The following is a 115,343-nucleotide window of genomic DNA, read 5'->3' as shown; positions in this document are numbered from 1 at the left end:
AATGCCTTGTAGCCTGCAAAAACATTTATTTTTCGAGTACCAGGAAGGAGTATTTCCATGCTGAGTTGGGATGAAGTCGACAACGAAGACACCGGTGCAGCGGTGATCAAAGGCGCCAACGCCGGCCACGCCACCGAAGCCAACATGGACCGCCTCGACGGTGCCGGCGCCGCTGCCGCCGTGGAAGCCCGCGCCGTCACCGCCAACGACTCCGCCGCCATCGTGCGCGCCAAGGCTGCCCTGGACAAACTCGACGTCGCCGAAGGCCTCGCCGAACTCGAAGGCGCCTCCGCCCGCGTCGCCGTTGACGAAAAGCGCATGATCAACTGCCGCGCCGACCTCAACCAACTCGTGCCCTTCAAGTACGACTGGGCCTGGCAGAAGTACCTCGACGGCTGCGCCAACCACTGGATGCCGCAAGAGGTCAACATGACCGCCGACATCGCCCTGTGGAAAAACCCCGAAGGCCTGACCGACGACGAACGCCGCATCGTCATGCGCAACCTGGGCTTCTTCTCCACCGCCGACTCCCTGGTGGCCAACAACCTGGTACTGGCCGTGTACCGCCTGATCACCAACCCGGAGTGCCGCCAGTACATCCTGCGTCAGGCCTTCGAAGAAGCGATCCACACCCACGCCTACCAGTACTGCATCGAATCGCTGGCCATGGATGAAGGCGAGATCTTCAACATGTACCACGAGATTCCATCGGTCGCCAAAAAAGCCGCCTGGGGCCTGAAGTACACCCGCTCGATCTCCGATCCGAAGTTCGAAACCGGCACCGTCGACACCGACAAGGAACTGCTGCGCAACCTGGTCGCCTACTACTGCGTGCTGGAAGGCATCTTCTTCTACTGCGGCTTCACCCAGATTCTGTCCATGGGCCGCCGCAACAAAATGACCGGCGTGGCCGAGCAGTTCCAGTACATCCTGCGCGATGAGTCGATGCACCTGAACTTCGGTATCGACGTGATCAACCAGATCAAAATCGAAAACCCACACCTGTGGGATGCTGAGATGAAGGAAGAAGCGACCCAGATGATTCTGCAGGGTACGCAGCTGGAGATCGAATATGCGCGGGATACCATGCCGCGCGGTGTTCTCGGCATGAATGCGGCGATGATGGAGGATTACCTCAAGTTCATCGCTAATCGTCGCCTGTCGCAGATCGGCTTGAAGGAAGAGTACCCAGGCACCACCAACCCGTTCCCGTGGATGAGCGAGATCATGGACTTGAAGAAAGAGAAGAATTTCTTCGAAACCCGTGTGATCGAATACCAGACCGGCGGCGCGCTGAGCTGGGACTGACATAACCTCTGTAGGAGCGAGCTTGCTCGCGAAGAACGTCAACGATAACGCGCGCATCCTGAATGAACGCGGTGCCCTTGGGGTCTTCGCGAGCAAGCTCGCTCCTACATGGGGGCCGCGGTGTTCTTCAAACTTTTGCAAATTGCCTTTATGCCCAACCAAACCATCAAGACCCCTTGCGTCGGCCTGTGCTCCACCGTCTACGGTGACCTGGTCTGCCGGGGCTGCAAGCGTTATCACCATGAAGTGATCCAGTGGAATGGCTATAGCGCCGTAGAAAAACAAGCGGTGTGGCTGCGCCTGGAGCAGTTGCTGGTACAGGTGATGGCCAGCAAGCTGGAAGTCTTCGATCCGCAGCGCCTGCGTCAGCAACTGGAAGCGCGCAAGATTCGCTTTGTGCCGCACCAGTCGCCGTATTGCTGGGCATACCAACTGATTGCCCGGGGTGCACGGGTGATCTCCAAGCTGGATGCGTATGGCTTGGCGTTGCTGCCCGAGTTTCGCGAACGCCACCTGGCGGACCTGCGCGATGCGATAGACCGGGAGTTCTTTCTGCTGTCCGAGGCCCATTACGAACGCTATATCGCCCCGGTTTTCCTGAAAGAGTCATTCGGACCGGCGCTGATTGCCACGCGCTGACCCACATCGCAAACGCTGTGCCTTGCCTGCGATGTAACCACGATGCGAAGCGAGCCGCTCTTGATCTGCTTTTGATCTTAAGCGCCCCGTTAAACCACGCTGGCCGGAATTCGACAGTGATTTGGGGGGTAAACCGGCAGGGATGCCGGTTTAGCCGCCCCGCGCCATGGATGGCGCGTGGCGGCGGCCCCCCAAATCACTGGCGGATTACGGGCACACCGAGCCTAGGCGAGGTGCCGAGTGGTGGGGCAAGAGCCCTTTTGGTTACTTTTGGGGCTCTTTTCCAAAAGTGACCCGCTGTCAGAGCGGAACCCTAGGTGGCCATTACCTAAATAACGGATATGTACCCGGTCCAACTGTGTCGCCTGCCAGGCCGCCTTCGCGAGCAAGCCCGCTCCCACAGTTGGATCGCGGGGTGTCAGGGAGATAGGCGTCGGCTATCAAGCCGTCATCGCAGGCAAGCCAGCCCCCACAGTTGGATCGCGGGGTGTCATCCCCCTTCACAGACCAGCCCCCCTCCCACCCAATTGTGTTTAAAATGCCGCCCGCCCGATGACCGACGCTTAACGATGACCCCAGACGCCCTCGCCACCCTGCACGCCCACCTGCTCACCGCCCTGGCTGACGCGCCTGCGGAAACCCGGCGCCTGTTCCATGGCCGTGGCCGCTGCTGGCCAGGCCTGGAGCAACTCACCGTGGACTGGCTGCAAGGGGTCGTGCTGGTCGCCCTGTTCAAAGAAACCGAGCACCTGCAAGCCCTGAAGCACACCCTGTTGCAGATCGAGTGGAGCCGCTTCGGCGTACACACCGTGGCCCTGCAACACCGCTACCTGCCGCAAAGCACCACCGAATGGCTGGTGGGCGATGCCATCGACGAGCTGACCATCACCGAGGGCGGCCTGCGCTACCTGATCGACCTGGGCAAAAAACAGAACAGTGGGCTGTTCCTCGACATGCGTTACGGGCGCAACTGGGTGCGCGAACAGGCCAAAGGACAGCGTGTGCTCAACCTGTTCGCCTATACCTGCGGTTTTTCCGTGGCCGCCATCGAAGGCGGCGCCGACCATGTGGTGAACCTGGACATGGCCCGTGGTGCCCTCAGCCGTGGCCGCGACAACCATCGCCTGAATGGGCATGACCTGAGCCGGGTGAGCTTCCTGGGCCACGACCTGTTCAAGTCCTGGGCCAAGGTGACGAACAACGGCCCTTACGATCTGGTGATCATCGACCCGCCCTCCTTCCAGAAAGGCAGTTTCCTACTGACCAAGGATTACCAGCGCGTGCTGCGCCGCCTGCCGGACTTGCTCAGTGCCCAAGGCACCGTGCTGGCATGCATGAACGATCCGGCCTTCGGCGAAGATTTCCTGATCGACGGCGTGACCCGCGAAGCACCGGGCCTGCGCTTTGTGCAGCGGCTGGAAAACCCACCGGAATTTCCTGATATCGACCCCCAGAGCGGATTAAAGGCACTGGTGTTCCGTCAGGGCTGATGCCCAAATGGCCTACGCTTGCTACGCTAACGGATACGCCGGGCGGTGAACCTTATCCTCCCCTTCCCGGTCGATACCTGCATTCCCTGGCCAGACTCGACGGCGCTACGTCGTCGGCTGCCCCGTTTGACCTTTTGGAGAACCGCCCGTGATATCGACCCTGCATGTAGCCAGACTTAAAGCCTGGGGCGCCCACGGCTTTACCGCCACCGGTGTGGTACTGGCCTTTTTGGCCACCCTGGCGCTGCTGGAAAACTCCCCCAAGGCGTGCCTGCTGTGGCTGGGCCTGGCGCTGGTGGTGGATGGCGTCGACGGCTCGCTGGCGCGACGGGTGAATGTCAGCACGGTACTGCCCAGCTTTGACGGCTCGGTGCTGGACCTGGTGATCGACTACCTCACCTACGTGTTCATCCCGGCACTGTTTATCTACCGCTACATCGACCTGCCCGATTTCACCCATCTGTTTGCGGTGTCGGTGATCCTGGTGTCGTCGCTGTTCTGCTTTTGCAACGTGAACATGAAGAGCAAGGACAACTACTTCGTCGGCTTCCCTGCCGCCTGGAACGTCGTTGCCCTGTGCGTCTATATCATCCAGCCGGATGCCTGGGTCACCTTGCTGACCGTGATTGGCCTGGCGCTGCTGACCGTGACGCCGATGAAGTTCCTGCACCCGTTCCGGGTCAAACGCTTCATGCCGATCAACATCGCAGTGACGACCATCTGGCTGTTGTGCAGCTTCCTGATGGTGGTGGACTACCCCAACACCAACCCTTGGACATTTGGCCTGTGGTCGCTGATGTCGGCCTACTTCCTAGGTATCTGCATCTGGCGCACGGCCGTGGAATGGCTGGGCGCGCACAAATAACCAGGCGGGCCCGGTAAAAAATGTGGGAGAGGCCTGCCCCCTCCCACATTTGAGTCACATCGCAGTAAGATGCTGGCCTTCTGCGGCCCTCCAACAATAAGCCCTGCCCATGCCTTTCGAACTCAGCGTTGACCTCACCACCCTGGCCATCCTGGCCGTTGTCGCTTTTATCGCCGGTTTTATCGATGCCATCGCTGGCGGTGGCGGTTTGTTGACCACGCCTGCCCTGCTCACCGCCGGCATGCCGCCGCATCTGGTACTGGGTACCAACAAACTCAGCTCCACCTTCGGTTCGGCCACCGCCAGTTTTACCTTCTATCGCCGCAAGCTGTTTCACCCACGCCAATGGGTGCACGCCATCGTCGGTACCTTGATCGGTGCGCTGACCGGCGCGGTCGTCGCCCATTACTTGCCCGCCGAAACCCTGAACAAGATGCTCCCGGTGATCGTCTTCGCCTGCGGTGTGTACCTGCTGTTCGGGGGCACGCCCAAGGCGCCACTGGATGCCGAGGCACCGATCAAGAAGAAATGGCAAGCCACCCAGGGCTTTGGCCTGGGCTTCTACGACGGCGTGGCCGGGCCCGGCACGGGGGCGTTCTGGACGGTCAGCACGATGCTGCTGCACCCCATCGACCTGGTGAAGGCCAGCGGTGTGGCGCGCAGCATGAACTTCGTCAGCAACGCGGCGGCGCTGACGGTGTTCATCATCAATGGTTCGGTGGACTGGATTGTCGGCCTGGCGATGGGGGTGTCGGTGATGTGTGGCGCGTTCTTTGGCGCACGCAGCGCGATCAGCGGCGGCGCCAAATTCATTCGCCCGGTGTTTATCACCGTGGTGCTGGGCCTGACCGTGCGCCTAGCCTGGCAGCACTGGTTCAGCGTGGCCTAAGCGGCGGGCCACGTAGAGGTCGATGAGGTAACGCGCAATCGAGCGTGACGCTGGCAACGGCGGCAGCTCGTGGATATTGAACCACTGCGCATCCTCGATCTCGTCGGCCTGGGGCACGATATCGCCCCCGGCGTATTCGGCATGAAAGCCCAGCATCATCGAGTGAGGGAACGGCCAGCATTGGCTGCCCATGTACTGGATGTTCTTGACCTCCACCTGCACCTCTTCGCGCACTTCACGGATCAGGCAGTCTTCAGCAGACTCACCCGGCTCGGCAAAACCGGCCAGGGTGCTATAGACCCCCGTGACAAAACGCGGCGAACGCGCCAGCAGGATCTCATCGCCACGGGTCACCAGCACGATCATGCTTGGCGAGATACGCGGGTAGCTGCGCAGGTCGCAGGCCTGGCAATACATCGCCCGCTCCCTCGGCACCTGCACCATCGCCTGGGCACAACTGCCACAAAAACGATGTTCCCGCGCCCAGGTACCGATCTGCGCGGCGTAGCCCAGCACCTTGTACAGGGTGTGATCGCCTTGCAGCATAAAACCGCGCAAGCCCTGCCAACTGCACCCTGGCACTTCTGCCGGCGCGTTGAGTTCCAGCAGGTACACCGGCTCGCCGTCAAGGTGGCCGATGCCGTGTTCGGCAAACACCGACAGGTCCTGGCGCTTGAGCCATTCGCGCGGGAACAGCGGGCCGTTGGTGTCGTGTAAAAAGCCTTCGCGGCTGCGGGCGACGGCCCAGCCGCCAGGGGCGTCGTTGTCCAGCAGCGTTGTCGTAATCCAGCCTGGGGTCATGTCGGTCAATCCACGAATTCGGGTTTCTGCTTACTCATGTGGGCCGCGATGGCCACGCGCAGGTCGTTGGATTGCAACATAGCCGAGTTCCAGGTGGCAACGTATTCCAGGCCGTCATTGACTGTGTGGTCACGCATGTAGCTGATCATGGCCTTGGTGCCAGTCACGGCAATCGGCGACTTGGCGGCGATTTGCTGGGCCAGGTCCATGACGCCCGCCAGCAGGCTTTCATGATCGGCAAACACGCGGTTGACCAGGCCGATGCTGCGCGCTTCTTCGGCGCCGAACTGGCGACCGGTGTAGGCCAGTTCACGCAGCATGCCGTCGCCGATAATGCGCGGCAGGCGTTGCAAGGTGCCGACGTCGGCGGCCATGCCGATGTCGATTTCCTTGATCGAGAATTGCGCGTCTTCAGCTGCATAGCGCATGTCACAGGCACTGATCAGGTCGATGGCGCCGCCGATGCAGTAGCCCTGGATCGCCGCCAGCACGGGCTTGCGGCAAGTGTCCACGGCGTTGAACGAGGCTTGCAGCTCGAGGATCTTGCGGCGCAGCAGGCGCGCATTGCGCCCCACGTCCTTGCCAAAATCATTGGCGATCGAGGCCAGCATCATCAGGTCGATGCCTGAGGAAAAGTGCTTGCCGGCCCCGCTGAGTACCACGGCACGCACGGCGTCGGTCTCGTCGACCCATTGGAAGATGTCGATGATTTCGGTCCAGAACGCCGCGTTCATGGCGTTGATCTTTTCCGGGCGATTGATCTGCACATGGGCAACGTTGCCGCTGAGTTCGACAACGAAGGCTTTGTATTCGGACATGGCAGTGGTCCCTGACTGGCGATTGAGAAAGGCCAGACTATATCAAGGGTGCGCCACGGCGCATCGGCCAAAAGCGGGACTGGCACCGGCGCAGGAAAAGCCGCTGGATAAAACCCCGCGCACACGCCATCCTTTGCGCTTTAAGCCGCGCTGTCAGCGGCGCTCGACGTTTTAAGGATATGCCATGCACGCCCACCCCCTCGCTCCCACCGATTTCGAATTCATTGATGCCACCTTGCTCAAATATGGCGAAGACCACTCGGTGCTGAACATGGCCGAACTCGACGGTTATTTCACCGCCCTGGTTTCCAGCCCGGCCAAGGTGGATGTGGCCGAGTGGTTCCCGGCGATCTGGGGTGGGCAAAACCCTGAATGGGACAACATGGACGAGGCCCAGGCTTTTCTCGAGCTGTGTGTACGCCATATGAATACCCTGGCCGCACAATTGGCCATTGATGCCCAGGCATTCAAAGCCCGTTTCGATGAAACAGAACATCAAGACCAGGCGGTGACCCTTGCCGAGGAATGGTGCTTTGGTTATTTGCGCGGCGTGGCGATCGCCGACTGGCCGCCATTGCCCGCTGCACAAGCCGGGCAACTGGAGCGGATTTCCTGGTGCGCCGAGCAGGACAACTTCGAACTGCCGGCAGACCTGGATGTAAACGCCCATCAACAGCGGGTCAGCGAGATCGAACCGGCTGCGCGGGCGCTGCATGACTACTGGCTGAGCCAGCGTTAAGGCAGGCAAACCTTTTTTGTAGGAGCGAGCTTGCTCGCGAAAAACTTCCAGGCGCCGCGTTCATTCAGGAAGCCCGCTTTATCGTTGGCGTTTTTCGCGAGCAAGCTCGCTCCTACAGTTAGGCCCCCCCACATTTAGGCCGGAGCGCACTCCAATACATCACGCAGATCACCCGTTCACTCGACAAGCATGGCGTGTTTGCCTGATGATTCGGGTCCGCATGTCGGCCACTCCACGCCACCTCGCCTTGACCAGGAGCCTTGTACCTTGAGTTCGCAGAAAACCGTGACCGTTACACCGCCCAACTTCCCCCTCACTGGCAAGGTCGCGCCCCCCGGCTCCAAATCCATTACCAACCGTGCGCTGTTGCTGGCGGCATTGGCCAAGGGCACCAGCCGTTTGAGCGGTGCGCTCAAAAGCGATGACACGCGCCACATGTCGGTCGCCCTGCGGCAGATGGGCGTCACCATCGACGAGCCGGACGACACCACCTTTGTGGTCACCAGCCAAGGCTCGCTGCAGTTACCGACACAACCGTTGTTCCTCGGCAACGCTGGCACCGCCATGCGCTTTCTCACGGCTGCCGTGGCCACCGTGCAAGGCACCGTGGTGCTGGACGGTGACGAATACATGCAAAAACGCCCGATCGGCCCGCTGTTGGCTACCCTGGGCCAGAACGGCATTCAGGTCGACAGCCCCACCGGTTGCCCGCCAGTGACCGTGCACGGCGTGGGCAAGGTCCAGGCCAAGCGTTTTGAGATTGATGGTGGCTTGTCCAGCCAGTACGTATCGGCCCTGCTGATGCTCGCGGCGTGCGGCGAAGCGCCGATTGAAGTGGCGCTGACCGGCAAGGACATCGGCGCCCGTGGCTACGTGGACCTGACCCTCGATTGCATGCGTGCGTTCGGGGCCCAGGTGGACGCCGTGGACGACACCACCTGGCGCGTGACCCCCACCGGCTACACCGCCCATGATTACCTGATCGAACCCGATGCGTCCGCCGCCACGTATTTGTGGGCCGCAGAAGTGCTGACCGGTGGGCGTATCGACATTGGTGTAGCCGCGCAGGACTTCACCCAGCCCGACGCCAAGGCCCAGGCCGTGATCGCGCAGTTCCCGAACATGCAGGCCACGGTGGTAGGCTCGCAAATGCAGGATGCGATCCCGACCCTGGCGGTGCTCGCCGCGTTCAACAGCACGCCGGTGCGTTTCACTGAACTGGCGAACCTGCGCGTCAAGGAATGTGACCGCGTGCAGGCGCTGCACGATGGCCTCAACGAAATTCGCCCGGGCCTGGCGACCATCGAGGGCGATGACCTGCTGGTCGCCAGCGACCCGGCCCTGGCTGGCACCGCTTGCACCGCACTGATCGACACCCATGCCGACCATCGCATCGCCATGTGCTTTGCCCTGGCGGGGCTGAAAGTCTCGGGCATTCGCATTCAAGACCCGGACTGCGTGGCCAAGACCTACCCTGACTACTGGAAAGCCCTGGCTAGCCTGGGCGTCCACCTAAACGACTGACACACAAACCTGTAGGAGCGAGCTTGCTCGCGAAAAACGTTAACGAAAACGCGCGTTTGCTGAATGAATGCGGCGCCTGTGAGTTTTTCGCGAGCAAGCTCGCTCCTACAACCCTGCCGGGAGCGTCAATGACCCTTCGCCAACCCTGCCCACCCGGCGCCTGTGTCTGCAACCGTGAACAACTCCTGCAAGCGCCCGGCGCTGACCTGCGCATTCTGCAACTGACGCGCCAGCAGGAAAAAATCCTGCTGGAGCGCCTGGAAAACCTCAAGAGCCTGCAAGACCTCGAACACCTGCAACAGCGGATGTACGACCAACTGGGCATCCGCGTACACATCGCGCCAGGGCATACCGAGGTCAAGAGCATGCGCGGGATCCAGATCGTCATCGACGAACTGCCGGGCATGTGTCGCAAGACCCGCCAGTCCATCCCCGCGTCCATTCGCCGAGGCCTGGAGAAAAAACCAGAGATTGCCTACCGCTTGCTGGACGCCCACGACCTGTTTCGCGACGTCTGAATTATCCCGCCACTGCTTCTCGCTCAAACAACTCCTGCCCCACCGCCCGGGCCTTGTGCAAGTGCGCCTGGGCCGTGCCACTTTCCGAGTCCAGCAACAACGCGGAGGTGAGTCAATACGGGCCTGCTCAGCCTGCACGTCAATGCCGGGACGCGCTGTCGCCCTTCACCGCTGGCGGCAGCATTTCCCAGGCCGGCCTGCGCGCCATGCTCGGCGCGGCGCAAGCGCTGTCCCACGCGGCGGCCAATGGTGAAATCAGCCGCGAGGAAGCTCAGCAGGAGCTGCTGGAGACTATCCTCGGGATGGTCAGGCGCGTCAGGCCGTAGGCAGACGGCTCTGGACGAACAGTTGCGCCTTGCGCGCCAACTGGTCCAGGTGCCGATCACGCTGTTTCTCTGCATCGACCATGGCGCGCTTGCCGTGTTTTTGCAGCAGGTAGGTGTGGATCTGCCGCACTTCCAGCGAGCTGTAGATCGAAGCCACATCCAACACGCCCATCAGCCCTTCGGTGGCGTAGTTGCGAGTGTTCATCACGACCTGGGTGCCACGCGCACCGCGCACCTGGAAGCCCATGGCTTCGAACGCCGCAACCTTCTCTACCGCACAGGCCAGTTCGGCGTGGGGATAACGCGCCAACACCTCGTCCAGCATGCTGCGTGCCACACCCTGGCGACGAAAGCCGGCCTGCACCGCCATAAACGCGATGCCACACGCGTACGGATCATCCTTCACCGGCAGATACAGGCAAAAGCCCACCACGGCGTCGTCTTCCATCGCCACGACCAACTCCACCGCAACGCCCTTTTCGCCATTCAGCGCCTCAAGGTACAGGTGCACCTCAAACCCGATGGCGTACTGGTAGATGTTGTACAGCAGGTTGCTCGGTGCCAGCGCCACGCTGCTGATATCGGTGAGGTTGTCTACCACCATCTGCAGGATCTGGCTGTTGATCGGTTCGGGGCACGGTGTGGTGTAGCGGGTAAGGCTGAACATGCAAATTCCTGGGGTTTCGCGTCAAGGCAGCGGCGATTGTACCTGTTGCGGGCCGCTCATGGCCCGCACACCTCGCGCAAACAGGTGCGCAGCCAGCGATGGGCCAGGTCGGCGTCCTGTCGCGGGTGCCACAGCATCGCCACGGTAAACGGCGGCAACGTCACCGGCAGCTCAAAGCAGTGCAAGCCTCGAGGCGGCACGCTGATATAGCGCTCAGGCACACTGGCGATCAGGTCAGTATCACGCGCCAGGGCGATGGCCGTGTTGAAACCGGCGACCACGATGCTGACCTGCCGAACCAGACCTTGCGCCTCCAAAGCATCGTCGATCTGGCCACGGTCCTGCCCGCGCCGCGACACATAGACGTGTTGTCCCTGGGCGAAACGCGCTGCGCTCAAAGGGCCGCGACTCAGCGGATGGCCCTCGCGCACCACACCCACCAGCCGGTCACGAAACAGCGCCTGGGTCAGCACTTCGGGGCTGGCGCCGACATCGACCACACCGGTTTCCAGGTCGACACCACCGTCGCGCAGCAACGCACTGTGCTTGTCGCTCTTGTGCACGAAACGCAAGCGCACGCCGGGTGCCTCCTGGGCGATACGCGCCAGCAATGCGGGGCCGAAGCGCTCGACGAACTCCTCACTGGTGCGCAGGGTGAAGGTGCGCACCACCGCCCCCAAGTCCAAGGAGTGCGCCGGGCGCAATACGGCGTGGGCGTCCTGCACCAGTTGGCTGACTTGCTCGCGCAGCTGCAACGCCCGGGGCGTCGGCACCAGGCCGCGACCGGCGCGCACCAGCAACGGGTCGCCAGTGGCCGCGCGCAAACGCGCCAGGGCCCGGCTCATGGCCGAAGGGCTCAGGCGCAAGCGCTGGGCAGCGCGAGCGACGCTGCCTTCGGCAAGCAGCACGTCCAGGGTGATGAGTAAATTGAGGTCGGGCATGCGCGCTCCTTAATCAGGCGTTCGGTGCAGCTATAACCTGCAACCCATGCGTCTTCCGCCATATTAGGCGACGCCGTAGATTTGTGACAGGTGCATTCATTCAAGGAAACGCGCATGCAAACCTCCACACGCGGCGGCCTGGTCGCTTTGTCGTTGTCCATGTTGCTGGCCGCCCTGGGCACCAGCATCGCGAATGTTGGCCTGCCCAGCCTGGCGCACGCCTTCGGGGCATCGTTTCATGCGGTGCAGTGGGTGGTGCTGGCCTACCTGCTGGCTATCACCGCCGTGATTGTCAGCGCCGGGCGCCTGGGCGACCGTCTGGGGCGCCGGCGCTTGCTGCTGGCCGGCTTGCTGGTGTTTGCCCTGGCCTGCGCCGGGTGTGGCATCGCGCCGACCCTGCCCTGGCTGATCGGCGCACGGGCATTCCAGGGCCTGGGCGCGGCAATCATGATGGCAATGACCCTAGGCATGGTGGGTGACACCGTCACTAAAGAAAATACCGGCCGAGTCATGGGCCTGCTCGGCACCATGTCGGCACTCGGCACGGCCATGGGGCCAAGTGTCGGCGGGGTATTGCTCAGCCTGTGGAGCTGGCGCGCGCTGTTTCTGATCGGCCTGCCCTTGGCGGGAGTGGCTGCCGCCCTCGCCTACCGTTATTTGCCGGTGGATGCTGACCGCCGCGAAACTTCACCAGGCGATACATTCTGGGCGCCCCTGCGCGATGCGCCGTTGCGCGCCGGCTTGGTCATGAGTGCTCTGGTGTCGGCGGTGATCATGGCCACGTTTGTGGTGGGCCCGTTCTACCTGTCCCGTGGCCTGGGCCTCGATCCCGCCTGGATGGGCTTGGCCATGGCCGTGGGGCCTGCGGTCGCAGCGGTTACCGGTGTACCGGCGGGTTACCTGACCGATCGCCTCGGCAGCCAACGCCTGACCCTCGTGGGACTGAGCGTGATGCTCTGCGGCGCCTTGTTGCTGTCGCAGGCGTCCGGGCTTGGCGTTTATCTCGCGGCCCTGATCGTGTTGACGGCCGGCTACAGCCTGTTCCAGGCGGCCAACAACACGGCGGTGATGAGCGATATACAGGCGACACGCCGAGGCACGGTGTCCGGCCTGCTGAATCTGTCGCGCAACCTGGGTCTGATTTTCGGCGCATCGGCCCTCGGCGCAGTGTTTGCCCGCACCACACCGGATGTCAGTCACGCCGCGCCACAGGCGGTGGCTGCCGGCTTGCACGCGACCTTCGCCGTGGCCGCGGGTTTGATACTAGTGGCCATTTTGGTGAAGGTCTTGGCCCTCTGCGATCAGGGCGCGAAACACTCGGCATTCAAGAACTGAGCAAAAAAGTTCGGACCAACGGGTGCATGGATGCACCTGGATCGCGCATCATGGGCACTTTCAAGCTCAAGGGTAACGTCCATGCGCGTTCTGTCATTGATGATGGGTCTTACGACGCTGGCCGCCACTACGGTGTTCTGCGCCAGCGCGATGGCGAATGAAGAAAGTCAGTTAGTCCAACAGATCAACCAATACCGCAGCCAGGTACAACGCTGCGGTGACCAGGGTTCCCAGGAGCTGCCACCGCTGGCCAGCGACACACGGCTGGTGCTGCCGGCCTCCAATGTCGGCGATTTGCAGCAGTCGCTGGCGCGGGCTGCGTACCCGATGGTGAACGTGCAGGCCATCAGCCTGTCCGGGCCCAAGGACGCCAAGGCTGCGATGAAAGCGGTACGCGAAAGCTTCTGCCGCGTAGTGCTCGATCCGCAGTTTGTCGACATCGGCGTCAGCAACAGCGGCCAGGACTGGCGCATCGTGCTGGCTCGCCCGCTGCTGACCAGCGGCCTGGGCGACTGGCAAACCGAAGGGAGAAAACTGCTCGATCTGATCAACACCGCGCGTGCCGAGCCGCGCCAGTGCGGCAGCCAGGCGTTCACCGCGACCACACCGCTGTCGTGGAACGACACGCTGGCCAGCGCGGCCAACAGCCACACGCGCAACATGGCCAACGGCAACTTCTTCGACCACCTGGACCACGACGGTCGTACGCCCGGGGACCGCGCCGAACTGGCCGGGTATATCGCGAAGAACATCGGCGAAACCATCGCCGCCGGCCTCGACACGCCGCGCAAGGTCGTCGACGGTTGGCTCGCCAGCCCCGGCCACTGCGCCACCCTGATGAACCCGCAATTTCGCGATTTGGGTGCCGCCTACGCGATGGACCCCAAGAGTGACGCGGGCATCTATTGGACGGGTTTATTCGGCACGCAATGAAGGTTGGGCGCCGGCCCAACCCGGCCAATGATGACGGCGTGCAAATAGACAATGAAATCAAAGTGCTATCAGGGAGATAATCACGCTGAACTGAATGCGGTCATTCCGGTCTGTAGCTAGTCGGTGTGACTCTTCAAAGCTAAAGAATGCGTGGCAAGCAAGGTGTGAACCCAATGATGAATTGGCTGCAAGGCAGCAGCGAAATGGCAGAGCGGGTTCGTCAGCATGATTGGGCCAATACGCCCTTGGGGCCACTTGAACACTGGCCCGACGTGTTGAAGACAACCGTTGCGCTGTCCTTCGCATCGAGTTTCCCCCAGGCCATCGTCTGGGGGCCTCAGTTGATTACCCTTTACAACGATGCGTTCACGCCGATCCTGGGTAGCAAACCCGATGCGTTGGGTCGCCCGTTCAACGAGATCTGGCACGAGGTGTGGGACGATATCAGCCCTATCGCCGACGCCGCGTTCGACGGGCACGCCACCTATATCGAAAACTTCCCGCTGCTGATCCAACGCAACGAAGCGCCGGAACAAGCCTATTTCACCTTCTGCTACAGCCCGATTCGCAATGCCCAAGGCGTGGTGGTCGGTCTGCTCGACACGGTGACCGAAACCACTGCCACGGTGTTCCTGGCCCGTCGTCTTGAAGTGCTGGACGCCATTAGCAACTGCGTGACCAACGCCACCGATGCCGAAACCATCATGACGTCGACCACCCGTTTATTGGCCCAGCACCTGCAGGTGTCCATCTGCGCCTACGCCGACATGGACGAGGATCAAGACGGCTTCACCATTCGCGGCGACTGGTCGGCGCAAGGCTCGCCGAGCATCATCGGCCATTACAGCCTGGCGGCGTTTGGCGAGTGCGCGGTCAACTGCCTGCGTGCCGGCGAGCCACTGGTGATACGCAATAATCTGATCGAGTTGCCGCCCCATGATGCCGCAAGCTTCCAGGCGCTCGGTGTGACAGCCACCATTTGCATGCCATTGATCAAAGACGGGCGGCTCACCGCGCTGATGGCCGTACACGACAAAGTGCCGCGCTTTTGGTCGTCCTACGACATCGCGCTGTTGGGTGAAGTCACCGAACGTTCCTGGGCACATATCGAGCGCGTGCGTGCCGACGCCGCCGTGCGTAAGGGCCTGGCTGCCTATACGGAACTCAATGCCAGCCTGGAGCAGCGCGTGAATGAGCGTACCCGTGCGCTGGCCGAAGCCGAAGCTGCACTGCGCCAGTCACAAAAACTTGAGGCCATCGGCCAACTGACCGGTGGCGTCGCCCATGACTTCAACAACCTGCTGACCATCATTCGCTCATCCGTGGATTTCCTGCGCCAACCGGGCCTGTCCGAAGAGCGTCGGCAACGCTATATGTGTGCGGTGTCCGACACCGTGGAGCGGGCCAGCAAGCTCACCAGCCAACTGCTCGCCTTTGCCCGTCGCCAACCGTTGAACCCGCAGGTGTTCGATGTCGGCCAGCGCGTACAGAACATCGGCGAGATGCTCGAAAGCGTCACCGGCGCGCGCATTCATGTGCAGGTGCAATTGCCTGATCAGCCCTGCTATGCGCGCATCGACCCCAGCCAGTTCGAAACCGCGCTGATCAACATCGCCCTCAACGCCCGCGATGCGATGGACGGCCAGGGTACCCTGACCCTCAAGGTCGCCGGGCAGCAAACGCTGCCACGTATCCGCGGGGATGCCGAGTCGTGCATGCCCTACATCGCCATCTCCCTGGCCGACACCGGCACCGGGATTCCCAGCGATACCTTCGAGCGCATCTTCGAGCCGTTCTTCACCACCAAGGCCGTGGGCAAAGGCACGGGCCTTGGCCTGTCGCAGGTATTCGGCTTTGCCAAGCAGTCAGGCGGCAATATCGATGTGGCCAGCACCCTGGGCCACGGCACGGTGTTTACCTTGTACCTGCCGCAAGTCGAAGGCGAAGCGGCGCCGGATCAAGACCCGCTTGCAGATCTGCCTGCGCCGCAAGAGGCGGCTCATCAGCATGTGCTGATCGTCGAGGACAACCTTGAGGTGGGGCGCTTCGCCAGCCAGATCCTCAAGGACCTGGGTTACCAGACCACCTGGGCGACCAATGCCGAACAGGCGCTCAATCTCGCCGGCAATGACGTTCAGGGGTTTGACGCGATTTTCTCCGACGTGGTGATGCCCGGCATGACCGGCGTGGCCATGGCCAAGCTGCTGCGCCAGCGCCGCCCGGACCTGCCCGTGGTACTCGTCTCCGGCTACAGTGAGGAACTGGCGGACAGCGGCTATGAAGGCTTTGAATTCCTCGCCAAGCCCTACTCCGCCGACCAGGTTGCGCGGGTGCTGGCAAAGGCGATGTGCAAGGATCAGTCGACGACCGCCACCTGATTGCGGCCCGATGCCTTGGCCTGGTACAGGGCCTTGTCGGCGCTGTTCATCAAGCCGTTCAAATCCAGATGCTGAGCGTGGGTGGACGCCACGCCCAGGCTGGCGCTCACCCCCTGGACCGGGTCGGCGGGCAAGTCACCAATTTTCTGGATCAACTGCTCGGCAATGCCGCGCGCGGTCTCCAATGAGGTATTGGGCAGCAACACCGCAAACTCCTCGCCTCCCAGGCGACCGTAGATATCGGTCTGGCGAAAGGATGCGCTGATCACTGCGCCAATCTGGCGCAACACCTGGTCACCGACTTGGTGGCCATAGGTGTCATTGATGGCTTTGAAGTGGTCCATGTCCATCATCAACGCACACAACGGCTGCTGCTCGCGCAGGCACTGCGCGTACAGCAACTGGGCCTGCTCGTAAAACGCCCGACGATTCATCAGCCCGGTCAGCTCATCGGTCTGGGCGGCACGGGTGGAAATATGATGAGCGCGCTCCATCTGCCGCGTCAGGCGAAAGGCTTTCTCCAGAGCATCGGAGAGTTTGTGCGTCGCCCCGACCACAAACGAGGCAAACACCAGCACCGCCAGCGCCACGCCGACTTGCATCGGTGAGGGCTGGAGCAGCATCCATACCGTACAGGGAAGCAACACCAGCGCCATGGAACCCAGCGTCATGTAGCGATAGGCCGAATAACAGGACACCGCACTGACCGACATGCCCACGGTAAACAGCATCACCAACGCCTGGGATAAACGGTCATCAACCGGCATGACCGCCAGCGCCCCGCCGCCCCAGATACCCGCCGACAGCATCAGCGTGATCCAGTAGCGGCGTTCCCAACGGGCGGGTGTGCGCCCCGCGTCAGGGCAGCGAAACCATTGCACGAACAAATGCAGGCGCACCAATGACGAGCCCGCCAGCAGTACCAGCCACACCAGGATGACCTGATGATCGAACCGGTCCCAGCACAGCCAGCAGAGCATGACGGCGCCCAAGTAGCTGCCGAAGATCGCCGAGAATGATTGACGAAACAGCTGGTGCAAACGATCGGTTCGCACCTGCTCTTCGATTTGCTGACCCTGATCTTGCCCGAGGCTATTCATGGGATTGGCCTGTGTGAACGGCGACGACAAAGCGCCATTGTGGCACCTTGCCAGCAAGCCGAACAGCAGCATCCGCCGCGCTAGAGCGTTTCAGGCTCCTCGGGCCGCAAAATCAGCACACCCAAGGGCGGCAAGTTCAGCGACAGCGACACCGGTTGCCCATGGCGCGGCTCATCCTGGGTAAACACTGCGCCACCGTTACCGTAATTGGAGCCGGCGTAGGTGTCGGCATCACTGTTGATCACCTCACTCCAGCGCCCGCCAAACGGCACACCGACTGCGTAGCCTTCGCGGGGCACCGGGGTGAAGTTGGCCACCACCAACACCGGCTTGCCATCTTTGCTCCAGCGCAGCCAGGCGTAGACGCTGTTGATCGCGTCGTCACCGATCAGCCATTGGAAGCCCTGGGGCGCATCGTCCTGTTCGTGCAACGCAGGTTCTTCGCGGTACAGACGGTTCAGGTCGCCCACCAGCTTCTGCACGCCACGGTGCTCGGGGTATTGCAGCAAATACCAATCCAGTTGCTGGTCGTGGTTCCACTCGCGCCATTGGCCAAATTCGCAGCCCATGAACAGCAGCTTCTTGCCCGGATGCATCCACATAAAACTGAGGTAGGCGCGCAGGTTGGCAAATTTCTGCCAGCGGTCGCCGGGCATCTTGTCGATCAGCGAGTGCTTGCCGTGTACCACCTCATCATGGGAAATCGGCAGGATAAAGCGCTCGGACCAGGCATACACCAACCCGAAACTCAGCTCGTTGTGATGATGGGCGCGGTACACCGGGTCTTGCTGGATGTAATGCAAGGAGTCGTGCATCCAGCCCATGTTCCATTTGTAGTTGAAGCCCAGGCCACCCTGTTGGGTCGGCTGGCTGACGCCCGGCCAGGCCGTGGACTCCTCGGCAATCACCAAGGCGCCCGGCGCTTCAAGGGCGACCACGTCGTTGAGGTGCCGCAAGAAGTCGATGGCTTCCAGGTTCTCGCGACCGCCATGGCGGTTGGGCACCCATTCACCGGCCTTGCGCGAATAATCGCGATACAGCATGGAGGCCACGGCGTCCACGCGCAGGCCGTCCACATGGAAATGCTTGAGCCAATGCAAAGCCGACGCGAGCATGAAACCGTGGACCTCGGTGCGGCCCAGGTTGTAGATCAGCGTGTCCCAGTCCTGGTGAAAACCTTCCAGGGGGTTGGCGTATTCATACAGCGCGGTACCGTCAAATTGCGCCAGGCCGTGGGTATCGGTGGGGAAATGCGCTGGCACCCAGTCGAGAATCACACCGATATCGGCCTGATGGCAGGCATTGACGAACCAGGCAAAGTCTTCCGGCGAGCCAAAGCGTGCGCTGGGGGCAAACTGGGATAATGCCTGATAGCCCCAGGAGCCACCAAAGGGGTGCTCCATGATCGGCATCAGTTCGATATGGGTGAAGCCCAATTGTTGAACGTAAGGAATCAGCCGCTCGGCCAGTTCGCGCCAACCATATTGACGGGCCACTTCACCGGCCTCGTCCAACTCGCACTGCCAGGATCCCACATGCAGCTCGTAGATCGACAACGGCGCGGTGGATTTCTGCTTGTCGCCCCGCGATTGCATCCACTCATGGTCCTGCCAATCCACTTGCAAAGGTGCGGCGACCTTGGAAGCGGTGTCCGGCGGCAGTTGGGTGGCCAGCGCCACGGGGTCGGCCTTGAGCGGCAGAATGCCATGGGCGCCGAGAATTTCGTACTTATAAGCCGCGCCCGGTTGCAGGCGCGGGATGAAGATTTCCCACACGCCCGATGGATGGCGCAGGCGCATCGGGTGACGGCGCCCGTCCCAGATATTGAAGTCGCCCACCACCGACACCCGCCGGGCGTTCGGCGCCCAGACGGCAAAGCGCACGCCTTGCACGCCATCGACGCTGACCACCTGCGCCCCAAGGCAGTTGCCCAGGTCACGGTGATTGCCTTCGGCAAACAGGTACAGGTCCATTTCCCCAAGCAGCAATTGGCTGAAGCTGTAAGGGTCTTCGGTGATCTGCTCACCACCGGCCCACTGGATTTTCAGCAGGTAAGGTTGGCGCATGCTGAAGTGCCCGACAAACAGGCCCGGCACCTGGGTGGCGTCGAGGCTGCCAAACGGCTCGCCCGTGTCACGCGCCAGCACCTGAACACTCAGGGCCTCCGGCAGGAACGCACGGATAAACTGGCCGCCCTGCTCGTCATCATGGGGCCCCAGGATCGAAAAAGGATCGGGGTGCTCGGCGCGCACCAGCGCATCGACGTCCTTGGACGCCGGCAATGCAGTCAGCTTGGGCTGCAGCGGTTCTCTCTGTGTAAAACTCATGACGTCTCCCCACCGCGTACAGGTTTAGATATAGGTGTCAGCCCGCTCAGCAAGCCGTGCAGCCCTTGCAGGGGCACCGGCAGCCAGGTCGGGCGGTTTTCTGCTTCGTAGGCCACTTCGTACGCGGCCTTTTCCAGGCTGAACAAGGTCAGCGCTGCGTCGTGGCCGTTGGCATCCTGCCAGTCATGCGCCAGTGTAGACGCAGCGGCCTGATAAGCCTGGGTAAATGCCACGCGGGCTTCATTCAGGTAGCGGTCGGTCACCCGCTTGCGCGCCGCGTTCGCTTCTGGCGTGTGATCCACCCCTTGCACATTCAGCGCCATGGCCGCCGCATAATCGAAGGAACGCAGCACACCGCTCACATCCTTATAAGGGCTGTGCTTGCCGCGCCGCTCATGCAGCGGCCGCGCCGGCTCGCCTTCGAAGTCGATCAAGTAGGCATCGCCCTTGACCACCAATACCTGGCCCAGGTGCAAGTCACCGTGGACGCGAATGCGCAACCCGCCCGCCGTGGCTTTGGCCAACGCCTGAACATGCGCCGCGATGGCTTTTTTCTGCGCCAGTAATTCACTGACCAACGCCTGGTCGGCGGGGTTCAACTGGCTTTGATGAAGCTTGAGCAACTGCAGGGCACGGTCGATCTGAGCGCCCACATCCTTGGCCCAGGCCTGGGAGTCCTTGGCCGTGGTGACTTCTGGCTTGAAGGCTTTATCGCTCGTTGGCGCGCCCAATACCACGTGCATTTCACCCAGGCGCTGACCGAGCAAACCGGCAAAATCCGCCAACTCACCAAGGGCGTTGTAGTGCTGTTCCTGCTCAGAGATCGCGTCGGCCAACTCGTCACGGATCGCCCGCTCCAGGTTGTTCTGGGTCCAGCTCCAGGCATCGCCCTGGTTGCTCAAGTAACCCTGGGCGATCATCAGCAGGTTGTCCTGCCCCTGCCCGTCTCGGCGGCTCATGAAGCCCAGCAGCGGCGAAATGTTCGGGTAGCCGGCGGCGGTCAGGTAGGCGCTCATTTCCAGCTCCGGGTGCACACCGGCGCTGACTTTACGAATCAGCTTGAGCACCAGACTGTCACCGACCACCACCGAGCTGTTGGACTGCTCGGCAGACAGATAACGCACCGGCGATTCACGGGTCAGTTGCAGCGCGGCCAAGTGTTCAGTCGCCTCAAACCGCAGATCGCCGTCAGGGGTACTCAGCACGGTACCGGCCTGCATGGCCTGGATCACCTCAAGGATAAAATGCTCAAGGCTGAAGGCATCGGTTACTAACCCTACCTGCCGGGTACGTCGCACTCGGGCCAACGCCAATTGCTGGGGCAAGGCGCTGGTGAACTGGTCTTCGCCAAGGAAGCCCAAGGGCAGTTGGTAACGGTTGACCTGGCCAGCACTGGTCACTTCGATCTCACTGAGCAACACCGGATGCTGCGGGTCGCCAAAACGCACGCCGTAGGCGATGCGCACCGTGTCGATTGCCGTGTCTTTGCCGGCAAACCAGCGACGCTTGGGCAGCCAGGCCGGCAGTGAAGTGTGCTCCAGGCTGGTGCGGCAAGGTTCTTCCAGTAACTCTTCCATGCGTTTTTTCAGTACCAAAGTGGTGAAGTCAGGCATGCTTTGCGCCGGTTCCACATGCCAGCTGGGCATCTGGTTTTCCGCGGCCAGCACGAACCAATAGAAACCATAGGGCGCCAGGGTCAGCAGGAAATTCAGCTGGCCGATCGGCGGGAAGGCATTACCGCCGAGCATCTCCACCGGCACCATGCCGGCAAAGGCCGACAGGTCCAGCTCCGCCGCCTGGGCGCTGCGCGACACGTTGGCCACGCACAGGATGATCTCGGTGTGGCCGTCTTCACCGGTGTATTCACGGGTATAGGCCAGGATGCGGCGGTTGGTCGGTGAGAGCATTTTCAGGCTGCCACGGCCAAACGCCTTGGACTGTTTGCGCACTGCGAGCATGCGCCGGGTCCAGTTGAGCAATGAGTGCGGATCCTGGGCCTGGGTCTCGACGTTGACCGACTGGTAGCCATATTGCGGGTCCATGATCGGCGGCAGCACCAGGCTGGCCGGGTCGGCACGGGAAAAGCCGCCATTGCGGTCGATGGACCATTGCATGGGCGTGCGCACGCCGTCACGGTCGCCCAGGTAGATGTTGTCGCCCATGCCGATTTCATCGCCGTAGTACAAGGTCGGCGTGCCCGGCATCGACAGCAACAAGCTGTTAAGCAGTTCCACCCGCCGACGATCACGCTCCACCAGCGGCGCCAAGCGTCGTCGAATGCCCAGGTTGATGCGGGCGCGGCGGTCTGCGGCGTAGTAGTTCCACAGGTAGTCGCGCTCTTTGTCGGTGACCATTTCCAGGGTCAGCTCATCATGGTTGCGCAGGAAAATCGCCCACTGGCAATTGGCGGGAATCTCCGGGGTCTGGCGCAGAATATCGGTAATGGGAAAGCGATCTTCCTGGGCCAGTGCCATGTACATGCGCGGCATCAGCGGGAAGTGGAATGCCATATGGCATTCATCGCCGTCGTCACCTTTTCTGTCACCGAAGTACAGCTGCGTGTCTTCCGGCCATTGGTTGGCTTCGGCCAGCAGCATGCGGTCGGGGTAATGGGCATCGATCTCGGCGCGGATCTGCTTGAGGACGTCGTGGGTTTCGGCCAGGTTCTCGTTGTTGGTGCCGTCCCGTTCGATCAAATAGGGAATGGCGTCCAGGCGCAGGCCGTCGATGCCCAGGTCGAGCCAGTAGCGCATTACCGACAGCACCGCTTTCATGACCTGCGGGTTATCGAAGTTGAGGTCGGGTTGGTGCGAGTAAAAGCGGTGCCAGAAGTACTGGCCGGCCACCGGGTCCCAGGTCCAGTTGGACTTTTCGGTGTCGAGGAAAATAATGCGCGTGCCGTCGTACTTCTGGTCATCGTCCGACCACACGTAGAAGTCCCGGGCGGCCGAGCCTGGCTTGGCCTTGCGCGCACGCTGGAACCAGGGGTGCTGGTCGGAGGTGTGGTTGATCACCAGTTCAGTGATCACGCGCAGCCCGCGTTGGTGGGCTTGGGCAATAAAGCGCTTGGCGTCGGCCATCGTCCCGTAGTCGCTGTGCACGCCGCGGTATTCGGCAATGTCGTAGCCGTCATCACGACGCGGCGACGGGTAGAACGGCAGCAGCCAGATGGTGTTCACGCCCAGGTCGGCGATGTAGTCGAGTTTGGCGATCAGCCCGGCAAAGTCACCAATGCCGTCGTTGTTGGAGTCGAAGTAGGATTTGACGTGAACCTGGTAGATCACCGCGTCTTTGTACCAGAGCGGGTCTTTGATAAAGGTGGCTGCCTTGGGTTTCTTGGCCATTGCAAACTCCTGAAAATACAAAGTTCTCGAGGATCGTTCCCACGCTCCGCGTAGGAACGCAGCCCCGGACGCTCCGCGTCCCAAGCGCGACGCAGAGCGTCAAGCGAGGCATTCCCACGCAAAGCGTCAAGTGAAGCGTTCCCACGCAAAGCGTCAAGTGAAGCGTTCCCACGCAAAGCGTCAAGTGAAGCGTTCCCACGCAGAGCGTGGGAACGAGCACTCAGGATGTGCTGATGCGCCAGATGCCGAACGGCATCTGCGGGTCCAGCCGGGTCCATTGGGTCTTGCCGTACCAGGTCCAGCGGTGGCCGTTCATCAAGTCTTCGCCCTGGGTCTGGGCATCGTCGGGCAAGCCCATCTCCCACAGTGGCAATTCGAAGTGGGCTTCCTGGGCGTTGTGCGGGTCGAGGTTGACGGCGACCAGAATGAAATTGCTGCCGTCTTCGCTGCGCTTGCCGAAATACAGGATGTTGTCGTTCCAGGCGTTGTAGAGCTTGAGCCCCAGGTGCGTGTGCAACGCCGGGTTCTGGCGGCGGATGCGGTTGAGCTGGGCGATCTCGGCGATGATGTTGCCGGGCGCAGTGAAGTCGCGGGGGCGTATCTCGTACTTCTCCGAGTCCAGGTATTCCTCTTTGCCCGGCACCGGCGCGGCTTCGCACAACTCAAAGCCTGAATACATCCCCCACAAGCCCGAGCCCATGGTGGCCAGCGCGGCGCGGATCAGGAAGCCTGCGCGGCCGGATTCATGCAGGAAACCGGGGTTGATGTCCGGCGTATTGACGAAGAAATTCGGCCGGTAGCACTCACGCCAGGGCGACTGGTTCAGTTGGGTGAGGTACTCGCTCAACTCAGCCTTGGTGTTGCGCCAGGTGAAGTAGGTGTAGCTCTGGGAATAGCCGACCTTGCCCAGGCGCGCCATCATCGCCGGGGTGGTGAAGGCTTCGGCGAGGAAGATCACCTGCGGGTACTTGGCACGCACGTCGCTGATCAGCCATTGCCAGAACGGCAGCGGCTTGGTGTGTGGGTTGTCGACGCGAAAGGTCTTCACGCCCTCTTGCACCCAGCCCACCACGATATCGCGCAGTTCGGTCCACAGGCTCGGGATGGCATCGACCGCATAAAAGTCGACGTTGACGATGTCCTGGTATTTTTTCGGTGGGTTTTCCGCGTACTTGATCGTGCCGTCCGGGCGCCAGTTGAACCAACCCGGATGCTGCTTGAGCCAAGGGTGGTCCTGGGAGCACTGGATGGCGAAGTCCAGGGCGATTTCCAGGCCGTGGTCGGCAGCGGCCTGGACCAACCGGCGAAAATCATCGCGCGTCCCCAACTGCGGGTGGATCGCCTCGTGACCGCCCTCCTCACTGCCAATGGCATAGGGGCTGCCAGGATCATCGGGGCCGGCGGTGAGTGAGTTGTTCTTGCCCTTGCGATGGCTACGGCCGATGGGGTGAATCGGTGGGAAGTACAGCACGTCGAAGCCCATGTCATGGATCATCGGCAAACGCGCATGCACGTCGTTAAACGTGCCGTGCCGCGCTGGATCGTCGGTGATCGAGCGCGGAAACAGCTCGTACCAGCTAGCAAACTGCGCGGCTTCGCGCTCTACATCAATCGGGTAGGCGGGGCTCACACTCAGATAGGCCCGGTGGTCGGCCTGGGTCATCAGGTGTGCACTGTCTTCGTGCAGGAACAACGCCACCTGCTCGGTTTCCAGCAGGCCGGAGAGTTCATGGTGCAACAACATCAAGCGGTCGCGCAGTTCGTTGTCACTGCGCTCGGCGGCCTGCAACACCAGGCTGCGGCCCTCCTGCAGCTCGAGGCTGACTGGCACGCCAGCTTCATGCTTCTTGCGCAGTTCGTAACAAAAGCTGGCAAAGGTGTCGATCCAGGCTTCGATACAGTACTCATGGCGGCCTTGGCGGGCGACGGTAAACGCGCCCTCCCAACCATTGTTGCCGATATCCAGCATGACCACGCTGTGCCAGCTTTCATCTCCCAGGGCGCGCCAGCGGATCAACACCGCCAGTTTATCGTGGCCATCTGCAAACACTTTGCTGGTCACATGGACCCGCTGGCCCACCACTGCCTTGACGGCAAACTCACCGTTGTCGATGACCGGCATGGTGCTTTCGATCGCGATCCTGGGTAACAGCAGCGCCTGGGACAGCGGCAGCACGGAGTCTTCTGGAACCAGTGTTTCAGCAGTCATCGAGCATCTTCCCCTTACGCCCTGTGGACGCTCTTGGCTTGATCCGAATTCAAAGGCGGCGGCGCTCTCCCCGAGCGTGGCCGTTTAAGGTCCGAGCCTGGGCGCGCAGCAAAAGTTCAGGTGGATATGCCGCCACTGGGCAGGGAATCAATTGCCCCAGGCCGCGGTCCACCGCTAGAGCAAAGCACAAAGGAGGCCACACCGATGAATATCCCGATCCCCCCTGAACCTGAAGATCCGAATATCGACAACCCGCCGCTGCCGCCCGGCGAACCGGCGCCCGTTCCGGAGAAAGAACCGCCGGAAAACGACCCACCGCCCGTGGAGGAGCCGCCGACGACTATGCCGCCAGTAATAGGGATCCAAGCCTGGCATTCGCCAAGCATCCAGTGATCCATAATGCGGCATCATTTATCCAACATTTTGACGATTCTGGGCATGATGCTGAACACCGCCAGGGCCAGCAGGGTACTGAGTACCGCGGTCGATTCACGGCCCATGCCCGCCGCCACGCCAATGGCGGCGGTCATCCACAACCCGGCCGCCGTGGTCAGGCCCTTCACATGCTGGCCCTCCTCGTCTTCCTTGCCCTTGAGGATGGTGCCGGCACCGAGGAAGCCAATGCCCGCAATCACACCCTGAACCACACGGCTCATGGCATCTGCCTGGTTGCCGGACATCTGCGGCACCAGCACAAACAGCGCGGCGCCCAGTGCCACCAGCATATGGGTGCGCACCCCGGCCGCCTTGCCCTTGTGCTCACGTTCAAACCCCAGGATGCCGCCGAGGATCGCCGCGATCAGCAGGCGTACGGTCACTTGGGTGAGTTGCCGGGCATCGCCGATGTCCGCGAATTCGGCTTGCAGGGTTTGCCATACCACATGCCACCAGGCGTCCATGGATACGCTCCTTTTTATTATGGGTAGATAAAGGGTGGACAGCGCAGACCGCCAGTCAGTTGCCTGGAACCTGCCTCCATAGGTGCCGCCTAAGGCTATAAAGCCCATAGAAAGGAGATCGCCATGACCCTTCGCATCGACAACCATTTGTGCTACTTCACGCTCGGCGTGGACGGCCAGGAGCAAAGCCTGCCAGCCACCCGCGTGAAGATCCTTACCGACAATGACAAAGCCATGTCCTATGTGGACCTGGCGGGCGAGCGGATCTATATCACTGAAGCCGAAGCCGACGCGCTGACGGTTGAAGGGGCCACGGATGGCCGTAACCATGTGAAGGCGCAAGAGCCTGGTTCGGTGATTTGATTGATCTGCATCATCGAATCCAATGAATCCCTGCACCCCTATGCACTGGGGGTGCAGCAGATTGACGCACACGAACGCGCCAAACCTATCTGATCCGCTTTTTATCACTCAACCTGAGTCTGTTATGCAAACAGCCCGTCGCCCATAGTTCATCGGCCTGATGGAGGCTGATGAGCGAACGACCATGAGCGAACGAATCCCAACCGTGGAAACCTTTGAGCCCATTCACCCAAAGAAGGTGAAGGCCAAATCCAGCGACAACCTGATCCATACCCGCAGTTTTACCGGCCTGTTTCGCACCTTGCGCGTGGCCGGTGCCGGCCTGCTGTTCCTGGCTTTTTTCGGCACCGTGTGGCTGAACTGGGGTGGGCGCCAAGCCGTACTGTGGGACCTGGCCGAGAGCAAATTTCATATCTTTGGTGCGACGTTCTGGCCTCAGGACTTCATCCTGCTCTCGGCGCTGTTGATCATCTGTGCCTTCGGCCTCTTTGCAATCACGGTGTTTGCCGGCCGCGTCTGGTGCGGCTACACCTGCCCGCAAAGCTCGTTCACCTGGCTGTTCATGTGGTGTGAAAAGGTCACCGAGGGTGAACGCAACCAGCGCATCAAACTGCAGGCCGCGCCCTGGAGCCTGAACAAGCTGGCACGGCGCTCGGCCAAACACACGATGTGGCTGGGTATCAGTGTGTTGACCGGGCTGACGTTTGTAGGCTATTTCACCCCGATCCGCCCCTTGGCCGCTGAATTGCTGACGTGGCAGATGGGCGGTGTGAGCCTGTTCTGGGTACTGTTTTTCACCGGCGCCACCTACATCAATGCCGGCTGGCTACGCGAAGCGGTGTGTATGCACATGTGCCCCTATGCACGGTTCCAGAGTGTGATGTTTGATAAAGACACCCTGACCATTTCCTACGACGCCGCCCGTGGCGAGCAGCGTGGCCCGCGTAAACGTGACGTGCAGCCAGCCGAGGTTGGCCTGGGCGATTGCATCGACTGCCAACTGTGCGTGCAGGTATGCCCCACCGGCATCGACATCCGCGACGGCCTGCAAATGGAATGCATCGGCTGCGCGGCCTGCATCGACGCCTGTGATTCGATCATGGACAAAATGGGCTATGCCCGTGGTTTAGTCAGTTACACCAGTGAGCATCAATTGCAGGGGGGCAAGACTCACCTGCTGCGGCCACGCCTGATCGGCTACAGTGCCGTGCTGCTGGTGATGATTGCGGCGTTGGTGGTGGCCCTGATTGAACGGCCGATGGTGTCGCTGGATGTCACCAAGGACCGTGGTATGTTCCGCGAAAACAGCCAGGGCTTGATCGAGAACATCTACAGCCTCAAGGTGATCAACAAGACCCAGCAGCGCCAGGACTACCGCCTGGAACTGGTGGACGCCGAGGGCTTCCAGTTGCAAGGCAAGACCCAGGTCAGCCTGGCGCCCGGGGAAATTGTCGATGTACCGGTGTCGGTGGCGTTGCTGGCGGACACACCGGCCAGCAGTTCTCAGACTATCCGTTTTAAAGTGACGGATGTGGATGAGCCGTGGATTTATACCGCTGCCGACAGCCGCTTCGTTGCCCCCTTGAATCGCTAATCAACTGTAGGAGCGAGCTTGCTCGCGAAAAACTCACCGGCGCCGCGTTCATTCAGGAAAGCCCGCGTTATCGTTGACGTTTTTCGCGAGCAAGCTCGCTCCTACAGTTTTGCCCTGCGTATACATTCAAAAAGCTAATTAGGCCGCCATGAAACGCTACGAAAAATTCGCCGACGACATCGCAGAACTGATCCGCTCCGGCGTCCTCGGCCCCGGCCAGCGCGTGCCATCGGTGCGCTATGCCAGCCAGGCCTACGGCGTCAGCCCGTCCACCGTGTTCCAGGCCTACTATTTGCTGGAGCGTCGTGGCCTGATTCGCGCCCGCCCGCGTTCTGGCTACTTCGTCAACACCCATGCGCCCAGCCCGTTTTCCGAACCGGTGGTGAGTGAGCAGGTGCATGAGTCCACCGATGTGGGCGTAAGCGAGCTGGTGTTCTCGGTACTGGACTCGATCAAAGACCCCAACACCGTGCCCTTCGGTTCGGCCTTCCCCAGCCCCATGCTGTTCCCGCTGCCGCGCCTGGCCCGCTCCCTGGCCAGTGCCAGCCGCGAAATGGACCCGCGCCTGGTGGTCACCGACATGTCGCCAGGCAACCCGCAACTGCGCCGTCAGATTGCCCTGCGCTATATGGTCGGCGGCCTGATGCTGCCGATGGAGGAACTGCTGATCACCAACGGCGCCCTCGAAGCGCTCAACCTGTGCCTGCAGGCCGTGACCGAACCGGGCGACCTGGTCGCCATCGAAGCGCCGGCGTTCTACGCCTGCTTGCAAGTGCTTGAACGCCTGAAGCTCAAGGCCGTGGAGATTCCGGTACACCCGCGCGACGGTATTGACCTGAACGCCCTGGCCCAAAGCCTCGAGCGCTACCCGATCAAGGCCTGCTGGACCATGACCAGCTTCCAGAACCCCATGGGCGCCACGCTGCCTGAGGAGAAAAAACAGGCGCTGGTGCAACTGCTGCGCAGCCATCAAGTGCCGTTGATCGAAGATGACGTCTACGCCGAGCTTTATTACGGGCAACAAGCGCCGAAACCGGCCAAGGCCTTCGATACCGAAGGGCTGGTGATGCACTGCGGCTCTTTTGCCAAGAGCCTGGCGCCGGGTTACCGCGTGGGCTGGGTCGCGGCCGGGCGCTTTGCACAGAAGGTCGAGCGGCTGAAACTAATGACCTCGCTGTGCCCCTCGATGCCGGCCCAGGCGGCGATTGCCGATTACCTGCAACACGGCGGCTATGACCGGCACCTGCGCAAACTGCGCTACGCCCTGGAAGAACAGCAAAGCGCCATGCTGGCGGCCATCGCCCGCTACTTCCCGGCACAGACGCGGGTCAGCCAACCTGCCGGAGGCTATTTTTTGTGGTTGGAATTGCCAGAGCAGACCGACTCGCTGAAATTGTTCCAGATGGCCCTGGCCCAGGGCATCAGCATTGCGCCGGGGCCGATCTTTTCCGCGACCCAGCGCTTCAGAAACTGCATACGCTTGAACTATGGCAGCCCGTGGAACGAAGCCTCGGAGAAGGCCATGGAGACATTAGGGCGGATTGTGCGCTCGTTCTAAATGGAACCTACCGTCGCGTCTTAACGACTCAGAGGCCTCCACAGACCGAATAAAGAGACCCGCGTGATTACCTGGAAAAACTGCCCACTGCCCACACGTGCCCCCCTTAACCTGAAGCCTTTTCCCGTCCCTCACCACTACATGCACTGGGCGGAACAACAACAGGTGCGCCAGATGAAAGGCCCGAGCGGGCGCCCTGCCGGTGTTCATCGCTCGGCAGAGGCGATCATCGAGCACAGTAGCGTGACAAAAAACTTCCTCAAGGGCTGCGATTTCTATCAGGTCGTCGATGACCTCAAGCGACAGGTCGGCGACTGGACGCAAGCCAATCCAGACCCGCAGGCCAGAGCTGATGCGGCCTACGATCTGGATAAAGTGCTGCGTTTTCTCGATAACGTCGATGATCGAACCCTCAATGGCAGCGATAGCCGCAATGGCCATATCGAGGGTTTTTCCAACTGCGGCTATGGCGTGGTGAAGCACTCCGAAGCCGACCTGCTCCGGCAGTTCTCCTGGTACGGCTACGAGGTGCTGCGCACGCTGCGGACCTGATCGGCCAGCGCCTTAACGGCCACCGCCCAGGTCAATGAATGTTCCGGTGGAATACGACGCCTTGTCCGAGAGTAACCAGATAATCGCCTCCGCCACTTCATCCGGGCGCCCGCCCCGCGCCATGGGTATGCCCGACTCCAGCTTGCTGACCCGGTCCGGGTCGCCGCTCAGGGCATGGAAGTCGGTAAAGATATAGCCAGGGCGTACCGCGTTGACACGGATACCCTCACCTGCGACCTCTTTCGATAAGCCGATGGTGAAGGTATCCAGCGCGCCCTTGGAGGCGGCGTAGTCGACATACTCACCCGGCGAGCCCAGACGCGCCGCCACCGACGACACGTTGACGATACTGCCGCCCTGCCCGCCATGGCGGGGCGACATGCGCAGCACCGCGTGCTTGGCACACAGGATCGGGCCCAACACATTGGTCTTGAGGATTTTGAGGATACGAAACTCGGACATCTCATCGACCCGCGACTTGTGCCCCACGGTGCCGGCGTTATTGACCAGCGCGGTGACCCGGCCCAGCTCCGCATCAACGCGATTGAACAGGCCGATCACTTCATCCTCGATGCTGACATCGGCCCGCACGGCAATCGCCTGGGCGCCCAATGCGCGGACCTGATCAAGTACATGGTGGGCAGCGTCTTCATCCGCCTGGTAGTTGATGCAGATGCGATAGCCCTGGCGCGCCGCGAGCAATGCTGTCTGGGCGCCAATGCCACGGCTGCCCCCCGTGATGATGACGACTTTGTCCATGGCTGCGGCCTCCTGATTCAACCGGATGTTTAGGGTTGGATCCAAGAATACCTTTCACTTAACGCTTTTGTCAGGCGCTACCGGCTCTTCGGTGCGCCGGATATTGGCCATGAAGCTGTCGGCTGGCAACGGGTGCCCCAGTAAGAAACCTTGCAAGGCGTCACACCCCAGGCGGGTGAGGAAGTCCTGCTGCATATCGGTCTCCACGCCTTCAGCGACAATTCGCAGGCCAAGGGCCTGGCCCAGGGCCACGATGGCCGAGACGATGGCCGCGTCGTCGCTGTCGTGTTCCAGGTCACGCACAAAACCGCGGTCGATCTTCAACTCGTTGGCCGGCAGGCGCTTGAGGTACATCAGGCTGGAGTAACCGGTGCCGAAGTCATCGATGGACAGGTCCACGCCCATGTCCGAGAGCTGCTGCAACACCGTCATGCTCGCATCGGCATCGCTCATGGCGGTGGTCTCGGTGATTTCCAGCGTGAGGCTGTTGGCCGGCAAGTGGTGACGCTCCAGCGCCGCCGCTACGCTGTTGACCAGCCCGGCATGGCAGAACTGCAGCGCCGACAGATTGACGGCGATGCGCCAGCTCTCATAGCCCTGGGCGTACCACACGCGCATCTGGCGGCAGGCTTCATCGAGTACCCACTCGCCGATGGGAATGATCAGCCCGGTTTTCTCCGCCAGTGCAATAAACGTAGCGGGCATCAGCAAGCCCTGTTGCGGATGCTCCCAGCGCAACAGCGCCTCGGCCCCCACGGCAAGGCCACTGACAGCGTCGAACTTGGGTTGGTAATGCAAACGAAACTGCCCCTGCTCCAGGGCATTGCGCAGGTCTTGCAGCAATTGCAGTTGTTTGCGCGCGTTGGTGTTCATCGACACATCGAAGAAGCTGTAGCCGTTCTTGCCCATGCCCTTGGCGTGATACATCGCCGCGTCGGCGTTCATCAGCAGTTCCTGGGGGTTATTACCGTTGCCCGGGAACATGGCGATACCGATGCTGGCCGAGATTTGCAGCTCATGGTCGGCCACCGTGAACGGGCGGTTGATCAGGCTCACCTGGCGCTCGGCCAAGCCCATGGCATCGTCGGGCTGGGTGAGCTGCACCAGCAACACAAACTCATCACCGCCGATGCGGGCCAGGGTGTCCTGGCTGCGCAAATCCTCGCGCAAGCGCAAGCCGACCTCGCGCAGCAACTGGTCGCCCAGGTGATGACCAAAGGCATCGTTGACCGGCTTGAAACCATCCAGGTCGATAAACATCAAGGCAAAGCAACCGCCCCGCTCGTTCACCGCCTGGATGCCTTGTTGAATGCGATCAGCCAGCAACGTGCGGTTAGGCAGGCCGGTGAGCATGTCATGCAGGGCCAGGTGGGTGAGTTCCTGGTTGGCCAGGGTCAGGGAATCGGTGAGCACGGCGGTGCGCGCTTCCAGGCGCGCATCCAGCACCGAGGTCAACAGCGCAATGACCAGCACCGCCAGCGAAGTGACCAAGACCAGGTTATCCAGGCCCTTGCCGCTCAGGCCGGTCAATGCGGCGCCGCAGAAGCTGCCATCGGCAAAGCGTGCCGCAGCCATCCCGGTGTAGTGCATCCCCACGATAGCCACGCCCATCACCACGGCGGCGCCACCCCGTGCCAGCCGTACATAAGGTGTGTTGCGCCGCAGGTTGAAGGCAATCCACAGCGCGGCGCCGGAAGCCACCACCGCGATCATCAACGAAGCGCCGAACAAGGTCGGGTCGTAATCAATGCCCGGCGTCATACGCATCGCGGCCATGCCGGTGTAATGCATGCTGGCGATACCGGCGCCCATCACCAGCGCGCCCAATGCCAGTTGCCAGGCCGGTAAGCGTGGCTGGCTGACCAGCCATAACGCAAACCCGCTGGATAGCACGGCGATCAACAGCGAGAACAGGGTAATGGCTACGTCAAAGCCCAGGGCAAACGGCAGGCGCAGGGCCAACATCCCGATAAAGTGCATGGACCAGATGCCGACACCCATCGCCACTGCGCCGCCAGTGATCCACAGGTAAACAGCCCGCCCCTTGGCCGTCGCGATACGCCCGGCCAGGTCCAACGCGGTGTAGGACGCCAGGATGGCCACGCACAGGGAAATCACGACAAGGGAGGTTGAATAGCTACCGATCAGCATGGCACGTCTCGCAGGCGACCGGCGCAAAAGCCCGTGCCGGGTGGCAAATCGGGCGATTGTAGCGAGTATGAATCCGAGGCAGGTGATTAATTGATCCGTGGGCCATGACGCCGTTTCTGGCGTCAATCGGCTGGCTTCATCAGGGTGTTTTCAACGACGCCACGGACATCAAAATGCGGGGTTGTCTGTAGGAGCGAGCTTGCTCGCGAAAAACCCACAGACGCCGCGTTCATTCAGCAAACATGCGGTATCGTTGACGTTTTTCGCGAGCAAGCTCGCTCCTACAGTCGGTCACTGCTTTTCGGCCAGGGAGGTCTGGCCGTCCCAGCCTCCGCCCAGCGCTGCGATCAACTGCACACTGGCCACCAGGCGCGATTGCAGCAAGGTCAACACCGTACGCTCGTTACTCAGGGCCGTTGCCTGCACCGTAACCACGTCCAGGTAGGCAATCAACCCGGCCTTGTACTGGTTTTCGGTCAAGCGCAACGATTCACGCGCGGCTTCCAACGCTTCATTGCTGACCACCGCCTCGTCGGCGAGCACCTTGAGCTGCACCATGTAGTTTTCCACCTCACGGAAACCGTCCAGCACGGTCTGGCGGTACTTGGCCACGGTCTCGTCATAGCTGGCCACGCTGCGGTCGACTTCCGCCGAACGCTGGCCGCCATCGAACAGGGTCATCGCCAGTTTCGGCCCCACCGACCAGAAACGGTTCGGCAGGCTGATCCAGTCCTCGTACGTACTGCTGGAATAGCCGCCCTGCAGGCTCAGGCTGAGGTCCGGATAATAAGCCGCCTTGGCCACGCCGATATTGGCGTTGGCGGCGATGACCGAGCGTTCGGCCGAGGCGATATCGGGGCGGCGCTCCAGCAATTGGGACGGCAGGCTTACCGGTATCTGCGGCAGGGCCGGGATGTCGTTGCTCACAGCCAGATTGAAGTTAGCCGGCGCCTCGCCGATCAACACCGCAATGGCGTTTTCCAACTGAGCGCGCTGCCAGATCAGGTCAATCAGGCTGGCCTGGGTGGTCTTGAGCTGGGTTTGCGCCTGGGCGATGGCGTCCTTGCCGGCCACACCGGCACGGTACTGGTTTTCGGTCATTTTCAACGAGCGCTGGTAGGTATCCAACGTGGCTTGCAGCAGGCGCGTCTGCTCGTCCATGACCCGCAATTGCAGGTAGCTTTGCACCAACTCCGACTGTTGGCTCAGGCGCATCGCGGCCAGGTCGGCCGAGCTTGCCTCGGCGCTGGCTTCGTTGGCCTCCAGGCCACGGCGTAACTTGCCCCAGATATCAGCTTCCCAACTCACGCCCAACTGCGCATTGAGGGTGTCGCGGATACCGCTGCTGGAGCTGCTGAGGCTGGCACTGCTGCTGCCGGTGCCCTGGCTGGCGCGGGTCTTGCCAACACTCAGATCAACGCTGGGGTAAAACGCCCCGCGTGAGCTGCGCACCAGGGCCTTTGCTTGACGAAAACGCGCTTCGGCCTGGGCGACGGTCTGGTTGGAGGCGTTGAGGCGTACCACTAGGTCGTTGAGTTGACGGTCACCGTACAGCTCCCACCAGGCGCCGCGGGCCAGGGAGTCGCTCGGGTTGGCCTGACGCCAGCCCTGGGCTTCTTTGAATTGCACCGGCTCGATGACCTCCGGGCGCTTGTAGTCGGGGCCGATGGCGCAGGCGCTGAGCAACATAGCCAGGCCCACTGTAGGAGCGAGCTTGCTCGCGAAAGCCGTCAACGATAACGCGTTCATTCTGGATGAGCGCGGCGCATGGGCGTTCTTCGCGAGCAAGCTCGCTCCTACAGGGGTTGCAGGGGCGTTGGTTGGGTCGGTCATAGCGCAGTGTCCAGGGCAGCATCGGTACGCACGCCGCGCCAGGCGTTGAAGCGGTGGCGCGCGCGGTCGAGGTAAAGGTAAACCACCGGGGTGGTGTAAAGAGTCAGGATCTGGCTGAAGACCAGGCCACCGATGATGGTCAGGCCCAACGGATGGCGCATTTCCGCGCCGTCGCCGCTGCCGAGCAGCAACGGCAAGGCACCGAGGATCGCGGCCAGGGTAGTCATCAGGATCGGCCGCAGCCGCAACAGGCAAGCGCTGCGGATCGACTCCAGCGGGCTCATGCCGTCGTTGCGCTCCAACTGCAGCGCGAGGTCGATCATCAGGATCGCGTTTTTCTTCACCACGCCGATCAACAGGAACAAGCCCAGCAAGGAAATCAAACTGAACTCGCCGCCTAGCAGGTAGATCGCCAACAACGCACCGACACCGGCCGACGGCAGCGTAGACAGGATGGTCAGCGGGTGAATGTAGCTTTCATACAGAATACCCAGCACCAGGTACACCGCCACCAGCGCGCCGAGAATCATGAACGGCTGGCCTTTCTGGGTCGCAGCGAACGCATCGGCGGTGCCGGCCATCTTGGCGATCACGTCTTCGGGCAACCCGACCTTGGCAATCGCACGCTCAATGGCCGCCGTGCCCTGCTCCACCGTAACCCCGGGCGCCATGTCGAAGGCAATATTCTCCGAAGCAAACTGGCCTTCATGGCTGACACGGTCATCGGCCAGGCTGTTTTCATAATGAGCAATGGTCGACAACGGCACCCGTGCGCCGTCGGCAGTGATCACCTGCATCTGGTTGAGGGTGATCGGGTCCTGGGCGTATTTCGGGTTGACCTCCATCACCACCTGGTACTGGTTGAGGCTGTCGTAGATGGTGGAAATCTGCCGCTGACTGTAGGCGTTGTTGAGCACCGCCGTGACCATGTCCATGTCGATACCCAGGCGCTTGGCCTGGTCGCGGTCGACAATCAGCGTGACCTGGGCCGCGCCCCGGCCTTCACGGGCGTCGATGGCGGTCAGCTCTGGCAATTCACGCATGGCCGCCACCACTTTCGGGTACCACAGGCGCAGCGCGGCCAAGTCACCGCTTTGCAGGATGTAGGAATACTGCGCGCTGGTCTGGTCGCGGCTGCCGCCAAATTGCAGGTCCTGGTCGGCCATCAGGAACAAGCGCCCGCCCGGCACCAGTGGCACCTCTTTGCGCAGGCGCTCGATCACCGCCTGGGCGGAGATCTTGCGTTCGCCGATCGGCTTGAGGCGTACCAGCATCACCGCATTGTTAGTGCCTTGGTTGCCACCGATAAAGCCGGCCACGCTGAGCACCGCCGGGTCCTTGAGCACCGCCTGGCGAAAGATCTCCATCTTCGGCTGCATCACGCTGAATGACAGGCCATCGTCGCCGCGCACAAAACCGATCAACTGGCCGGTATCCTGCTGGGGCATGAAGGTTTTGGGCACCACCACGTACAGCGCGATATTCACGCCCACGGTGACCAACAGGCTGAGCAAGGTCAGGCGCCGATGGCGCAGCACCCAATCCAGGCTGGTGGCGTAGCCGGCGACCATGCGGTCGTTGACCTTCTGACTCCAGCGCTGCAATCCGGTCTGCTGGTCCTTCACATGCGGCTTTAACCAACGGGCACAGAGCATGGGCGTCAGGGTCAGCGAGACAATCAGTGAGACGATGATCGCCGCCGACAAGGTGATGGAAAACTCACGGAACAGGTTGGTGACGATGCCGCCCATAAACAGAATGGACAGGAACACCGCCACCAACGACACGTTCATCGACAGCAAGGTAAAGCCGACCTCCTGGGCGCCCAGGTAGGCGGCTTTCATAGGTGGCACGCCCTCGTCGATGTGCCGGGAAATGTTCTCCAGCACCACGATGGCATCGTCCACCACCAGCCCGGTGGCGAGGATCAGCGCCATCAGCGAAAAGTTGTTCAGCGAAAAACCGTACAGGTACATCACCGCGAAGGTGCCCACCAACGACACCGGCACCGCCAGGGTCGGGATCAGCGAAGCACGGAAGTTACCAAGGAACAGGTACACCACCAGGATCACCAGCCCCACGGCAATCAGCAGGGTCATTTCCGCCTCATGCAGGGTGGCGGTGATCACGGGCGAGCGGTCCATGGCCAGGCTGAGCTTGACGCTGGACGGCAACACCGCCTGCAGCGCCGGCAACTGCGCCTTGATCTGCCGCACGGTTTCGATGATGTTGGCGCCGGACTGGCGGTTGATCACCAGCAACACCGCCGAATCATTGTTGAAGAAGCCGCTGTTGTAGCGGTCTTCCACCCCATCAGTGATCTTCGCCACGTCCTTGAGGCGCAGGGCGGCGCCGTCCTGGTAGCGAATCAGCAGGGGCTCATAGTCCTTGGCTTTTTCCAACTGGTCGTTGGCCTGGATCTGCCAGTTGCGCTCGCTGTCTTCCAGGGAGCCTTTGGGCCGGCGCTGGTTGGCGTTGGCGATGGTGTTGCGCACATCGTCCAGGGCGACGCCGTACTGATCGAGGGCCTTGGGTTCCAGCTCGATGCGCACCGCCGGCAGCGAACTGCCGCCGATCTGCACTTCGCCCACGCCCGGCACCTGGGACAGGCTCTGGGACAAGATGGTCGAAGCCAGGTCGTACAACTGCCCTTTCTGCAACACGTCGGAGGTCAGCGACAGCACCATGATCGGCGCCTGGGACGGGTTGATCTTCTTGTAGGTGGGCATGCTGCGCATACCGCTGGGCAGCAGGTTGCGCGACGCGTTGATGGCCGCCTGCACTTCCCGCGCCGCGCCGTTGATGTCGCGGTCGGAATCGAACGCCAGAATCACCCGGGTAGAGCCCTGGCTGGAGGAACTGCTCATGGTGGTGATACCGGCAATCGCGCCGAATGAGCGCTCCAGCGGCGTGGCCACCGTAGACGCCATCACCTCGGGGCTGGCACCGGGCAAGCTGGCCGACACCACGATCACCGGGAAGTCGATCTGCGGCAATGGCGACACCGGCAGCAAGTTGAAGCTGACGCCACCGAGCAACATGATCGCCAGGCTCAGCAGCATGGTCGCGACCGGCCGGCGGATGAAAGGTCCGGACAGGTTCATGGTTCGACCGGCTCCAGGCGTTGTGGCTCTTTGCGCCAGCGCCGGCCAAGACGATCAAAGTACAGGTAGATCACCGGCGTGGTGAACAGCGTCAACACCTGGCTCACCAGCAAGCCACCGACCATCACCAGGCCCAGGGGCTGGCGCAGTTCGGCGCCGGAGCCACTGGCGAGCATCAACGGCACGGCACCGAACAAGGCGGCCAGGGTGGTCATGAGGATCGGCCGGAAGCGCAACAGCGCCGCCTGGTAGATCGCGGTCTGCGGGTCCAGGCCCTGGTTGCGTTCGGCGTCGAGGGCGAAGTCGATCATCATGATCGCGTTCTTTTTCACGATACCGATCAACAGGATAATGCCGATGATCGCGATCATGCCCAGGTCATTGCCACTGAGCAGCAACGCCAGCAAGGCCCCCACCGCCGCCGACGGCAAGGTCGAGAGGATGGTGATCGGGTGGATATAGCTCTCATAGAGCACACCGAGCACGATGTACATGGTGACCACCGCCGCCAGGATCAACAGCAAGGTGCTCGACAACGAAGCTTCGAACGCCTGGGCCGCGCCCTGGAACTGGGTTTGCACGCCCACCGGCATGCCGATGTCCTTCTGGGTCTGGTTGATCAGCTCCACGCCTTTGCCCAGCGCCACGCCAGGCGCCAGGTTGAACGACATCATCACCGCCGGGAACTGGCCGATATGGGCAATTGCCAACTGTGCCTGGCGCTGTTCCACATGGGCCAGGCTCGACAGGCGTACCTGGCCACCGTCGGTGGTCTTCACATGGATCTGATTGAGGGCCGCCGGGCCAAGGGTTTCGCCGGATTGGGCCTGCAACACCACCCGGTACTGGCTGGCTTGCGTATAAATCGTGGAAATCTGCCGCTGGCCGAAAGCGTCATACAGCGCATCGGTGATGGTCGAGACGCTCACGCCCAGGCGCGAGGCCGCATCGCGATCAATCACCAGGTACACCTGCAAGCCTTTGTCCTGCAGGTCACTGGCAACGTCGGTAAGTTCCGGCAACTGGCTGAGGGCATGCACCAGCTTGCCGCTCCACAACCCCAGCAACTCGGCGTCCGGCGAAGACATGCTGAACTGGTACTGGGTACGGCTGACCCGGTCCTCGATGGTGAGGTCCTGCACCGGCTGCATGAACAGGCGGATGCCCACCAGCTTGTCGATCTGCGGTTGCAGGCGGGTGATCACCTGGGCGGCGCTCAAGTCGCGCTGGCCGTGGGCCTTGAGGTTGATCAGCAAGCGGCCGCTGTTGAGGGTGGCGTTATCGCCGTCCACGCCAATGTAGGACGACAGGCTCTCGACCGCAGGGTCGGCGAGGATGATCTTCGCCAGTTCCTGCTGGCGCTGGCTCATGGCCGCAAAGGAAATCGACTGCGGCGCCTCGGAAATACCCTGGATCACCCCGGTGTCCTGCACCGGGAAAAAGCCCTTGGGCACCACCAGGTACAGCACCACCGTAAGGCCCAGGGTGGCGATCGCCACCAGCAACGTCAGCGGCTGGTGCTTGAGCACCCATTGCAGCTTGCGGCCATAGGCTTCGATCAGCCAATCAATCCAGGCGCCGCTGGCTTTGTAGAAGCGGCCCTGCTCTTCTTCCTTGGGTTCGCGCTTGAGCAGGCGCGCGCACATCATCGGCGTGAGCGTCAGGGACACCACCAGGGAAATCAGGATCGCCACGGCCAGGGTGATGGCAAATTCACGGAACAGCCGGCCAACCACATCAGCCATGAACAGCAGCGGGATCAACACCGCAATCAGCGACAAGGTCAGGGATATCAGGGTGAAACCGATCTGCTTGGCGCCCTTGAGCGCGGCCGCCATCGGCGTCTCGCCTTCCTCGATATAGCGCGAGATGTTCTCCAGCATCACGATTGCGTCGTCCACCACAAACCCGGTGGCGATGGTCAGGGCCATCAGCGTCAGGTTATTGATGGAGAATCCGGCCAGGTACATCACGCCAAAGGTGCCCACCAGGGACAGCGGCACGGCGATGGACGGAATGATCGTGGCGCTGACCCGGCGCAGGAACAGGAACGTCACCATCACCACCAGGGCAATGGCGATCAGCAGCTCATGTTGTACGTCTTTGACCGAGGCGCGGATGGTCTGAGTGCGGTCGGTGAGCACCGTCACGTCCAGGCCGGCCGGCAGGTTGTCGGTGATGCTGGGCAGCAGGGCCTTGATGCGGTCCACCACCTCGATCACGTTGGCACCCGGCTGGCGCTGGATATTGAGCAGCACAGCCTGGTTCTCGTTGGCCCAAGCGGCGAGGCGCTCGTTTTCGGCGCCGTCGACGATCTGCGCCACATCCTTGAGCCGCAGCGGTGCGCCATTGTTGTAGGCCAGGATCAGTTCGGCATATTGCTCAGGCGAAACCAACTGGTCGTTGGCGTCGAGCATCGACACGCGGGTGGGGCCGTCAAAGTTACCCTTGGGCTGGTTGACGTTGGAGGCGGCGATCAGGGCGCGCACGTCCGACAGGTTCAAGCCGTTGGCCGCCAGGGCCTCGGGGTTGACCTTGATGCGCACGGCCTGGCGCTGGCCACCGGCGATGCTGACCATGCCGACACCGCTGATCTGCGCGATTTTCTGCGCCATGCGCGTGTCGACCAGGTCATTGAGCTTGGGCAGCAACATGGTCTTGGAGGTGATTGCCAGGGTCAGCACCGGGGTATCTGCCGGGTTGACCTTGTTGTACACCGGCGGCGCCGGCAAATCCTTGGGCAGCAGGTTGGTGGCGGCGTTGATCGCGGCCTGCACCTGTTGCTCGGCGACATCCATATTGATGTCGAGGTTGAAACGCAGGGTCAGCACCGAGGCACCGCCGGAGCTGGTGGACGCCATCTGCGTAAGCCCGGGCATTTGCCCGAACTGGCGCTCCAGCGGTGCGGTGACCGCGCTGGTCATCACATCGGGGCTGGCGCCGGGGTACAGGGTCATCACCCGGATGGTCGGGTAATCCACCTGGGGCAACGCCGATACCGGCAGCAGGCGGTACGCGATGATGCCGGCCAGGACAATGGCCAGCATGCTCAGCGTGGTGGCGACCGGGCGAAGGATGAACAGGCGCGACAGGTTCATGAACCGACCTTTTGCGCCTTGCCAGCGTCAGCGCCGGTCTCCCCTTTCGCTGCGGGCTTGCCTTGCAGGTGTTCGGTCGGGGTGGTCGGCACCTCGCTGCTGGCGTTGACCACTTCGATCTCGCTGCCGTCCTTGAGGCGGTCGGTGCCTTCCAGTACCACTCGGTCGCCAGCGACCAGGCCTTCCTTGATCACGGTGTTGTCGCCATCGGTGTCACCTACCACCAAGGGCTGGACCTTGACCTTCTTGTCGCCGTCAAGCTTGTAGACAAAGGTGCCATTGTTGCCGAACTGGATCGCCGCGGAGGGCGCCAGCACCACGTTCTTCAAAGTGTCGGCCAGCAGATGCACATTGACGAACTGGTTGGGGAACAGCGCCTGGTCCTTGTTATCGAAACGCGCCTTGAATTTCAGCGTGCCGGTAGTCACATCAATCTGGTTGTCCAGGCTTTGCAGTACACCGACCGCCTGTTTTTTCACGTCGCTACGGTCCCAGGCTTCCACGGGCAATTTGTTGCCGGCGTGGTAACGGGCCAACACGGTTTCCAGGGTATTTTCCGGCAGGGTGAAGGCCACGCTGATTGGCTGGGTCTGGGTGATCACCGCCAGGGCGGTGGTGTCGTTGGCGGCGACGAGGTTGCCGACGTCAAGCTGGCGCAAACCGACGCGGCCGCTGATGGGCGCACGGATCTTGGTGAATTCCAGGTTGAGCTTGGCGTCGTCCACCGCGCCCTGGTTGGTCTTGACCGTGCCCTGATATTGCAGAACCAGCGCTTCGGCGGTGTCCAGGGTTTGCTTGGCGATACTGTCCTGCGCGTACAGGTCGCGATAACGCTGTACATCGACCTGGGCGTTCTTCAACTGGGCCTGGTTCTGCAGCAAGGTGCCCTGGGCCTGGAGCAAAGCGTTCTGGTAGCTGCGCGGGTCGATTTCTGCCAGCAGGTCACCGGCCTTGACCATCTGCCCTTCCTCGAAGGCAATCTTGACCAACTCGCCGCCCACCCGGCTGCGCACATTAATGGTGTTCAGCGCAGTGACCGTCCCCAGGGCCTTGTAGTACACCGGAAACTCACCCAGCACCGCCGGCGCCACACGCACCGGTACCGGCCCGGTGGAACCACCGAAGCCTGGGCGCGCCATGCCGGTCTTGCCCGTGTGCCCCGCCGGAGCATCTTTATGGGCCGCGCCACTGGGCCAGAATTTCCAGCACAGGCCGGCGATGACCAGCAGCACGAGCAGGCCAAACAGCCAGCGGCGGGAGTTGCGGGAGGAGGATTGCATGGAGTGATCAACCATTGGGGGTGAGAGCTTCTTCTTCGGGAGGCTGAAAGATAAGCACTGGGGTGCGTTTAGAAAAGCACCTTTACCGGCTATTTACCTTAGGCTTACAACGTTTAACTTTTGATCTTAGTCCACCGGCTATTTCGCTAAGCCGCTGACGCTCAAATAAAAACGGCCTGGACTAGGCCAGGCCGCAATCATGCATCATACGTGTTACTGCCAAACGACAGTCATACGTAGAAACAGTTACTTCAACACAGCCAGGGCGGCGTCGTAGTTTGGCTCTTCAGCGATTTCCTTGACCAACTCGCTGTGCAGCACGTTGTCGTTTTCGTCCAGTACCACGACAGCGCGTGCGGTCAGGCCTTTGAGCGGGCCGTCGGCAATGGCCACACCGTAATCAACAGCGAAGTCCGAATCACGGAAGTCCGACAGGTTCTTCACGTTTTCCAAGCCTTCGGAGCCGCAGAAACGTGCCTGGGCGAATGGAAGGTCGGTGGAGATGCACAGCACCACGGTGTTGGCCACGTCGTTGGCCTGGGCGTTGAACTTGCGCACCGAAGTGGCACAGGTTGGGGTGTCAACGCTTGGGAAGATGTTCAGCACTTTGCGCTTGCCGGCAAAGGTAGCCAGGGTGGCGTTGGACAGATCGCCGGCGGTCAGGGTGAAGTCTGCGGCTTTTGCGCCGACTTTCGGCAAATCGCCTTCAACCTGGACCGGGTTGCCTTTAAGAGTGACTTGAGCCATGAACAGAATCCTTATGCTGGGTTTGGTTAAACGAATTCGAGAGGCGGAAGTTAACCACAAAGTGCCGAAGCTACCTACCGCCAGACACAAATTGTCATGTCCTGAGGTTGTGGTTTAATTGCGCGCTTTGCGCCTGCCCTTCAAGGAAACCTTCGTCGATGAATCAGCCCGCCACCAAAGTCCTGGTCATTGGCTACGTCTGGCCCGAGCCCCGTTCCTCGGCTGCGGGCGGGCATATGATGCAAATCCTTGAGAGCTTTCTTACGCAAGGTTGGGACATTACCTTCAGTAGCCCCGCCACCACTGGCGAGCACAAGGCCGACTTGCCCGCACTCGGGATCGCCGAACGCGCCATCGAACTGAATAACAGCAGTTTCGATGACTTTGTCCGCGAACTGGCCCCGGACATCGTGCTGTTCGACCGCTTCATGATGGAGGAGCAATTCGGCTGGCGCGTGGAACAATGCTGCCCCGACGCGCTGCGGGTGCTGGAGACCTCCGACCTGCAAAGCCTGCGCGACGCCCGCCACCAGCGTTTCAAGGCGCAGGTGAAAGCCAACCCCGACAGCGACGACTTCAGCGCCCTGTTCGCCCCGGCATTGGAGGACGAGTTCCAGCGCATGGCCGATACCGACCTGGCCAAACGCGAAATCGCCGCCATTTACCGCTGTGACATCAGCCTGATGATCTCTGACGTGGAAATCCGCCTGCTCACCGAACAGTTCAAGGTGCCGGCCGCCCTGCTCCACTGGTGCCCGTTGATGCTGCATCCGCCCAGCGCTGCATTTGCGCCCTTTGAAGACCGTGCGCATTTCCTCAGCATCGGCAACTTCCGCCACGCGCCCAACTGGGATGCGGTGCTGTGGATGAAGCACAGCCTGTGGCCGCTGATTCGCCAACAACTGCCGGGCGCGCAGTTGCATATCTACGGCGCCTACACCCCGCCCAAAGCCACCGCCCTGCACAACCCGGCGCAGGGTTTTCATGTGATGAACTGGGCCGAAGATGCGCTGCAAGTCATGACCGCCGCGCGTATCTGCCTGGCACCGCTGCGCTTTGGCGCCGGCATCAAGGGCAAGTTGGTGGACGCCATGCTGTGTGGCACGCCGAATGTCACCACCCCCATCGGCGCCGAGGCCATGGGCGACCACCAGCCTTGGCCCGGCGTGATCGCAGAGAACGCCCCGGCCCTTGCCGCCGCTGCCGTGGCCCTTTACCAAAACCGCGAGCGCTGGACCCAGGCCCAGGAACAAGGGCGCCAACTCCTGGCCCGGCGCTATGACCAGGACGTGCACGGGCCCGCCTTGGTGGAATGCCTGGAACGTTGCCGCAGCAACCTTGCCGTCCATCGCCGGGACAACTTCACCGGCAACATGCTGCGCCATCACGCGCATAAAAGTACCCAATACATGTCCCAGTGGATCGAGGCCAAAAACCGCACCCTATAAACACTGGCGCTGGCGAGGTCGCGCGGGACGGGGCATTATCCTACGCAGCAACCACAATAAAGCGACGGCAGCATGACCCGAGCAACGCGCATCACCGACCCTTCCTACGAGCTGATGGACGACCACAACGGCCTGTCCATCATCTATCGCCAGCACGGCTTCCCCTGCCCCCTGGTGCGCTGGCATTTCCACAAGGAATACGAGCTGCACCTGATCGTCGCCAGCTCCGGCAAGGTTTTTATCGGCGACTACATCGGCAACTTCTACCCCGAAAGCCTGTTCCTCACCGGCCCCAACCTGCCCCATAACTGGATCAGCCAGGTGGAAGAAGACGAAGTCGTGCCCAAGCGCGACATGCTGGTGAACTTCACCGATGAATTGTTCGAACACGGCAGCCACATCTTCACCGAACTCAAAAGCCTGGCGCCGCTGCTTGAACGTGCGCAATACGGCATCGAATTTCGCTGCAAAAAAACCATCGCCCACGCCATGACCCTGATGCAACGCATCGAAGACGCCCAAGGCATGGCACGCCTGGGTCACTTCTTTATCTTGCTGGAAGTGCTGAGCGCCTGTGAGGACTACCAGTTACTGTCCGGCGTGACCACGCCACAGCAAGCCGACGAACACAGCATCGACCGCACCAACCGCGCGGTGGACTACATCTTTGCCCACTACGCCCGAGAGTTGCCGCTGGAAGAAGTGGCGGAGTACCTGGGGATGAAGCCGACGTATTTTTCCCGCGTATTCAAGCAGGCCACCGGGCGCACTTTTATTGAATTCGTCAATCGGCTGCGCATCAGCAAGTCCTGTGAATTGCTGGCCGATGGGGACAAGGCGGTGACGGATGTGTGCTTTGAGTCGGGGTTCAATAATATTTCCAACTTCAATCGGCGGTTTCAGCAGCTTAAGGGGATGACGCCGTCTCACTATCGGCGGTTGGCGGTGCAGCGGTTGACGGAGCAGAATCTGGCTTGAAGTGATTACTCCCACGCGCTGCGGGTGTGAACATTACTACTTAGTCGAATTTAATTTTCAGAGCATGTTCAATTACGGTGCACATTGCCCAAATAGAAGCCCATGCTACATACCATATCGTCATTACGATATTGAAATCCGACGTGAACACCTGGATAACCAAAATCATCCATGCGGTAGATGTCGCTACCACCGTACCCCCGATATCTTAAAATTTTAACCGGTTCCTTCGACTCACAAGGTGCTCCAAGGATTTTACGGACAGTGATCCGACTCATACTGGCTGTCATCGATAAAGGTAATTCGCCACTGTAAGGGCGGGCACCATCAACCATACTTATTAGTGAAAAAAGAACTTTTTCGAGAGCCGCATCTTTTGATCGAAACCATAGCTCAACTCCCTCCTCCGGCTTCTGTATCAAGTATTCATTATCACAATCTACTATCGATGATTTAAAGGCATCATGAGTAACCACACCATCAGCGCAGAGCTCAGCATGGGCAAAGCCTATCCTCGCAATCAGACGATTAACCATTACGACATCCATTCACCCTCCTTCATATCAGTCTCACGCTCGCAGACGGGAAAGACCACATTTATGAGTCACTCATCGTAAAGAGTGAAAACCAGCGTATTAACCTTATAGTCCTGCGCATATTTAAATATCATTTTGGCACGTGAATGTATCGTTGAGTCGAGCTTGTATGCATCCCATCCGCCCGTTTTTCTATTTAGGGGAAGCTCTGTCGGACCTTTCGACTCTAGAGGCATTCCGAACAACTCTTGTATGTCAGCCTTATTCATCGATAGCGCTAGCGGCGGTGGCAGCTTACCTCTATAAACCGGCTGCCCCTCGACGGTTTGAGCAAGAATAACGTATAGCGTTTCCAAACATCTGGAATCAGTCGCAAAGCTCAACTCCACTCCGTCCTCTGGCTCTATATCTAGCCAGTCCCTTCCCTTGTAAAGTTCCTGCAGTGGCATATTGGGGATAACCCCCTCTGAGACCAACACTTCATAAGGGCGCCCCAGATTTTTTATCCAGAGCGTGATAGTTGAGGTATTCATCAGTACCAACCTTGTTTCTGGCTAAGTTTATGCAATTGTTCTCGGGCCGCCTCAATTTCTGCTTCAGGATAGCCTTCCTCGAGTAATCCACGTTTGATAGCATCAACATTACTGTTTATCGCCGCCCGTAGGTCAGCAGCGTCTTTATTTTGTTTGACTCTGGAACTGCGCCCTCCATAGGTTTCACTATACTTCCGATGTACCCCTGAAGGAATCGCAATGCCTGGAGCGTTCTTTAGATAATCTAACACTTGCCGACGCGGTATTTTGGAATCCCACTGAAGTAGCGTTACTTCCAGTACCTTTTGCGCAGGAATATGGTCAATATCCAGCCCATCCTTACGGCTACGACTCATCAAATCAGCTGCCTGCCCAACCTCCAACGGCCTGACCGCCGGCTTAGCAAACACCAAATACAACGGCGGCACACCCGAATCAGCCGGAAACGAAATGATCGTATCCTGCCAGGTGATGTTTTCTGCATCCCGCCCTGGATAGTGACTGATCGCCGAATCTTGCCCCACCGCAATCGGATGAACAAACACGTTATCCAAGCGTTCCGGTGTTCCGGGATACGGGCTCGGCACGCTGACAACCGGGCCGCGGTTCGGCGTCCATGTGATGCTGATGCCATCCAGCACCGCCACCATCGCGCTTTTGTCCACATTCCACCGGGCTTGTGCAACCGGCACACGGTCAGCGCCACTGCCAGGATTGGTATGTATGCCATAAACACGCAGTTCACCGGACTCATCCTGGCGAAACTGGAAACGCACTCGCGTGCTGGCCAAACGCATCCCCTCCAACTGCTCCGGGGTGTACAGCGTTGAATCACCGATATCCCGTGGCCAGAATGCCAGCAGCACGAGGTTGAGGGCGGAACTGGCGCCGGCCAAGCCTCGTACAGCCCAGGCACCAAGGTCGCTGCCGAGTGTGCCGGCTACCCTGCCGACGGCGCCCGTGGTACCGGTTGAGGCCATAAGGGCCGTGGTGCCGAAGTTTTTGGCATTTTCCGGGGCGGTGCCCGCGGCCGTAGAGCCGGCTGGCACCGAAACACAGGATTTGGCGAAAACGCAGGCATCAGCGACACGATTCGACGCAGCGGGCGCGGCATAATTCGCAGAGGGAGAGGCGGATGCAGTCGGCCTCATTACAATCGGGGTGACACGTTGAGGTTGGGGACCGAACTCCTGAGATTTGGAACTCTGATTGGCAATCAACTCCGGCGGCGGATCGCATTTGCAGATGCACAGATCACCCTCCAGCGCCGCTTGCTTGCCGTTCCACTCTTCGTGCAAATGAGGGCCGGTAAGCGCGATGAAGCCTTCAGTGCCGCAAGCCGGACAAGCGACTCGGTCACCCTCCCTCGAGATCATTTCGCCGTTGAAACTGGTGCCCTCACAACCGCTGGTTACCTTGCCACCCACCGTGGTGGTTGAACCCGTGGTGATGTTGTAGCGCTTCACATCGGCTTCTCCACGCGGTCGTTGAGAGAGGCGTTGATTGGGCCGGTTACCTGCTGGATTTGCGTATCAGTGCTCTTCATGTATTGTCCTTTTTCAGCGCGCAGGGGTGCTCAAACGCGGTCATGGCGTTGATGTGTGCAAAGGGAATAGCGCCGAACTGGCGCAAGAAAGATGTTGCTGGCTGGTGCAAAGCCAAACAACTGTCCGTTCGGCTAGGTATTGGGAAAAACAGAAACGTCTTACAAGCCTTTGAGGTTGCCCCTAGGACACTCCATCTCTAGTCTCCGTACACCGCTGCACACTCAGCGGTCGGGCGTCGCGGCCTGTATTTCTCCGGATTCTTTAATACATCTGCGGAGCTTGACCATGATCAAACCCACCTCAAATCCCCCAATCGATCCAGCACCCAGCGTGCTATTCACCGTTAAAGACGGCATCTGCACCCAAGACCTGCTGGTCAACCTCAGCGAATCCCTCGCCTCAGCCCACGCCCTCACCTGCGATTTCGCCTTTAAACTCGACGGCTCGCGACGAGAAGGTGCGCTGGGTATTGCACAGTTGATTGAGGTGTCTCGGTTGTTGGCTGAACGCGTATTGGCTGATATCGAGCGTTAAACACTGCGCTGATCGTTCCCGCGCTTTGCGTGGGCATGCATTCCGTGACGCTCTGTGTCACCGGGGACGCAGAGCGTCCCAAGCGGCGTTACCACGCGGAGCGTGGGAACGATCAAGTGTTAAGCACTGCCCTGAGGATCGTTCCCGCGCTCCGCGTGGGCATGCATACCGTGACGCTCTGCGTCACCCGGGGACGCAGAGCGTCCCTAGCGGCGTTACCACGCGGAGCGTGGGAACGATCAGGTGGTCGACGAGTGCAAAAAAGTATCAGTGAGCGTGCTCCCAAGGATTTGTCACCGCCGCTTTTGAAGGCTGTAATCAACGCACACTCTTCCTGACTCCTTGTAGGAAGACACAACAACAATAACCGTCCTTCTGTAGCCCTCTGGGCGCGGAAATGGAGTGCGCGATGAAGTTCACAGCAAAAGCATTGCTTGCCTGTACCTGCATGACCCTCAGCGCCGTCAGCCTTGGCGCGCAAACCCTGACCATTGCCACCGTCAATAACAGCGACATGATCCGCATGCAGAAGCTCTCGAAAACCTTCGAGGCCGAGCACCCGGAGATCAAGTTGAACTGGGTGGTGCTCGAAGAAAACGTGCTGCGCCAACGCCTGACCACCGACATCGCCACCCAGGGCGGGCAGTTCGATGTGTTGACCATCGGCATGTACGAAGCCGCACTCTGGGGCGCCAAGGGGTGGCTGGAGCCGATGAAAGACTTGCCGGCGTCCTACGACCTCGACGATGTGTTCCCTTCAGTGCGTGACGGCTTGTCGGTCAAGGGCTCGTTGTACGCCCTGCCGTTCTACGCCGAAAGCTCGATCACCTATTACCGCACCGACCTGTTCAAGGACGCCGGGCTGAGCATGCCCGAGCACCCGACCTGGAGCCAGATCGGCGAATTCGCCGCCAAACTCACCGACAAATCCAAAGAGCAATACGGCCTGTGCCTGCGCGGCAAAGCCGGTTGGGGTGAGAACATGGCGCTGATCACCACCCTGGCCAACGGCTTCGGCGCGCGCTGGTTCGATGAGAAGTGGCAGCCAGAATTCAACGGCCCCGAGTGGAAGAACGCGCTGAACTTCTACGTCGACAACATGAAAAAATCCGGCCCGCCGGGCGCCTCCAGCAACGGCTTCAACGAAAACCTGGCGCTGTTCAACAGTGGCAAATGCGCGATCTGGGTAGACGCCAGCGTGGCCGGCTCGTTTGTGACCGACAAGAGCCAGAGTAAGGTCGCAGACCATGTGGGCTTTACCTTCGCGCCCCATGAGAAAACCGACAAGGGCACGTCGTGGCTGTACTCCTGGAGCCTGGCGATCCCCACCAGTTCCAAGGCCAAGGACGCCGCCAAGGTGTTCACCAGTTGGGCCACCTCCAAGGAATACGGGCAACTGGTGGCCAAGACCGATGGCATCGCCAACGTGCCGCCCGGTACGCGCCAATCCACCTACAGCGATGAATACATGAAGGCCGCGCCGTTCGCCAAGGTGACGCTGGAATCGCTGAAAGTGGCCGACCCGACCAAGCCAACCGAGAAACCGGTGCCGTATATCGGTATCCAGTTGGTGACCATTCCTGAGTTCCAGGCGATTGGTACCCAGGTGGGCAAGTTCTTCTCGGGGGCGTTGACCGGTCAGCAAACCGTCGATGCTGCATTGACCGCCGCGCAGAACACCACCGAGCGGGAAATGAAGCGGGCTGGTTATCCCAAGTAACCCCATAACCTGTAGGAGCGAGCTTGCTCGCGAAGGTATTCCAAGCGCATCGCGGTGTCGGATGTACCTTTTTCGCGAGCAAGCTCGCTCCTACAGGGCTTTTGCGCACCTGTCTCTATCTGGCCTTGATTATCATGAATACACCCACCAAAAACCGCCTGGCCAACCCCGGCTGGTTTCTCGTCAGCCCCTCGGTGGCCTTGCTGCTGCTGTGGATGATCGTGCCGTTGGGCATGACCCTGTACTTTTCGCTGATCCGCTACAACCTGCTCTACCCCGGCGAAAACCAATTCGTGGGGCTGGAGAACTTCAGCTACTTCATCACCGATTCGGGCTTCCTGCCCGGCGCCACCAATACCCTGTTGCTGGTGGGCAGCGTGTTGCTGATCAGCGTGGTGTTCGGCGTGTTGATCAGTGCGCTGCTGGAGGCCAGTGAGTTCCTGGGGCGCGGCATCGTGCGGGTGATGCTGATCTCGCCGTTCTTCATCATGCCCACCGTGGGCGCGCTGATCTGGAAGAACCTGATTTTTCACCCGGTGTCGGGGATTCTCGCCGCCGTGTGGAAGTTCTTCGGTGCCGAGCCGGTGGACTGGCTGGCGCATTACCCGCTGCTGTCGATCATCATCATTGTGTCGTGGCAATGGCTGCCCTTCGCGATCCTGCTGCTGATGACCGCCATGCAGTCCCTGGACCAGGAGCAAAAAGAAGCCGCACGCCTGGACGGTGCCGGCGCCATTGCGATCTTCTGGCACCTGACCTTGCCCCACCTGGCCCGCCCGATTGCCGTGGTGGTGATGATCGAAACGATCTTTTTGCTCTCGGTGTTCGCCGAAATCTTCACCACCACCAACGGTGGCCCCGGCTACGCCTCCACCAACCTCGCCTACCTGATCTACAACCAGGCGCTGGTGCAGTTCGACGTGGGCATGGCCTCGGCCGGCGGCTTGATTGCCGTGGTCATCGCCAATATCGCGGCGATCATCCTGGTGCGGATGATCGGCAAAAACCTGACTGACAAGCCTTGAGGGCCGCGCCATGACGCTTCAACAATCCCGCCGCCTGCAAAGCCTGTTGCTCGGCACGTTGGCCTGGGCCATCGCGATCCTGATTTTCTTCCCGATCTTCTGGATGGTGCTGACCAGTTTCAAAACTGAAATCGACGCGTTCGCCACGCCGCCGCAGTTCATCTTCACGCCGACGCTGGAGAACTACCTGCACATCAACGAGCGCAGCAACTACTTCGCCTACGCCTGGAATTCTGTGGTGATTTCCTTCAGCGCCACCGCCCTGTGCCTGCTGATTTCGGTGCCGGCCGCCTACTCCATGGCGTTCTACGAAACCCAGCGTACCAAGGGCACGCTGCTGTGGATGCTGTCTACCAAGATGCTGCCGCCGGTGGGCGTGCTGATGCCGATCTACCTGCTGGCCAAGAGCTTTGGCCTGTTGGACACACGCATTGCGCTGATCATCATCTACACCCTGATCAACCTGCCGATTGTGGTGTGGATGGTGTACACCTACTTCAAAGACATCCCCAAGGACATCCTCGAAGCCGCCCGCCTGGACGGCGCCACCCTATGGCAGGAAATGGTCCGCGTGCTGCTGCCCATCGCCAAGGGTGGCCTGGCGTCCACGGTGCTGCTGTCGCTGATCCTGTGCTGGAACGAGGCGTTCTGGTCGCTGAACCTGACCTCCTCCAGCGCCGCGCCGTTGACCGCCTTGATCGCCTCTTACTCCAGCCCCGAAGGTTTGTTCTGGGCCAAGTTATCCGCCGTCTCGACCCTGGCCTGCGCGCCGATCCTGATCTTTGGCTGGATCAGCCAGAAGCAGTTGGTACGCGGTTTGTCCTTTGGCGCCGTCAAATAATAATTCGAAAAGGAGGCCCATCATGGCCAACCTGAAAATCAAGAATCTGCAAAAAGGCTTCGAAGGTTTTTCCATCATCAAGGGCATTGACCTGGAAGTGAACGACAAAGAGTTCGTGGTGTTTGTCGGCCCGTCGGGTTGTGGCAAGTCCACGCTGCTACGCCTGATCGCCGGCCTGGAAGAAGTCACTGAAGGCACCATCGAGCTCGATGGCCGCGACATCACCGAAGTCACCCCGGCCAAGCGCGACCTGGCCATGGTGTTCCAGACCTACGCGCTGTACCCGCACATGAGCGTGCGCAAGAACATGTCGTTTGCCCTGGACCTGGCCGGCGTCGACAAGAAACTGGTCGAGAGCAAAGTCAGCGAAGCGGCGCGCATCCTTGAGCTGGGGCCTTTGCTGGAGCGCAAGCCCAAGCAGCTCTCGGGTGGCCAGCGCCAGCGCGTGGCGATTGGCCGTGCGATTGTGCGCAACCCGAAGATCTTCCTGTTCGACGAACCGCTGTCCAACCTCGACGCGGCGCTGCGTGTGCAGATGCGCCTGGAACTGGCGCGCCTGCATAAAGAACTGCAAGCGACCATGATCTACGTAACCCACGACCAGGTCGAAGCCATGACCCTGGCCGACAAGGTGGTGGTGCTCAACAGCGGGCGCATCGAACAGGTCGGCTCGCCGCTGGAGCTGTACCACCAGCCGGCCAACCTGTTCGTGGCGGGCTTTCTCGGCACGCCGAAGATGGGCTTCCTCAAGGGCCAGGTCACCCGCGTCGACAGCCAAGGCTGCGAGGTGCAACTGGACGCCGGCACCCTGATCAGCCTGCCGCTGAGCGGCGCCACCCTGAGCGTGGGCAGCGCGGTGACCCTGGGCATTCGCCCGGAACATCTGGAAATCGCCACACCAGGGCAAACCACCCTGACCGTCACCGCCGACGTCGGCGAGCGCCTGGGCAGCGACACCTTCTGCCACGTCATCACCCGCAACGGTGAACCGTTGACCATGCGTATCCGTGGCGACATGGCCAGCCAATACGGCGAGACGCTGCAGCTGCACCTGGACCCGGCGCACTGCCATCTGTTCGACACCGATGGCGTCGCCGTGGCCCGCCCACTGCGCGCTGCCGCCTGATTTCGTGAGTATTTCCCGATGAAATTGAATAAAGCCAACCTCACCCAACTGGCGCCCGAAGTGCAGGTACCGACCTACGCGCTTGCCGACACCCGCCAGGGCATCGCGCACATTGGCGTCGGCGGTTTCCACCGTGCGCACCAGGCGTTTTACACCGATGCACTGATGAACACCGGCGAGGGCCTGGACTGGGGCATCTGCGGCGTCGGCCTGCGCAGTGAAGACCGCAAGGCCCGCGACGACCTGGCCGGCCAGGATTACCTGTTCACCCTGTATGAGCTGGGCGACACCGACGACACGCAAGTGCGCGTGATCGGCTCGATCAGCGACATGCTGCTGGCCGAAGACGGCGCCCAGGCGCTGATCGATAAGCTCGCCAGCCCGCAGATCCGCATCGTCTCGCTGACCATCACCGAAGGCGGCTACTGCATCGACGACAGCAACGGCGAGTTCATGGCCCACCTGCCGCAGATCCAGCATGACCTGGCGCACCCGAGGGCACCGAAAACCGTGTTCGGCTTTATCTGCGCCGCGCTGACTCAGCGCCGCGCCGCCGGCACCCCGGCCTTTACGGTGATGTCCTGCGATAACCTGCCCCACAACGGCGCCGTCACCCGCAAGGCCCTGCTGGCCTTCGCCGCCCTGCACGACGCCGGGCTGCACGACTGGATCAAGGCCAACGTGAGCTTCCCGAATGCCATGGTCGACCGCATCACGCCAATGACCAGCACCGCCCACCGCCTGCAACTGCACGACCAGCACGGCGTCGACGACGCCTGGCCGGTGGTGTGCGAACCGTTTGTGCAGTGGGTGCTGGAAGACAAATTCGTCAACGGTCGCCCGGCCTGGGAGAAGGTCGGCGTGCAGTTCACCGATGACGTCACGCCTTACGAAGAAATGAAAATCGGCCTGCTCAACGGCAGCCACCTGGCCCTCACGTACCTGGGGTTCCTCAAGGGCTACCGGTTCGTTCACGAGACCATGAACGACCCCGTGTTCGTGGCGTATATGCGCGCCTACATGGACCTGGACGTCACACCGAACCTGGCACCGGTGCCCGGTATCGACCTGACCGAATACAAGCAGACCCTGGTGGAGCGCTTTTCCAACCAGGCGATTGCCGATCAGTTGGAGCGCGTGTGCTCCGACGGTTCATCGAAGTTTCCCAAGTTCACCGTGCCGACCATCAACCGCCTGATTGCCGACGGGCGCGAGACTGAGCGTGCCGCCCTGGTGGCGGCGGCCTGGGCGCTGTACTTGAAAGGCGTGGATGAAAATGGCGTGAGCTACAGCATCCCGGACCCACGGGCAGCGTTCTGCCAGGACCTGGTGAGCGATGACGCGCTGATCAGCCAGCGGTTGCTGGGGGTAGAAGAGATTTTTGGCACGGCTATTCCCAAGTCGGCGGCGTTTGTGGCAGCGTTCGAGCGTTGCTATGCAAGCCTGCGCGACAAGGGCGTCACGGCCACGCTGCAAAAACTCCTGAACAAACCGGATTAAACATGTGGGGGCTGGCTTGCCTGCGATAGCGGTCCGGCAGTCACTGCAGGGTTGACTGGACCACCGCTATCGCAGGCAAGCCAGCTCCCACATCGATCGTATTTCCAACCCAATAATAATGCTGAGCACCCACCTCATGACCCAGCAAAACCTTTACCTCGGCATCGATTGCGGCACCCAGGGCACCAAGGCCATCGTCCTCGATGCGTCCAGCGGCAAGGTGCTGGGCCTGGGCGCCGCCGCGCACAGCTTGATCAGCGGCGCCAATGGCCGTCGTGAACAACACACCCAGGAATGGCTGGACGCCTTCACCGCAGCCACCCACCGCGCCCTGCAACAGGCTGGCGTGGATGGCCAGGACATCCTCGGCATCGGCGTATCCGGCCAGCAACATGGCTTGGTGCTACTGGACGAACAAGGTGAAGTGTTGCGCCCGGCCAAGCTGTGGTGCGACACCGAAACCACGCCGGAGAACGACCGGCTGCTGCAGTATCTGGGTGGCGAACGTGGGTCCCTGGAGCGCCTGGGTGTGGCTATCGCACCGGGCTACACCGTGTCCAAGCTGCTCTGGACCCGCGAACAGCACCCCGACGTCTTCGCACGCATTGCCCATATCCTGCTGCCCCATGATTACCTCAACTACTGGCTCACCGGCCGCGCCTGCGCCGAGTACGGCGATGCATCGGGCACCGGTTACTTCAACGTGCGCCGCCGCGAATGGGATGTGGCATTGCTCCAGCACATCGACCCCAGCGGCCGCCTGCAAGCCGCGTTGCCGACACTGATCGAAGCCGACCAAGCGGTGGGCACGATCCTGCCGGCCATCGCCGAGCGCCTGGGCATCAACCCCAACGCGGTGGTGTCCAGTGGCGGCGGCGACAATATGATGGGCGCCATTGGCACCGGCAATATCGCCCCCGGCGTGATCACCATGAGTCTCGGTTCATCGGGCACCGTGTATGCCTTTGCCGACCAGCCGAACGTTAGCCCCCAAGCCTCGGTGGCGACCTTCTGCTCCTCCAGCGGCGGTTGGCTGCCGCTGATCTGCACCATGAACCTGACCAATGCCACCGGGGTGATCCGCGAGCTGTTCGAACTGGACCTCGACGCCTTCAACGCCTTGGTAGAACAGGCACCCATCGGCGCCGATGGGGTGAGCATGCTGCCGTTTCTCAACGGCGAACGCGTGCCCGCCCTGCCCCACGCCACCGGCAGCCTGCAGGGCCTGACCATGACCAACCTGACCCGCGCCAACCTGTGCCGCGCGGTGGTCGAAGGCACCACCTTCGGCCTGCGTTATGGCCTCGACCTGCTGCGCCAGACCGGCCTGCAAAGCCAGAGCATCCGCCTGATCGGTGGCGGCTCGAAAAGCCCGCTGTGGCGGCAGATGGTCGCCGATATCATGCACACCGAAGTGGTGTGTACCGAACAGAGCGAGGCCGCCGCCCTGGGCGCGGCGATCCAGGCGGCGTGGTGCCAGAGCGGTGAACCGCTGGCCAGCCTGTGCGACAAATGCGTGAGCGTTGACCCTGCCAGCCGTACCTTACCCGTGGCGGCCAATGTCAGCGCCTATCAACAGGCGTATGAGCGTTATCAACAGCACGTGGCAACCCTTTAAGAGCGAGCAACTATGTATCTGGTGTGTGGTGAAGCGCTGTTTGATTTCTTCAGCGAGGAGGATGCCAGCGGGCAGGCCGCCAAGCTCAATTACAAGGCGATTGCCGGTGGCTCGCCATTCAACGTGGCGGTGGGTTTGCGCCGCCTGGGGATCGAGTCCGGGTTTTTCGCCGGCCTGTCCACCGATTACCTTGGACGGCGCTTGCAGCAAGTACTGAAAGACGAAGGCATCAGCGAACGCTTTCTGGTGGAGTTCGACGCACCGACCACCCTGGCGATGGTCGCCGTAGGTGCCAACGGCTCGCCGCAGTACAGCTTTCGCGGCGAAGGCTGCGCCGACCGGCAATTGCAACTGACGCACCTGCCGCCTCTGGGCGATGAGATTCGCGGGCTGCACGTGGGCTCGTTTTCGTTGGTGGTACAACCCGTTGGTGACACGCTGCTGAGCCTGGTCAAGCGTGAAAGCGGCAAGCGCCTGATCAGCCTCGACCCCAACGTGCGCCTTAACCCGCAGCCCGATATCCACCTGTGGCGCGCACGCGTCGCAGAGCTGGTGCAACACGCCGACCTGATCAAGGTCAGCGACGAAGACCTGCACCTGCTCTACCCCGACCAAGCACCAGAAAGCGTGCTGCAAGGCTGGCTGCAACACCGTTGCCAATTGGTGTTCCTCACCCGTGGCGGCGACGGCGCGTCGGTGTTCAGCCGTCAGCATGGCACCTGGTCGCAACCTGCGGTCAAGGTGGTGATGGCCGATACGGTGGGCGCTGGTGATACCTTCCAGGCGGCGTTGATTGCATGGCTGACGGAACAGCAGTTGGACTCGGTTGACGGGCTGCAAAACCTGAGCCGCGAGCAGATCGACGCCATGCTGGGTTTCGCGATTCGGGCTGCCGCCCTGACCTGCGGCAAGACCGGCCCAGACCTGCCCTATCGTCACCAATTGGGTTGAGCCGAGCGGCCAAAAACTCAAAGTGCCATCACGCAGGCCACGTATTCCGTGGCCTGCGCGTCATGTACCAAAAAATTGCACTACTGAAAAACTGTGCTAAACCCAAAAACAGGAGCAGTTAATACAACAAACCTAGGACACACCCATGCAAAAGCCCAGTGGTTTCTCGACCCGGGCCGTTTTAGCTGTCGGCCTCATCTCATTGCAGTACATGACCCCTCAACCCTCCCACGCCGCCTGCGTTCTCACCCCGGGAACCGGTAACGATACCTATACGTGCGACAACGGCAGCAGTCCCGGCTTGACCGATCTTTCCGGGGATAACAGCCTGACGCTCTCCAAGGGCGGCACCATTGATGGCAACGTCACCTTTGGTGCTGGAATGGATAGGACGCAAATCCTCGACGGCGTGGTCACCGGCGTAGTGCAGCAAGGTCCCGGTATCGATGATTTCCTGATGAAAGGCGGACAGATCCAGGCTTTGTTCCAGGGCGATGGCCTCGACACCTTCGAAATGAGCGGCGGCACCATCGTCGACGCGTTTGAAGACGGCGATGTGGCCTACCAGAGCGGTGGCAGCATTGGCCGCGTCAATATGAAACTGGACAAGAATTTCTATTACATGTCCGGTGGCACCATCGTGAACAACCTGGTGACCGGCTTTGATATCGACACGATCGACATTTCCGGCGGTACCATCGGTGGCAATATCAGCACCAGCGGCGGTGATGACAGCATCACCGTCAGGGGCGGCGTGATCAATGGCGAGATTCGCGCCAGCGTCGGCAACGATACGTTCCAATGGCTGGGTGGCGGCCAGATCAACTCGGCGGTATTGATGGGTGATGGCGACGACACCGCCCTGCTGCAAGGCTTGAGTGAAAGCACACTGACCCACACACCCTCTATCGATGCTGGCCTGGGCAACGATCAACTGACCTTCGATACTACGACGTCCAGCACCGCCAGCCGCTACGTTGGCTGGGAGACCGTCAACCTCACCAACAAATCGCGCCTGGACCTGGTCGGGGACTTTTTCTCAGGTGACAGTGACAGCAAAACCGGCATCTTCAACATAGACGGCAGCAGTACCCTGGCCGTGACCCAAGGCAGCATCCGCCCCTACACCGCCGGGCAACGGGTGACGCTCAATAACGCCGGCACGATCGACATGACCGCTGACAACAGCGCGACCAGCGTGTTGACGGTGCATGGCAACTACGTAGGCAACAACGGCCAGTTGCATCTGCAAACCGTACTCGGCGATGAAAACTCTGCCACCGACAAACTGGTGGTGACCGACGGCAGCATCAGCGGCCACACGCAATTGGCCGTCAGCAACCTCGGCGGTATCGGTGGGCTTACCCGCAATGACGGAATCGAGGTGGTCCAGGCGCTTAACGGTGCGGTCAGCAGCCCCGATGCGTTCGCTTTGAACGGCACGGTATCCGCGGGGGCCTATCAGTACTTCCTATTCCACGGCGGCACCACCGCGGGCAAGGAACACAACTGGTACCTGCGATCCTCGGTGGTCGCGGTGCAACCGCCAGCCGTGGTGACGCCGACGCCGCCGGTGACGCCCGCTGTGCCCGTAGCGCCCATTCCGGCAAATCCGCCAGCAGTCGACCCGGACGAACCGCCTGTCGAACCCCCGACCGCGCAACCGGTAGCGCCGGTCGAGCCCCCTGCGCCAGCACCCAACCAGGTTGCGGCGGCCCACTCACCGCAGTCCGCGGCGAGCAACCCGCCATTGCCGACCGCTATCCCCGGTGCCAAGCCGATTCCGTTGTATCGCCCGGAAGTGCCGATCTATTCAGTGGACATCCCGGCGGCGCAGGTCATGACGCTGCAAGCCCTCGGCACCTTTCATGAACGCCAGGGCGAACAAAGCCTACTGACCGAGACCGGTGCAGTGCCAGCAGGTTGGGGCCGCGCCTACGGCAGTGACTTCAACAAAAGCTGGTCGGGCACGGTGGCGCCCAGTTTCGACGGCACGTCCAGGGGCTATCAAGTGGGTCATGATCTCTACGCCGCCCAAACCAGTGGCGGGCAGACGCAACGCTTTGGTCTGTTTATCGGCCAGAGTCGCCTGCGCGGCGACGTCAAAGGGTTTGCGCTGGGCTGGCAAAACCATCGTTCCGGGCGAGTCAAACTCGACGGCGACAATGTCGGCGCCTACTGGACCCTCACCGATCCCACGGGCTGGTACGTCGACCTGGTTGCCATGGGCACGCGCCTGGACGGCGACAACAAGTCCGACCGAGGCGTGAAGATGGGCACCAAGGGCCACGCCCTGGCGTTATCCGCCGAGGCCGGCTACCCGATCACGCTGTCCGAGCATTGGGTCGTGGAGCCACAGGCGCAGGTGATCGGCCAGAAGATCGACCTGGATAGCCAGCACGATGGTATTTCCAAAGTCTCGTTTGACTCTCAGGAGTACTGGACCGGCCGCCTCGGCGCACGCCTCAAGGGCCGCTATCTGGTCAGCAACACACCGGTGGAGCCGTACCTGCGAGCCAATGTCTGGCACACCTTCGGCGGTAGCGACACGGTGACGTACGACGAGGTCGACCGGATCAAAAGCGATCACAAGTCATCCACGGCAGATATTGGCGTGGGTGCTGTGGCCCAATTGTCATCCGCGGTCAGCGCCTATGTGGAGGGCAAATATGGAACCGGGCTGGACGACAATAATTTTGAGGGCGCCAGCGGTAGTATCGGCGTGAGAGTGAGCTGGTAAAGCTGAAGTCTTGTCAGCGTTGGGCCTGGCACATACCAGGCCCACGGTCTCAATTGACCCTCAAGCGATCAACTAGTGATAACCGCGCCCGCCTGCTCGTTGCAGGACCGGTGCGTGGTGGTGCCTGAGGTCCTCACGCAACCCGGTGATCAGGTTGCAAATGGCTCGACTGCTGTCGAGTTTGTCAGCGTTTATACCTTTGACTTCCAAATCCACCCGGTCACGGTCGCGCTCGTCGTAGACCCTGATGGTCAACGACGCATCCTCGGCTTTGGTGCACTCGCACCGTTTAGGCAGGAAACTTCCTTCAATAATGCTGCGAAGCTCTAGTTCTGAAAGCATGGCTAACCTCTCCTTTTTTGAGACTGCCAACATGTATATGTCACCGACAGGCACTTGCCTGCCACGTCTTGCCAACCTTGGAAGACGCTTTCAATCAGTAAGCCTACTCGGCAAAAACCGCTGTGGTTGTAACCTTTCCTCATAAGCAAGCCGCTTGCTCATATTAAACAAAACGCTCTTTTTGGCATCATCGTCGAACTACATCGATTAAACGTTTAACCCGCAGCATGGGGGACAGGCGTTTATGTGGAAATCCGTTTTTCGGCAACATATCGCAACCAATCAGCCCACCACCGTTCAGCCGACGGAGGTTTGCGATAAACATACGAAACATATACGATTCGTATATCAATTAAACACAGTGAACCTCATGGGCATCGTCAAGATTACCGATCAACTGCACGAACAACTGCGCCTGGCCAGCGCCGCCATGGACCGCTCCATCAACGCCCAGGCCGAGTTCTGGATCAAGATCGGCCTGCTCGCCGAACTCAACCCGCACCTGCCTTACAACGAGCTGATCAACAAGCTGTTGCTGGACAAACCCGACCTGATCCGGGGGCGCAGTTGATGATCAAGACGCCCGCACAGTTGGCCGTAATGCGTGAAGCCGGGCGCCTGTTGGCGCAAGTCTTCGACATGCTCGACGGCTTCGTCGCCGCCGGCCGCTCTACCCTGGAGCTGGACAGCACCGTCGAAGCCTTCATCCGCAATGACCTCAAGGCCCGCCCTGCCAGCCTGGGGCAGTACGACTACCCCTTCTGCATCAACACCTCGATCAACGAGGTGGTGTGCCACGGCATGCCCAGCGCCAAGCAGTTTCTCAAGGACGGCGACATCATCAACATCGACATCACCCTGGAAAAAGGCGGCTTCATCGCCGACTCCAGCAAGATGTACATGATCGGCAACGTGACGCCCAAGGCCAGGCGTCTGGTGGACATGACCTTTGAGGCGATGTGGGCCGGTATCCGCCAGGTCAAGCCCGGCGCGCGCCTGGGCGATATCGGCCATGCGATCCAGAGCCACGCGCAAGCCAACGGCTACAGCGTGGTGCGCGAATACTGCGGCCACGGCATCGGCCGGCAAATGCACGAAGAGCCGCAAATCCTGCACTTCGGCCGGCCTGGCACCGGCCTGGAACTGCGCGAGGGCATGGTGTTTACCATCGAACCGATGCTTAACCAGGGCAGCGCCAAAACTCGCAGCCTGAAAGACGGCTGGACGGTGGTCACCAAGGACAACAGCCTCTCGGCGCAATGGGAACATACCGTGGCGGTGACGGCGGATGGGTTTGAAGTGCTGACCTTGCAAACCCCTCACACCCTTCACACCCTTCACACCCTTCACACCCTGTAGGAGCGAGCTTGCTCGCGAAGCCCTCAAGGACTACGCGTTAAACCAGGCTCCCCACTTTTTCGTTGACGTTTTTCGCGAGCGAGCTCGCTCCTACAGTGGCCTTGGCTTCGAGCTCGCGCACCAGCGGCAATACACGCTGGCCGAAATACTCCACTTCTTCCTGGAAGTGCAGAAAGCCTGCAAGCACCAAGTCCACCCCCACGGCCTTGAGTGCGACGATGCGCTCGGCGATCTGCTGCGGTGTGCCGATCAGGTTGGTCTTGAAGCCATCGTTGTATTGCACCAGGTCCTCAAAGCTGGACTTGGCCCAGTTGCCCTCGCCCTCCGGTGACGCCTTGCCTGCTTGCCTGGCCGCGTCACCAAAGGCATTGACCGCTTCCGGGTCGGCTTGGTCGATGATCTGCGCCAGCACCGCACGTGCCTCCTCCTCCGTGTCGCGGGCGATCACAAAGGCGTTCACCCCCACCTTCACCGAGTGGTGGTTGGCAGCGGCCTTGGCGCGGATATCATCGACCTGGGCCTTGACGCCTTCGGGCGTGTTGCCGTTGGTGAAATACCAATCCGACACCCGCGCCGCCATATCCCGCGCCGCCCGCGAACTGCCGCCCTGGAAAATCTCCGGCTGGCCCACGGGCTTGGGCTTGAGGGTGTAATGGTTGAAGCGATAGAAATCGCCCTTGAAGGTGAAATCGTCCTGGGTCCAGATGCCTTTGAGGGCACGAATAAACTCTTCGGAACGCCGATAGCGCTCATCATGCTCCAGCCAATGCTCGCCAATGGCCTGGAACTCGCCCTTGAACCAGCCACTGACGATATTCACCGCAATACGGCCATTGGTGAGTTGGTCGATAGTCGCCAATTGCTTGGCCGCCAACGCCGGTTGCCACGGCCCGGGCAGAATCGCCGCGATGACCTTGAGGCTGGTGGTTGCCGCGAGCAACGCATGGCTGAACGCCACGGACTCATGCTGGTTCTCGGCGCCATAGCCTGCGGTAAAGCGAATCTGCGTCAAGCCATACTCAAAGCCCACCGCCTCCGCCAGCTGCGCCAGCTTGCGGTTGTACTCGATGCCCCAGTGGGTGCGCTGTTCAATCTTACTGACGACCAACCCACCGCTGACGTTGGGTACCCAATAGGCAAATTTCACGGCTTGCTGACTCATCGGACGGTACCTCGCACAAGGGATGTACAAGGGCTTAGGCAGCAAGCGTGCCAGGGGCAGGCAAATGCCCGTAGCGTGGGGGTTACCGCGCAAAAAGGATGATTGAAGCGCTGGCTTGCCAGTGTCTGGGATCGCAGTGATTTGTGGATCTGCTGTTGCTCAAGCAACAGTTGCGACCGGCGCCGCCAAACGTACCCACGATGCGAAGCGAGTCGCTCTTGATCTTGCTCTTGATCTGCTTTTGATCTCAGGCGCCCCGTTAAACCACGCTGGCCGTAATCCGCCAGGGATTTGGGGGGTAAACCGGCAGGGATGCCGGTTTAGCCGCCCCGCGCCATGGATGGCGCGTGGCGGCGGCCCCCCAAATCACTGGCGGATTACGGGCACACCGAGCCCAAGCGAGGTGCCGAGTGGTGGGGCAAGAGCGTTTTGCTTACTTTTGCGCTTTTCAAAAGTGAGCCGCCGTCAGGGCGGAACCCTAAGTGGCCGTTACCGCAGCAATGGATATGTACCCAATCCAACTGTGTCGCCTGTCAGGCCGCCTTCGCGAGCAAGCCCGCTCCCACAAGTTTAACCGCAGGGTGTCAGGTAGATAGGTGTCGACTGGCAGGCCGTCATCGCAGGCAAGCCAGCTCCCACAGTTGGATCGGGGCGTGTCAAGCAGAACACTCAGAACGCCAACTTGTACCCCACCGCCATCAACATCACCGCCAGGCACGGCCGCAATACCCCATCGGGAATCTTACCCGTCATATGGCTGCCCACATAGATCCCCGGCAACGACCCCATCAGCAAAAACCCCAGCAAATGCCAATCCATATTCCCCATGCTGGCATGGCCCAGGCCCGCCACCAAGGTCAGGGGCACCGCATGGGCGATCTCAGTGCCAACCAGGCGCCGCGTGGCCAGGAACGGGTACAGAATAAACAACGCCACCGTGCCCAGAGCGCCAGCGCCGATCGAGGTCAGCGCCACCATGGTGCCGAGGATCGCACCTGTCACGACAGTGAGCATATTCAGATTGCGCGGGCGCAGATGATAGGAATCGCCAGCATGACGTTGGGCAAAAGCCAACAAGCTTTTCTTGAACAGGATCGCCAGGGCGGTCAGCAGCAATACCACGCCCAGGGCCTGCTTGATCACCGCATTCATCGCACTGGGGTCGGTGTGCAAGCTGGCCAGGAACCATAACGTCAGCAACACCGCCGGCACGCTGCCAAGGGTAAGCCAGCCGGTAATGGTCCAGTCGATATTCTTGTTCTTGCTGTGCACCAGCACACCACCGGACTTGGTAATCGCGGCGTACAGCAGGTCGGTGCCCACCGCAGTAGCTGGGTTGATGCCAAACCACAGCAGGATCGGGGTCATCAGCGAACCGCCGCCCACCCCCGTCATGCCCACGATAAAACCCACGATCAGGCCGGCAACCACGAAACCAATATTACCTACATCCATTCCAGCTACCCGCGGCCTTATAAATTTCTGGCCGCAGGATAGCGATTTTTCTTATAACCACTTATACCGATGCGATCTGAGTTTATGCTTTTTTGGAAATCTTCACTTTTTTTGCAAAGCACTGCATCCAATGGGCGGGGCTGGGCCGTAGTCATCAACGTAACCCTGCTGTTCTACCCAATGGAGAAACACCATGAACGCTAAAACACTGCTGTGCTTGACCGGCCTGCTCATCGCCGCGCCATCGGCGTTTGCCCAGGCGGGCCTGCCAGACAGCATCAAGGTGCCGGATGGCCACAAGCTGGCAATGCAAACCACCGGGGTCGGCGAAATCACCTATGAATGCCGCGACAAGGCCAACGCTGCCGGCCAGACCGAGTGGACCTTCGTCGGCCCCAAAGCCGTGTTGAACGACCGTAACGGCCAGCAGGTCGGCACCTACTTCGGCCCACCCGCCACCTGGCAGGCCAAGGACGGCTCGACCATCACCGGCACGCAATTGGCCGTGGCGCCGTCGAGCCCGGGTAACCTGCCCTATCAACTGGTCAAGGCCAACCCGGCCGAGGGCAAAGGTGCGATGAGCGGCGTGACGTATATCCAGCGGGTTGCGCTCAAAGGCGGGGTCGCTCCCGCTACGCCCTGCACCACGGCGAACAAAGGCGCCAAGGAAGTGGTGAAATACCAGGCGGATTACCTCTTCTGGGCCGCCAACTGAGCAAACTCAGCTACGCTGGCCAGGTAGGCGCGAGCAACCTTGCGCCTACCACGCGTAGACGTCTCCTCAGTGGCAGGAATTCTGGTTTGGCTGAAATCATCTTTGATTACGAAGTGTGCCTGTTAGCCTGCGCCCGCGGCGATCAACGCGCCCTGCACCAGCTCTATGAGCAGGACAGCAGCCGCTTGCTCGGTGTGGCACTGCGCATTACCCGCAACAAGGCCCTGGCCGAGGACATTGTGCATGACGCCTTTATCAAGATCTGGCACGGCGCGCGCAGTTTCGACCCCCTACGAGGCTCCGCACGCGGTTGGGTGTTCAGCGTGACCCGCCACCTGGCCCTGGACGTTGTACGCAGCGCCGGGCGTGACGTGCCGCTGGACGATCAGTACGAACCGCTGGCAGAGCCTGCCCAGGCCATCGAGTTTGCCGCACGCTCCGGGCAGATCCACCAATGCCTGGAACGGCTCGACCCGACGCGACGCACCTGCATCCTGCACGCCTATGTGGACGGTTACTCCCACAGCGAAATCGCGCAAAAGCTCAGTACCCCGTTAGGCACAGTCAAAGCCTGGATCAAACGCAGCCTCGCCGCGTTGCGCGAGTGCATGGCATGAACGACAACCTGGATGAACTGGCCAGCGAATACGTGCTGGGGACCCTGCCCGCCGAACAGCGCGCTGAGGTTCAACAACGCCTGGCCCATGATGCGCCGCTGCGCGCAGCGGTGGATGCCTGGGAGCAGCGTCTGTTGCCTCTGGTGGCGCTGGCACAACCGGTGCCGCCTTCGGCACAGCTGTGGCGGCGCATTGAACGCCACATCAAAGCCCCCGAAACGAGCGTGCCGTGGTGGAACCTGCTGGCGTTCTGGCGCGGGCTTTCCGCTGCCGGGCTGATGGCAAGCGTGGTGCTGGCGGCTTTATTACTGACGCGCCCGCCCCTGCCCGCACCCAGCTTCGTGGTGGTGCTGATGGCGCCACAAAGCCAGGCACCGGGCTGGGTGGTGCAGGCCAGTGATAATCAGCAGATCCAGTTGATTCCGCTAGGGGTGATGGAGATTCCCGCTGACAAAGCCCTGGAGTTCTGGACCAAGGGCGATGGCTGGCAGGGTCCCGTCTCCCTGGGCCTGGTCAAACCTGGGCAGACCTTGTCGATACCCCTGGACAAGCTGCCACCGCTGGCGCCGAACCAGTTGTTTGAACTGACGCTGGAAGGGCCCAATGGCTCGCCCACTGGCAAACCCACCGGGCCGATCCACGGGATTGGCCGCGCAGTCAAAGTGCTTTGATCACAAAAGGTTAGGCAGCCACACACGAAACCGCGCCCCGCCCAGGGGCGACGCCAGGGCCGTCAAGGTGCCGCCCTGGGCCTCCAGGGCGCGCCGGCTGATCGCCAGGCCCAGGCCAAAGCCGCCGGTGGCGCGGTCGCGGCTACGGTCCAGGCGGTAGAACGGCTCGAAGATGCGCTCACGCTGGTCCGCCGGTATGCCAATGCCATCATCGTCCACCCAGATTTCACAGCCTTTGGGGCATACACGCACGCCCACCTGGATGCGCTTGTCGCAGTAGCGCGTCGCGTTGCGCAGCAGGTTCTGCAAGGCTCGGGCGGTAAGGCGCGGGTCAAGGCTGAAGCGCTCCACGGCGCAATCGAGCACCACATCGATGACGATGTCGGGGTTTTCCAGCTCATCGTCGACGCTGCCCAACACGCTGTCGATAAACTCATCGAGCGCCACCTCTACCCGCTCCGGCAACTGCGCCGGGTTTTGCAGGCGGCTGTAAGACAGCAATTCCAGCACCAGTTCATCCAGCTCCCGAATATGCGCCACCAGGCTTTGCAAGCGCTCGCGGCTGGCCGCGGGCATGTCTTCGGAAAGCGCCAGGGCCAGGCCGAAATCCAGGCGGGTGAGCGGCGTGCGCAGTTCATGAGAGACCGCATTGAGCAAGTCGCGCTGCTGGTTCAAGAGACGTTCGATATCGTCGGCCATGGTGTCGAACACCGCCGCCAGGCCGCCGATGCTGGAGCTGGGTGCGAGCCCCGTACGCGCCTCCAGATGGCCCTTGCCCAATAGCGCGGCGGTACTTTTCAAACGCTCCAGGTCACGCCAATGCGGACGCAGCCACACCAGCAAACACGCCAGCAAGGCGGCGCCGACCAGCACGTTCATCGACCAGTACAGCAGGTTCATGTCCAGCGGGTCTGGCGGCACAGTCAACTTGACTGCGAACTGCTGGTTGATCGGCGAGCTGATTTCTTCCATCCAGCCCCATTCGCCCAGGCGGATCACTGGCTTGCCTTGCTCCAGTAGCTGTTCTTCCTCAGGGGTATAGCGGGCATCCTGGCGCAGCAACAATTGCACCTTCAGCGGTGCAAAATCGTGGCTCAATTGGTCGGTCACCTGGGACCAGCGCTCCACCGGCGCCCGCTGGTACTGCTTGACCATCAGCTTTTGCAGGCCACGGGACTGTTCGATGTTGTAGTCCATGTAACGGTGTTCGAACAGCTGGATCACCAGCTTGGGAATCAGGTAAATCGCCGCACTGTAAGTGACGATGGTGATCAGGTAGAGGCGCAGCAGTACGCGAAACATGCTTCAGCATTCCCACTCGGAACGGCTGAACAGGTACCCCTTGCCCCACACCGTCTTGATCTTGCGCGCCTCGCCCGCATGGTCGTCGAACTTGCGCCGCAGCTTGGAGATGGCCACGTCCACCGAACGGTCGGTGCCGTTGAACTCGATACCGCGCAGGCGTTGCAGGATCTGATCGCGGCTGAGCACTTCGCCGGCATGCCGGGCCAGCACCACCAGCAGGTTGTACTCACCGCTGGACAGCTCCACCGCCTGCTCGCGCCAGGTCACGGTGCGCTCGGACAAATCGATGCAGAGGTTGCCCATGACGATCTGGTCGCTGGCCACCTGGGGTTCGGACAGGCTGCTGCGCCGCAGCAATGTGCGCACCCGGGCCAGCAATACGCGCGGTTCGCAGGGTTTGGTCACGTAGTCGTCGGCGCCCATCTCAAGGCCCAGCACCTGGTCGTGGCTGTCATCGCGGGCGGTCAGCATCAGGATCGGCAGGCCCGCCGAATCGGCGCGCAGCAAGCGGCACACCTGCAGGCCGTCGAGGCCCGGCAGCATCAGGTCGAGGATCACCAGGTCCGGTGGGTTCAGGCGTGCGCGTTCACGGACATGGTCGCCACGGCTGAGCACGCTGACGTGGTAGCCGTTGCGTTCCAGGTAGCTGGCAATCAGCTCGGAGAGTGCGGCGTCGTCTTCCACCAGGAGGATGTTGGGCATGGTGTTTCCAAATAATGCGGTTTGTTGGTGTGTTGCAGGATTGTGCAAGGATATACGCCCCCGGCGCCCTGCGCGCCGTACCTTACACTTCTTCACAGACCCGCTACACAGCTTCACAGCACCACGGCGCAGGTGCCCCTAGGATGCGCCAGTCAATATTGGGATAAGAGCATGTCGAAGAATCTATTTGCGCCGTTTTGCCTGTTGGCCCTCACACTGGCGCTGAGCGCGTGTGGTCAGTCGGCAGACGAGGCGCCACAAATGCCCCTGGCCAAAGTGCGGATCGAAACCCTGCAGGCCAAACCCCTCTCTATTACCAGCGAACTGAGCGGGCGCATCGCCGCACCGCGTATCGCCGAAGTCCGCGCGCGGGTCGCCGGGGTGGTCATGCAGCGGGTGTTTAACGAAGGCCACGACGTCAAGCAAGGCGACGTGTTGTTCCGTATTGACCCGGCGCCGTTCAAGGCCGACCTGGACAGTGCCCAGGCCAACCTGAGCAAGGCCGAAGCCAATGCGTTCCAGGCGCGCCTGCAAGAACAGCGCTACAGCCAATTGGTCGAAGGCAACGCCATCAGCGGCCAGGAGTACGACAACGCCCGCGCCGCCTTGCGCCAAACCAACGCCGAAGTCGCCGCCAACAAGGCCGCCGTCGAGCGTGCCAAGCTGAATTTGGGCTATGCCACCGTAACCGCGCCGATTTCGGGGCGCATCGGCCGCGCCCTGGTGACCGAAGGCGCACTGGTCGGCCAGAACGAAGCCACGCCGCTGGCGATTATTCAGCAACTGGACCCGATCCACGCCGACCTCACCCAGTCCACCCGTGAGCTGAACGACCTACGCCGTGCGTTTCGTGCCGGCAGCCTGAAGCAGGTCGGCCAGGACCAGGCCAAGGCTACCTTGATCCAGGACGACGGCAGCCAGTACCCGTTGCCAGGCAAATTGCTCTTCGCTGACATCAGCGTCGACCCGGGCACCGGGCAGATCATCCTGCGCAGCGAGTTCCCCAACCCGGACCTCGACCTGCTGCCGGGCAGCTTCGTGCGGGTGCGCGTGGAACAGGCCGTCGACAAGCAAGGCCTCAGCGTGCCGCAACGCGCCATTACCCGTGACAGCGCCGGTATCCCGATGGTGTTGCTGCTGGATGCCGAGCAGACGGTCAGCCAGCAACCGGTGGAACTGGGCGCGGTGATCGACAATCGCTGGATCGTCACCAGTGGCCTCAAGCCCGGCGACCGCATCATCGTCGAGGGCCTGCAACATGCGCGCCCCGGTGAAAAAGTTGAAGTGGACGACAGCCCACTCGTAAAGGAATAACCCGTCATGCCGCAGTTCTTTATTGACCGCCCGATCTTCGCCTGGGTGGTGGCTTTGTTCATCCTGCTGGCCGGTGCGCTGGCCATCCCGCAGTTGCCGGTGGCCCAGTACCCCAACGTCGCGCCGCCCAAGGTGGAAATCTACGCGGTGTACCCTGGCGCCTCGGCCCAGACCCTGGATGAGAGCGTGGTCAGCCTGATCGAGCAGGAGCTCAACGGCGCCGATCACCTGCTGTATTTCGAATCCCAGAGCAGCCTGGGCTCGGCGACCATTACCGCCACGTTCCAGCCGGGTACCAACCCGGAAATGGCCCAGGTGGATGTGCAAAACCGCCTCAAGGCCGTGGAGCCGCGCCTGCCGCAAGCGGTGACCCAGCAGGGCTTGCAGGTGGAGAAAGTCTCCGCCGGCTTCCTGCTGCTGGTCACCCTGACCTCCAACGACGGCAAGCTCGACGACGTAGCGCTCAGCGATTACCTGGCGCGCAACGTGATGAACGAGCTCAAGCGCCTGGACGGCGTCGGCAAGGCCCAGTTGTACGGGGCCGAACGCGCCATGCGTATCTGGATTGACCCGCAGAAGCTGATCGGTTTCAACCTCACGCCGGCCGACGTCAACGCCGCGATCAGCGCCCAGAACGCCCAGGTCTCTGCGGGCAGCATCGGTGACCTGCCGGGTACCCACACCCAGGAAATCACCGCAGCGGTGCTGGTCAAGGGGCAACTCTCCACCCCGGCCGAATTCGCCGACATCGTGCTCAAGGCCAACCCCGACGGCTCCACCGTGCGCATCGGCGATGTGGCGCGGGTGGAAGTCGGCAGCCAGGAGTACCAGTTCTCCACCCGCCTGAACGGCAAGCCGTCCACCGCCGTCAGCGTGCAACTGTCTCCCGGCGCTAATGCCTTGAGTACCGCCACGCTGGTGCGGGCGAAAATGGACGAGTTGTCGCGCTACTTCCCGGCCAATGTGGAATACAAGATTCCCTACGACACCTCGCCCTTCGTCAAGGTCTCGATCACCAAGGTGGTCTACACCTTGCTGGAGGCGATGGCGCTGGTGTTTGCGGTAATGTTCCTGTTCCTGCAGAACGTGCGCTACACCTTGATTCCTACGCTGGTAGTGCCGATTGCGCTGATGGGCACCTTCGCCACCATGTTGCTGCTGGGTTTCTCGATCAACGTGCTGACCATGTTTGGCATGGTATTGGCCATCGGTATCCTGGTGGACGATGCCATCGTGGTGGTGGAAAACGTCGAGCGGATCATGGCCACCGAGGGCCTGTCGCCCAAGGACGCGACGAAGAAAGCCATGGGCCAGATCACCGGGGCCATCATCGGTATCACCCTGGTGCTGGTGGCGGTGTTCCTGCCGATGGCCTTCATGCCGGGTTCGGTGGGCGTGATCTACCAGCAGTTCTCGCTGTCGATGGCCACCTCGATCCTGTTCTCGGCGTTCCTGGCCCTGACCTTGACCCCGGCCCTGTGCGCCACCTTGCTCAAGCCGATTGCCAAGGGCGAGCACCATGCCAAGGGTGGTTTCTTTGGCTGGTTCAACCAGCGCTTTGACCAACTCACCAATCGTTATGAAGGTTGGGTGGCCTATGCCCTCAAGCGCAGCGGCCGCTACTTGCTGATCTACCTCGTCTTGCTGGTGGGCATGGGCCTGTTGTTCAGCCGCCTGCCCTCCTCGTTCCTGCCGGTGGAAGACCAGGGCTACACCATCACGGATATCCAGTTGCCGCCGGGCGCCAGCAAGAACCGTACGGTGCAGGTGGCCGAGCAGATCGAGGCACACAACGCCGAAGAGCCTGGGGTGGGTGATACCACCATGATCATGGGTTTCAGCTTTTCCGGTTCTGGGCAAAACGCGGCGCTGGCGTTTACCACGCTCAAGGATTGGTCGGAACGTGGCAGTGATGACTCCGCGTCCTCAATTGCTGATCGCGCCAACATGGCCTTCAGCGAACTCAAGGACGCGATTGCCTACGCCGTTCTGCCGCCACCGGTAGACGGCCTGGGCACGTCCAGTGGTTTCGAGTTCCGTTTGCAGGATCGTGGTGGCGTCGGCCACGCCGGGTTGATGGCCGCGCGTACCGAATTGCTGGACGCTGCAGCGAAAAGCCCGATCCTGGCCAACGTGCGCGAAAGCGCCCTGGCCGAAGCGCCGCAAGTGCAGCTGGAAGTGGACCGCAAGCAGGCCAACGCCTTGGGCGTTTCGTTTGCCGACGTGGGCAACGTGCTGTCCTCCGCTATCGGTTCGGCGTATATCAACGACTTCCCCAACCAGGGCCGCATGCAGCGCGTGGTGGTGCAGGCCGAAGGCGACCAGCGCAGCCAGGTGGCCGACCTGATGAAGATCCACGTGCGCAACAACGCCGGGAAGATGGTGCCGCTGTCGGCGTTTGTCCAAGCCAAGTGGACCCAAGGCCCGACGCAGTTGACCCGTTACAACGGCTACCCGGCCATCGCCATCAGCGGCGAAGCGGCGCCGGGGCACAGCACGGGCGAGGCCATGAACGAAATCCAGCGTTTGGTCAGCCAACTGCCCGTCGGGCTGGGCCAGGAATGGACGGGGTTGTCATTGCAGGAGCGCTTGTCCGGCTCCCAGGCACCGCTGCTGTTGGGCCTGTCGTTGCTGATCGTGTTCCTGTGCCTGGCCGCGCTGTATGAAAGCTGGTCGATCCCTACCTCAGTGTTGCTGGTGGTGCCGCTTGGGGTGCTGGGCGCGGTGTTGGCCGTGAGCTTGCGCGGGATGCCCAACGACGTGTTCTTCAAGGTTGGCTTGATCACCATCATCGGCCTGTCGGCGAAGAACGCGATCCTGATCATCGAGTTCGCCAAGGACCTGTATGACCAGGGCGAGGACTTGATCGACGCCACCTTGAAGGCGGCGCGGTTGCGGTTGCGGCCGATCATCATGACGTCCCTGGCATTTATCCTCGGCGTGGTGCCCTTGGCAATTGCCACCGGGGCCAGCTCGGCCAGCCAGCAGGCGATTGGTACCGGTGTGATTGGCGGGATGATCACGGCGACATTGGCGGTGGTGTTTGTGCCAGTGTTCTTCGTGGTGGTAATGAAGCTGGTGCGCAAGCGCCATAAACCAAACTGATCAACCCCGCAGCCAATGTGGTGGCTTGCAAGTTGAACCCGTCGCCGGTAACCACGATGCGAAGCGAGCCGCTCTTGATCTTGCTCTTGATCTGCTTGTGATCTTGATCTCAGGCGCCCCGTTAAACCACGCTGGCCGAACGCAGGCTTGAATCCGTGGGTAACCCGGCAGGACGCCGGGTTAGCCGTCCTGGGCCAAGGATGGCCCATGACGGCGGCCCACGGATTCAAGCCGGAGTGAGGGCACACCGAGCCCAAGCGAGGTGCCGAGTGGTGGGGCAAGAGCGTTTTGCTTACTTTGCCGCTTTTGCAAAGTGAGCCGCCGTCAGGGCGGAACCCTAAGTGGCCGTTACCTAAATAACGGATATGTACCCGGTCCAACTGTGTTGACTGCCAGGCCGCCTTCGCGAGCAAGCCCGCTCCCACAGTTGGATCGCGGGGTGCCAGGTAAATAGGCGTCAGCTGAAAGGCCGTCATCGCAGGCAAGCCAGCTCCCACAGGGTTATTGATTGCATTCATGATCAGGTACACCCGAATAAGCTATGGTGCTCAAACATAGTTATCTGTGAGCCGCCATGCCCTTCCTCGCCCGCACCCACCCTCGCCTCTCATCCGCCGCCGTACTGGGCCTGGCCGTCGGCCTCCTGGTGCCGGCCAACACCCTCGCCAGCAAAATCCTGATCGGCTGGAACGTCGGCGTCTGGACCTACCTGGTACTGATGCTGTGGCTCACCATTCGTGCCAAGGCCCCGGACGTCAAGCGCATCGCCGAAATCGAAGACGAGAACGCCGGCCTGGTGCTGTTCATGGTATGTATCGCCGCCATCGCCAGTTTGGCGACCATCACCTTCGAACTGGTGGGTAGCAAAGACCTTGCCACCTCGGAACGCCTGCTGCACTACGGTTTCACCGGGCTGACAGTCATCGGTTCGTGGTTGCTGATCGGAGTGATTTTCAGCGTGCATTATGCGCGCCTTTATTACACCTGGGACGGCAAGGAACCGGCGCTGCGTTTTGCCGAGGGACTGACGACGCCCAACTACTGGGACTTCCTGTATTTCTCGTTCACCATCAGCGTGGCGGTGCAGACTTCGGATGTGGGTGTGGCCACGCGAAGCATGCGCAAGGTGGTGCTGGGGCAGTCGTTGATCGGGTTTCTGTTCAATACAGCGATCCTGGGATTCTCGATCAATATTGCGGCAGGACTCTTCGGTTAAGCGATACACCCTCTTGCTGAGCACTTGCTTAAGCCTAAAAGAAATAACGAACCGACCTATTGAACTGTCATATCTGACAGTAGATTTATTCAAGAAAACGCGTCTAATTGAAACCAAGGTACGGTGGCTGATTCGAGGACAGTTGTCGATAAAGCCAGGCACCGTTCCGTGTTTTGACCTATTCATCAAAGATGGAGACGCAATCATGCCAGCACCAACTGCAACGCCGACGTCCCACCAACAGAGCGTATTGTTCCCCAGGGCACTTGAGGCAGAGGGAACCTTCTCGGTGTTCCTGGATGGCCAGAGCATCGAGATCAAAACCATCAATATTGTGAATGACCCCTTCCAACGCATTCTGGGTATTACCGGGCGCAACACCGAGGGCCAGGATACAGTGCGGGAAATCTATATTCAGTTTGCGGATCATACGCCGGCCGGCACCACGTTCAATTTGGCGCAGAGTGAATTCACCTCCACCAGAATTTGGCTATCGGTCAAGACACCGGACAAACCCTATGCCGTTCGCGGCATTGTCGGCACCTTGTCCATTCAAAAAATCTTCCCGCACCTTATCAAGGTACAAGGCGCCGCTGTTGCTACCACCGATACCGACGCGAACGGACAGATACACGACTTGATCATTAACTTCGACATTCACACCTGAACCAGCAAACAAAAAAAGCCCGTATCTAGCGATACGGGCTTTTTCCTAATCGGGATTTACCAGGTGTAACGAACACCCACGTTGGCACCCCAAGGCTGTTCAACTTTGCCGCCGCTGCTGTGTTCAAGGTCAGCATGCAGTTGCAGGTTCTTCGACAGCTTCACCGCCACCCCCGCACCGAACTCGGCACGCGAGCCAGATAGGTCGTTGTTGAATACATTGTTGTTCACCGACACCTTATTGTTGTTGGCAAACTCGTGCACCATTGCCGCCCGCAGGTAGGGCTGGACCACGCTGCCACTGTCGAGTTGGATATCACGGCCAACCGTTGCACCGGCCTTGGCCATGATCGAGCGAGTACGCTCACCCTTGGCTTGCAGGCCATTGTCCAGGTTGTAATTGGCACCCTGGATCACCACGGTCGACACCTGGGCATACGGCTCAACAAAGAAGCCGTCATCGAGCTTGATATTGCGACCGAACTCTGCCGACAAACCACCACCGGTGTTGTTGTACTTGCCTTTCGACGTGGTGCCGTCGCTCAAACCGACCTTGGACTCGTTGTGGAACCGGTTGACCTTGGCGACCGCATCGAAATACAGGCCACTCTCCTCGTCCAGCCAGGTGGCATAAGCGCCCAGGTAGTAGCTTTTCACGTTACCGGATGTACCGCGTTTGAGGTTCAGGTCAGACGTGCTGTGACCAGCCATCACACCCACCAACCACTGGCTATCGGCCAGCGGCATGTCGGCGCCCAGGGTAAAGCCCTGCTGGGTCTGGTCGTAGCCCGTGCTGTCAGACACTTTGTATTTGTTGCCATACCCGCGTATCCACAGACCCGACTGGCCAGGTTCAAAGCGCAATTCACCCATACGGGTACGCAGTGAAGTTGCCTCGCCGTACCACACGGTAGGTGCAGTATTGAACAGCGCCATGACTGAACGCGTACCAGGGCTGATCACGCGATTGTTCGGGTCAAGGAACCAGTCGGTCCCTTCCTTTTTCAAGCCGTAGGAGTAGGCACCTACGTCGACCGCATCGCCCACCAGGGAGAAATGGGCGTCGCCGCCACCAGTGTGCACGATGCGAATGTCTTCAGGGTTGACCGGCTCCGCACCGCTAGCAGTGAGCAACAGGCTGTGATTGCCCTTGGCCTCACCCTCGATGTTAAGAAAGTCGGTGACACCACGGGCAAAATCGGTGCCCATGACAAAGGTGCCGTTGCCTTCCAGTGTGTCCAGGCCCAACTGATAAAACGCATCAGTGGCACCAAACGTCACCGTGCCACCAGCCAGGTTCAAGGCGCCCACCTGGCTGTCACCGGTCAACTCCCAAAAAGATGCATCGCCCACGTTCAGGCTGGTGACATTTTTCAACTGGCCGGTAAGGCCGGCATTGTTCTGCAGGCTCAAATGCGCGGTGCTGCCATCCTCGACAATCACATTGCCGTTCAAACGACTGTTATCGATATTCATATTGGCGGTCGCGCCATCGTTCACTTCCAGCAGCGTGCCGTTACCACCGGTCAAGGTCGAACCATTGCGTACGTCGATGTCGACCGTCGGAACACGACCCGGCCTGCCTTCTACAAGAATCGCGGAACCCGTGCGACCTTCGACATGCGAGTTGTCCAGCACCAGCTTGCCGGTTTCAGCGCTGTTCAACAGGTTCGTCATGAGTACACCGTTCTTGCCACCGATCAATGTACTTTGGCTGGCGGTTACGAGTGCGCCGCTGTCCAGTCGAACGCCAGCACTGTCGGCACCGGTGCCTTCAACCCAGGTATTTTGGTTGAAATGCAGCTCGCTGTTACCTTGCGCAAGCGCACCGGCAGCAGCGCCTTTGATGACACTGCTGAACACTTCAGCAACCCCACCCTTAAGCGAACCGGCACTCTGAAACGCCTGCAAGCCAAAATTGGTATGGCTGATCAGGGTGCTGCCAGTGATGGTTGCGGTGCTGTCATCCAGGCGTACGGCGCCAAACGACGGGTTGCTCGACTCCACATGTGCACCAGTGAGGCTGACAGTCGAGCCTTGCGTAGCGCGGATATCATTCACACGGCTGCCGGCGTTCACGATCAACGCCGAATCATTGACCCGGATACTCTGTGCAGCGGCGCCATTAAGGGTCAGTTCGGACTTATGATCCAGTTGCCAGTCTTTGGACGCTTCACTGGCGTCAATGGTCTTTTGTTCGCCAATCAAATGATCGGCGTGGGCAGCCCCCTGAACCGCTGCAAACATAAGCAGGGTCATGGTCGGGACTTTCATAATCGCGCTCAAGGGCTTGAGCTTAAAGTGGGCGGGTACGTGCATGGTCGTTCACTCTCTGGGGTAGAGCCGATGAAAACGGTTTGGCTCGTTCCCAAGGAATGGAGCCTTACCTGTACGGCGCAGAGAGTACGGATCAAGCATCCCAAGCTATGTAGGAATTATCTTATTAAGGCGAGTGAACCGGCGGCGGTCCGGGCAGGGGGAAATACTTGCGCAAAGCAAAAAAGGGGAGCTGCGCTCCCCTATTCTTTTCAGGCTTGATCAAGGTGAAGGAATATTGGCCCCGTCGCAGAAGAAGTGGGTGTTCGCCAGCGTGCTACGTATAACCGATGGCTCACCATGGCCGGTCACTCCATTGCTCAGAACCGTTTCATAGGTCGCCACGCACGTCCCCCTCGGGGCCTGGGCCAGGTAAGGCTGGTAGTCAATTTCGAACGTGATCCCGTTGGCGATGTCTGCTGGGCTCAAGCTTGGGTGAGTAAGCGTCAACGGGAACGGCCCAGGTGGCAGGCTGGCGTGGGTATTGGTAAGGCTCAACGTCAAGGTCAGTGGCACACCGACGGCCATGCGTATATCGCCTGGCACATGAACCTTACCAAACAGCACGGGCGGAGTGCCGGGCGTCCGAGTCTCCAAGTCCGAACAGAACCAACGACCCGCGGTCGCAACCACATACTCTGCTTTCGCCAACTCCACGACGACGGCGCCCTGCACATCGACCGTGGTGGGCGGCGACTCGTTTTCGTTGGTTGTCGCCGCCGGGTCGAGGACCAGATACTTGATGGTCTTGATGTCGTTGCCATGACGGGCGACTACGTCCCAGCCAATAAAGAACGAGATCGGATTGGCCGTCGCGCTGACAGGGAACGGTCCGACCCGCTCATCCTCCCAGAGCAAGATGATCGACAACCCCGCATGCGGCAACTCTGCAACGGTCCACGGCACGATGTCCACGCGTACATCTTGATCAGCATGGGCAGGCAGCAATACGTCCGGAGTCGTCGAGCCAGCACCGAATACGTGGGCCTGGTTAAGGTTGATGTTGGGTGAACCTGGCTCCCCAGGGTTGACGGGACCGCCTACCGACAAATCGAGCATGAACGTGTGAGGGAACGAAGGGAAAAAAGTACCATTGCGGGAAATTCGATACTGCACGGTCGTCGGCTGTGGCCCAATGGCCTGGGTATAAGCGGCACGGAATGCAGCCTGCAAATTACTGAATCTCTGCGGGAACGTTGTGAATGGCAATCCCAGACCGTTGTAACCCAGGCCGCCAATATCCACTTCCAGCCGATCAAGCAAGGGGGCGTGATTGTTATACGTCCTGACCCATACTTCAGGGTTAAGCAGGTAATCCTTGATATCAATCAAGTTGTCTGTTTCACCAGGATCGGGGAAAGGTGCCAGCGGTAAATGCGGGGTTCCGCGATCCGGATCGTCGATCAACGCAACGCGCCGAGTTTCGACGTACGCAGGGCGACTGACGTTACCCGCCCGGTCTGTGAGGGTGTAGAACGCGTAGTAGTCCCCACTTACATCAATCATTGCTGCCGGTAGGAAATACGTATTGCCCGTCTCCAGCATTGGAATCCCACCGGGGGGGCTGACGATGTCCATTGGGCGCGGGAACATCACCGGGCTCCAATAGAAGGTAATGAAGTCACCGGCAGCCCACCTGCCAGGAACAGGCACGAAGGTGTTATCGGGAATATCGAACTGCACCCCGCCATGCATCACCAAATAGTTATTGTCGATCACGGCACCTGCGGGAAGCGTTGCGGGCCATCCTACTGCATTGGGCTGCTCACGAAAGGTGGCATCGGAATAGGGCGAAAGCAGGTCAACGGTAAAATTGCCAGGGTCCGAATGTTCTCCCTGCGCTGCCGGAACACCACCGATGTTGAGGTATTGAACGCTACGTAGCTGATAGAAACCATGCCGGAAACCACCTGCTGGAGCGGGTACGGTGATATTGAACCTATCAGGGATAGGGAAAGCGGAGTCCGTACTCATTTGCATCGGCGGTGTCACAGCAACCCAGACAATTAATGTTTGCGTTATGTCCGCCATTTCGACTTGGATAAAATCATCAAAATCTGAAAAGTCGCCCGTTTTGCATCGTACAGTGAGGTCGGCCGTCGCATTACTGGCCAAAATCGTCCCGGAGGTATCATCCAGTGCCCCCACAATAGTGGGAGCGGCTGGGGCTGCCCGGGGGGCCAGTGGCACATTCGGATTGCTGCTCATTTTTGATGATCTCCACGTTCGTCCAATATAGGTTTCTTACAAAAACCACTCATCCGCCGGGCTGCGTTCGACCTCCGATCTCAAGTACCAACGAACTCATTTCCCGGCAATACCTCTCCCTACCGCTTCATATGCGGCATAGCCACAACACTAAATGCTTGCAATGAAATCCGCCTCGGTGCCCCGATAGCGCTAAACACACAGGAGGCGGTACGTGTGCGCCCCGGGTCAGGGCTCAGGCGCATCGCCGTGAATCCAGCAATAGCGAGCGGGTGGCGTCGAAGGCACTACGCGGTCAAACCGTGCGAACCGGGAGGCAGACCGACCAATCAATCCCCCCCCCCTGTACACCTTGTAATTCGCCTCCCCTCCCGCATTTAACTTGAGCGGGCGGATCAAACGTTCTACATCGAGAATCCAGAAGGAGTAACCCAAGGCGTCTACCACCTCGTTCCAAATATGACTTTGTGTATCGACGATGTCAGGAAGTGGATTCTCATCGGGGGCCTGCCCGTATCCCTGAAAGTGCATCACGACCAAGTCCCCGTGCTGGATACCCATGCCCGGGCCTGTATTCGGGTCAATGCGAATTTCGACGCCGAACCAGATTTTGGGTGTGCAGGCGCACGTCATATATCTGTTCGGGTTCGCTATCGGTTCGGAGTCAGCCTGCGGAAAGCGCGGCCGCATATAAGTCGGGGCGGGCAGCCCCACTCGCAGCGCGGCCTGCGCTACAGGTGAAAACTCTGGGTTGAGATTACCGGCGCGATCGCGCAGCCGGTAGAAGCAAAAAATAAAAGCAGCACCCGGAAAGTTCTGGAAAACCGTATTGGGGACATCTACGAATATTTGCCCAGTAGCACTGATCAGCGGCGGGGAAACCACAGCGGGAGCACCGGTCGGTAACGTGTTCATATCCGAAAAATACATCAGTATTTCATCACCAATCTCACGTCCCAGATAACCCCCAGGAACTTCCATGGGCACCAGTGGCGTCATGCCCAAGTAAACGTCAGTGATCGGATCAACCGGAAAAATGGCTGGTAGCAGCGGCCCTCCCACCCCAGGCGCATCGCGGTCTATTCTGAGCAGGGTGGGCAAAGAAGTATCGAAATTTGGTGAGGTTGGCGAGTCGAGATGGACTCGAAAAGAGAGATAGACAATCGCACTGTTCAGCAGGAGGTCCTGGCGAATTTCAAATGGATAAGGAAAGTCCCCAGGGGTGAGTGGGCCATCCAGTCGCAAGGCCGGTAGCACGTCGATGGGTGCGGCGCTTTGGTCATGCCATACGGGTACGGCGTAATGAGTCTCGCCAGGTCCGGGCAGAAAGGTCCATGGAGTAACGATTTCGCACTCCAGATTGTTGAAATAGTACTGCGCAGGCACTAATCCATCGGACAGCGCGCGAACCACCCGGGGGCCATCAAAATCCAGGACGGCCTCAGCCCCAGCAACAACTTTACCCGCCTGTGATTTTTTGGGCTTTGACTTTATCGGTTTTGACTTGCTCATGCCGCCCTCCTGTGGGCCCAACATCCAACATGCTTAATGCGGTAATGCCGTTAACTTGAAGCCGATTGAACACCCGAAACGCCCGCCCGGATACTGTCAGAACTAACAGGTGCAATTGCCGCCCGTCGGACTCATCTACCTGAACAGGGTGTCATCCTGCGAATTTCCTCTTGACTGCAAGCAATGGCTGGTGTCTTCTGAAACCGGTTTCAGCGCAATCCGAATTCCAATAAAAAAGGCTCCACCGTGACTTCATTTTCCGCCGCCCAGCGCAGCCGCGTGACAATGCTCGATGTCGCCGAGCGCGCGGGCGTGTCCAAGGCCAGCGTGTCGCGCTTTATCGGCGATGACCGCGCCCTGCTCTCCGATGCCATTGCCCTGCGCATCGAACAGGCCATCGACGAACTCGGTTATCGCCCCAACCAGATGGCCCGCGGCCTCAAGCGTGGGCGCACGCGCCTGATCGGCATGCTGGTGGCCGATATTCGCAACCCCTACTCCATTGCCGTGATGCACGGCGTCGAAACCGCGTGCCGCCAGCACGGCTACAGCCTGGTGGTGTGCAACACCGACCGCGATGACGAGCAGGAGCGCCAGCATCTGGCAGCGCTGCGCTCGTACAACATCGAAGGCTTGATTGTGAACACCCTGGGCCATCACCTCGACCAACTGCTGGAACTGCAACGGGAAATGCCCCTGGTGCTGGTGGACCGCAAGGTCGAGCCCTTGCACAGCGACCTGGTGGGCCTGGATAACCCGGCGGCAGTGCGTATGGCGATGGACCATCTGGAGAAGCAGGGTTACCGCGAGGTGCTGCTGGTGAGCGAGACCACCGACGGCACCAGTTCACGCTTGGAACGCCTGGCGAGTTTCAACATCGAGATTGCCCAGCGCCCGGCGTTGACAGGTGCCGTGGTTGAACTGGATGGCGAACTGGAAAACCGTCTGCAAGCCTTTCTCGCCAAACCCGGCCCCAAGGCACTGTTTTGCGCCAATGGCGTGGCGGCGCTGGCCTGCACCCGTGCGCTCAAGGCGCTGGGCTGCGACCTGTTCGCAGACGTGGGCTTGATCGCCCTGGATGACCTGGACTGGTACCCGCTGGTAGGTAGCGGCATCACCGCCCTCGCCCAACCGACGCAAGCGATTGGCGCCAGCGCTTTTGACTGTTTGCTCAAGCGCCTGCGCGGCGACACCGCCCCCACCCGCACCCTGGATTTTTTACCCGAGCTGATTATCCGCGGCTCGACCGCTCTGTCCCTTTGTAGGAGCGAGCTTGCTCGCGAAAGTCGTTAACAATAACGCGCAGCATCAGGTTGAGCGTGGCGCCCTCGAGTTTTTCGCGAGCAAGCTCGCTCCTACAAGGGTTGTGCGTTTTTTTTCAGAAAAAAATGAAACCGGTTTCAGAGGTAAACAACAATGCATAAATACCCCGTCTCCATCAGCCTTTCCAGCTACGGCGCCGACCTGGTTCGCCAGCAGGGCCAATTGAGTTTTGTCGCGCTGCTGAGCGCCGCCGGTGCCCAGCGCATTGAGTGGCGTGAAGAGCTGCTCACCACCGAGCAACCGGCCGAACTGGCCCTGGCCGCTGCAGAACAAGGCCTGGAATCAGTCTTTTCCTCGCCCTTGGAACTCTGGGTCGCCGGCCGTGCCCAGCCCAATGCCGAGCTGGCCGCGACCCTGGACCGCGCCCAGGCCTTTGGTTCGGGCTGGCTGAAGGTATCCCTCGGTTACTTCACCGATACCAACGATCTGGAAAGCCTGCACGCCCTGCTCAACCGCCACCCAGTCAAGCTGCTGGTGGAAAACGACCAGACCCTGCACGGCGGGCGCATAGAGCCGATGCAACGGTTTTTCACCGAAGTCGAACGCCTGGGCCTGCCAGTGAAAATGACCTTCGACATCGGCAACTGGCAGTGGCAAGACCAATCCGCGCTCACCGCTGCGCGGTTGCTGGGCCGGCATGTGGATTACCTGCACTGCAAGGCCGTGGCCCGTCGCGCCGACGGCAAGCTGGTGGCCTTGCCGCCGGGCGCCACAGACCTGCATCTGTGGGAACAACTGCTTAAACACATGACTCAAGGTATTACCCGGGCGGTGGAATTTCCCCTGCAGGGCGATGACCTGATCGAGGTCACCGCACAACAGGTCGCGACCCTGGCCCGCCTTGGCCAACCCCATGTGGAGAACGCCCATGTCTGAGATCGATATCCTCTCGTTTGGCGAAACCATGGCGATGTTTGTCGCCGAACAGACCGGCGACCTGGCCCAGGTCGGGCAGTTTCACAAACGCATTGCCGGCGCCGACAGCAACGTCGCCATCGGCCTGTCGCGCCTGGGGTTCAACGTGGCGTGGCTGAGCCGCGTGGGTAACGACTCCCTCGGGCGTTTTGTGGTCGATACCCTGAGCAAAGAGGGGCTCGATTGCCGCCATGTGGCCGTCGACCCGCTGCACCCTACCGGCTTTCAACTCAAGTCCCGTGAAGAGGCCGGCGCAGACCCTCAAGTGGAGTACTTTCGCAAAGGCTCGGCGGCCAGCCACTTGTGCATCGACGCCATCCACCCGACGTTGCTGCAAGCTCGCCATTTGCATGCCACCGGCATTCCGCCAGCGTTATCCGACGCCACCCGCGCACTGTCGTTCGAGCTGATGACGCAAATGCGCAAGGCCGGGCGCAGCGTGTCGTTCGACCCGAACCTGCGCCCGTCCCTGTGGGCCAGCCAGGCGCAGATGATCCGCGAAATCAATGCCCTGGCCGCTCTGGCCGACTGGGTGTTGCCGGGCCTGGGCGAAGGCCGCCTGCTCACCGGTTTCGACGATCCAGAAGACATCGCCGCGTTCTATCTCGACCAGGGCGCCGAAGCCGTGGCGATCAAGCTGGGCGCCGAGGGCGCCTATTACCGCACCCATATGGACCAGGGTTTTGTCGCCGCCGTACCGGTGGCCAAGGTGGTGGATACGGTCGGTGCCGGCGATGGCTTTGCCGTGGGCATGATCAGCGCCCTGCTGGAAAACTCAAGCTTCCCCGAGGCCGTGCAGCGCGGCAACTGGATCGGCAGCCGCGCCGTGCAGAGCCGTGGCGATATGGAGGGTTTGCCGACCCGCGCTGAATTACCCACCCGATCCGTTGCGTGACCCATTACCTGTTGCCACAACTACAACAAGCTCAGGAGCAACCCCATGGAAACCGTGAAACTCGCCACCCGTCGCTGGTGGTACATCATGCCTATCGTTTTTATCACCTACAGCCTGGCCTACCTGGACCGCGCCAACTACGGCTTCGCCGCCGCGTCCGGCATGGCCGAAGACCTGATGATCACGCCGGGCATGTCTTCGCTGCTCGGCGCGCTGTTCTTCCTTGGCTACTTTTTCTTCCAGGTGCCAGGGGCGATCTACGCGCAAAAGCGCAGCGTCAAGAAACTGATCTTCGTCAGCCTGATCCTCTGGGGCGGCTTGGCCACGCTGACTGGCGTGGTGTCCAACGCCTACATGCTGATCGTCATCCGCTTCATGCTCGGGGTGGTCGAGGCCGCCGTGATGCCGGCCATGCTGGTGTACCTGTGTCACTGGTTCACCCGTGCCGAGCGCTCGCGGGCCAACACCTTCCTGATCCTCGGCAACCCGGTGACCATGCTGTGGATGTCGGTGGTGTCGGGCTACCTGGTGCAGCATTTCAGCTGGCGCTGGATGTTTATCATCGAGGGCCTGCCGGCAGTGTTGTGGGCGTTTATCTGGTGGAAGCTGGCCGATGAGCGTCCCAAGGATGCCAAGTGGCTGAGCGACGCCGAAAAGCACAGCCTGGAAACCGCCCTGGCCGCCGAGCAGGTGGGAATCAAGGCCGTGAAGAACTACGCCGAGGCGTTCCGTTCGCCCAAGGTGATCATTCTCGCCCTGCAGTTCTTTTGCTGGAGCATTGGCGTGTACGGCTTCGTGCTGTGGTTGCCGTCGATCCTCAAGGCCGGTTTGCAGATGGACATGGTCGAAGCCGGCTGGCTCTCGGCGCTGCCGTACCTGGCAGCGGTGATTGGCATGCTCGTGGTGTCCTGGGGTTCGGACAAGCTGCAAAAACGTAAGCGTTTTGTCTGGCCGCCGCTGTTGATTGCCTCGATTGCCTTCTACGCGTCCTACGTATTGGGCGCCGAACACTTCTGGTGGTCCTACACCCTGCTGGTGATCGCCGGGGCGTGCATGTACGCACCCTACGGCCCGTTTTTCGCCATCGTCCCGGAAATCCTGCCGGCCAACGTCGCCGGTGGCGCCATGGCGCTGATCAACAGCATGGGCGCCTTGGGCTCGTTCGGTGGCTCGTACCTGGTGGGTTACCTCAACAGCAGCACCGGCTCGCCCGGCGCTTCGTACCTGCTGATGAGCGGCGCCTTAATGCTTTCCGTGGTGCTGACGATTTTCCTCAAGCCCGGCGCCAGTGACCGCGTGCCGGCGCCAACCCTGGAGTTGAAGGTAAAAACCTCATGAAAAAGTCTGTCGTGTTGTACAAAAAACTCTCCGCGCCGCTCATGGCTCGTCTGCATGAGCAGGTCGAGGTCACGCTGATCGACGCACTGGATGAAACCGGCCTGGCCAAGCTGCGCGATGCCCTGCCTACCGCCCACGGCCTGCTGGGGGCAAGCCTGCGCCTGGACGCACGGCTACTCGACCTGGCGCCCCAGCTGGAAGCCGTGGCCAGCGTCTCGGTGGGCGTCGACAATTACGATATCGACTACCTGACCGAGCGCGGCATCCTGCTGAGCAACACTCCGGATGTGCTTACCGAGACCACCGCCGACACCGGTTTTGCGCTGATCCTGGCCACCGCGCGGCGCGTGGTGGAACTGGCCGACATGGTGCGTGCCGGCCAGTGGAACAAAAACATCGGCCCGGCGCATTTTGGCAGCGATGTCCATGGCAAGACCCTGGGCATCATCGGCATGGGCCGCATCGGCGAAGCCCTGGCACAGCGTGGGCATTTTGGCTTCGGCATGCCGGTGATCTACCACAGCCATTCGCCCAAGCCGGCGGTGGAGGCGCGCTTTGGCGCGCAGTATCGAAGCCTGCAGGACTTGCTCAAAGAGGCGGATTTTGTCTGCCTGACATTGCCGTTGACCGCTGAAACCGAGAAGTTGATTGGCGCCGAGGAATTCGCGCTGATGGGGCCAGAGACGATTTTTATCAATATCTCGCGAGGCAAGGTGGTGGATGAGGCGGCGCTGGTGCAAGCGTTGCAGCAACGCACTATCCGCGCGGCGGGGTTGGATGTGTTTGAGAAAGAGCCGCTGGATCATGCGTCGCCGTTGTTGCGGTTGAATAATGTGGTAGCTACGCCGCATATCGGCTCGGCCACCCATGAGACGCGGGAGGCAATGGCCAAGTGTGCGGTGGATAATCTGCTGGCGGCACTGGCTGGCGAAAAGCCGGTAAACCTGGTGAATCCTGGGGCATGGAGGCACTGATACAACACAAGAGCAACTGTGTGTGTGGCTTGCCTGCGATGACGGCCTACCAGCCGACACTTCTCTACCTGACCCCCACAATCCCACTGTGGGAGCGGGCTTGCTCGCGAAGGCGGCTTGACAGTCAACACAGTTGGACCGGGTACATATCCGTTATTTAGGTAACGGCCAGTTAGGGTTCCGCCCTGACGGCGGCTCACTTTCGAAAAGCGCGAAAGTAAGCAAAGCGCTCTTGCCCCACCACTCGGCACCTCGCTTAGGCTCGGTGTGCCCGTAATCCGCCAGTGATTTGGGGGGCCGCCGCCACGCGCCATCCATGGCGCGGGGCGGCTAAACCGGCATCCCTGCCGGTTTACCCCCCAAATCCCTGTCGAATTCCGGCCAGCGTGGTTTGACGGGGCGCCTAAGATCAAAAGCAGATCAAGATCAAGAGCGGCTCGCTTCGCATCGTGGTTACCGTTGAGCGCTACAGATACCTATGCTGCGATAACGGTAAGCCAACCCATGATGTGCTGGCTGTAAAGCTCCCACAGGTTTTTGTGGCAGCTTCTAGACGACGAACCTGGCCACCATTCCATTCAAGTCCACCGCCAGCCTCGACAGTTCATGGCTGGCTGCGCTGGTCTGGTTGGCGCCCGCGGCCGACTGGGTGGCAAGGTCGCGGATGTTGACCAGGTTGCGGTCCACCTCGCGGGAGACCTGGGCCTGTTCTTCCGACGCGCTGGCAATCACCAGGTTGCGCTCGTTGATCAGGCTGATGGATGCCGTGATCTGTTCCAGTGAGGCGCCGGCTGCGCGTGCCATTTCCAGGGTGGTCTGGCTGCGCTGGTTGCTTTGTTGCATGGACTGCACGGCCTCCCCGGTGCCGTTCTGGATGCCGGCGACCATTTTCTCGATTTCCTGGGTCGACTGTGCGGTGCGATGGGCCAGGGCGCGCACTTCATCGGCGACCACCGCAAAGCCACGTCCGGCCTCGCCGGCACGGGCGGCTTCAATCGCTGCGTTAAGCGCCAGCAGGTTGGTTTGCTCGGCAATCGCGCGGATCACATCCAGTACCTTGCCGATATCCCGGCCCTGGGCGGCCAGGCCCTCGATCATCGCGGAGGTGTTCTGCACGTCCTGGGTCATGGTCTGGATCGCACCGACGGTTTCCATCACCCGATCACGGCCTTCCCGCGCGGCCTGGTTGGACTGCCCGGACGCCTCGGAGGTGGACACTGCGTTACGCGCCACTTCCTCCACTGCCGCCGTCATCTCATTGACGGCCGTGGCGGCCTGGTCGATTTCATTGTTCTGCTGTTGCAGGCCACGGGAGGCCTCTTCGGTGACCGCGCTCAACTCTTCCGCCGCCGAAGCCAGCTGCGTGGCCGAACCGGCGATGTGCTGGATGGTCTGGCGCAGGCTGGCTTGCATGGTCGACAGCGCACTGAGCAACCGCGCCGGTTCGTCCTTGCCATCGTCCTCGATGGTTTTGCTGAGGTTGCCGGCGGCAATGGTTTCGGCCACTTCCACGGCCTTGCGCAGCGGGGTCACGATGCTGCGGGTCAGCAACCAGGCCAATAGCACGGTGAGCAACGCCGCCACTACAGAGACCGCTACCACACCGGTGATCGCGCCCTCGTAGCTTTGCCCGGCATCTACGTCGGCTTGCTTGGCGTCGCCCGCATTGATGGCGATCAGCTTGTTCAATTGCTCGCCCATTTGGTCGGTGCCGTCCTTGATGCGGCTGTTGATCAGTGCGCGCATCTCGTCGACCTTGCCTTGTTTGGACAATGCCACCATCTCGGCCTGGGCTTTGAGGTAGTTGTCCAGGGTGACGCCAAAGGCCTTGTACAACGCAGCCTCCTCCGCGCCCGCAGGCAGCGTGGCGTAGGCGGCCTGGGCGGTCTTGACCTTGTCAGCCAGCACGCCAATGCGCGTCTCGGCTTCCTGCAAGGCGGCAGGCTCGCGGTTGACCAGCACGCGAAACGACAGGATGCGCATGCGCAGCACGTTTTCGGTGATGGTGCCCAGGTGAGTCATGCTGGGCAGTTGGTTGGCGCTCATGTCCTGGGAGGCTTGGCGCATTTGCGTCATACGGTTGACCGCAAACACGCCCAGCAGCACCACCAGAACCGCAATGAAGGCAAAACCGATAAACGCGCGAGGGGCAATATTCAGGTGACGGAGGGACATAGGGCTGCTCTCAGAAGTAGTGTTTGCGTGCATCCTTGCCGCGAAACGATCCGTCAGCGTCAACGCGCTGCCCAGACCTTGGTCACCACTGTTGTCGTTGTAGTGTGGGCCTATGCTTGATATCGGCTGGGCCATGGCTTTAGCGCAGGGTGTTTATAAATATTTTTTTACACTTCAGGCGCCTGGCACTTTCTGGCATCCTGCGCCTCCATTTTCTGACCCGAGCCATCATTTTGTCTGACGCTCAAGCCCCCCGCCCGCGCTATAAATCCGACCTCATGTACGGCCTCGAAGACCGCCCGCACTTCACCGCCGCGATTTTTGCCGCGTTGCAGCATGTGTTGGCGAGTTTTGTCGGCATCATCACGCCCACCCTGATCGTTGGCGGCGTACTGGGGCTGGAAAGCGAAGTGCCGTACCTGGTGAGCATGGCGCTGTTTGTCTCGGGGCTTGGCACCTTTGTGCAGGCGCGCACCTTCGGGCCGGTGGGCTCGGGGCTGTTGTGCCTGCAAGGCACCAGCTTTTCCTTTATCAGCGTGATTTTGAGCGCCGGGTTCATGGTCAAGGCCCGGGGCGGCGGCACCGATGAGATCCTCTCGACGATCTTTGGCATCTGCTTTTTCGCGGCGTTTATCGAAGTGGTGCTCAGCCAGTTCATCGGCAAGCTGCGCAAACTGATCACCCCGGTGGTCACCGGCACCATCATCACCTTGATGGGCTTGTCGCTGATCAAGGTGGCGGTCACCGACATGGCTGGCGGCTATGGCGCCAGCGACCTGGGCGCGGCGGGCAACATGGGCCTGGCGGCGTTGGTGCTGCTGACCATTGTGGTACTCAACCGCTTCAACAACCCTTTCCTGCGCCTGGGTTCGATCGTGATCGGCTTGAGCCTGGGCTTTGTAGTCGCGTGGCTGCTGGGCCGCGTCGACATGGGTGCCCTGCCCCAGGTGCCGCTGATCAGCGTGCCCGTGCCGTTCAAGTACGGTTTCTCGTTCGACTGGGTGGCGTTTATCCCGGTGGCGGTAATCTTCCTGATTTCGCCCCTGGAAGCGGCCGGTGACCTGACCGCCAACTCGATGATTTCCCAGCAACCGGTCAAGGGCCCGCTGTATATCAAGCGTATCAAGTCCGGCCTGCTGGCCGACGGCCTCAACTCCGCAATGGCTGCCACCTTCAACAGCCTGCCGATGGTGACATTCGCCCAGAACAACGGCGTGATCCAACTGACCGGCGTGGCCAGCCGCTACGTGGCCTACTTCATTGCCGGCCTGCTGGTGCTGCTGGGGCTGTTCCCGATGATCGGCGCAGTGTTGCAACTGATGCCCAAGCCGGTCCTCGGCGGCGCAACCCTGATCATGTTCGGCACCGTGGCCGTGGCCGGCATCAAGATCCTCGCCGAAGCGGGCCTGCATCGGCGCAATGTGCTGATCGTGGCGATTTCCCTAGGCATGGGCCTGGGCGTCGCCGCCGTGCCGGAAGTGCTGCGCGAACTGCCCAAGGCGCTGCACAACATCTTCGAATCGCCGATCACCGTGGGTGCATTCTGTGCGATCTTGCTGAACATTTTCCTGCCCGAAGAGTTCATAGAGCTGGAAGAAGATGAATTCGAGCCGGAGTCCTCTACCCTCAAGGTCATGCAAGACCCGGACGTCACCCCAAAGTAGGAGCATTTCTCTATGCGCAAGCTCATGGTTCTATCGCTGTTGCTGCTGACCTTGAGCGCCTGCGCACTGTTCCCCAACCGCGACCCGGTGAACATCAATGTAGTGGGCATCGAGCCGCTGCAAAGCCAGGACCTGGAAGTACGCTTTGCCGTGAAGCTGCGGGTACAGAACCCCAATGAAGCGGCAATCGACTACAACGGCGTGGCCCTGGACCTGGAGGTCAATGGCCGGCCACTCGCTTCTGGCGTCAGCGATCAGGCTGGCAGCATCCCACGCTTTTCTGAAACCGTGTTGATGGTGCCAGTCAGCGTTTCAGCGTTTTCGGTGTTGCGCCAGACGTTGGGCCTGAGCCAGACCCAAAGCCTGAACAACCTGCCCTACGTGTTGCGCGGCAAACTGGCCGGTGGCCTGTTTGGCACCATGCGTTTTGTAGAACGTGGCACCCTGGACTTGCCGAACACCGCCACTTGGTAAGTGGCTGAAAACCAAATCCCCCGAACACGCAAGATCAAATGTGGGAGCTGGCTTGCCTGCGATGGCCATAGGTATCTCTAGGTTGCAGCAGCCAACGCTAACCACGATGCGAAGCGAGCCGCTCTTGCTCTTGATCTGCTTTTGATCTTGATCTCAGGCGCCCCGTTAAACCACGCTGGCCGAACGCAGGCTTGAATTCGTGGGTAACCCGGCAGGACGCCGGGTTAGCCGCCCCGCGCCATGGATGGCGCGTGGCGGCGGCCCACGGATTCAAGCCTGTGTTCGGGCACACCGAGCCTAAGCGAGGTGCCGAGTGGTGGGGCAAGAGCGTTTTGCTTACTTTTGCGCTTCTCAAAAGTGAGCCGCCGTCAGGGCGGAACCCTAAGTGGCCGTTACCTAAATAACGGATATGTACCCGGTCCAACTGTGTTGACCGTCAGGCCGCCTTCGCGAGCAAGCCCGCTCCCACAGTTTGATCGTAGGGTGTCAGGTAGACAGATGTCGGCTGTCAGGCCGCCATCGCAGGCAAGCCAGCTCCCACAGGTTGATTGGGTTTAGTCAGTGATATAGCGAACGCCTGGCTTGGCGCGCTCGTCCACCACCAATTCAAAAATATCCGGCCGGGCATAATGCCCCACTACGTCATAGTCGTACCGTGCCCGCACCAGATCATCGGTATCGATCTGCGCCGTCAACAACCCCGCCTCGCCCACCAACGGCCCCGCCAAAATATCGCCCATGGGCCCGACAATCACGCTGCCACCGGCAATCAACGGACGGTCCGCCGGCCAGTTATCAACCTCCACACCCAAGGCTTCAGGCGATGCCTGCACCTGGCAAGCACTGACCACAAAGCAACGCCCTTCATGGGCAATATGGCGCATGCTCACCTGCCACATCTCGCGCTCGTCCACTGTGGGCGCACACCACACCTGAACGCCTTTGGCGTACATCGCGGTGCGCAGCAACGGCATCATGTTTTCCCAGCACACCGCGCCGCCGATACGCCCCACCGCAGTGTCAATCACCGGCAGTGTGGAGCCGTCGCCCTTGCCCCAGATCAACCGCTCGGTGCCGGTCGGCATCAGTTTGCGGTGCTTGGCCACCAGGCCGCCCGAGGGTTCGAAATACAACACAGTGCAATACAGCGTGCTGCCACCGCGTTCGATCACGCCCAGCACCAGGCTGGCACCGGTACGCGCCGACAACCCGGCCAGCGCCTCGGTCTCCGGCCCCGGCACGTCGATGGCATTGGCAAAATACCGCGCAAAGGCTTCCCGGCCCTCGGGCAGGCGGTAACCCAATTGGGTGCCAAAGCTTTCGCCCTTGGGATAGCCACCCAGCAACGCCTCGGGCATGACCACCAAGTGCGCGCCACTGCGCTGGATTTGTTCCTCATAGGCCAGAATCTGCGCCAGGGTGTCAGCCTTGCCGCCAGGCAAGGCGCCGATTTGCAGGGCTGCGACAGTCGATACAGGCATCAGGCTCACTCCGATAGATAAGGGTTGCCCATTCTCCGGCCAGACTCGATCATGAATAAAGCCCACCTCAGTGCTAAATGATATGAGCCAAATGAATATCGCCCAGGTTGACCTGAACCTGCTCAAAACCTTCGAAGCCCTGCACGACGAATCCAGTGCCAGCCGTGCGGCGCTGCGCCTGGGCGTGACGCAGTCGGCGATCAGCGCGGGCTTGCGGCGTTTGCGTGAGCTGTACGGCGACCCTTTGTTCGTGCGCACCGGCCGCGGCCTGGCGCCGACGTTGCGGGCCAACCAGTTGAAACCGGTGATCAGTGAGGCATTGGATCGCTGCCGCCAGAGCCTGGCGATGATCAGCCCGCAAAACCTGCACTACGAGGGGCGCTCGGTGGTGCTGGGGCTGTCAGATGACTTCGAGACTGCCTATGGCCGAAGCCTGATGGAGGCCATCGCACTGCGCCTGCCCAAGCTACGGGTGATCTTTCGCCAGACCTACAGCCAGATCGTCGCCGCCGCCCTGCTCGACCGCACGCTGGACCTGGCTATTACCGCCGGCGGTTTTACCGAGCGCAGGTTGAGCCGACAGGTGCTGGGGGAAGGTGACTACCGTTGCCTGGTAGACCCCCATAGCCTGGCGCCGGGCCAGGAGGCCATCGACCTGCAGGGGTTTGTCACACGCGAGCATGTACTGGTGTCGTCAGGCGGGTTTATCGGCATTACCGATGAAGGCTTGGCGGCGCACGGGCTGCGCCGCCACGTGTGCGCGTCCACCAGCCACTTTGCCGCGCTGCCATATCTGCTCAAAGGCAGCACCGCAGTGGCAACCATTCCCGGGCATGCGGCCCACGCCATTGCGCAAATGACCGGCCTGCGCGTGCTGCCCTGCCCGCTGGCGCTGCCGCACTACCCGGTGGAGTTGGGCTGGCGTACCCAGGCTCAGTTGGACCCGCTGTTGCTCAAGGTGCGCGAAGCGATTGTGGCGTGCTTTACTTCGCCGCCGCCATCAGCTTGTTGACTTCACTGCGCACCATGTTGGAAAACTCCGGCGGCGACATGCCGTCGAGTTCGGAGCGCACCCATTCGGCCCATTTGCCCTTGCGCTTGGCGCGCTCACCGAACAGGCGTGCGGCTTCGCCCTTGGCCTTGCCCAGGTTGGTTTGCCACAGGTCGTAGAGGCGCGACTTTTCATCTTCCAGCTCGGCGCGTTCGGCGAGGGTCTTGTTGGCGAGATTGAAGCTCATGTTGAATTACCTGCTGCACAAATAGGTGACATCTTACACTGTAGGCCCAACGTTCCCGATCCGGATTTTGCCTCGGATGAGCGCATGGGGAAAAAAACTGCAACTTTTGCCACCCCCCGATACTCCATTGTTCACTGCCACATCCACCTGCAAGGAGTCACTCAATGGCCCGCAAAACCGCCGCCCAAGCTGTCGAAGATCAAATCAAGGACCAAGCGTTCAGCGAACTGAGCGCGTTGATCGAAGAATCGGACAAACTGCTCAAAAGCAGCGCATCCCTGGTGGGCGAGGAAGGTGAAACCCTGCGCGAGCAGGTCGCCATCAAACTCAAGCAAGCCCTGGAATCGGTGTCCAACGTGCGCGAACGCAGCAAGCCGGTCGTGGATGCCACCGAAACCTATATCGGTGGGCACCCATGGCAGACCGTGGCCATTTCCGCAGGCTTTGGCCTGGTGGTCGGCCTGTTGCTGGGTCGCCGTAACTGATGCATCCAGGCTGCGCACCCGCGCAGCCTGTTTCACCCCGCCGCCAACGCCCTCAACTCGCGCAACGCCTGCGCATCCAGCTCTATTCCGCTTTCCTGCGACTTCGCCCGCGTACGATGGCGCCGATCTCCCGGCAAGCGCCGCAGCCCCGCCGCATGCATCTGCCGCACCAGTTCCTGGCTGCGCTGGGCGAAGCTTTGCCCTGCGGTTTTACTGGGGTCGATCACGATCAACAGTTGGCCCGTCCAAGGCGTGCGCGCGCCAGGGTGGTCCGTCCAATCGAATTCGAACGAGAAGTTGCCGCCCGTCAGCGCGGCCGCCAGCAACTCCACCATCATCGACAGTGCCGAGCCCTTGTGCCCGCCAAACGGCAACAGTGCGCCGCCTTCCAGAATAGCTTTAGGGTCCTGGGTCGGCTGCCCCAGGCTATCGACGCCCATGCCTGCCGGCAGGCGCTCGCCTTTGCGCGCAGCGATCTGCACATCGCCATGGGCGATGGCGCTGGTGGCCAGGTCGAACACAATCGGCGCGCCGTCGGCCCGTGGCGCCGCAAACGCGATGGGGTTGGTGCCGAACAATGGGCGATCCGCGCCGTGGGGCACCACACAGGTCATGCTGTTGACCACACTGAGTGCCACCAGCCCCTCCTCGGCAAACGGCTCGACGTCCGGCCACAGGGCCGCAAAGTGATGGGAGTTATGGATGGCCAGCAACGCGATGCCGGCGCTGCGCGCCTTTTCCACCAGCAGCGGGCGAGCCGCCGCCAGGGCCGGTTGAGCAAAACCGTTGCCGGCGTCGACGCGCACACAGCCTGAGGCCACATCGGTCACACTGGGGACGGCGGTACCGTTGACCCAGCCACTGGCCAGCGTCGACAGGTAACCGGGGATGCGAAAAATACCGTGGCTATGGGCACCGTCACGCTCGGCGCTGGCGCAGTTGTGCGCAAGAATCGCAGCAACCTGCGGCGACGTGCCGTGCCTGACGAAGACCTGTTGAAGCAACTCCACCAGTTCGGCGAAGCGGATCGAGGCGCAAGCGGGGGCAACTGTCGGGGACTGCGCAGACATTTGAAGCTCCGTTTTTATGATTGGAAGGGGCAACGAATGGAACATCCAGACCCTCGATTAAACACCACGCACGCTCTGCGCTGTCAACGTGCGCAACGCTGATTATTTACCGCCTTGCGTCACGGGCGCTTGCCTACCCTGTGCTTTTCCTGGCACGCCGGAGACAGGCTGTGATCCGTTTAACGCCCCCGTATTTTTTCCCCGAGTTTCTCAAACCCCAAGGCAAAGCCTCGCCCACCGCCCGTGAACGCACGCTGGGGCTCACCGCCAAAGACCGTGAATGGCTGTACAACCTCTACCTGGCCACCGACGAATCTCGGCAGGACACACGCCGGCATGATCACCCCATGCGCGTTGAAAAGGTGCTGATCAATATTTCCAGTAAGCCCCCCATCCCCCTTGCCGGCGCGTTCGCGATCAGCCCGACACCCGACGACGCCAAGGCGTTGCTCTACACCCCGGATAACGGCATCCAGGTCTATGACAGCCATGCTGAACTGCTGAGCGAATTGACCGAGCAATTGGAAGACCCACTGCAGAGCGCCCCTTTGCTCAACTACCTGTCGACGGATCAACGCAACTCGCTTGGCGCTGACACGCCCATGGTGCTGACCACTCAGATCATCGAAGGTGACGTGATGCCAGAGCAAGGGCGCATGCTGCAGGCCTGCCAGTTGGATAATGTCAAAGCCATGCTCGGCCACCTGCAAAAAACCCCGACCTTGCCGGACATGCTCGATACGCTGCTGAGCATCATGGGCCGCCAGCAGTTCAAACACCTGGATCTACGGGACACACGGGTCAATGTCTTCACCCGCGAGGCTGAGCAGGCAACGCCACGCTGGGTCAATGTACTGACCTTGAGCGAAGCGCTGCTGCAATTTTATGTGCGCCATGGGTGGCCCAAAGGGCAAACCCGCGAATACTCGAACCCAAAACATGACACCACTGACCTGACCAGCGCCGAACGGGAAGAAGATCGCCAACGCTGGGAAGCCTTGATCGAACAGAGTTCAAGCATTTTTTCGAAGCTGTTGGAAAGCCTGCTGCAGACCTACTGGAATGAAGATATCGACAGCGGCACCTCCCGCGTGGATTTTTTTGCCCAGGTCATGGCGCAGAAGTTTCGCCTCGATGTGCTGCTCAAACGCCAGAGCGACATTATCACCGCCGATGAAAGTGACGCACTTCAGGCACTGTTCCTCAGCGACCAAAGTGCCCGCAGTGCCCATGCCAAAGACCTCAATGTGGAAAAGGTACGCCTTTATGCGCCCCATCAACACTACGTTGAACCGGCGAGCACCTTGATGATCACCGAGCGCCACGCGTACCTCTACACCCAATCACGGGGGTTACAGGTGCTGGAAAACCTCGATGACCTCAAAGACCGGTTGTTGAGCATGCTTAAGGCCCAAGGTTACGAGGACGAATGGCTCAACGCGCTCTCACTGGATGAGCGCGACACGCTGCTCGGCCTGGACCCGATCGCCATCGCGGCAAGGCCGATTCCCGGCAATGTGTTTGTAACCCTGGTGCAAGACATTGTGCGCAAGCAAACGGACAACCTTAACCATGCCCTGGCAATCTACCGACGCAGCGATGGCCAAGTGGACCTGGCGGCCCTGCTCGACAGCGCCCTGGATGTGCGTGCCCTGCTGGACAGTCAACTGGCCACGCTGGAGACCGCCGGGCGCTGGACCTTGCACCCGGTCACCCGCGGCGATGGCCGCCCTTCGACGGTCAAGGCCGAGCGTGCCCGGCTCCAGCTCCAGAGCCTGCAAACGGTTGAGCACGCACTGGCGCTGGAGCGCGCGAACCATCCGACGTTACGCAGCACCATCGCTGATACGCTCAACGCCGAACTGAAACTGCAGCAACAGGCCGTCAAGGCCAGCGAGGTGTATATCAACACCTACGCCACCCGTGCCCAGGAGCGTGAGGAACGCACGCCAGTGCAGTCATTGAGCATGCTTGAACACTTCATTGAACGCCTGGCCCAAGAGGCGCCCGCAGTGCCCTTTTCATCCCGGACGAAGTTTTATACCAAGGGCGAAGGCAATGTCTTCGTGCAGTTGTCGAGCATGACGCTCAAAACGTTCAACACCATCATCGAGCGCGTCCTGCTGCTGTTCTCCAAGCAGGCCATACTCCAGCAACCCCATGATTTTCTCGTCAAGACTCTCGCCAAACACGCCCACTCGATGCTGGTGGGGTTACGCAGCGAAGCCGAGCTGAGGTGGCTGGATAAAACCCTGGCGCCCGCCAGCAAGGCCATTGTCGACACGCTACTTCAGCCCGAGAGTCTGTCGCGCTTGACCCGCCATGGCCTTAACGGTTTTTTGCCGGATGCCTATGGCTTGACGCTGGACTTGAACGCCGTCGATACGCCACAACCGCTGGCCAATATTTTTGTCATCACTGAGCGCGGCGGTCTCGACCCGCAGCGCTCGGGCCAGGCGCTGCTCTGGACCCCGCGCCTGGGCTACGAAGTCTTTGCCTGCGTCAGCGACCTGCGCGATGAAATCACCCAACGCCTGGCGCACCCGCTCAACAGCTTGAGCCTGCTGGAGAACCTGCCGTTCTGCTTGCGCGAGCCCCATCAGGCCTTTCGCCAGGGGCCGCTGCAACGTATCGATCAGGACCTTTTGAATGACCGAGTAAACAGCTACAACGACGCCGTCATGGCGGGCGTTGATCACTTGCTATCCATGGGCCTTGGGGCCCGCGCCTTGCAAGACCGGTTGGACACCGTCATCGAACAGCCGCCGCCCACCAACCTTGGCAGGGCGATCACGCTGGCCGATGCCATGGTCAACCAGCAGGCACTGCCGGTGTGGCTCGGCATGGCGCCGCCTCAGGAGCAAATCCACCAGGCCGAGCTTCTGGAGCAGTACTGCAACAACGCCGGCGAGGAACACGACTACCTGCATGACATCCAACCCATCCGCGCGTATGCCTTAACCACGCTGACGGCGCTGCTTGAGGCGCGCTTTCCCGGCAAGGGGCTCAACCCCGATGGCATCCTGATCCCCACCCATGCGGTGCTCGATGTGAATGTCGACAACCTGACCGACTTTGCCTTACGGCACTGGCCAAACCTGACGGCGCAACACATCCGCCCGCGCTCACGCACCGCCAAGCCATTACCAAAAGCCCTGGATGCCAGTGCGGTGATACAAATGGTGCGACAGCTGGACCTCAAAAGTGCTTATCAACAACGGGTGCGAAGCCAGCTTGAAACAAAAACCGACGATGCGCGCCAACGCAAACGCCTGTTTTGCCGCCAATTGCCTTGGCAAGCGTTGCAATGCGCCCACGAACACAGCTTGCAGGAACGCCTTTCCACCCAGGCGTTGAGCCTGGTGCAACAGATTTTCGATATGCCGGACGCCGTGGCCCGCGCCTCACTCAGTGGCGCCACGGCGATGATTCGACCGCTGGAACTGATCGCCACCGAAGGCGCCAGTACCGCCAAAGTGCTGGGCGTGTACCTGATCGGCCCGCAGAGTCCCGGCGATGGACCATGGGTGCTTTATGCGCCGTACAGCGAACAACATGTGTTCAAGGAATATACGGATGAAACGGCCCTGCTCGATGAGATACAAAGGCCGGGCGCACTGCAGGACTGGGTGCTTATGCACCTGGAAGATCCGCACCAGGCCACTTACCGCCACTTGCTCAAAGACAGTCGCCATCGCCCCTCCGATATCAGCTTGGCCGCATCGCCAGTGGCGGGCAATGTGCTGCATTACCTGTTCAGTGAAAATACATCGATGTTGCTCAAGGTGCTGGGCAGCCAATTCGAAGAAGGCGCCAAGACCTTGTGGGACCATGCGACCCGCTTGTTCGGCAAGGAAATCCCCACGGCGGTACAGTTCATGGCGGGCAAACTCGCCTACCCGCTGGTGGTATGGCGCAGCTACACCTTGTTCAAGCGCTCGGCCGAAGCCTTGCAGCTGCACCAGTGGAAGGCTGCGCTCAAGGATTTCGTCAGGGGCGTGGCGCAGATGGCCGCCCTGCGCAGTGCGCTGGACGGCACCGCCCTTGCACCGCCCACCGAAAAGGAGCGCTCGCTGGCCGAGCTGACAGACACGTCACTGCCCGCCGCCACCACCCTCGACACCTGGCATATCACCAGCCCTTCGCGCACCCGGCTGCAGCCGTTCGAGGCACAGGATGTGGCATTGCAAGACCTGAAAAAAAGCAGGCTCAGCCAGGTGTATGAAGACCGCAAAGCCTCGAAATACTACGTGCCGCTGGCCGGCAAGGTGTATAGCGTCAAGAAAGCCGCACAACGCTGGCGCCTCGCCAACGATGAGCAGGTTGGGCCGTACATCGGTCGCAATACGCAGGGCATATGGGTACTGGAGCTGGGCGACCAAGAGCCGCGCTTCGGCAGGGCTCAGTCATACCTCAAGACATGGCGAAACGAAGCACGGGATATCAATATTGAAGCGGTGGGCATCCGCGATATCGGTGCGTTGACCTACTGGAAAGCCCAAGCCATCACCGAAGCGCTGAACTTTGCGACTTATTACGCGCTGAACTGCCGCCGCAACGTCGCGCAATTCGCCACACAACGCGACCCGAACAGCCGGGTTGGGCGCTTTTTGGGAGAAATGTTCGGTGTCGTCACCCTGACGCCGGACCAGGTTTCGAAAGTCACCAAAATAATCGACGAGATAATCAATGAGCTCACCGACCCCAGCTTGACCGGTCCAAATTCCATGCGTTTTGTGGTGGGCACCAGCCGACAGGATCCCGCATCGGATTATGCGTTCATGATTCCCGCCGACAGAGAGCGAAAACTGTATCTGCTGAGCCGCTTCTTCGACCCCAATCTGGACGTTTATCAGAACCGCTTGCTGGAGAATGTGGCCTTCAACATATCGACGCACGCCAGGGCCAGTACGCTGATTCACGAATTGACGCACTTGAAGCTGGACACCGTAGACATCGCCTACCTGGACAGCATGCGGCCCTTCCCGGACTTGATCAATATCCAAAGGCCCGGCGCCGCAGTGCTTAAAACCACCCTGGAAGATCTGCGCAGCACGGCGTTATCGACGATGACGCCTGCAACCATGCTGTTCAAGACTCAAGACAGTCTCACCGAGCTGTGGGAGGATTTCCAGCCAGGCTCGGCAATTGAAAAGAAAATTTTCAAGGCGACGGGCGCCAAGACCTTGCAGGACGCCAGGGTCATCTTCATGTCGGTACCTGACAAACGCATTGACACCATCCTGGCCAATGCAGACTCAGTGACGTACCTGATCACCCACCTTGGGCGCTACCTGGAGCCGGGAGCCTGAGCGGCCCCCGGCAGGAACATCAGTCTTTCTGGTCACGCAGCACGTTGCCAGAAGCGCCATCGATGCGGGCTTCATATACGGTGCCATCGGATTTGCGGCCTTTGACTTCCCAATAGCCATTGTCATCGGCTTCAGCGGCGTAGACTTCAACGTAGCCGGCCTTGGTTTTCGCCACCTCAATGGCTTTTTCAATGGTGATCCAGCCTGCACCCGGCTTGTCGGCCATGGCGGCGCCAGCGCTCAACAGCGCGGAAGTAGCACACAGGGCGATCAAGGTTTTCTTCAACATTTTCGTACTCCATAGTGGACGACAGGTTAATTCCTGATTTTTTAGGCGCACGCAAACAAGAATAAGTTCCAATTGATGTGCAATCGCCATGATGCGGTTCTCGCCGTCTACCTTGGGAGGTTAGAATGTGGGAAATCAGGATGAGTTAATGAGCGAAAAGCCCCTTTCAGAAACCGAATATGACGCCATCACCGACGCCGCCGCGCATTGGTGCATGCGCCTGCATGCTGCAGATTGCACGCCGGGCGAACGTCAGGCTTTTACTCAATGGCACGATGCCCATCCGCTGCACGCTTTCGAATATGCGGCCATGCTTGAGATCTGGGACGTGGCTGATCATCTGCCCCGCCATATACCAGAGGCAGTGGTGGTGCCCCTCAAGAAGCCGCGCAACCGCCTGCGTACCTACGCGGTAGCCGCAGCGGTGTGCCTGGCGGCGTTGCCGCTTGCCGCCTTCACCGGCTGGGAAGCGGGCTGGTTGCCCAGCTCTTATGAACACTTCGAAGCCGCCAATGGCTTGAAAAAAGTCACTTTGGGCGATGGCAGCCAAGTGGAGTTGAACCTGGGCACCGAGTTGGTCTACAGCCATTACAAGGACCAGCGCCGGGTCACCCTGAAAAAGGGCGAAGCGTTCTTCAAAGTCGCCCACGACCGCGACCACCCGTTTATCGTGCGAGCCGGCACAGGCCAGGTGCGAGTGACCGGCACGCAGTTCAATGTCTGGGAATATGACGACCAGGTGCGGGTGACGTTACTGGAAGGCTCGGTGCAGATTTCCAGCGACGGCGAGCACGCCAGTGTGCCGCTGAGCCCGGGCATGCAAGCCAGTTTCCGTCAGGGTGACGCCACCCCGCTAGTCGCCGCGATTAATCCCGATGACACCGCGCTGGCATGGCGCCAGGGCAAATTGGTGCTCGACAACCTGACCCTGACGGACGCCCTGCCCCTGATCAACCGCTACCTTAAAAAGCCGGTGATGCTCGCCGACGCCAGTACCGGCGCGATCCGCATCGGCGGCATCTACAACATCAACGAGGTCAACAACCTCGTGCCCTCCCTGCCCAAGGTGTTGCCGGTCTACCTGACCCAAAACCAGGACGGCAACCCTGTACTCAATTCCATTCCGCGTAAAACCCCCAAGGGCTGAGCCCGCTCGCACGAACGGGTACGTTTGGGCCGCGGGTGTCCATTTTTGAAACACCTCCCTCGCCTGCATCGCCCGCCGTGTGCGGATTCATGGTTCTGTCACAGGCAGTGTTACATCGCTGAGACAGCGTGAGGCGAGCATGGGCCTATCTCACGCTTTGCGGACTGTTTCAAACCTGAAACAGGGCTGCCATCACTTTGCCTTGCCTTAATCCCAAGCCCTTGAATAACCACATCTAATAGAAAGCGGCACGCCTTCTGCTCCTTCCCTGATAACGCTGTTTAGGGTCAGCGTGAAGAATAAGGACTGCCGCCGTGAACACATTCACACACGCCTCGTCGATAAACGTACTGCTGATCAGCTGCGTGCTCAGTGCCGGTGTCAGCCTGACAAGCCAGGCGGGTGACGGCGTGATCGTGACCGGGCGCACCGTGCAGGGCCATATGTATGGGCGCACCTCGCTGCCCGACCCCTACCCCAACACCGCCAATGCCAACCCCAGCAAAGAGATCAACAACGCTTTGACCGGCGAACTCAGCGACAGGGATATCGGCGGCATCAGCAGTGGCTCCAGCCTCGCCCGCTCCCTCCAGCCCAACGGCAGCCTGTCAGGCCTGGGCGCCACCCAAAACAGCATGTCGACCCTCGGCGCTGGCGCAGCGGCCGGCCATGGTGCGGGCAGCGGCAGCAGCATGGGCGGGCAGATCAGCGACTCGATCCAGCGTGGCATGGCGCCGCTCAACAACCTCGGCAGCATGATGGGGGGCAAGTGATGAAGCGCGCCCTGTTGATAGTCGCCCTGCTGGGCAGCGCCACGGCCATGGCCGACAACACCGCAGTGATCAACAACAGCGGCCAGCAGTACGACGGTGTGCTGTCGATCAACCAGGCCGCCGGCAACCAGCAACAAATGTCCAACAGCCGCGCCATCGCGCTGGGTGGCCAGGCCACCAACGTCGACATTCAGCGCGTCGACGGCAAGGTCGACCCGTCCCTGAACGCCAAGGCAGCGATCCAGGGCAACTCATTCAGCAGTGGCAACGGTGTGCTGGGCATCAACCAGGCGGCCGGGGCTAATAACCAATCCATCAACGCTGTGCGGATCAGCCTCAACTCTGGCCCGCAGAGCATCGATGACAGCGTCCTGTTGCAACAGAACACGACGACGCTGGCAACCGACTCAGGGCTCACCCCCACCACTGGCAGCCGCCAGGTCGTGACCAGCGACCAGGCCTTCACCGGCAGCCGAGGAGTGACGCAGGTGGTCCAGAGTGCAGGGGTGGGGAACCGAGTGGCTAACACCCTGGGCATCACTATCAAGTAACCGCTTGGTAGACGTTCGTTAGACCGTACCAACACTTAACCAACTAATTAGAAGCAAGGAGAAACACCATGAAACCTCAAATGGCTCTGAAACCAATGGTTTTCGCTCTCGCCGCACTCATGGCTGCTGCTGCTCAAGCGGGTGGTTGGCATCCAGCCCCACAACCCACCGGTACTGTGGCCGCTGTCGTCACTGACGTACAAAAAAGCGAACACAACAAATTCGACGATACCAACACCGAGAACAACGCATCAGCCGACAACTCGGTCAATAGCAACAGCGGTAATGTCGGGGTCAACGCACAATCCGGTTCTGGCAACCAGGCCGACAACGCCGGCGCCATCTCCAGTGCAAAAGGCGACTTCGCCACCGTGTTTGCCGTGATCGATGTGGACCAAGGCAGCTCGCATAACAACTTCGTCAACAAAGGCACGCAAAACAACGCCTCCCTGGACGGCTCCATCACCGGCAACTCCGGCAACGTGGGCTACAACGGCCAGGCCGGCCAGGGCAACCAGGGTAAAAACAACCTGGCCATCACCACCGCTGACGGCAAGAACATCGCAGCGGCTTCCAACACCGAGCAGAACTCGCTCAACAACAGCTACCTGAACACGGCCGCCAGCAGCCATGGTTATGGCAAGCCTCAGTACGTGTCCAACAACGCAAGCCTCGACAACTCGGTTAACCACAACTCCGGCAACGTAGGCGTGAACCTGCAATCGGGTGCGGGCAACCAAGGCAGCAACAGCCTGTCGATCGGCCAAGGTTGCAGCGTCTGCGCCAGCGGCGTGCGCTTCTGATCCAACGGGGCCTTGGCAACAAGGCCCTTTTTTATTCCAGTGTCCAACAGGTCATTCGATCATGCGTATCGCGACCCTCACCCTCTTGATGTTACTCACCGGCACGAGCTGGGCAGGCACCATGGCGATTTCCGCCATGCCCGGTGGTGCGGTGATTTTCAAGAAGGTCGAGAGCATTCGCGAGCGCCGGTTCGCCAACCTGGTGGAACAGAAAACCGATTTCAGCTGCGGTGCCGCGGCACTCGCCACCATCCTGCGCCAAGCCTATTGGCTGGACGTCGACGAAGCCCACATCATCAAAGGCATGCTGGTCACCGCCGACCAGGACCTGGTACGAACCCAGGGCTTTTCCATGCTGGATATGAAGCGCTACCTCGAAAGCATCGGCATGCGCGCCCGGGGCTACAAGATCGCGCCCGAGACCCTGCTGACCGTGAAAATCCCCGTGGTGGTGCTGCTGGAAATCCGCGGCTACAAGCACTTCGTGGTGTTGCAACGGGCCGACAAGGACTGGGTGTACATCGGCGACCCCGTACTGGGCCACAAGCGCTATTCCCATGACGATTTCGTCAAAGGCTGGAATGGCATTGTCTTCGCCGTACTGGGCGAGGGTTACGACAAGGCCAACGTCTTGCTCGACCCGCCCCTGCCGCTGACCGCCAAGAGCCAGATGAATGAGTTCCGGCCCGTGGGCGATGCCGAGCTGATGGATTTCGGTTTTATCCAGAGCGACTTCTTCTAGAAGCGCAATAAGGGGCAGGACGCCCCAGGAGCAGCAGATGAACACTTCCCGTTGGCTGACGGTCTTGTGTCTGGCCGCCTCAATGCCTGCTTATGCGTCCTCGGGGTTCAAGCCCATCGAACTCAAGGACGCCGAAATGGCCGAGCTGCGTGGCCGTTACGTGATGCCGGGGCGCATCATCAGCTTTGGCATTGTCATGAGCAGCACCTGGACCAATGCCGAAGGTAGCAACATCACCGGCACGGCCAACATGCAGATCGACAAGAGCACCATTACTCCTCAGTTCTATGTGCAAACCACCGGCTCGACCGGCACTGGCACCCCTCCCAACACGGGCACCGGCAATGTGGTCGGGGGTGCCGGCCTCGGCAGCGGCCAGGGCGTGACCCAAAGTGTACGCACCGCCGGCGATGGCAACGCCGCCTACAACAATGTGGGCATCAACGTCGAGAATGGGGTTACCCCCGCCAATAACCTGCAGTCCGGCCAGGTGCTGGTGGCGGGCGGCACAGTGACCGGCGACAGCGCCGCAGGCCGTGTCAGCGTCTCGGCCAACAGTGGCGGCGTACAGATGGCCATCCAGGCCAATCACAACCAGGGCAACAGCCTGCAACAGATCGGCGCGGGGAACGTGCTGCAAGGCACGGTTTTGACCGGTGACAGCAACCTTGTCAGAAACATCACCCAGATCAACGTAGTCATGAACAATAACGGGCTGAACAACGCCGCGTTGAATTGCAACCTGGATCAACTCAAGGGCCTACGCACGCTCGGTTATTGAACTACGCTGACCCTCGACACTTACGCATTAGAAAAGGACGGCTTATTTCATGCATCGATCGTTATCGCTTCGTGCGGTGGTTTGTTTGAGTACGCTCTTGCCCGCATCCGTGCTGTATGCCGCGCCAGACGCTGACATCGAAACCCTGAAGAAGGAACTGCTGGAACTCAAACAACGTTACGACGTGCAGCAAAAAGCCTTGGCCGTGCTGGAACAACGTGTGCGCCAGGTCGAGGACCAACCGGCAACGCCTGCCCCCAGACGCCTGGCTAAATCACCTGCCGACTTCAAGAACGGCGCTAACACTGTCGCGGCCAGCGGTACGGGCGCAGCCGCAGCGTCCGGTGGGGCTGGCGGGGGTGGTAGCTCCTACGGCCAGGCCCTCAAGGACGACTCGGCCCCTGCGCAAAGTGTGAGCAACCTGTACAACGAAGCCAGCGGCTTTTTCGGCAATGGCAAGTTCAGCGTGGAAACCGGCATCACTTATGCCCGTTATGACGCGCGCCAATTGACCCTCAATGGTTTCCTGGCGCTGGACTCGATCTTCCTCGGCAACATCAACCTGGACCGGATCAAGTCCGACAGCTGGACCCTGGACCTCACCGGGCGCTACAACGTCGACAACCGCTGGCAGTTCGACCTGAACGTGCCGGTGGTATACCGCGAGTCCACCTACCAGTCGGGCGGCGCCGGCAACGACGCCACCGCCACCTCCGAAGGCTCCGTGACCCGAGACCCGACCATCGGCGATGTCAACTTTGGCGTGGCCTACAAGTTCCTCGACGAAACTTCGACCTTGCCGGATGCGGTGGTATCCGTGCGCGTCAAGGCACCGACGGGCAAGGAGCCTTTTGGCATCAAACTGGTCCAGCAACCGAACAACGACAACCTCTACGTGCCCGAAAGCCTGCCGACGGGCAACGGGGTCTGGTCTGTTACACCGGGCATCTCCCTGGTCAAGACCTTCGATCCGGCTGTGTTGTTCGGTTCATTGTCGTACACCCACAACTTTGAAGACTCTTTCGATGACATCAGCAGTCAAGTCAATCAGAAGGTGGGAGGCAAGGTGCGCCTGGGCGACAGCTTCCAGTTCGGGGTCGGCGTCGCCTTTGCCCTGAACGAGAAGATGAGCATGTCGTTCTCGGTGTCCGACCTGGTGCAACGCAAGAGTAAACTCAAGCCGGATGGCGGCGACTGGCAATCGGTGGTGTCCAGCGATGCCAATGCCGGTTATTTCAACGTGGGCATGACGATTGCCGCCTCGGATAACCTGACCATCGTGCCGAACCTGGCGATTGGCATGACCGATGATGCGCCGGACTTTACGTTCAGCCTGAAATTCCCGTATTACTTCTGATTGGCTTGCCTGCAGGCGGTGTGTCAGTTGCTGCATCTGTGACTGCACTACCGCTTTCGCAGGCAAGCCAGCTCCCACATTGGTCATGCATTGCCCACAGAATCAGCGCTTGGCGCAGATCCCCTGTGGGAGCGGGCTTGCCCGCGATGGCGGTGTGTCAGTCACTGAAACTCGAACTGAACCACCGCTTTCGCAGGCAAGCCAGCTCCCACATTGGCCATGCATTGCCTACAGAATCAGCGCCAGGCGCAGATCCCCTGTGGGAGCGGGCTTGCCCGCGATGGCGGTGTGTCAGTCACTGAAACTCTAACTGAACCACTGCTTTCGCAGGCAAGCCAGCTCCCACATTGGTCATGCATTGCCCACAGAATCAGCGCCAGGCGCAGATCCCCTGTGGGAGCGGGCTTGCCCGCGATGGCGGTGTGTCAGTCACTGAAACTCTAACTGAACCACTGCTTTCGCAGGCAAGCCAGCTCCCACATTGGTCATGCATTGCCCACAGAATCAGCGCCAGGCGCAGATCCCCTGTGGGAGCGGGCTTGCCCGCGATGGCGGTGTGTCAGTCACTGAAACTCTAACTGAACCACTGCTTTCGCAGGCAAGCCAGCTCCCTCATTGGTCATGCATTGCCCACAGAATCAGCGCCAGGCGCAGATGCCCTGTGGGAGCGGGCTTGCTCGCGAAAGCGGTGTATCAGTCGCTGCATCTGTGACTGAACCACCGCTTTCGCAGGCAAGCCAGCTCCCACATTGGGTCTACCCGCCCTAGCGGATCTGGTGTTTGTGCAGCAACCGGTAGAACGTCGGCCGGGAAATCCCCAGCACGCGGGCTGCGACACTGAGGTTGTCGCTGTGCCGGTTGAGCACATCGCACAACGCCTGGCGTTCGGCGCGGTGTTTGTAGTCTTCCAGTGTCGCCATCGGTGCCGAAATGACTTGCTGGCCTTGCAGCCCCAGGTCAATCGCCTCGATCTGCCGCCCTTCGGCCAGCACCAGTCCTCGGCGCACGCGGTTGGCCAGTTCACGCACATTGCCCGGCCACGGGTGTTGCCCCATCGCCACCAGGGCCTCTTCGCTAAAACTGCGCGGGCGCCGTCCGGTTTCCTGGCTGTAGAAACGTGAAAAGTGGTTGGCCAGCATCGCCACGTCGCCATGGCGTTCACGCAACGGCGCGGTGACCACTTGCAGCACATTCAGGCGGTAATACAGGTCTTCGCGAAAGGCGCCCTTCTCCACCGCCGCCTCAAGGTTGACGTGGGTGGCGGCCAACACGCGTACATCCACCGGGATCGGCTGGCTGCCGCCGACGCGTTCGATGTGCTTTTCCTGAAGAAAGCGCAACAAGTTGGCTTGCAGCTCCATCGGCAGATCGCCGATTTCATCGAGGAACAGGGTGCCGCCGTTGGCCGCTTCAATACGCCCGATCTTGCGCTGATGAGCGCCGGTAAACGCGCCTTTTTCGTGGCCGAACAGCTCGGACTGGATCAGGTGTTCAGGGATGGCGCCGCAATTGATCGCGACAAACGGCTTGGCGTGCCGCTGGGATTGGCGGTGCAAGGTCTTGGCCACCAACTCTTTGCCCGTGCCACTGTCACCGCGGATCAACACCGGGGATTCAGTCGGCGCCAACTTGGACAACAACTTGCGCAGCTCACGAATGGGGCGGCTCTCGCCCAGCAATTCATGGGGCTCATCCACCGGCGCGTAGCCCTTGCCACGCAGGCGCGCCATGCCGAACGCACGGCCCAGGGTCACCTGCACCCGGGACACATCGAAGGGCAAGGTATGGAAATCGAAGAACCATTCGCAGACAAAATCGCCGACGTTCTGCAAGCGCAGTACATCCTGGCTGAGCACAGCGATCCACTCGGTGCCGCTGCGGCCAATCAACTCCTTGACCGCCTCGGGACGCTCCAAGTGATCACGCTGCAAGCGCAGCAGGCCTACATCGCAGGAGCGCTCACCCACCGCCTCCAAGGCGCAGCTGTCGACTTCCCAGCCGGCGGTGCGTAAACCGGGCAAAAGCCCGTGGCAGTCGTCACAGGGGTCGACCACCAGTAAGCGGCGTTGGGGGGGCGTCGCAATCATGACTGTTCCTTGGCGCCAAGATTATTAAAGTTATTTAGAAACAATAGTTTGTGGCGACTGCTGGTAACCCTAGCAAGATCTTGACGCTGACCTTGTACCCTTTCGCTATAAGTGCGGGCAAAAAGCCATGCCTGTTTCGTAGCGAGCCAGAAGTTGCTCACCAGTGAAAGGCTTATTGCGCTTTCAAAACAGCCGCTTACATGACGTCAATCAGGGAAAGTTAAAATTTCTTGCCCTAGCATGTGACCCGCACCCCACCATCGTGCATCAGTACAAGTAACCCACCGCACGGTCAGCCCAACCGCCGGTACTCACTTGAATGGGCATACAGAGAGAAGACCCAAATGAACGCTCCGCTGCGCATCAACGAAGCTCTTTTGATTGCAGACCGTGCTTTCCAGCCCTTTCAGTGCGTGGCCTGGCACGATGGCGTTGGCGCCCTCAGCCTGAGCGTCATCGACCGTACCAATACCCGCATCGGCAGCAAACAGTTGTCCTCTACTGCCTATACCGACCCGGCCCAACTTGAAAACCTGTTGTTGCAGGCCCGCGCCGAGCTCGATAAAGAGGGTCACCAGTTGCAACACTGGGCAATGCCGAAGTAATTGCATGCAGCAACTTCCAGCCCAAGTAAAACTTGAACTGGAAGTTGTGCAGCCACACTTCGTCGCTTAACGTGCAGCGAGAATAAAACGCTCGAACGCTTCGGCAGCGCCGTCTTCGACATTGCTGCCGGTGACCACATTGGCCTGGCGCTTGACGGTTTCTTCGGCCTGGCCCATGGCAATCGACAACCCCGCCACATGAAACATCGCCGGGTCATTGCCACCGTCGCCAATCGCGGCCGTTTGCGCAAGCGGCACGCCCAGGTGCTCGGCCAGGGTTTTCAAGGCTTCGCCTTTGTTGGCCAGCATCGCAGTCACGTCTAGATACACCGGTTGCGAACGCGACACCTGGGCCAACCCCTGCACTTTCGGCTGCAATTGCGCTTCCAGCTCCACCAACAACTGGGTGTTGTTGCTGGCAGCGACGATCTTGTCGACCCGGTCCAGGTACGGCTCGAAACTCTCTACCACCACCGGCCCATAGCCCAAGCCATCGGCTTCGCGCTGCACCATGGGCCCGGGCGGATCACGGCGCAGCCAGTCGCCATCGGCAAACACCCAGACTTCCACGTCCGGCTCGGCCGAAAACAGCGCCAGGGTGATTAATGCCGCTTCCGCCGGCAGATGGTGGGCAATCAGGATGCTGCCATCCGGGTTGACCAACGTGCCGCCATTGAAGCCCGCCACCGGCACATCAATACCGAAGGTTTCGATCAAATGCCGCATGGCCTTGGGCGGACGCCCGCTGGCCAGGCTGAAAAGCACCCCGGCCTCGCGCATGGCGCGGATGGCATCGGCGGTGCGTTGGCTGAGGCTGTGGTCGGGATGCAATAGCGTCCCGTCCACATCACTGAGGACAAACCGGATGGGTTGAATCGTCGCGTCACTCATCCGAGGCTATGCCAGGCGCGGCCATCGCGGGCCAGCAAGGCATCGGCCGCCGCCGGGCCATCTTCACCCGCCTTGTAGGCCTGGATACCGTCATCTTGCTTCCACGCATCCAGGAACGGCTGCACCGCACGCCAACCGTTCTCGATGTTGTCGGCACGCTGGAACAGGGTCTGGTCGCCGGTCATGCAGTCGTAGATCAGAGTTTCGTAACCCGTCGACGGCTGCATTTCGAAGAAGTCTTTGTAGTCAAAGCCCAATTCGATATTGGCCATCTCCAGGGTTGGCCCAGGCTGCTTGGCCAACAGGTCGAACCACATGCCTTCGTTCGGCTGGATCTGGATCTTCAGGTAAGTGGGCTTGAGCTCATCGACCTCGGTATCGCGAAATTGCGCATAAGGCGCCTGCTTGAAGCAGATCACAATCTCGGTGTCGCGGATGCTCATGCGCTTGCCGGTACGCAAGTAAAACGGCACACCGACCCAACGCCAGTTATCAATCATCACTTTGAGCGCCACAAACGTCTCGGTGCTGCTATCAGGCGCGACGTTGGCTTCTTCGCGATAACCGGGCAATGGCTTGCCGGCGATTTCGCCAGCGGTGTATTGGCCGCGCACGGAGTTGGCCCGCGCATCTTCCAGCGACCAGGGGCGGATCGCACCGACCACTTTGGCCTTCTCACCCCGCACCGCATCGGCGCCAAAGGCGGCCGGCGGTTCCATGGCGACCATCGCCAGCAACTGGAACAGGTGGTTGGGCACCATGTCCCGCAGTGTGCCGGTCTTCTCGAAGAAGTTGCCCCGGGTTTCCACGCCAACGGTTTCAGCGGCAGTAATTTGCACGTGATCGATGTAGTGGTTGTTCCAGAACGCTTCGAACAGCACGTTGGAGAAACGGCTGACCAGGATGTTCTGCACCGTCTCCTTGCCCAGGTAATGATCGATGCGATAGATCTGCTTCTCGCTCATCACCTTGAGCAGGCAGGCGTTGAGCGCCTCGGCGGTGGCCAGGTCGGAGCCGAACGGCTTCTCGATCACCACGCGCCGAAAGCCCTCGTCGGTTTCATTCAACAAGCCGGCACTGCCCAGGCGCTGCACCACTTCACTAAAGAAGCGCGGCGCAGTGGCGAGATAGAACACTGCATTGCCGGTGCCGCTGTCAGCGATCTTGCTGGCGATATCGGCATAGGTGCTGTCGTCGAGGAAATCACCCTCGACGTAGCTGATGCCCTTGGCCAATTGCGCCCACAACGCAGGGTCGAGGGCGTTTTCGGCATTGCCCCGGACCTTGCTGGAGGCTTCGGTACGAATGAAGTCCTCGAGTTTCTTGGCAAAGTCCGCATCGCTGATGGCGTTGTGATCAACGCCGACAATACGCAGGCCATCGCCCAGCAACCCATCGCGGCTCAGGTTGTACAGCGCCGGCATGAGCAGGCGCTTGACCAGGTCGCCATGGGCGCCAAACAGAAACAAGGTGGTGGGTGGAGCAGGTTCGGCCTTGGGTTTCTTGCCGTTAGCGGTCATTTTTTGGAGGTCTCCACATGGCCACCAAAGCCGAAGCGCATGGCAGACAGCATTTTGTCACCGTAGGTGCTCTGCTGGCGGGAACGGAAACGCGCGAACAGCGAGGTCGACAACACTGGAACCGGCACGGCCTGCTCCATGGCCGCTTCGATGGTCCAACGGCCTTCACCGCTGTCGGCCACGGAGCCTGAGTAGCCGTCGAGTTTCGGGTCGGTGGCCAGGGCGTCGGCGGTCAGGTCCAGCAGCCAGGACGACACCACGCTGCCACGACGCCAGACTTCGGCGATGTCGCCAACATTGAGGTCAAAGCGCTGGTCTTCTGGCAGATTCTCCGAGTTCTTGGTCTTGAGGATGTCAAAACCTTCGGCAAACGCCTGCATCATCCCGTACTCGATGCCGTTGTGGATCATCTTGACGAAGTGCCCCGAACCCGCTGGGCCGGCGTGAATGTAGCCCTGCTCGGCACGTGGGTCGGCAGAGGCCGAACGGTCCTTGGTGCGCGGGATGTTACCCAGGCCCGGCGCCAGGCTTTTGAAGATCGGGTCGAGGCGATTCACGGTCTCGGTGTCGCCACCGATCATCATGCAATAGCCACGCTCCAGGCCCCAGACGCCGCCCGAGGTGCCCACGTCCACATAGTGCAGGCCCTTTTCAGCCAGGGCCTTGCCGCGACGCACGTCGTCCTTGTAGTTGGTGTTGCCGCCGTCGATGATCACATCGCCGTCTTCCAGCAGTTCGCTCAGCACGTTGATGGTGTCTTCGGTGGGCGCGCCCGCCGGCAACATGACCCAGACAGCGCGAGGCTTTTGCAGGCCGGCCACCAGCGCTTTCAAGTCGGCGACGCCGGTGGCGCCCTCCTCGCTCAGGGCTTTGACGAAGGCTTCGTTACGGTCGTATACAACGGTGGTATGCCCATTGAGCATCAGGCGCCGCGCAATGTTACCGCCCATGCGGCCTAGTCCGATAATCCCCAGTTGCATGTGCTGATGCTCCTAACTTCTAAAAAATGTGTGACATAGTTTATAGCGCAATGAGGCTAATGAGGGTTAGTCCAGAGCGGATCCGTGTAGTTTCATGACAAAAAAGTTGCCATCGTTTCACCATCACCCCGGCAAAAGTCACACGACCACCAAAAATAAAAAAGTTCCCTTGGCGCGAAAAAGAATTCAAACTTGCTTCCGACTGTTGCCAAAAACCTGTTTTGGCACCGCGATCTACCGGCTATTTGCGAGGTAAGCAATGAGCACAGCACAGATGACCCGTCCGCCACAGACCCTCTATGTCACCATCCGTCGCGATGAACTGCGCCAGTTGAAAGACGAGCGTGATCAGTTGCAACAGGAAGTCCTGCGCCTGCGTTCACACCTTCAAGCCCATCTCGATCAGCCGTCGGATGCCAAGCCTGCGCTGTGCTGAAGCCCGCGCCAGTAGCCTTGTAAGGCAATACCTACAGAAAACTCACAAAGTTTTCACATTCCCCTCTTGATACTCCCGTTCCGCGATGCCGCTCACTTCCTGGGCGGCCCGATGTTGCGCGTCTGTGCGCGACAATCTTTTTCTGATGGGGCGCTGGATGGCGATGTTCAAACGCAGCACGACGACTGCGAAAGGCTTTGATTGGGCCGGCCTTGGCTGGTTATTCCTGTTTTTCTGGTATTTCTCGGGTATTACCCAACTTCTTATCCAACTGACCGGCACCTCAGGCTTCAGTGGCTTCCGCCAGGCCTTCTTCATGAGCGCGCTGTGGCTGGCGCCGATGTTGCTGTTCCCCCGCCGTACGCGCCTGCTCGCCGCCTTGATCGGCGTGGTGCTGTGGGCGTGTTCCATGGCGAGCCTGGGTTATTTCTTCATTTACCAGCAGGAATTCTCCCAGAGCGTCATCTTCATCATGTTCGAGTCGAACATCTCTGAAGCCGGCGAATACGCGACCCAATACTTTGCCTGGTGGATCGTGCTGGCGTTCATTGCCCACACCGCCTTCGCCATCTTCCTGTGGACGCGCTTGCGCCCGGTGTACCTGCCGCGCGGCCAGTCGATCGTGGCAGCCATCGCCATCGTCCTGGCAGTGGTGGGTTACCCACTGGTCAAGCAGATCGCCACCAGCGAAACCATGGAATTGGCCATCGACCGTTTCGAAACCCGCATCGAGCCTGCCGTGCCTTGGCAGATGATCGTCGCCTATCGTCGCTACACCGAGCAGTTGGACAACATGCAAGGCATGCTCACCAGTGCGAGCAAGATCCCGCCCTTGAACAACCTCAAGGACAGCATGGCCGGCCAGCCGTCCACACTGGTCCTGGTAATCGGCGAGTCGACCAACCGCCAACGCATGAGCCTCTACGGCTACCCACGCAACACCACGCCGGAGCTGGACAAGCTGCGCGACCAACTGGCCGTGTTCGATAACGTCATCACCCCGCGCCCCTACACCATTGAAGCGCTGCAACAGGTGCTGACCTTCGCCGACGAAGAAAACCCGGACCTGTACCTCAAGACGCCGTCGATTGTCAGCGTGATGAAACAGGCCGGCTACAAGACGTTCTGGATCACCAACCAGCAGACCATGACCAAGCGCAACACCATGCTCACGACCTTTTCCGAACAGGCCGACGAGCAGGTGTACCTGAACAACAACCGCAACCAGAACGCCCGTCAGTACGACGGCGACGTACTGGCGCCGTTTTCCAAGGCCCTGGCCGATACCGCCGAACGCAAGTTCATCGTGGTGCACCTGCTGGGCACCCACATGAGCTACCAGTACCGCTACCCGCAGACCTTCGACAAATTCACCGACCGCCAGGGTGTGCCGGCGGGTGTCAGCGATGCGCAACTGCCAACCTACAACAGCTATGACAACGCGGTGCTGTACAACGACTTCGTGGTCTCCAGCCTGATCAAGGACTACGCCAAGACCGACCCCAACGGCTTCTTGCTGTACCTGTCGGATCACGGCGAAGACGTGTTCGACTCCGCCGGCCACGACACCTTGGGCCGTAACGAAGGCAAGCCGACCGCGCCGATGTACACAATCCCGTTCATGGCCTACGCCTCGCCAAAATGGCGCGAAAGCCACGACTGGAGCTTTGCCGGCGACCTGCAACGGCCGTACAGCAGTTCCCAGTTGATCCACACCTGGGCCGACATGGCAGGCTTGAGTTTCGACGAACTGGACCACACCAAGAGCCTGGTCAGCGACAGCTTCAAGCCACGCCCCTTGCTGATCGGCAACCCTTACGAAACCAAGCAGAAGGCACTGATCGACTTCAGCCTGATCAAGCCCAAGAAGGCCGACGGCGCCGAAGTGGTGGCCAAGTAAGCCAGGGCCTTATGACGAAAAGATAACAATCTTTCTCGTTTAACCCTGAAGTTGCGCAACTCCTTTCGTCTTTGAACCAAGCCCTCCCTGCCTGGGGAGGTATCAAAGACGACAAGGAGTCTGCAGCGGATGTCGCGCTACCAGTTCGACGAACAGGTTTCGGCGTCGGTCAACGTGAATAACCTCTTTGACAAGAAATACTACGAGCGCGTCGGTTTTTATAACGGCGTGTATTGTGGCGCGCCGCGTTCCGTCACGTTGGCATTGGATTGGATTGGAAGCTGTA

The 115,343-nt window shown here is 60.7% G+C and carries 92 protein-coding genes and 3 pseudogenes (1 of these 95 only partly in view); 58 read left to right on the top strand and 37 right to left on the bottom strand.

Translation table 11 applies throughout. The features are described 5' to 3' along the window. Positions 1–57 precede the first annotated feature (57 nt). The 5 genes from ACWHXD_RS13470 (at position 58) to ACWHXD_RS13450 (ending at position 5,191) form a co-directional block, all read left to right on the top strand. A complete protein-coding gene (locus ACWHXD_RS13470) occupies positions 58–1,308 on the top strand; it encodes a ribonucleotide-diphosphate reductase subunit beta (RefSeq protein WP_032892020.1) in 1,251 nt (416 codons plus the stop codon). 150 nt (positions 1,309–1,458) lie between these two features. Beyond that, complete coding sequence (locus ACWHXD_RS13465; protein ID WP_138762631.1) at positions 1,459–1,947, top strand: DUF1289 domain-containing protein; 489 nt, start codon at positions 1,459–1,461, stop codon at positions 1,945–1,947. A 569-nt stretch (positions 1,948–2,516) separates the two neighbouring features. Further along, positions 2,517–3,437, top strand: coding sequence for a class I SAM-dependent methyltransferase (locus ACWHXD_RS13460; protein WP_138762630.1), 921 nt, complete (start codon positions 2,517–2,519; stop codon positions 3,435–3,437). A gap of 148 nt (positions 3,438–3,585) precedes the next feature. Then, the gene (gene pcsA, locus ACWHXD_RS13455) at positions 3,586–4,302 is read left to right on the top strand and encodes a phosphatidylcholine synthase (RefSeq protein ID WP_003191017.1); all 717 of its coding nucleotides are present in this window, start codon (positions 3,586–3,588) and stop codon (positions 4,300–4,302) included. Between the two features lie 109 nt (positions 4,303–4,411). Beyond that, complete coding sequence (locus ACWHXD_RS13450) at positions 4,412–5,191, top strand: TSUP family transporter (protein WP_003191011.1); 780 nt, start codon at positions 4,412–4,414, stop codon at positions 5,189–5,191. Here ACWHXD_RS13450 and nudC read toward each other — a convergent pair. Both nudC and ACWHXD_RS13440 read right to left on the bottom strand, forming a co-directional pair. Next, positions 5,159–5,992, bottom strand: a complete 834-nt coding sequence (nudC, locus tag ACWHXD_RS13445) for an NAD(+) diphosphatase (RefSeq protein WP_098951620.1) — start codon at positions 5,990–5,992, stop codon at positions 5,159–5,161. The two genes, ACWHXD_RS13450 and nudC, sit on opposite strands and share 33 nt — an antisense overlap. A 5-nt stretch (positions 5,993–5,997) precedes the next feature. Further along, positions 5,998–6,810, bottom strand: a complete 813-nt coding sequence (locus tag ACWHXD_RS13440; protein ID WP_138762629.1) for a crotonase/enoyl-CoA hydratase family protein — start codon at positions 6,808–6,810, stop codon at positions 5,998–6,000. Positions 6,811–6,994: 184 nt separating this feature from the next. On the opposite strand from ACWHXD_RS13440, the gene ACWHXD_RS13435 reads away from it, so the two are divergent. The 3 genes from ACWHXD_RS13435 (at position 6,995) to ACWHXD_RS13425 (ending at position 9,591) form a co-directional block, all read left to right on the top strand. After that, positions 6,995–7,549, top strand: coding sequence for a UPF0149 family protein (locus ACWHXD_RS13435; RefSeq protein WP_032892024.1), 555 nt, complete (start codon positions 6,995–6,997; stop codon positions 7,547–7,549). A gap of 267 nt (positions 7,550–7,816) precedes the next feature. Then, positions 7,817–9,073, top strand: coding sequence for a 3-phosphoshikimate 1-carboxyvinyltransferase (locus tag ACWHXD_RS13430; RefSeq protein WP_138762628.1), 1,257 nt, complete (start codon positions 7,817–7,819; stop codon positions 9,071–9,073). Positions 9,074–9,201: 128 nt separating this feature from the next. Next, positions 9,202–9,591, top strand: a complete 390-nt coding sequence (locus ACWHXD_RS13425) for a hypothetical protein (RefSeq protein WP_098951626.1) — start codon at positions 9,202–9,204, stop codon at positions 9,589–9,591. 1 nt (position 9,592) lies between these two features. Here ACWHXD_RS13425 and ACWHXD_RS13420 read toward each other — a convergent pair. Further along, a pseudogene (locus ACWHXD_RS13420) lies at positions 9,593–9,703 on the bottom strand (flavodoxin family protein); the annotation flags it as partial. Between the two features lie 28 nt (positions 9,704–9,731). Here ACWHXD_RS13420 and ACWHXD_RS13415 point away from each other — a divergent pair. After that, positions 9,732–9,917, top strand: a pseudogene (locus ACWHXD_RS13415) (TetR/AcrR family transcriptional regulator); the annotation flags it as partial. On the opposite strand, the gene ACWHXD_RS13410 reads toward ACWHXD_RS13415, so the two are convergent. Together ACWHXD_RS13410 and ACWHXD_RS13405 are read right to left on the bottom strand one after the other, a co-directional pair. Next, entirely contained in the window at positions 9,907–10,584 is a 678-nt protein-coding gene (locus ACWHXD_RS13410; RefSeq protein ID WP_138762627.1) for a GNAT family N-acetyltransferase, read from the bottom strand. The pseudogene ACWHXD_RS13415 and the gene ACWHXD_RS13410 overlap by 11 nt on opposite strands. A gap of 56 nt (positions 10,585–10,640) precedes the next feature. After that, positions 10,641–11,525, bottom strand: coding sequence for a LysR family transcriptional regulator (locus tag ACWHXD_RS13405; RefSeq protein WP_098951629.1), 885 nt, complete (start codon positions 11,523–11,525; stop codon positions 10,641–10,643). Between the two features lie 114 nt (positions 11,526–11,639). On the opposite strand from ACWHXD_RS13405, the gene ACWHXD_RS13400 reads away from it, so the two are divergent. The 3 genes from ACWHXD_RS13400 (at position 11,640) to ACWHXD_RS13390 (ending at position 16,171) form a co-directional block, all read left to right on the top strand. Further along, complete coding sequence (locus tag ACWHXD_RS13400) at positions 11,640–12,860, top strand: MFS transporter (protein ID WP_138762626.1); 1,221 nt, start codon at positions 11,640–11,642, stop codon at positions 12,858–12,860. Between the two features lie 81 nt (positions 12,861–12,941). Further along, on the top strand, positions 12,942–13,793 hold the full coding sequence (locus tag ACWHXD_RS13395; RefSeq protein WP_138762625.1) for a CAP domain-containing protein: 852 nt from the start codon (positions 12,942–12,944) through the stop codon (positions 13,791–13,793). Between the two features lie 173 nt (positions 13,794–13,966). Further along, positions 13,967–16,171: an ATP-binding protein gene (locus ACWHXD_RS13390; protein WP_138762624.1), complete on the top strand. Its 2,205-nt coding sequence runs from the start codon at positions 13,967–13,969 to the stop codon at positions 16,169–16,171. Here the strand turns inward: ACWHXD_RS13390 and ACWHXD_RS13385 are convergent. The 4 genes from ACWHXD_RS13385 to ACWHXD_RS13370 all read right to left on the bottom strand — a co-directional run bounded on the left by ACWHXD_RS13385 (position 16,150) and on the right by ACWHXD_RS13370 (position 25,151). Further along, positions 16,150–17,271 carry a GGDEF domain-containing protein gene (locus ACWHXD_RS13385; RefSeq protein WP_138762623.1) on the bottom strand — a complete coding sequence of 374 codons (1,122 nt, stop codon included), beginning with the start codon at positions 17,269–17,271 and terminating at the stop codon, positions 16,150–16,152. The genes ACWHXD_RS13390 and ACWHXD_RS13385 overlap by 22 nt on opposite strands. An 80-nt stretch (positions 17,272–17,351) precedes the next feature. Beyond that, the gene (gene glgB, locus ACWHXD_RS13380; RefSeq protein WP_138762622.1) at positions 17,352–19,598 is read right to left on the bottom strand and encodes a 1,4-alpha-glucan branching protein GlgB; all 2,247 of its coding nucleotides are present in this window, start codon (positions 19,596–19,598) and stop codon (positions 17,352–17,354) included. Next, positions 19,595–22,942, bottom strand: coding sequence for a maltose alpha-D-glucosyltransferase (gene treS, locus ACWHXD_RS13375; protein WP_138762621.1), 3,348 nt, complete (start codon positions 22,940–22,942; stop codon positions 19,595–19,597). The genes glgB and treS overlap by 4 nt, the downstream gene beginning before the upstream one ends. A 220-nt stretch (positions 22,943–23,162) precedes the next feature. Then, positions 23,163–25,151, bottom strand: coding sequence for an alpha-1,4-glucan--maltose-1-phosphate maltosyltransferase (locus ACWHXD_RS13370; protein ID WP_138762620.1), 1,989 nt, complete (start codon positions 25,149–25,151; stop codon positions 23,163–23,165). A gap of 204 nt (positions 25,152–25,355) precedes the next feature. Here ACWHXD_RS13370 and ACWHXD_RS13365 point away from each other — a divergent pair, with 204 nt between their 5' ends. Next, positions 25,356–25,544 carry a hypothetical protein gene (locus tag ACWHXD_RS13365; RefSeq protein WP_032892035.1) on the top strand — a complete coding sequence of 63 codons (189 nt, stop codon included), beginning with the start codon at positions 25,356–25,358 and terminating at the stop codon, positions 25,542–25,544. A gap of 14 nt (positions 25,545–25,558) precedes the next feature. Here ACWHXD_RS13365 and ACWHXD_RS13360 read toward each other — a convergent pair whose 3' ends face one another. Then, positions 25,559–26,050, bottom strand: coding sequence for an MgtC/SapB family protein (locus ACWHXD_RS13360; protein ID WP_032892036.1), 492 nt, complete (start codon positions 26,048–26,050; stop codon positions 25,559–25,561). Between the two features lie 123 nt (positions 26,051–26,173). Here ACWHXD_RS13360 and ACWHXD_RS13355 point away from each other — a divergent pair, with 123 nt between their 5' ends. The 4 genes from ACWHXD_RS13355 to ACWHXD_RS13340 all read left to right on the top strand — a co-directional run bounded on the left by ACWHXD_RS13355 (position 26,174) and on the right by ACWHXD_RS13340 (position 30,117). Continuing rightward, positions 26,174–26,413 (top strand): DUF3203 family protein, encoded by a 240-nt coding sequence (locus tag ACWHXD_RS13355; RefSeq protein ID WP_032892037.1) that lies wholly within the window; start codon positions 26,174–26,176, stop codon positions 26,411–26,413. Positions 26,414–26,597: 184 nt separating this feature from the next. Beyond that, complete coding sequence (gene ccoG, locus ACWHXD_RS13350; protein ID WP_032892038.1) at positions 26,598–28,007, top strand: cytochrome c oxidase accessory protein CcoG; 1,410 nt, start codon at positions 26,598–26,600, stop codon at positions 28,005–28,007. A 148-nt stretch (positions 28,008–28,155) separates the two neighbouring features. Continuing rightward, on the top strand, positions 28,156–29,565 hold the full coding sequence (gene mapR, locus ACWHXD_RS13345; RefSeq protein WP_032892039.1) for a GntR family transcriptional regulator MpaR: 1,410 nt from the start codon (positions 28,156–28,158) through the stop codon (positions 29,563–29,565). Positions 29,566–29,739: 174 nt separating this feature from the next. After that, entirely contained in the window at positions 29,740–30,117 is a 378-nt protein-coding gene (locus tag ACWHXD_RS13340) for a hypothetical protein (protein WP_138762639.1), read from the top strand. 12 nt (positions 30,118–30,129) lie between these two features. On the opposite strand, the gene ACWHXD_RS13335 is transcribed toward ACWHXD_RS13340, so the two are convergent. The 7 genes from ACWHXD_RS13335 to tpx all read right to left on the bottom strand — a co-directional run bounded on the left by ACWHXD_RS13335 (position 30,130) and on the right by tpx (position 43,089). Next, a complete protein-coding gene (locus ACWHXD_RS13335; RefSeq protein ID WP_032892040.1) occupies positions 30,130–30,876 on the bottom strand; it encodes an SDR family oxidoreductase in 747 nt (248 codons plus the stop codon). Between the two features lie 54 nt (positions 30,877–30,930). Next, positions 30,931–33,027 carry a putative bifunctional diguanylate cyclase/phosphodiesterase gene (locus tag ACWHXD_RS13330; RefSeq protein ID WP_138762619.1) on the bottom strand — a complete coding sequence of 699 codons (2,097 nt, stop codon included), beginning with the start codon at positions 33,025–33,027 and terminating at the stop codon, positions 30,931–30,933. Positions 33,028–33,318: 291 nt separating this feature from the next. Further along, a complete protein-coding gene (locus ACWHXD_RS13325; RefSeq protein WP_081089377.1) occupies positions 33,319–34,860 on the bottom strand; it encodes an efflux transporter outer membrane subunit in 1,542 nt (513 codons plus the stop codon). Further along, entirely contained in the window at positions 34,857–37,964 is a 3,108-nt protein-coding gene (locus tag ACWHXD_RS13320) for an efflux RND transporter permease subunit (protein ID WP_032892043.1), read from the bottom strand. The genes ACWHXD_RS13325 and ACWHXD_RS13320 overlap by 4 nt, the downstream gene beginning before the upstream one ends. Beyond that, positions 37,961–41,062 carry an MdtB/MuxB family multidrug efflux RND transporter permease subunit gene (locus tag ACWHXD_RS13315; RefSeq protein WP_138762618.1) on the bottom strand — a complete coding sequence of 1,034 codons (3,102 nt, stop codon included), beginning with the start codon at positions 41,060–41,062 and terminating at the stop codon, positions 37,961–37,963. The genes ACWHXD_RS13320 and ACWHXD_RS13315 overlap by 4 nt, the downstream gene beginning before the upstream one ends. Continuing rightward, positions 41,059–42,357 carry an MdtA/MuxA family multidrug efflux RND transporter periplasmic adaptor subunit gene (locus ACWHXD_RS13310; RefSeq protein WP_138762617.1) on the bottom strand — a complete coding sequence of 433 codons (1,299 nt, stop codon included), beginning with the start codon at positions 42,355–42,357 and terminating at the stop codon, positions 41,059–41,061. Before ACWHXD_RS13310 ends, ACWHXD_RS13315 begins: the two co-directional genes overlap by 4 nt. A 231-nt stretch (positions 42,358–42,588) precedes the next feature. Beyond that, the gene (gene tpx, locus ACWHXD_RS13305; protein ID WP_032892046.1) at positions 42,589–43,089 is read right to left on the bottom strand and encodes a thiol peroxidase; all 501 of its coding nucleotides are present in this window, start codon (positions 43,087–43,089) and stop codon (positions 42,589–42,591) included. Between the two features lie 158 nt (positions 43,090–43,247). On the opposite strand from tpx, the gene ACWHXD_RS13300 reads away from it, so the two are divergent. Further along, entirely contained in the window at positions 43,248–44,537 is a 1,290-nt protein-coding gene (locus ACWHXD_RS13300) for a glycosyltransferase (RefSeq protein WP_138762616.1), read from the top strand. A 72-nt stretch (positions 44,538–44,609) separates the two neighbouring features. Beyond that, the gene (locus ACWHXD_RS13295) at positions 44,610–45,515 is read left to right on the top strand and encodes an AraC family transcriptional regulator (RefSeq protein ID WP_003190965.1); all 906 of its coding nucleotides are present in this window, start codon (positions 44,610–44,612) and stop codon (positions 45,513–45,515) included. A 68-nt stretch (positions 45,516–45,583) separates the two neighbouring features. Here ACWHXD_RS13295 and ACWHXD_RS13290 read toward each other — a convergent pair whose 3' ends face one another. Genes ACWHXD_RS13290 through ACWHXD_RS13280 form a run of 3 tightly spaced genes read right to left on the bottom strand, consistent with a single transcriptional unit; the run spans position 45,584 to position 48,050 of the window. After that, positions 45,584–46,063 (bottom strand): DUF6392 family protein, encoded by a 480-nt coding sequence (locus ACWHXD_RS13290; RefSeq protein WP_050499413.1) that lies wholly within the window; start codon positions 46,061–46,063, stop codon positions 45,584–45,586. A 56-nt stretch (positions 46,064–46,119) separates the two neighbouring features. Then, positions 46,120–46,584, bottom strand: coding sequence for a DUF6392 family protein (locus ACWHXD_RS13285; RefSeq protein WP_138762615.1), 465 nt, complete (start codon positions 46,582–46,584; stop codon positions 46,120–46,122). Next, a complete protein-coding gene (locus tag ACWHXD_RS13280) occupies positions 46,584–48,050 on the bottom strand; it encodes an S-type pyocin domain-containing protein (RefSeq protein WP_138762614.1) in 1,467 nt (488 codons plus the stop codon). Before ACWHXD_RS13280 ends, ACWHXD_RS13285 begins: the two co-directional genes overlap by 1 nt. Positions 48,051–48,416: 366 nt before the next feature. Here ACWHXD_RS13280 and ACWHXD_RS13275 point away from each other — a divergent pair, with 366 nt between their 5' ends. From ACWHXD_RS13275 to ACWHXD_RS13235, 9 genes are all read left to right on the top strand, one after another. After that, entirely contained in the window at positions 48,417–48,665 is a 249-nt protein-coding gene (locus ACWHXD_RS13275) for a DUF6124 family protein (protein ID WP_138762613.1), read from the top strand. A 409-nt stretch (positions 48,666–49,074) separates the two neighbouring features. After that, positions 49,075–50,385, top strand: coding sequence for an ABC transporter substrate-binding protein (locus tag ACWHXD_RS13270; protein WP_032892053.1), 1,311 nt, complete (start codon positions 49,075–49,077; stop codon positions 50,383–50,385). 134 nt (positions 50,386–50,519) lie between these two features. Beyond that, positions 50,520–51,410, top strand: coding sequence for a carbohydrate ABC transporter permease (locus tag ACWHXD_RS13265; protein ID WP_014718700.1), 891 nt, complete (start codon positions 50,520–50,522; stop codon positions 51,408–51,410). A gap of 10 nt (positions 51,411–51,420) precedes the next feature. Next, on the top strand, positions 51,421–52,251 hold the full coding sequence (locus ACWHXD_RS13260; protein ID WP_005788583.1) for a carbohydrate ABC transporter permease: 831 nt from the start codon (positions 51,421–51,423) through the stop codon (positions 52,249–52,251). A 22-nt stretch (positions 52,252–52,273) separates the two neighbouring features. Then, entirely contained in the window at positions 52,274–53,377 is a 1,104-nt protein-coding gene (locus ACWHXD_RS13255; protein ID WP_138762611.1) for an ABC transporter ATP-binding protein, read from the top strand. An 18-nt stretch (positions 53,378–53,395) separates the two neighbouring features. Further along, on the top strand, positions 53,396–54,877 hold the full coding sequence (locus tag ACWHXD_RS13250) for a mannitol dehydrogenase family protein (RefSeq protein ID WP_138762610.1): 1,482 nt from the start codon (positions 53,396–53,398) through the stop codon (positions 54,875–54,877). A 136-nt stretch (positions 54,878–55,013) separates the two neighbouring features. Then, positions 55,014–56,495 carry a xylulokinase gene (gene xylB / locus ACWHXD_RS13245; RefSeq protein WP_499084098.1) on the top strand — a complete coding sequence of 494 codons (1,482 nt, stop codon included), beginning with the start codon at positions 55,014–55,016 and terminating at the stop codon, positions 56,493–56,495. A gap of 12 nt (positions 56,496–56,507) precedes the next feature. Beyond that, on the top strand, positions 56,508–57,446 hold the full coding sequence (locus ACWHXD_RS13240; RefSeq protein ID WP_138762608.1) for a carbohydrate kinase family protein: 939 nt from the start codon (positions 56,508–56,510) through the stop codon (positions 57,444–57,446). Positions 57,447–57,591: 145 nt separating this feature from the next. After that, positions 57,592–60,186, top strand: coding sequence for an autotransporter family protein (locus ACWHXD_RS13235; RefSeq protein WP_138762607.1), 2,595 nt, complete (start codon positions 57,592–57,594; stop codon positions 60,184–60,186). A gap of 72 nt (positions 60,187–60,258) precedes the next feature. Here the strand turns inward: ACWHXD_RS13235 and ACWHXD_RS13230 are convergent, their stop codons facing one another. Next, positions 60,259–60,528, bottom strand: coding sequence for a DUF1652 domain-containing protein (locus ACWHXD_RS13230; protein WP_044273505.1), 270 nt, complete (start codon positions 60,526–60,528; stop codon positions 60,259–60,261). A 370-nt stretch (positions 60,529–60,898) separates the two neighbouring features. On the opposite strand from ACWHXD_RS13230, the gene ACWHXD_RS13225 reads away from it, so the two are divergent. Together ACWHXD_RS13225 and map are read left to right on the top strand one after the other, a co-directional pair. Next, complete coding sequence (locus ACWHXD_RS13225; RefSeq protein ID WP_003190946.1) at positions 60,899–61,099, top strand: ParD-like family protein; 201 nt, start codon at positions 60,899–60,901, stop codon at positions 61,097–61,099. Beyond that, complete coding sequence (gene map, locus ACWHXD_RS13220; RefSeq protein WP_138762606.1) at positions 61,099–61,887, top strand: type I methionyl aminopeptidase; 789 nt, start codon at positions 61,099–61,101, stop codon at positions 61,885–61,887. Before ACWHXD_RS13225 ends, map begins: the two co-directional genes overlap by 1 nt. Before the next feature lie 37 nt (positions 61,888–61,924). Here the strand turns inward: map and sfnG are convergent, their stop codons facing one another. Further along, entirely contained in the window at positions 61,925–63,049 is a 1,125-nt protein-coding gene (gene sfnG, locus ACWHXD_RS13215; RefSeq protein WP_138762605.1) for a dimethylsulfone monooxygenase SfnG, read from the bottom strand. A 669-nt stretch (positions 63,050–63,718) separates the two neighbouring features. Next, positions 63,719–64,504 carry a sulfite exporter TauE/SafE family protein gene (locus ACWHXD_RS13210; protein WP_138762603.1) on the bottom strand — a complete coding sequence of 262 codons (786 nt, stop codon included), beginning with the start codon at positions 64,502–64,504 and terminating at the stop codon, positions 63,719–63,721. A 193-nt stretch (positions 64,505–64,697) separates the two neighbouring features. On the opposite strand from ACWHXD_RS13210, the gene ACWHXD_RS13205 reads away from it, so the two are divergent. The 3 genes from ACWHXD_RS13205 to ACWHXD_RS13195 all read left to right on the top strand — a co-directional run bounded on the left by ACWHXD_RS13205 (position 64,698) and on the right by ACWHXD_RS13195 (position 66,507). After that, complete coding sequence (locus tag ACWHXD_RS13205) at positions 64,698–65,219, top strand: DUF3455 domain-containing protein (protein ID WP_003190941.1); 522 nt, start codon at positions 64,698–64,700, stop codon at positions 65,217–65,219. Positions 65,220–65,305: 86 nt separating this feature from the next. Further along, a complete protein-coding gene (locus tag ACWHXD_RS13200) occupies positions 65,306–65,836 on the top strand; it encodes a sigma-70 family RNA polymerase sigma factor (RefSeq protein WP_003190939.1) in 531 nt (176 codons plus the stop codon). Further along, on the top strand, positions 65,833–66,507 hold the full coding sequence (locus tag ACWHXD_RS13195) for an anti-sigma factor (protein WP_138762602.1): 675 nt from the start codon (positions 65,833–65,835) through the stop codon (positions 66,505–66,507). Before ACWHXD_RS13200 ends, ACWHXD_RS13195 begins: the two co-directional genes overlap by 4 nt. On the opposite strand, the gene ACWHXD_RS13190 is transcribed toward ACWHXD_RS13195, so the two are convergent. Further along, positions 66,508–67,809 (bottom strand): ATP-binding protein, encoded by a 1,302-nt coding sequence (locus tag ACWHXD_RS13190; RefSeq protein ID WP_138762601.1) that lies wholly within the window; start codon positions 67,807–67,809, stop codon positions 66,508–66,510. It abuts the gene before it with no gap. Positions 67,810–67,812: 3 nt separating this feature from the next. Beyond that, entirely contained in the window at positions 67,813–68,514 is a 702-nt protein-coding gene (locus ACWHXD_RS13185) for a response regulator (RefSeq protein WP_003190934.1), read from the bottom strand. Positions 68,515–68,685: 171 nt separating this feature from the next. Here ACWHXD_RS13185 and ACWHXD_RS13180 point away from each other — a divergent pair, with 171 nt between their 5' ends. From ACWHXD_RS13180 to ACWHXD_RS13165, 4 genes are all read left to right on the top strand, one after another. Beyond that, positions 68,686–69,828, top strand: coding sequence for an efflux RND transporter periplasmic adaptor subunit (locus ACWHXD_RS13180; protein WP_047710733.1), 1,143 nt, complete (start codon positions 68,686–68,688; stop codon positions 69,826–69,828). A gap of 6 nt (positions 69,829–69,834) precedes the next feature. Continuing rightward, a complete protein-coding gene (locus ACWHXD_RS13175; RefSeq protein WP_499084091.1) occupies positions 69,835–72,933 on the top strand; it encodes an efflux RND transporter permease subunit in 3,099 nt (1,032 codons plus the stop codon). A 574-nt stretch (positions 72,934–73,507) separates the two neighbouring features. Further along, a complete protein-coding gene (locus tag ACWHXD_RS13170; protein WP_138762599.1) occupies positions 73,508–74,149 on the top strand; it encodes a DUF1345 domain-containing protein in 642 nt (213 codons plus the stop codon). Between the two features lie 205 nt (positions 74,150–74,354). Further along, entirely contained in the window at positions 74,355–74,816 is a 462-nt protein-coding gene (locus ACWHXD_RS13165; protein WP_138183575.1) for a hypothetical protein, read from the top strand. 56 nt (positions 74,817–74,872) lie between these two features. Here the strand turns inward: ACWHXD_RS13165 and ACWHXD_RS13160 are convergent, their stop codons facing one another. The 3 genes from ACWHXD_RS13160 to ACWHXD_RS13150 form a co-directional block, all read right to left on the bottom strand. Beyond that, positions 74,873–77,134 (bottom strand): autotransporter outer membrane beta-barrel domain-containing protein, encoded by a 2,262-nt coding sequence (locus tag ACWHXD_RS13160; RefSeq protein WP_138762598.1) that lies wholly within the window; start codon positions 77,132–77,134, stop codon positions 74,873–74,875. Between the two features lie 219 nt (positions 77,135–77,353). Next, positions 77,354–79,339, bottom strand: a complete 1,986-nt coding sequence (locus ACWHXD_RS13155) for a hypothetical protein (RefSeq protein ID WP_138762597.1) — start codon at positions 79,337–79,339, stop codon at positions 77,354–77,356. A gap of 228 nt (positions 79,340–79,567) precedes the next feature. Further along, positions 79,568–80,851 carry a hypothetical protein gene (locus tag ACWHXD_RS13150; RefSeq protein WP_050499414.1) on the bottom strand — a complete coding sequence of 428 codons (1,284 nt, stop codon included), beginning with the start codon at positions 80,849–80,851 and terminating at the stop codon, positions 79,568–79,570. A 246-nt stretch (positions 80,852–81,097) separates the two neighbouring features. Here ACWHXD_RS13150 and ACWHXD_RS13145 point away from each other — a divergent pair, with 246 nt between their 5' ends. The 5 genes from ACWHXD_RS13145 to ACWHXD_RS13125 all read left to right on the top strand — a co-directional run bounded on the left by ACWHXD_RS13145 (position 81,098) and on the right by ACWHXD_RS13125 (position 86,296). Then, the gene (locus ACWHXD_RS13145; protein ID WP_138762596.1) at positions 81,098–82,144 is read left to right on the top strand and encodes a LacI family DNA-binding transcriptional regulator; all 1,047 of its coding nucleotides are present in this window, start codon (positions 81,098–81,100) and stop codon (positions 82,142–82,144) included. A 123-nt stretch (positions 82,145–82,267) separates the two neighbouring features. Continuing rightward, complete coding sequence (locus tag ACWHXD_RS13140; protein ID WP_003190919.1) at positions 82,268–83,050, top strand: sugar phosphate isomerase/epimerase family protein; 783 nt, start codon at positions 82,268–82,270, stop codon at positions 83,048–83,050. Continuing rightward, complete coding sequence (locus ACWHXD_RS13135; RefSeq protein ID WP_138762595.1) at positions 83,043–83,984, top strand: sugar kinase; 942 nt, start codon at positions 83,043–83,045, stop codon at positions 83,982–83,984. Before ACWHXD_RS13140 ends, ACWHXD_RS13135 begins: the two co-directional genes overlap by 8 nt. Before the next feature lie 45 nt (positions 83,985–84,029). Beyond that, positions 84,030–85,322, top strand: coding sequence for an MFS transporter (locus ACWHXD_RS13130; RefSeq protein WP_032892074.1), 1,293 nt, complete (start codon positions 84,030–84,032; stop codon positions 85,320–85,322). After that, positions 85,319–86,296, top strand: coding sequence for an NAD(P)-dependent oxidoreductase (locus tag ACWHXD_RS13125; RefSeq protein WP_138762594.1), 978 nt, complete (start codon positions 85,319–85,321; stop codon positions 86,294–86,296). Before ACWHXD_RS13130 ends, ACWHXD_RS13125 begins: the two co-directional genes overlap by 4 nt. A gap of 549 nt (positions 86,297–86,845) precedes the next feature. Here the strand turns inward: ACWHXD_RS13125 and ACWHXD_RS13120 are convergent. Further along, on the bottom strand, positions 86,846–88,471 hold the full coding sequence (locus tag ACWHXD_RS13120) for a methyl-accepting chemotaxis protein (protein WP_138762593.1): 1,626 nt from the start codon (positions 88,469–88,471) through the stop codon (positions 86,846–86,848). A gap of 233 nt (positions 88,472–88,704) precedes the next feature. Between ACWHXD_RS13120 and ACWHXD_RS13115 the strand changes: the two genes are divergently transcribed. Then, positions 88,705–90,135 carry a nucleobase:cation symporter-2 family protein gene (locus ACWHXD_RS13115; RefSeq protein ID WP_138762592.1) on the top strand — a complete coding sequence of 477 codons (1,431 nt, stop codon included), beginning with the start codon at positions 88,705–88,707 and terminating at the stop codon, positions 90,133–90,135. A 12-nt stretch (positions 90,136–90,147) separates the two neighbouring features. Then, complete coding sequence (locus ACWHXD_RS13110; protein ID WP_003190908.1) at positions 90,148–90,609, top strand: LEA/WHy family protein; 462 nt, start codon at positions 90,148–90,150, stop codon at positions 90,607–90,609. A gap of 554 nt (positions 90,610–91,163) precedes the next feature. Here the strand turns inward: ACWHXD_RS13110 and ACWHXD_RS13105 are convergent. Further along, positions 91,164–92,090, bottom strand: a complete 927-nt coding sequence (locus tag ACWHXD_RS13105; RefSeq protein WP_138762590.1) for a carbon-nitrogen hydrolase family protein — start codon at positions 92,088–92,090, stop codon at positions 91,164–91,166. 91 nt (positions 92,091–92,181) lie between these two features. Here ACWHXD_RS13105 and ACWHXD_RS13100 point away from each other — a divergent pair, with 91 nt between their 5' ends. Then, positions 92,182–93,102: a LysR family transcriptional regulator gene (locus ACWHXD_RS13100; protein ID WP_138762589.1), complete on the top strand. Its 921-nt coding sequence runs from the start codon at positions 92,182–92,184 to the stop codon at positions 93,100–93,102. Here the strand turns inward: ACWHXD_RS13100 and ACWHXD_RS13095 are convergent. Continuing rightward, on the bottom strand, positions 93,074–93,328 hold the full coding sequence (locus ACWHXD_RS13095; RefSeq protein ID WP_032892079.1) for a hypothetical protein: 255 nt from the start codon (positions 93,326–93,328) through the stop codon (positions 93,074–93,076). The genes ACWHXD_RS13100 and ACWHXD_RS13095 overlap by 29 nt on opposite strands. Positions 93,329–93,492: 164 nt before the next feature. On the opposite strand from ACWHXD_RS13095, the gene ACWHXD_RS13090 reads away from it, so the two are divergent. Continuing rightward, the gene (locus ACWHXD_RS13090) at positions 93,493–93,813 is read left to right on the top strand and encodes an ElaB/YgaM/YqjD family protein (protein WP_019817806.1); all 321 of its coding nucleotides are present in this window, start codon (positions 93,493–93,495) and stop codon (positions 93,811–93,813) included. Between the two features lie 32 nt (positions 93,814–93,845). On the opposite strand, the gene ACWHXD_RS13085 is transcribed toward ACWHXD_RS13090, so the two are convergent. Then, positions 93,846–94,883 carry an Ldh family oxidoreductase gene (locus ACWHXD_RS13085; RefSeq protein ID WP_138762588.1) on the bottom strand — a complete coding sequence of 346 codons (1,038 nt, stop codon included), beginning with the start codon at positions 94,881–94,883 and terminating at the stop codon, positions 93,846–93,848. Between the two features lie 170 nt (positions 94,884–95,053). Here ACWHXD_RS13085 and ACWHXD_RS13080 point away from each other — a divergent pair, with 170 nt between their 5' ends. Then, positions 95,054–100,195 (top strand): dermonecrotic toxin domain-containing protein, encoded by a 5,142-nt coding sequence (locus ACWHXD_RS13080; RefSeq protein WP_138762587.1) that lies wholly within the window; start codon positions 95,054–95,056, stop codon positions 100,193–100,195. Between the two features lie 19 nt (positions 100,196–100,214). Here the strand turns inward: ACWHXD_RS13080 and ACWHXD_RS13075 are convergent, their stop codons facing one another. Beyond that, positions 100,215–100,484 carry a PepSY domain-containing protein gene (locus tag ACWHXD_RS13075; RefSeq protein WP_003190899.1) on the bottom strand — a complete coding sequence of 90 codons (270 nt, stop codon included), beginning with the start codon at positions 100,482–100,484 and terminating at the stop codon, positions 100,215–100,217. Positions 100,485–100,632: 148 nt separating this feature from the next. Here ACWHXD_RS13075 and ACWHXD_RS13070 point away from each other — a divergent pair, with 148 nt between their 5' ends. From ACWHXD_RS13070 to fapF, 7 genes are all read left to right on the top strand, one after another. After that, positions 100,633–101,631, top strand: coding sequence for a FecR family protein (locus tag ACWHXD_RS13070; RefSeq protein ID WP_032892083.1), 999 nt, complete (start codon positions 100,633–100,635; stop codon positions 101,629–101,631). Between the two features lie 314 nt (positions 101,632–101,945). Further along, on the top strand, positions 101,946–102,404 hold the full coding sequence (gene fapA, locus ACWHXD_RS13065; protein ID WP_032892084.1) for a fibril amyloid chaperone protein FapA: 459 nt from the start codon (positions 101,946–101,948) through the stop codon (positions 102,402–102,404). Then, entirely contained in the window at positions 102,404–102,955 is a 552-nt protein-coding gene (fapB, locus tag ACWHXD_RS13060; RefSeq protein WP_098951700.1) for a fibril amyloid subunit FapB, read from the top strand. The genes fapA and fapB overlap by 1 nt, the downstream gene beginning before the upstream one ends. A gap of 68 nt (positions 102,956–103,023) precedes the next feature. Then, a complete protein-coding gene (gene fapC / locus ACWHXD_RS13055; RefSeq protein WP_032892086.1) occupies positions 103,024–103,758 on the top strand; it encodes an amyloid-like fimbrin subunit FapC in 735 nt (244 codons plus the stop codon). A gap of 61 nt (positions 103,759–103,819) precedes the next feature. Then, positions 103,820–104,500, top strand: a complete 681-nt coding sequence (gene fapD, locus ACWHXD_RS13050) for a fibril amyloid maturation endopeptidase FapD (protein ID WP_032892087.1) — start codon at positions 103,820–103,822, stop codon at positions 104,498–104,500. A gap of 37 nt (positions 104,501–104,537) precedes the next feature. After that, the gene (gene fapE / locus ACWHXD_RS13045; RefSeq protein ID WP_032892088.1) at positions 104,538–105,281 is read left to right on the top strand and encodes a fibril amyloid subunit FapE; all 744 of its coding nucleotides are present in this window, start codon (positions 104,538–104,540) and stop codon (positions 105,279–105,281) included. Positions 105,282–105,330: 49 nt separating this feature from the next. Then, the gene (gene fapF, locus ACWHXD_RS13040) at positions 105,331–106,638 is read left to right on the top strand and encodes a fibril amyloid transporter FapF (protein WP_032892089.1); all 1,308 of its coding nucleotides are present in this window, start codon (positions 105,331–105,333) and stop codon (positions 106,636–106,638) included. A gap of 764 nt (positions 106,639–107,402) precedes the next feature. Here fapF and ACWHXD_RS13035 read toward each other — a convergent pair. After that, positions 107,403–108,725, bottom strand: a complete 1,323-nt coding sequence (locus ACWHXD_RS13035) for a sigma-54 dependent transcriptional regulator (protein WP_032892090.1) — start codon at positions 108,723–108,725, stop codon at positions 107,403–107,405. Between the two features lie 344 nt (positions 108,726–109,069). Between ACWHXD_RS13035 and ACWHXD_RS13030 the strand changes: the two genes are divergently transcribed. Next, positions 109,070–109,330 carry a hypothetical protein gene (locus ACWHXD_RS13030; protein WP_032892091.1) on the top strand — a complete coding sequence of 87 codons (261 nt, stop codon included), beginning with the start codon at positions 109,070–109,072 and terminating at the stop codon, positions 109,328–109,330. Between the two features lie 66 nt (positions 109,331–109,396). Here the strand turns inward: ACWHXD_RS13030 and ACWHXD_RS13025 are convergent, their stop codons facing one another. From ACWHXD_RS13025 to gnd, 3 genes are read right to left on the bottom strand one after another with little or no spacing between them, the layout of a single operon-like run. Beyond that, on the bottom strand, positions 109,397–110,221 hold the full coding sequence (locus tag ACWHXD_RS13025) for an HAD family hydrolase (protein ID WP_138762586.1): 825 nt from the start codon (positions 110,219–110,221) through the stop codon (positions 109,397–109,399). Beyond that, positions 110,218–111,741: a glucose-6-phosphate dehydrogenase gene (gene zwf / locus ACWHXD_RS13020; protein WP_032892093.1), complete on the bottom strand. Its 1,524-nt coding sequence runs from the start codon at positions 111,739–111,741 to the stop codon at positions 110,218–110,220. The genes ACWHXD_RS13025 and zwf overlap by 4 nt, the downstream gene beginning before the upstream one ends. Continuing rightward, entirely contained in the window at positions 111,738–112,721 is a 984-nt protein-coding gene (gnd, locus tag ACWHXD_RS13015) for a phosphogluconate dehydrogenase (NAD(+)-dependent, decarboxylating) (RefSeq protein ID WP_003190882.1), read from the bottom strand. The genes zwf and gnd overlap by 4 nt, the downstream gene beginning before the upstream one ends. 259 nt (positions 112,722–112,980) lie before the next feature. Here gnd and ACWHXD_RS13010 point away from each other — a divergent pair, with 259 nt between their 5' ends. The 3 genes and pseudogenes from ACWHXD_RS13010 to ACWHXD_RS13000 form a co-directional block, all read left to right on the top strand. After that, entirely contained in the window at positions 112,981–113,157 is a 177-nt protein-coding gene (locus ACWHXD_RS13010; protein ID WP_153475996.1) for a DUF6026 family protein, read from the top strand. A 157-nt stretch (positions 113,158–113,314) separates the two neighbouring features. Beyond that, positions 113,315–115,057: a phosphoethanolamine transferase CptA gene (locus ACWHXD_RS13005; protein ID WP_098951707.1), complete on the top strand. Its 1,743-nt coding sequence runs from the start codon at positions 113,315–113,317 to the stop codon at positions 115,055–115,057. A 129-nt stretch (positions 115,058–115,186) separates the two neighbouring features. After that, a pseudogene (locus tag ACWHXD_RS13000) lies at positions 115,187–115,343 on the top strand (hypothetical protein); its annotated part runs 14 nt beyond the window's last position; the annotation flags it as partial.

The organism is Pseudomonas fjordensis (genome assembly GCF_976987115.1).
Note: the sequence above shows the minus strand (reverse complement) of the source record. Positions and strands in the feature narration are given on the sequence as shown.

Coding starts and splice junctions, on each gene's coding strand:
- ACWHXD_RS13470 (WP_032892020.1), top strand. CDS start 58: ATGCTGAGTTGGGATGAAGTCGACAACGAAGACACCGGTGCAGCGGTG.
- ACWHXD_RS13465 (WP_138762631.1), top strand. CDS start 1,459: ATGCCCAACCAAACCATCAAGACCCCTTGCGTCGGCCTGTGCTCCACC.
- ACWHXD_RS13460 (WP_138762630.1), top strand. CDS start 2,517: ATGACCCCAGACGCCCTCGCCACCCTGCACGCCCACCTGCTCACCGCC.
- ACWHXD_RS13450 (WP_003191011.1), top strand. CDS start 4,412: ATGCCTTTCGAACTCAGCGTTGACCTCACCACCCTGGCCATCCTGGCC.
- nudC (WP_098951620.1), bottom strand. CDS start 5,992: ATGACCCCAGGCTGGATTACGACAACGCTGCTGGACAACGACGCCCCT.
- ACWHXD_RS13440 (WP_138762629.1), bottom strand. CDS start 6,810: ATGTCCGAATACAAAGCCTTCGTTGTCGAACTCAGCGGCAACGTTGCC.
- ACWHXD_RS13435 (WP_032892024.1), top strand. CDS start 6,995: ATGCACGCCCACCCCCTCGCTCCCACCGATTTCGAATTCATTGATGCC.
- ACWHXD_RS13425 (WP_098951626.1), top strand. CDS start 9,202: ATGACCCTTCGCCAACCCTGCCCACCCGGCGCCTGTGTCTGCAACCGT.
- ACWHXD_RS13410 (WP_138762627.1), bottom strand. CDS start 10,584: ATGTTCAGCCTTACCCGCTACACCACACCGTGCCCCGAACCGATCAAC.
- ACWHXD_RS13405 (WP_098951629.1), bottom strand. CDS start 11,525: ATGCCCGACCTCAATTTACTCATCACCCTGGACGTGCTGCTTGCCGAA.
- ACWHXD_RS13400 (WP_138762626.1), top strand. CDS start 11,640: ATGCAAACCTCCACACGCGGCGGCCTGGTCGCTTTGTCGTTGTCCATG.
- ACWHXD_RS13395 (WP_138762625.1), top strand. CDS start 12,942: ATGCGCGTTCTGTCATTGATGATGGGTCTTACGACGCTGGCCGCCACT.
- ACWHXD_RS13390 (WP_138762624.1), top strand. CDS start 13,967: ATGATGAATTGGCTGCAAGGCAGCAGCGAAATGGCAGAGCGGGTTCGT.
- ACWHXD_RS13385 (WP_138762623.1), bottom strand. CDS start 17,271: ATGAATAGCCTCGGGCAAGATCAGGGTCAGCAAATCGAAGAGCAGGTG.
- glgB (WP_138762622.1), bottom strand. CDS start 19,598: ATGAGTTTTACACAGAGAGAACCGCTGCAGCCCAAGCTGACTGCATTG.
- treS (WP_138762621.1), bottom strand. CDS start 22,942: ATGGCCAAGAAACCCAAGGCAGCCACCTTTATCAAAGACCCGCTCTGG.
- ACWHXD_RS13370 (WP_138762620.1), bottom strand. CDS start 25,151: ATGACTGCTGAAACACTGGTTCCAGAAGACTCCGTGCTGCCGCTGTCC.
- ACWHXD_RS13365 (WP_032892035.1), top strand. CDS start 25,356: ATGAATATCCCGATCCCCCCTGAACCTGAAGATCCGAATATCGACAAC.
- ACWHXD_RS13360 (WP_032892036.1), bottom strand. CDS start 26,050: ATGGACGCCTGGTGGCATGTGGTATGGCAAACCCTGCAAGCCGAATTC.
- ACWHXD_RS13355 (WP_032892037.1), top strand. CDS start 26,174: ATGACCCTTCGCATCGACAACCATTTGTGCTACTTCACGCTCGGCGTG.
- ccoG (WP_032892038.1), top strand. CDS start 26,598: ATGAGCGAACGAATCCCAACCGTGGAAACCTTTGAGCCCATTCACCCA.
- mapR (WP_032892039.1), top strand. CDS start 28,156: ATGAAACGCTACGAAAAATTCGCCGACGACATCGCAGAACTGATCCGC.
- ACWHXD_RS13340 (WP_138762639.1), top strand. CDS start 29,740: ATGAAAGGCCCGAGCGGGCGCCCTGCCGGTGTTCATCGCTCGGCAGAG.
- ACWHXD_RS13335 (WP_032892040.1), bottom strand. CDS start 30,876: ATGGACAAAGTCGTCATCATCACGGGGGGCAGCCGTGGCATTGGCGCC.
- ACWHXD_RS13330 (WP_138762619.1), bottom strand. CDS start 33,027: ATGCTGATCGGTAGCTATTCAACCTCCCTTGTCGTGATTTCCCTGTGC.
- ACWHXD_RS13325 (WP_081089377.1), bottom strand. CDS start 34,860: ATGACCGACCCAACCAACGCCCCTGCAACCCCTGTAGGAGCGAGCTTG.
- ACWHXD_RS13320 (WP_032892043.1), bottom strand. CDS start 37,964: ATGAACCTGTCCGGACCTTTCATCCGCCGGCCGGTCGCGACCATGCTG.
- ACWHXD_RS13315 (WP_138762618.1), bottom strand. CDS start 41,062: ATGAACCTGTCGCGCCTGTTCATCCTTCGCCCGGTCGCCACCACGCTG.
- ACWHXD_RS13310 (WP_138762617.1), bottom strand. CDS start 42,357: ATGGTTGATCACTCCATGCAATCCTCCTCCCGCAACTCCCGCCGCTGG.
- tpx (WP_032892046.1), bottom strand. CDS start 43,089: ATGGCTCAAGTCACTCTTAAAGGCAACCCGGTCCAGGTTGAAGGCGAT.
- ACWHXD_RS13300 (WP_138762616.1), top strand. CDS start 43,248: ATGAATCAGCCCGCCACCAAAGTCCTGGTCATTGGCTACGTCTGGCCC.
- ACWHXD_RS13295 (WP_003190965.1), top strand. CDS start 44,610: ATGACCCGAGCAACGCGCATCACCGACCCTTCCTACGAGCTGATGGAC.
- ACWHXD_RS13290 (WP_050499413.1), bottom strand. CDS start 46,063: ATGGATGTCGTAATGGTTAATCGTCTGATTGCGAGGATAGGCTTTGCC.
- ACWHXD_RS13285 (WP_138762615.1), bottom strand. CDS start 46,584: ATGAATACCTCAACTATCACGCTCTGGATAAAAAATCTGGGGCGCCCT.
- ACWHXD_RS13275 (WP_138762613.1), top strand. CDS start 48,417: ATGATCAAACCCACCTCAAATCCCCCAATCGATCCAGCACCCAGCGTG.
- ACWHXD_RS13270 (WP_032892053.1), top strand. CDS start 49,075: ATGAAGTTCACAGCAAAAGCATTGCTTGCCTGTACCTGCATGACCCTC.
- ACWHXD_RS13265 (WP_014718700.1), top strand. CDS start 50,520: ATGAATACACCCACCAAAAACCGCCTGGCCAACCCCGGCTGGTTTCTC.
- ACWHXD_RS13260 (WP_005788583.1), top strand. CDS start 51,421: ATGACGCTTCAACAATCCCGCCGCCTGCAAAGCCTGTTGCTCGGCACG.
- ACWHXD_RS13255 (WP_138762611.1), top strand. CDS start 52,274: ATGGCCAACCTGAAAATCAAGAATCTGCAAAAAGGCTTCGAAGGTTTT.
- ACWHXD_RS13250 (WP_138762610.1), top strand. CDS start 53,396: ATGAAATTGAATAAAGCCAACCTCACCCAACTGGCGCCCGAAGTGCAG.
- xylB (WP_499084098.1), top strand. CDS start 55,014: ATGACCCAGCAAAACCTTTACCTCGGCATCGATTGCGGCACCCAGGGC.
- ACWHXD_RS13240 (WP_138762608.1), top strand. CDS start 56,508: ATGTATCTGGTGTGTGGTGAAGCGCTGTTTGATTTCTTCAGCGAGGAG.
- ACWHXD_RS13235 (WP_138762607.1), top strand. CDS start 57,592: ATGCAAAAGCCCAGTGGTTTCTCGACCCGGGCCGTTTTAGCTGTCGGC.
- ACWHXD_RS13230 (WP_044273505.1), bottom strand. CDS start 60,528: ATGCTTTCAGAACTAGAGCTTCGCAGCATTATTGAAGGAAGTTTCCTG.
- ACWHXD_RS13225 (WP_003190946.1), top strand. CDS start 60,899: ATGGGCATCGTCAAGATTACCGATCAACTGCACGAACAACTGCGCCTG.
- map (WP_138762606.1), top strand. CDS start 61,099: ATGATCAAGACGCCCGCACAGTTGGCCGTAATGCGTGAAGCCGGGCGC.
- sfnG (WP_138762605.1), bottom strand. CDS start 63,049: ATGAGTCAGCAAGCCGTGAAATTTGCCTATTGGGTACCCAACGTCAGC.
- ACWHXD_RS13210 (WP_138762603.1), bottom strand. CDS start 64,504: ATGGATGTAGGTAATATTGGTTTCGTGGTTGCCGGCCTGATCGTGGGT.
- ACWHXD_RS13205 (WP_003190941.1), top strand. CDS start 64,698: ATGAACGCTAAAACACTGCTGTGCTTGACCGGCCTGCTCATCGCCGCG.
- ACWHXD_RS13195 (WP_138762602.1), top strand. CDS start 65,833: ATGAACGACAACCTGGATGAACTGGCCAGCGAATACGTGCTGGGGACC.
- ACWHXD_RS13190 (WP_138762601.1), bottom strand. CDS start 67,809: ATGTTTCGCGTACTGCTGCGCCTCTACCTGATCACCATCGTCACTTAC.
- ACWHXD_RS13185 (WP_003190934.1), bottom strand. CDS start 68,514: ATGCCCAACATCCTCCTGGTGGAAGACGACGCCGCACTCTCCGAGCTG.
- ACWHXD_RS13180 (WP_047710733.1), top strand. CDS start 68,686: ATGTCGAAGAATCTATTTGCGCCGTTTTGCCTGTTGGCCCTCACACTG.
- ACWHXD_RS13175 (WP_499084091.1), top strand. CDS start 69,835: ATGCCGCAGTTCTTTATTGACCGCCCGATCTTCGCCTGGGTGGTGGCT.
- ACWHXD_RS13170 (WP_138762599.1), top strand. CDS start 73,508: ATGCCCTTCCTCGCCCGCACCCACCCTCGCCTCTCATCCGCCGCCGTA.
- ACWHXD_RS13165 (WP_138183575.1), top strand. CDS start 74,355: ATGCCAGCACCAACTGCAACGCCGACGTCCCACCAACAGAGCGTATTG.
- ACWHXD_RS13160 (WP_138762598.1), bottom strand. CDS start 77,134: ATGCACGTACCCGCCCACTTTAAGCTCAAGCCCTTGAGCGCGATTATG.
- ACWHXD_RS13155 (WP_138762597.1), bottom strand. CDS start 79,339: ATGAGCAGCAATCCGAATGTGCCACTGGCCCCCCGGGCAGCCCCAGCC.
- ACWHXD_RS13150 (WP_050499414.1), bottom strand. CDS start 80,851: ATGAGCAAGTCAAAACCGATAAAGTCAAAGCCCAAAAAATCACAGGCG.
- ACWHXD_RS13140 (WP_003190919.1), top strand. CDS start 82,268: ATGCATAAATACCCCGTCTCCATCAGCCTTTCCAGCTACGGCGCCGAC.
- ACWHXD_RS13135 (WP_138762595.1), top strand. CDS start 83,043: ATGTCTGAGATCGATATCCTCTCGTTTGGCGAAACCATGGCGATGTTT.
- ACWHXD_RS13130 (WP_032892074.1), top strand. CDS start 84,030: ATGGAAACCGTGAAACTCGCCACCCGTCGCTGGTGGTACATCATGCCT.
- ACWHXD_RS13125 (WP_138762594.1), top strand. CDS start 85,319: ATGAAAAAGTCTGTCGTGTTGTACAAAAAACTCTCCGCGCCGCTCATG.
- ACWHXD_RS13120 (WP_138762593.1), bottom strand. CDS start 88,471: ATGTCCCTCCGTCACCTGAATATTGCCCCTCGCGCGTTTATCGGTTTT.
- ACWHXD_RS13110 (WP_003190908.1), top strand. CDS start 90,148: ATGCGCAAGCTCATGGTTCTATCGCTGTTGCTGCTGACCTTGAGCGCC.
- ACWHXD_RS13105 (WP_138762590.1), bottom strand. CDS start 92,090: ATGCCTGTATCGACTGTCGCAGCCCTGCAAATCGGCGCCTTGCCTGGC.
- ACWHXD_RS13100 (WP_138762589.1), top strand. CDS start 92,182: ATGAATATCGCCCAGGTTGACCTGAACCTGCTCAAAACCTTCGAAGCC.
- ACWHXD_RS13095 (WP_032892079.1), bottom strand. CDS start 93,328: ATGAGCTTCAATCTCGCCAACAAGACCCTCGCCGAACGCGCCGAGCTG.
- ACWHXD_RS13090 (WP_019817806.1), top strand. CDS start 93,493: ATGGCCCGCAAAACCGCCGCCCAAGCTGTCGAAGATCAAATCAAGGAC.
- ACWHXD_RS13085 (WP_138762588.1), bottom strand. CDS start 94,883: ATGTCTGCGCAGTCCCCGACAGTTGCCCCCGCTTGCGCCTCGATCCGC.
- ACWHXD_RS13075 (WP_003190899.1), bottom strand. CDS start 100,484: ATGTTGAAGAAAACCTTGATCGCCCTGTGTGCTACTTCCGCGCTGTTG.
- ACWHXD_RS13070 (WP_032892083.1), top strand. CDS start 100,633: ATGAGCGAAAAGCCCCTTTCAGAAACCGAATATGACGCCATCACCGAC.
- fapB (WP_098951700.1), top strand. CDS start 102,404: ATGAAGCGCGCCCTGTTGATAGTCGCCCTGCTGGGCAGCGCCACGGCC.
- fapC (WP_032892086.1), top strand. CDS start 103,024: ATGAAACCTCAAATGGCTCTGAAACCAATGGTTTTCGCTCTCGCCGCA.
- fapD (WP_032892087.1), top strand. CDS start 103,820: ATGCGTATCGCGACCCTCACCCTCTTGATGTTACTCACCGGCACGAGC.
- fapE (WP_032892088.1), top strand. CDS start 104,538: ATGAACACTTCCCGTTGGCTGACGGTCTTGTGTCTGGCCGCCTCAATG.
- fapF (WP_032892089.1), top strand. CDS start 105,331: ATGCATCGATCGTTATCGCTTCGTGCGGTGGTTTGTTTGAGTACGCTC.
- ACWHXD_RS13035 (WP_032892090.1), bottom strand. CDS start 108,725: ATGATTGCGACGCCCCCCCAACGCCGCTTACTGGTGGTCGACCCCTGT.
- ACWHXD_RS13030 (WP_032892091.1), top strand. CDS start 109,070: ATGAACGCTCCGCTGCGCATCAACGAAGCTCTTTTGATTGCAGACCGT.
- ACWHXD_RS13025 (WP_138762586.1), bottom strand. CDS start 110,221: ATGAGTGACGCGACGATTCAACCCATCCGGTTTGTCCTCAGTGATGTG.
- zwf (WP_032892093.1), bottom strand. CDS start 111,741: ATGACCGCTAACGGCAAGAAACCCAAGGCCGAACCTGCTCCACCCACC.
- gnd (WP_003190882.1), bottom strand. CDS start 112,721: ATGCAACTGGGGATTATCGGACTAGGCCGCATGGGCGGTAACATTGCG.
- ACWHXD_RS13010 (WP_153475996.1), top strand. CDS start 112,981: ATGAGCACAGCACAGATGACCCGTCCGCCACAGACCCTCTATGTCACC.
- ACWHXD_RS13005 (WP_098951707.1), top strand. CDS start 113,315: ATGGCGATGTTCAAACGCAGCACGACGACTGCGAAAGGCTTTGATTGG.